Below are 109,852 nucleotides of genomic sequence, written 5' to 3'. Positions count from 1 at the left end.
GGCAATTCGCGCAAGTCCGCCTCGGTCGCGGGAAACCCGCCGCGCTCCGCCACGGCGCGCGCGCATTTCACCAGATTGCGCGCCCGCGAGTAATAGCCCAGCCCCGCCCACGCCGCCATGACGTCATCCTCGGCCGCGGCGGCCAGCGCCTCGACATCGGGCCAGCGCGCGGTGAAGGCTTCGAAATAGGGCTTCACCGCCGCCACCGTGGTCTGCTGCAGCATCACTTCGGACAGCCACACGCGATAGGGATCGGGCGGCGCCGCGCCGGGCCGCGCGCGCCACGGCAGGTCGCGCGCATGCCGATCGTACCAGGCAAGCAAAGTTTCGGAGACGGTGGCGGCCACGGCGCGCCTATGGCATGAGCATCGCCATCATGGAAAGCGACAAGACCAAGGGCGGCGCAAAGCCCCCGCGCGGCGCGAGATCGGGCGGCAAGCAGCCCGCGGCGAAGCAGTACAGCCGCCCGCGCGGCGGCAGCGCCAAGCCGATCAGCGACCTGATGCCGCAGATCGGCCGCAGCGCGTTCCGCCGCTTCGGTTTCGTGCAGAGCTCGATCGTCAGCCGGTGGCCCGAAATCGTCGGCACCGTGCATGCGCGGACCTGCACCCCCGAGATGATCCGCTTTCCCCCCGGCGAGAAGTCCGAAGGGATCATGCACCTGGTGGTCAAACCCGCACATGCGCCGCTGGTGCAGCAGGTCATCCCCGAAATCATCGACCGCGTGAACCGCTTCTTCGGCTACCGCGCGGTGGCCCGCATCAAGCTGCGGCAAGGTGAGGTTAAGCCGCCGCCCGACAGGGAAAAGCCCAAGGCGCCGCCGTCGCTCAAGCCCATTCCGATGGAATTGGGCGACAGTCTGCGCGATATCGGCGATCCGGAACTGCGCACCGTGCTCGAATCGCTCGCGCGCAGCCTCGAATCGCAAGAGGATGGGAACGACAACAGGTGAAGACGAAAACCGCGATGATCGCTGCGCTGGCACTGGCCGGCGCGGGAACGCTGGCGCTTTCCGCCAGCGCGCAGGACCGGCCGATGCTGCCCGGCGGCAACTGGGCCGGAATGCTAGACGAAACCGATGGCGGGCACCGCTTCGGCAATCCCGAAGCGAAGACCAGGCTGGTCGAATTCATGAGCTACACCTGCTCGCACTGCGCCACTTTCGCGCGCGAGGGCGATGGCGCGATCAAGCTGACGCTGGTTCCGACCGGCCGCTTCAGCTACGAAATCCGGCACCTGATCCGCGACCCGATCGACCTTACCGCCACACTGCTGACGCATTGCGGCGATCCCAAGAGGTTCGGCGGCAATCACGAAGCGATCATGTATCGCTATGACGAATGGATCGAGAAGGCGCGCAAGACCACGCAGGCGCAGCGGTCGCGCTGGCAGTTCGGCAGCCTGTCGGCGCGCTTCCAGGCGATCGCCAGCGATCTCGATTTCTACGACATCATGGAGACGCGCGGCTACGAACGAGCCGAGATCGACCAATGCCTGACCGACGAAGCCAAGGCCAGCGCGCTGGCCGACCGCTCGGCCGCCGATGCCGAACGCTACGGCATCACCGGCACGCCCAGCTTCGTGCTCGACGGCGAACTGCTCGAGGGAACGCATGACTGGTCTGCGCTCGAACCCCAGCTCGCCGACGCGCTCTAGCGGGCGAATGAACCGCCTTTTCGGGGGAAAGCCCTGTGGATACGCCGCGCGGCGGCTTCCCCTGCCCCCGCCCTCCGGCCTAGCCTTCGCCATCCAGACACGAGGAAACCGATGACCAAGACCCTGCGCTTCGCCCTTGCCGCCCCGCTCGCCCTGGCGCTTGCCGCCTGCGGATCGGGCGCCGAGCAGAGCGGCGAAATCCAAGGCGACGCGATCGCCGCCATTCCCGCGCCCGCGGGCAGCGAATGGCGCACCACCGCGGTGATGACCGAAGAAGGCGGCACGCTGGTCGGCAATCCCGACGCCCCGCTCAAGCTGGTCGAATACGGCTCGCTTACCTGCCCCACCTGCGCGCGCTTCTCGATGGAAGGCGGCGAACCGCTGCTCGAATATGTCGATAGCGGCGTGGTCAGCTTCGAATTGCGCCAGTTCGCCGTGCACGGCCCGCTTGACCTGCTGCTGCAGCGCATGACGCAATGCGGCCCGGTCGAAGCGGTCATCCCGCTGTCGGACCAGGTCTGGGCCAATTACGAAACCATCATGCAGCCGATCCAGGCCAACCAGGCGGCCTTCGAGGCCGCGATGCAGCGCCCGATGGAAGAGCGCTTCGTGGTTGCCGCCGAACAGATGGGCTATCTCGATTTCTTCGCCGCGCGCGGGATCAGCGAAGACCAGGGCCGCCAGTGCCTGGCCGATGTCGCTGCGCTCGAGGACATGGCCAATTACACGCAGCGCTACAGCAGCGAATTCGACATCACCGGCACCCCGACCTTCGAACTCAACGGCAACAAGGTCGATGCCAACACCTGGGGCGCACTGGAACCCATTCTCCAGCGTGCCGGCGCCAGGTAAGTCCGGCACGCGGGGGGCATAGGCGCGGATGAAGATCTCGAAGCTCCGGCTGAGCGGCTTCAAGAGCTTCGTCGAACCTGCCACCTTGCATATCGAACCGGGGCTGACGGGGGTCGTCGGCCCCAATGGCTGCGGCAAGTCCAACCTGCTCGAGGCGATCCGCTGGGTGATGGGCGAAAACTCGCCCAAGTCGATGCGCTCGGGCGGGATGGAAGACGTCATCTTCGCGGGTACGCAGAGCCGCCCGCAGCGCGATTTCGCCGAAGTGGTGCTGCACGGCGCGGACGATGACGGCGACGAGATGGAAGTCGTCCGCCGGATCGAGCGCGGCGCGGGCAGCGCCTATCGCCTCAACGGACGCGATGTGCGCGCCAAGGACGTGGCGCTGATCTTCGCCGATGCCGCCACCGGGGCGCACAGCCCCGCGCTGGTCAGCCAGGGCAAGATCGCGCAGGTGATCGCCGCCAAGCCCACCGAACGCCGCCAGATGCTCGAGGAAGCCGCCGGGATCGCCGGGCTGCACGTCCGCCGCCGCGATGCGGAAAGCAAGCTGCGCCAGACCGAGACCAATCTCGAACGGCTCGAGGACATCATGGCCGGGCTGGACAGCCAGATCGCCTCGCTCCGCCGGCAGGCGAAGCAGGCCGAGCGCTACCGGAAACTGTCCGACGAGATAAAGACCGCCGAGGCCCGGCTGGTCTTCGCGCGCTGGCGCGATGCCGCCGCGGCAGCCGAACAGGCCAAGGCCGCTGCCGCCGATGCCGAGGCGCGCGTGAACGAAGCGCAGACGGCCGCCGACGAAGCGCAGAAGGCGCAGCGCAACGCTGCGGAAGCGCTGGCCGAAGCGCGCGAGGAACAGGCTGATCGCCGCGACGATGCCAGCGCGCATGGCCACCGCATGGCCGCGCTGACCAGCCAGCTCGAGGCCGCCGAACAGCGGCTGGCCGATCTCGACCGCCAGAAGGCGCGGCTCGAGGCCGACCGCGGCGATGCCGACCGCTTGACGCGGGACGCCGCCGAGGCGCTGTCGCGGCTCGAACGCGAGCTCGCCGAAAGCGAACAGGCGCTGGCCGCCGACGAGGAGCGCCGCCCGGCGCTGGAACGCGGGCGCGAACAGGCCGAGCGCGACAGCCGCGCCGCCGAACTCGCGCTGGCGCGCGCGACTGCCGACAATGCCGGGGTCGAGGCTGAATGGCGCGTCGCCGAAGCTGCGATCGCGCAAGCGCGCACGCGGCTCGACCGGGTCGAGGCAGAGGCTCGGCGCATGGCCGAACAACGCGCCGCGCTGGCGGGCGAGGATCCCGACGCCGATGTCGCCGCGGCGCGTGCGGCAGCGGAAGAAGCAGGCACGCGCCTCGGCGACCTGCGCGGCACGATCGAGACGATGCAGGCGCGCAAGGCGGAACTGCAGGCGGCGCGCGATACGGCATCGTCGCAGCTGGCCGAGGCCCGCGCCGAACTGTCGGGCGTCCAGCGCGAATGGGAAGCGCTGAAGCGCGACCGCGATGCACGCGAACGCGCCGCGGCCAAGCGCAGCGGGCGCCAGCAGGCAATCGACGGCGTGCGCGCGGCCAAGGGCTATGAACGCGCGGTGGCGGCGGCGCTGGGGCGCGATGGCAAGGCATTGCTCGGTGCGCCCGATGGCGATGCCGAGGGGCGCTACTGGACCGGGGCCGAACCACCCGCGCCCGTCGACGGCAGCCTGTCCGCGCATGTCGAGAGCGCGCCGCAGGAATTGCGCGCGCTGCTGGCGCTGGTCCAGGTTGCCGACGAGGATGACGGCCGCGCGCTCGCGCCGGGCCATGCGCTGGTCACCACCGACGGGCAATTGCGCCGCTGGGACGGGCTGGTGGTGCGCGGCGAAGGTTCGGCCGAAGCCGCGCGGCTGGAGGCGGAAAACCGCTTTGCCGAGCTCGATGCGCGCCTGCCCGCGCTGCGCGAAGCTGCAGACGGCGCACAGGCCGCGCTCGACACCGCGGGCGAGGAACTGGCGCGGTTGCAGCGCGATCTTGTCGCGCGCGAACGCGAGCTGGCGGGCGCTGCGGATGCCGAACGCCAAGCGCTGCGCACGCTCGACCAAGCCGAGGCGGCGCGCGAACGGCTGGCCGCGCGGCTCGAGGAACTCGCACGCAGCGAAAACGAACAGGGCGAGCTGATCGCCGCGGCTACCGCCGAACTCGATGCCGCGCAGGCGCGGCGCGATGCGCTGCCCGATCCCGCAGCGGGGCGCGCCGCGCTCGAAGCCGCGCGCGCGAAGAACGAGGCGGCGCGGGCGACCTTGCAGGCGCGTGCCGCCGAACTCGCCAGCTACGACCAGGCACTGGCGGTCGCACGCGAGCGCGCCGCAGCCCAGCGCAGCGACATGGCCAATTGGCAGGCGCGCAGCGGCGATGCCGCGCGGCGGCTGTCCGACATGGAAATCCGCGCCGAGGAAATAGAGCAGGAACGCGCGGTGACCGCGGCCAAGCCCGAAGGGCTGATGCGCGAGATCGAACAGGGCGACCAAGTCCGCGAGCGATTGACGCGCGCGCTTTCGGAAGCCGAACAGGCGGTCAGCGCCGCCAGCGCGCAGGCGCAGCAGGCCGACAAGGACTTTTCCGCAGCCAATGAAGCGCTGGCCAGGGCGCGCGAAAGCCGCGCCGGCCTGGCCGAGCGCGCCGAGAACCAGGATAGCCGCCGGATCGAGATGGCGCGGGTGTCGGGAGAGCGTTTCCAGTGTCCGCCCCCGCTGCTGCCGCAGCGCTATGAATTCGACGAGGAAGCGATTGCCGCAGCGGAGGCGGAGAGCGAGGAGATGGACCGGCTCACCGCCAGCCGCGAGCGGATCGGTCCGGTCAATCTGGTGGCCGCGGAAGAGCTCGAACGGATCGAGAGCGAGCATGGCAGCAATGCCGCCGAGCAGGAGGAACTGCGCGAGGCGGTCAGCCGGCTGCGCGGATCGATCGGCAATCTCAACCGCGAGGGGCGCGAACGCCTGCGCGCCGCGTTCGAACAGGTCAACGACCACTTCAAGCGCTTGTTCATGCGGCTGTTCGAAGGTGGTGAAGCGCATCTCGCGCTGATCGACAGCGACGATCCGCTCGAAGCGGGCCTCGAGATCTTCGCGCAGCCGCCGGGCAAGAAGCTGCAATCGCTCACGCTGCTGTCGGGCGGCGAACAGGCGCTGACCGCGACCGCGCTGATCTTCGCGCTGTTCCTGACCAATCCGGCGCCGATCTGCGTGCTCGACGAGGTCGATGCGCCACTGGACGATGCCAATATCGACCGCTTCTGCGACCTGCTCGACGCGATGACGCGCGAGACGCAGACCCGCTATCTGATCGTGACGCACAATGCGGTGACGATGAGCCGGATGCACCGGCTGTTCGGTGTGACCATGATCGAGAAGGGCGTCAGCCGGCTGGTCAGCGTCGATCTGGGCGCGGCCGAAGAACTGCTCGCGGCCGAATAGCCGCGCTGCCACGGGGGAGAATTCGATGATGTCGCTGCGCCTGCCACTTGCCGCCCTGCTGCTGGGCTGCGCCGCCCACAGCCCCGCCGCGCTCGCTGCCGCGTCCGCCGCGCCGACGCAGATCGGCATGAGCGAAACCGAACAGGCGGCCCCCGCCATGCCGCCGCTGCTTTCCATGCGCGCGCGCGCCGAGGTGATCGACGCGGTGCTGGCACAGCGGCTGGAGACGGTCGTTCCCGCAATCATGCGCGAACAGGGCATCGCCATGTGGGTGCTGATGGCGCGCGAATATTTCGAGGAGCCGGTCATCGCGACGATGCTGGATGCGCAAAGCATGCATGCGCGGCGGCGGACGATCCTGATCTTCCACGATCCCGGCGAAGGGCAGGAAATCGAGCGGCTGACCGTCAGCCGTTATGGGCTTGGCGACCTGTTCGAGGCGGCTTGGGACCCCGAGCAGCAGCCCGACCAGTGGCAGGCGGTGGCGGACATTATCGCGCAGCGCGATCCGGCGAACATCGCGATCAACACGTCCGATCTGTCAGCCTTCGGCGACGGCATGACGCTGAGCCAGTACCGGATGATGAAGGAGGCTCTCGCGCCCGAGTACCGCGAGCGGATCGTGTCGGGCGAACAGCTGGCGACCCGCTGGCTCGAAACGCGCACACCCGCCGAGATCGCGCTTTACCCCGGGGTCGTGCGAATCGCGCATGCGCTGATCGCGCAGGCTTTCTCGCGCGCGGTCATTACGCCGGGGGAAACCACGGCCGCCGATGTCCAGTGGTGGTATCGCGACACGCTCGCCGCGCACGGCCTGACGCCGTGGTTCCACCCCTCGGTCGGCATCCAGCGCGAGGGCGCCGAGGGGATGCTCCGCGGCGATACGGCGATCCTCCCGGGCGACCTGCTGTGGACCGATTTCGGCATCACCTACCTGCGGCTCAACACCGATACGCAGCATCTCGCCTATGTCCTCAAGCCGGGCGAAAGCGAGGCGCCCGCGGGCCTCCGCGCCGGGCTGGCAGCCACCAACCGCGTGCAGGACGCGCTGATCGGCAGCTTCGCGGCAGGATCGAGCGGCAACGAAATCCTCGCCCGCGCGCGGCGCAGGGCGATTGCGGAGGGGCTCGATCCCTCGATCTATTCGCACCCCATAGGGCTGCACGGCCACGGCGCGGGCACGCCGATCGGGTTCTGGGACAATCAGCACGGCGATCCGCGCGGCGAGTACATCCTCCAGCCCGACACCGCGTGGTCGATCGAACTGACGTCCTACAACGCGGTGCCCGAATGGGGCGGACAGGTGGTCGATTTCCGTTCGGAGGAAGACGCGTTCTTCGATGGCGAGACGGTGCGTTACCTCGACGGGCGCCAGACCGAACTGACGCTGATCCCCAGCGACTGAGCCGGGTTCAGGCTGCCAGCGCAGCCGCGAGGTCGGCGCGGATGGACTTGAGGCGCGCGACCAGGTCGCCATCGACCGGAGCGGTGCGCGGATCGGCAGCCTGCGCGGCTGCCTGCGGATCGGGAGCGCCCTTGAGCGCCGCCTTGGCGCCTTTCAGCGTGTAGCCCTGGCGATTGACCAGCGCGTCGATGCGTTCGACCAGCGCCACGTCTTCGGGGCGGTAGTACCGCCGGCCGCCGCTGCGGGTGAGCGGCTTGAGCATGGGGAACTGCTGTTCCCAGTAACGCAGCACATGCGCCTTGATCCCGGTCGCGCGGGCGACTTCGCCGATGGTGCGCAGCGCGCCCTCTTCCTTGCCGTCGTCGAATTCAGCCATCGCGCACCCTTGTCCCGGCCTCAGCCGTTTGCAATCCGCTCCTTGAGCAGCTGACTGGCGCGGAAGGTCATCACCCGGCGGGGCGTGATCGGCACTTCGACCCCGGTCTTGGGGTTGCGGCCGATGCGTTCCTTCTTGTCGCGCAGCACGAAGCTGCCGAAGCCCGAAATCTTTACGTTCTCGCCATCGGCCAGCGCATCGCACATCTTGCCGAGGATCGCTTCGACCATGTCGAGCGACTCGGCGCGCGACAGCCCCATCTTGCGGTTGATCGTTTCGGCCAGATCGGCCCGGGTAAGCGTGCCTACGGAGCGCATCATATCCATTCTATCCTTCCCCCAGAAACGACCCTGAACGGGAATGCGACCCCAACTCGAACTTCACCAAGCAATATAGAGGTTTGGCAGCGCGCTGGCAAACGGGTTCCCGCGGCTACGGGGCTGCCCTTACATCCGCGCGAGCGAGGCGCCCCACGTGAAGCCGCCGCCCATCGCCTCGAACATCACCAGATCGCCGGGCTTGATCCGGCCGTCGCGCATCGCGGTATCGAGCGCGAGCGGGACCGAGGCCGCCGAGGTGTTGGCGTGCCGGTCGACTGTCACTACGACCTTTTCGGCCGGCAGGTCGAGCTTGCGCGCGGTGGCATCGAGGATGCGGGCATTGGCCTGGTGCGGCACCACCCAGTCGATATCGGCGACTTTGGTGCCCGATTCCTCGAGCACTTCCTTGAGCACGCTGGCGAGATTGACGACCGCGTGGCGGAACACCTCGCGGCCCTTCATGCGCAATTTGCCGACCGTGCCCGTGGTCGAAGGCCCGCCGTCGACATAGAGCATGTCCTTGTGCTGCCCATGGGCATGCAGGCGGCTGGCAAGGATGCCGGGGCCGTCCGCGGCGACGTCCTGCGCCTCGAGCACGACTGCCCCCGCGCCATCGCCGAACAATACGCAGGTGGTGCGATCGTCCCAGTCGAGAATGCGGCTGAAGGTTTCCGAACCGATCACCAGCGCCTTTGTCGCCATCCCGGTCCGCAGCAGCGAATCGGCAGTGGCCAGCGCATAGAGAAAGCCCGAGCACACGGCCTGCACGTCGAAGGCGACCCCGCCGCCGCACCCCAGCGCCGCCTGCACCTGCGTGGCGGTGGCGGGGAAGGTATGGTCGGGAGTGGCGGTAGCGAGGACGATCAAGCCGATTTCCTGCGCATCGACACCCGCCGCTTCGAGCGCGTTGCGCGCTGCCGCGGTGGCGAGAGTGGAGGTCGTCTCGCTATCGTCCGCGATATAGCGCTGGCGGATGCCGGTCCGCTCGACGATCCATTCGTCGCTGGTGTCCACCCTGGCGGCGAGATCGGCATTGGTGACGCATTTGGCGGGCAATGCCGAACCCGTGCCGGTGATCACCGAACGGATCATTTCGCGGTAACGCCCGCCGCTTCGATTTCGCCCAGATCGCGTTTGATGCGGTTGGTGATGTCGTCCTCCAGCAGCCGCGCGGCGACTTCCACCGCATTGGCGACGCCCTTGGCATTGGCGCTGCCGTGGCTTTTCACCACCACGCCGTTGAGGCCGAGGAAGACCGCGCCATTGTGGTTGTTGGGGTCGAGATGGTGGCGCAGCAGGTCGGTCGCGGGACGCGAGACGAGGAAGCCGATCTTCGAGCGCAGCGAGCTGGTGAAGGCATTGCGCAGCAGGTCGGTGACGAAGCGCGCCGCGCCTTCGATCGCCTTCAATGCAATATTGCCCGAGAACCCGTCGCAGACCACCACGTCGCATTCGCCGCGGTTGATCTTGTCGGCTTCGACATAGCCTTCGAAATCCATCGCCAGCCCGGTGGCGGCGCGCAGCGCCTCGGCGGCGGCCTGGATATCTTCGGTGCCCTTGGTTTCCTCGGTCCCGATGTTGAGCAGCCGGGTGCGCGGGCGTTCGCGGCCGGTCACGATGCGCGAATAGGCCGCGCCCATGATGGCGAACTGGATGAGGTTGCGCGCGTCGCATTCGCGATTGGCGCCGAGGTCGAGCATGACGACATCGTCGTCGGTCAGCGTCGGCAGCAGCGCGGCCAGCGCTGGCCGGTCGAGCCCGGGCATGGTGCGCAGCGCGAGCTTGCTCATCGCCATCAGCGCGCCGGTGTTGCCGCCCGACACCGCGGCGCCGGCATCGCCCTGCTTCACCGCATTGACCGCAAGGCCCATGCTGGTGGTCTTGGCGCGGCGCAAGGCGCGGCTCGGCAGCTCGTCGCCGCCGACCACGTCGGTGCAATGCAGGATCTCGGACGCCCCGGCCATGCCGGGGTGCGTGTCGAGTGCGGCCTTGATGCGTGTTTCGTCGCCAACCAGCAGGAACTGGAACTTGTCGTGGCGACGACGCGCAAGCGCGGCGCCTTCCACCATGACGCGCACACCTTCATCACCGCCCATCGCATCGACGGCGATACGCGGCAGGCTCATGCGCTGTCTCCGGCTTGGCTGACGGTCTTACAGACCGACGGCGATGATTTCGCGGCCGTTGTAATATCCGCAGTGCGGGCACAGATTGTGCGGCCGCTTGAGTTCGCCGCAGTTCGAGCACTCGTGATGAGCTTCGACCTTGAGCGAATCATGCGAGCGGCGGTTGCCGCGACGGTGGGGCGATACTTTCCTCTTGGGGACGGCCATGGCGGCACCTGTTCCTCAAACAATTACAATCAATTTCGGTGGCCGCCCTAGGGGATGGTCCGGCACGCTGCAAGAGCGCGTGAACCCGAAAATCCCGACCGTGACGGTGAAGGCGCGCGTAATAGCCAAATTTGCAGGCGATGCAACCCGATTCCGCATGCCGCGGCGGGATTGCACGGCGACGGGCTTCGCCCTAGCACGCAGGCGGGTAGCGTTCACGGGGAACGCGAGGGAGAGAAATATGGGCATTATCCTGCCGGTTACACTGACCGCGGCGGCTGCAGCGGCGATCATCAACTTGTGGCTTGCGATCCGAGTCGGGCAGATGCGCGGCGCGACCAAGACCATCCACGGCGACGATGCGGGCGGTCCGCTGACGCGGCGGATGCGCGCGCAGCTCAATTTCGTTGAGAACACACCGTTCGTCCTGGTGCTGATTGCGGCCATCGAACTGACAGGCAAGGGCGATCCCTGGCTGGCCTGGGTGGCGGCAATCTACATGCTCGGCCGCGTGGCGCACGGCTTCGGCATGGACGGCGAAGGCGCGACCAAGCCCCGCATGATCGGCACGCTGGTGACGATGCTGACGCTGCTCGGCCTCGCGGTGGTTGCGGTGCTGATCACGCTTGGCGTGATGTAAGAGAAGGAAATTTTGCGGCGTACGGTCGGGACATCCGTCCCGACCTTGCGCAAGCTATCGACGGAGGTCGATAGCGCACCCCACAAATATCAACTCAACGCGTAATCGCTCACGAAGGCGTTGGTCTGGCGTTCCTGGCCGAAGGTGCTGGTCGGCCCGTGACCGGGAATAAAGGTCACGTCATTGCCGAGCGGCCACAGTTTCTGCGTGATCGCGTCGATCAGGTCCTGGTGGTTGCCCATCGGGAAATCGGTGCGCCCGATGCTGCCCTGGAACAAGACGTCGCCGACGATGGCAAACTTGCTCGGCCGGTTGAAGAACACGACATGGCCCGGCGTATGGCCGGGGCAATGGATCACCTCGAGCGTCAGTTCGCCCACGGTGACCGTGTCGCCATCGACCAGCCAGCGATCGGGTTCGAACACCTCGGCCTGCATGCCGTATCTGGCGCCGTCTTCCTCGAGCCGGCTGATCCAGAAGCGGTCCGCCTCGTGCGGGCCCTCGATCGGCAGGCCCAATTCCTTCGCCAGCACGCCCGCCTCGCCGCAATGGTCCATATGGCCATGCGTGATGAGGATCTTCTCCAGTTCCACGCCCGACTTGGCGACCGCCGCCTTGAGTTTGTCGAGATCGCCGCCGGGATCGACCAGCGCGCCCTTGTTGGTCGCGGTGCACCAGATCAGCGAGCAGTTCTGCTGCAGCGGCGTGACCGGGACAATACCGGCTTTCATGGGCGGAGTGGCGGGCTTTTGGGTATCGGTTTCCATATATCCGCAAAAATGGTCGGCTTCTTGATCGAAAACAAGCCGCATCTGCGGCAAAGTGCTAACACCGCGGTCGAGGAGCAGATTCATGAAGCATATCGCAACCATCGCGGCGGGCTGCGCGGTGCTGGCAGCATGCCAGACCTATCCCGATCGCCCCGCCCCGCCGGGCGGTGCAGTGGCCAGCGCCGCAGCGCCCACGCCCGACTTCGTTACCGGCGTATGCGGGGAATGCCATGCCGTGACGAGCGATACGGTGTCGCTCGACCCGCAGGCCCCCGGCTTTGCCGACATCGCCAACAGCCCGGGCCTGACGCGCGCGACGTTGGTGACCTTCCTGTCGGATGCGCACAATTACCCGATGCAGATGGATGTCGACCTGGTCGAAGAGGATATCGAACTGGTTGCCGACTACATGCTGACGCTGCGCTCGGACGATTACGTCAAGCGCCCGTCGTGATCGGGCGGCGGGTCACACCCGCCCCCTTTCCAGACAACCCGGCCGATTACCTCGACCTCTTCGCACGCGAGGTCGATCGGCGCATAGCTGTCGTTGGCGCTGATCAGCGCAATGCGGCCCGGCGCGCTGGCCTGGACCTGTTTGACGTGCAGCGCATCGCCGATGCGCACGACGTGGATACCCTCGCCCGAACGCTTGTTGCGATCGACAAAAATCTCGTCGCCGCTGCGCAGGGTTGGTTCCATGCTGTCGCCCTCGACGCGGATCGCGGTGAGATCGGCGCCCTCCAGCCCCATTTCGCGCAGCCAGCGGCGACTGAAGCGGAAGCTGTCGAAGGAAATTTCCTCCGCCGAGAACGAGCCGGGACCCGCCGAGGCGTCGAGCGGGAGGCGGGGTACGGTGATGAACTCGTCCGGAGCAGACGCGCGCACATGGTCGGGATCGGCGCCCAGCGCGACCTCGGACACGCCGAAGAACTCGGCCAGCCGCCGCCGGTCCGCCTCCTCCAGCTTGCGCGGCGAACCCTTGCGCACGAATTGCTGCAGATAGCTGGGGTTGCGGCCGAGCATGGCGGATAGCGAGGCAAGGCTGGTGCGCCCGGCCTCGGCCAGTTCGACCAGCTTCGCGCGGTCCGGCGTCATCGCTTCACTCATAAGACCGTGTCCTCAAGCCCGCCGTCATCCGACCCGCGTCGCGCAGGACGGAGCATGCGAGAAAATTCCTATAGCATAGGATTTTTCCTAGACAAGTAGGATTTCGGCTGGAACCAATCAGGAACACGGCGAGCGATTCGCCTGTCTGACCAGCCTATTGGGGAGCCCGCGATGCTGATCCGATCCGTCGAGAAATTCCTTCGCCAGCACGAGATGGCGGCCACCAAGTTCGGCCGCCTTGCCGCGCATGATCCGCGCTTCGTGCTCGATCTGCGCATGGGCCGCGAACCGCGCGACCGCACCGAACAGCGCATCCGCGGTTTCATGGCCGGGTTCGAGGCGGCGCGCGATGTCGCAACCACTCGGGAGACCGCGCATGTCGGATGAGACAGCCCCGCCCCGGGCGCCGCGCGTACGCCGTACCGCCGCCGACCGCCTGCGCGCCGCGCTGGCCGACCTCCACGCGCATCACGGTCAGGTGTTGACGCATACCGAGAAAGCTTGGGCCAGCATCACCTTTGCGGGCACACGGCACAGCCTCGCAATCCTGTTTGCAGGCGACGAGGCGGTGGCGGCGGGCGAAGAGTTCGTCGCCGCCCTGCCCGATCACGAATTCGCCATCCCCGGCCAGCTGGTGGCCGATGCGGGCGTTGTCGAAGTCGAACATCGCCTAATCCCCGAACCGCGCCTGGTGGTCCGGTGCGAGCTTTTGCTGCTGGAGGAGAGCTGAGACGCGCGGTGCCGGCGTCTATTTGTGACGCTTCCAGCTTCACAGGAAAATTTCGGCAATTGCGTGGAAAGCGGACATTCACATGGTAAGCAGAGATCATGCGCTGCCGAGCTACGATCATCGCAGGCCTACTATCAGTCGGCGTCCTTCTAAGCGGGTGCGCGGAAGACCGTCTCGAAACGCCTGAGTTTTTCCAGTCGAAAACAGGACTGGCGATTTGTCGAGACGCGCAAGTCAGAAATGTCCGTGTTGGTGACTATGATCACGAAACTGACTTCACCTATGGCGTGCGACTAAAAATGTCCGATGAATGCAAGGACAACTTTCTAGAAGAAATCGAAGAGCGGTTGGGTACCCACTGCCCAACTGTGACCTGTTCGTTCATGGATGCAAACGCGTGGTCTTACGAGATTTCCACTCTGGCTGACGGAGAGATCAACTTCATTCTGCGGGCCACCTGATAGGAAATAAACCGTCCGCAATCGGGTCGGTAGCGGAATAACCGCTTTCAAGCAGCCAAGGCGCTCATCGGCCCTCCGCCCCCCGATCACCCGCGCCGGATCACCAGGTTACGGATCTCGGTCATGTCCTCCATCGCGAACTTGATGCCTTCGCGGCCCAAACCGCTGTCCTTCACGCCGCCATAGGGCATGTTGTCGACGCGGTAGCTGGGGACGTCGTTGATCACCACGCCGCCGACCTCGAGCCGGTCCCAGGCGTCGAACATCTTGAACAGGTCGCGGGTGAAGATGCCCGCCTGCAGGCCGAAGGTGGAACGGTTCACCTCCGCGAGCGCCTCGTCGAAATGCTCGAACTTCTGCAGGATGGCGAGCGGGCCGAAGGCTTCTTCGTTGAGTGCCTTGGCGTCCTTGTGCACGCCCTCAAGCAGCGTCGCCTCGAGCATGTTGCCCTTGCAGCTGCCGCCCGTCAGCAGCGTCGCGCCGCCTGCCACCGCCTCGTCGATCCAGCCCTTGAGGCGGCTGGCCTCGCCCTCCGAAATCATCGGGCCGATGAAGGTGTCGCGGTCCTTGGGATCGCCCGCGACCAGCGTCTTCGTTTTGGCGACCAGCATGTCCTTGAAGCGGTCGTAGATGTCTTCGTGCACGATGATCCGCTGGACGCCGATGCAGCTCTGCCCGCTCTGGTAGAAGGCGCCGAAGATAATCCGCTCGAGCGCATCGTCGAGATCGGCATCGTGATCGACCACCACCGCGGCATTGCCGCCCAGTTCGAGCACGACCTTCTTCTTGCCGCAGCGCGCCTTGAGATCCCAGCCCACGCCGGGCGAGCCGGTAAAGCTCAGCAATTTGAGCCGTTCGTCGACGGTGAATAGGTCGGCCCCGTCGCGGCTGGCGGGCAGCACGCTGAACGCGCCTTCGGGCAGGTCGGTCTCGGCCAGCACCTCGCCCATGATGATCGCGCCGAGCGGGGTCTTGCTGGCGGGCTTCATCACGAAGGGGCACCCCACCGCGATCGCGGGCGCGACCTTGTGCGCGGCGAGGTTGAGCGGGAAGTTGAACGGCGAGATGAAGCTGCACGGCCCGATCGGATAGCGTTTCCAGATCGACTGGTAGCCCCTGGCGCGCGCGGAGATATCCAGCGGCATGACCTCGCCATACATGCGCACCGATTCTTCCGCTGCGATGCGGAAGGTGTCGATCAGCCGGGTGACTTCGCCCTCGCTGTCCTTGATCGGCTTGCCCGCTTCCACGCACAGCGCGTAGGCAAGCTCGTCGAAGCGTTCGGTGAAGCGGTCGACGCAGTGCTGCAGCACCGCCTGGCGTTCATAGCTGGCGAGCCGCGCCATCGGTTCGGCCGCCCTCACCGCCCCCGCAATCGCCTCGTCGATGATCTCGGGGCTGGCGAGCGCGGTGCGAAAAGCCACCTCGCCGGTGAACTTGTCGGTTACCGCCAGATCGGTGTTCGGCTGCGCGGCCTTGTTGTTGAGATAGAGCGGGTAGGTATCCTTCAGCGTGGGCATCGGCATCTCCACCCTCCCGCGGGCGGGAGGGACCGGGGTGGGTCTGACCCTTTAACCGCCCGGGCGGGCGGTGCGTTCCGTCAATAGCCCAGATCGAGATCGAGCTGCGGCTGCACCGCTTCGCCGCGGCGCCAGCGGGCGAGGTTTTCGATAAAACGATCCGCGCTGCGCTGGAACATCTTGGTCTGCGCGCGGCCCGACAGGTGCATGGTGACCTGCGCATTCTCGAGGCCCCACAGCGGATGATCCTCGGGTAGCGGTTCGGGGTCGGTGACGTCGAGCAGCGCGCCCTCGATCTTGTTGTCCCGAAGCGCTTCGACCAGTGCCGGCTGGTCGACCACATCCCCCCGCGCGATGTTCACCAGGACGCCGTTGGGCCGCATCGCGGCCAGTTCCACCGCCCCGATCATATTGCGTGTTTCGGGGGTCGAGGGGACCGCCAGCACCACCCAGTCGAATTCGCCCAGCCGCCCGCGCCATTCGCCAGGCTTGAGCGCGCCATCGGCGCCCGAGCGGCGCACGGGCACGACCTTCATGTCGAAGGCTTCGAGCCGCGTCTTGATGAGCGATCCGATTGCGCCCATCCCGAGCAACAGCACGCGCTCGCCCGCCAGTTCGCGCTTGCCCGGGCTATCGAGCAGCCATTCGTGGCGGTCCTGCGCGCGCACCACTTCGCGGTAGCCCTTGGCATGCGCGAGCATCAGCATGACGACATATTCGGCGATGGTGATCGCATTGATGCCGACGCCATTGGTGACCACCACGCCGCGTTCGGCGAGCAGGTCGAGCGGCATGAAATCGAGCCCGGCATAGATCGAGTTCATCCACTTGAGCTGCGTGGCAGCGGTGGCGATCTCGACCATCGGCTCCTTCTCGTTGAGGTCGAACCAGCCGATTTCCGCCTGGGGGGCAAATTCGAGCGCCTGTTCCTTGCTGGCAAACCACAGCGGCTCGACCCATTCGGGCAGGCGCGGTTCGACCAGCGGGCGGATCATGGCGGACAGGACGGCTTTGGTCATCGATTTCTCCCTCGAAACCTCCATTGCCGTTCAGGGATTATTTCGCAAACCGTTCCTTGCGCCGCGCGGCGATGTCGAGAATCGCTTCGGCCACTTCGCTGGCATTGCGCTGCACATGGCTGGGCGGAACCTGCATGATGTCGACGCGGTGGCGTTCCTGCCAGCGTTCGCGCGCGCCGTCTTCCCTGTGACGGAACGGATCATCATCGACCTCGATCGCCAGATGCGCATCGGCGCAATAGAACGGCAGGGTGAAGCCTTCGGCATCGTGATCGCGCACGAAGGAAAGGCCCTGGGGCGCGTCCTTGAGATGTTGCCAGAGAAGGGTCTGCGCGTCGGCCATCGTCAGAGCTTCCAATCCCAACCCAGCGGGTCGCCGTCCATTACCTCGACACCCTTTTCCCCAAGGCTTTCACGGATCGCATCCGAAGTGGCGAAATCCTTCGCCATGCGCGCCTGCTTGCGGCGGATCAGTTCGGCCTCGATTTCCTCTTCGGTGATGGTCGCGCCCTCCGGCCGCAGCCGCAAGTCGGCGCGGGACAGGTCGAACAGGCCCAGCCCGAGCACCGCGTTCATTTGCGCGATGACCGCGCGCTTGCTTCCGGCATCGACCTTCTTGACCGCGAGCGCCTCCTCCAGCGCAACCAGCGCAATCGGCGTGTTGAGATCGTCGGCCATGGCGGCGGCGAATTTCTCGCGTATCGGGGCAAACTTGGGATGGTCGGGAGTGCCCGAGGCGGCATCTTTCAGTGGTCCGACCGCCATCACGATCCGCTTCAACCGCGTCAGCGCGGCGCCGAGGCCCTCCCACGAGAACTCCAGCTCGCTGCGGTAATGCGCCTGCAGGCACATCATCCGGTAGGCGAGCGGGTGGTAGCCCCTGTCGATCAGCAATTGCAGCCGCAGGAACTCGCCCGACGACTTGCTCATCTTGCCGCTGCGCTCGATGAGGAAGTTGTTGTGCATCCAGATCTTCGCGCCCGAATGGGTCGCTTCCGACAATCCGCCGCAGCCGCAGAAGGCCTGGTTCTGCGCGATTTCATTGGGATGGTGGATCTCGCGGTGGTCGATCCCGCCGGTGTGGATGTCGAAGGGGAAGCCGAGCAGCTTCTCGCCCATGACCGAGCATTCGAGATGCCAGCCGGGCGCGCCTTTACCCCAGGGCGAATCCCATTCCATCTGCCGCGTTTTGTCCGCCGGGGTCTTGCGCCAGATCGCGAAATCGGCGGCGTTGCGCTTGCCCGCGACGGTGTCGATCCGGCCCTCGCCTTCCTCCGTCACCGCTCGTGCGAGGCGGCCGTAATCGGCCACGGTCGAGACATCGAAATAGAGCCCGCTGTCGAGCTCGTAGCAATGCCGGTCGGCAATGCCCTTCGCGAAGTCGATCATCTCGTCGATGTAATCTGTCGCCACCGACCACTTGGCCGGCTCGCGGATGTTGAGCGCTTTCACATCGGCCCAGAAGGCCTCGGTATAGTGCTTCGCGATGTCCCAGATCGACTGCGCCCTGGCGGCAGCCATCTTCTCCATCTTGTCCTCGCCCGCATCGCCATCGTCGGTCAGATGGCCGACATCGGTGATGTTGATGATGTGGGTGAGATCGTAGCCCTTCCAGCTCAGCGTGCGGCCAAGCACGTCGGCGAAGACATAGGCGCGCATGTTGCCGATATGGGGGTAGTTGTAGACCGTCGGCCCGCAGGAATAGACGCGCGCTTCGCCCTCGTGGACGGGGGTGAATTCCTCCAGCTCGCGGGTGAGCGAGTTGAACAGCTTGAGCGGCGTTTGGGTCATGCGAAGCGCAATGGCGCGGAGGCGGGGGGCGGTCAACAAGCAGTCAATGCGAGGAGCCGTAGGCGACGTGGCAATCCATCTTCCCACCTGGTGTATTTCGCTAGTGACGGGTGATGGATTGCTTCGCCTTGCGGCTCGCAATGACTGCTGGGCAGGGAGCTACCACCCTTCCCAGCGCACGCTTTCCTCGATCCCGGCGCGCTTCACGGCGAAATTGTTCACCGCGGCTTCCTCGTCGCGGTAGCCGATGGCGACGCCGCAGAAGAAGGTGTGATCCTCGGGGATATCGACCATTTCGCGGATCTGCGGCGCATAGACCGCCCAGGCTTCCTGGAAGCAGGTGTCGAGCCCTTCCTCGCGCGCGAGCAGGCCCAGTGTCTGCAGCCACATGCCGATATCGCTCCACTGCGGCGGGCCCATGTATCGGGGCGTGTGGACCAGCATCAGCACCGGTGCCCCGAAAGCGCGGAAATTGTTGGCGAACCACATCAGCCGCTTGCCCTTCTCCTCGCGGGAGATTTCGAGCGCGCCGTACATGTCCTCGCCCACCCCGCGGCGGCGCTGTTCATAGGCGCCGTCGAGTTCGGGCGGATAGACATTGTATTCGGGTGCAAACGCCGCGCGCCCCTTTGGCAAATCCTGCGCGATACGGTCGAACAGCGACTGCATCGGCTCGCCCGTCAGGACGATCCCGTGCCACGGCTGCGTATTGCCGCCCGACGGGCTGCGCTGCGCCTTCTCGAGGATACGGGCGAGCGTTTCGCGCTCAACCTTCCGGTCAGTGAAAGCGCGCACGGAGCGGCGCGTCTGGACGGCTTCGGTAACGTTCATTGTAGCTTGTCTCTCCTCCTCGCCTGCAAGCAGGCGCCCCGATTTGCGGCTTCTGGCCCCGCCCCTCGGCCCGTCGCGCCCGCACACACAGGCGCGGCCTATTTCTCGATCTCGAACAGATCGGCCAATTGCTCGATAATCGTCCCGCCCAACTGCTCGACATCCATGATCGTCACCGAACGCTTGTAATAGCGCGTGACGTCGTGGCCGATGCCGATCGCGGCGAGTTGGACGGGCGACTGGTTCTCGATCCAGTCGATCACCTTGCGCAAATGGCTTTCGAGGAAGCCTGCCGGGTTGACCGACAGCGAGCTGTCGTCGACCGGCGCGCCGTCGGAAATGACCATCAGGATGCGGCGGTCCTCGGGGCGGCGCAGCAGGCGGTCGTGCGCCCACATCAGCGCCTCGCCGTCGATGTTTTCCTTGAGCAACCCCTCGCGCATCATCAGGCCGAGATTGCGGCGCGCGCGGCGCCACGGCTCGTCGGCCTTTTTGTAGAGGATGTGGCGCAGATCGTTGAGGCGTCCGGGGTTCGCGGGGCGCCCGTCGGAGAGCCACATCTCGCGGCTCTGCCCGCCCTTCCACGCGCGGGTGGTGAAGCCGAGGATCTCGGTCTTCACGCCGCAGCGTTCGAGCGTGCGCGCGAGGATATCGGCGCTGATCGCGGCGATCGAGATCGGCCGCCCGCGCATGCTGCCCGAATTGTCGATCAGCAGCGTGACGACCGTGTCCTTGAACTCGGTATCGCGTTCGATCTTGTAGCTGAGCGCATGGCCGGGGCTGACCACCACGCGGGTCAGCCGTGCGGCATCGAGCATGCCTTCTTCCTGGTCGAAGTCCCAGCTGCGGTTCTGCTGCGCCATGAGCCGGCGCTGCAGCCGGTTGGCCAGCCGCGTGACCACGCCCTGCAGGCCCGCCAGCTGGCTGTCGAGATAGGTGCGAAGCCGGTCGAGCTCTTCATTGTCGCACAGCTCGGCGGCTTCGATCTCCTCGTCGAATTTCTGGGTATAGGCCTTGTAGTCGAAGCCTTCGGGAAAGTCGGTCCACGGGCGATTGGGGCGGACGGGCTGCATGCCTTCCTCGCCATCGTCCGACGGATCGCCATCGGACATTTCCTGTTCGCCCTCGACGTCCTGGTCGGCGTCGCCGTCGGCCTCGCCATCGGTGACTTCCGAACGGGCATCGGCGGCATCGGGTTCGGCCCCGCCCTCGTCTTCCTCGTCGGTTTCGTCCTGGTCCTCGGGGTTCTCGCCCTCCTCGTCCTCGCCATCCTCGGCATCGGTCGGTTCGGGGGTTTCGGGCAGCGTCAGGTCGAGATCGCGCAGGATGTCGAGCGTCAGGTTCTGGAAGGCGCGCTGGTCGTCGAGCACATCGGCCAGCCCGTCCATATCGGTGCCGATCTTGGCAAGGATATCCTCGCGCACCAGATCAACCCCCGCGCGGGCGCGTTCGGGCACCGCTTCGCCGGTCAGCGCCTCGCGGAGCATCAGCGACAGCGCGGTGGGCAGCGGGACATCGCCCGCCGCCTCGGCGCGCACGATCGGATCGGACGCTGTGCGCATTTCGACCGCCGCGTCGAGATTGCCGCGAATGCCGGCATAGCGCGTCGAGCCGATTGCTTCGTAGCGGACCTGTTCGATCGCGTCGTAGCAGGCGCGCGCGATCGGGTCGGGCGGCGCGCCCTTGCCGTGCAGCGCTTCGCTGTGATGCCGCAGCCGCAGCGCAAAACTGTCGGCAAAGCCGCGCGCTTCGATCGCCTGCTCGCGCGGGAGATTGCGCCCGGGCAGCGGCACGCGGAAGTTCTTGCCCGACTGGGTCGGCGCATCCGCGCTCCACGCGACTTCGACCTCCGCTTCATGCGCGAGCGCGCGGCTGGCGCCGGCCAGCGCCTGCTTGAAGCGGTCGAGAGGGGTCTGTTCGCTCACTTATGCGGTGGGGATCGACTGGCCCGTCTTGTCCCAGTCCTTGAGGAAGCCTTCGATGCCCTTTTCGGTCAGGACATGCTTGAACAGGCCCTTGATCACCGCCGCGGGCATGGTTGCGACATCGGCACCGATGCGCGCGCTTTCGAGCACATGCACCGGATTGCGGATCGAGGCGACGAGGATCTCGGTCGAGAAATTGGGATAGTTGTCGTAGATCAGGCGGATATCGCGGATCAGCGCCATGCCGTCGAAGCCGTTGTCATCATGCCGCCCGACGAAGGGCGAAACGAAGGTCGCCCCCGCCTTGGCCGCCAGCAGCGCCTGGTTGGCGGAGAAGCACAGCGTCACATTGACCATCGTGCCATCGCCGGTCAGCTTCTTGCAGGTCTTGAGCCCGTCGATCGTCAGCGGCACCTTGATGCAGACATTGTCCGCGATCTTGCGCAGCGTTTCGGCCTCTTTCATCATCGTGTCGTGATCGAGCGCGACGACTTCGGCGCTGACCGGGCCGTCCACGATATCGCAGATTTCCTTCGTCACTTCCATGAAGTCGCGGCCCGATTTGGCGATCAGCGACGGATTGGTGGTGACGCCGTCGAGCAGGCCGGTGTCGGCCATTTCCCTGATGTCGGCGATATCGGCGGTGTCGACGAAGAATTTCATGCGCGAAGGCTCCGGGGGAATTGCGATTCCCGCAGAGCCTTAGCGCCCGATATGGCCTGCGGCTAGTACTGCGCGCCCGCGCCGAACACGCCGATGATCAGCGGATCGCGCGTGGCCTGCGGGTTGCGGCGGATCGCCGCTTCCTCGGTCCCGATCTCGCGCCAGATGGTGGTGTCGATAGTGCCTGCGAAGCGCGTAACCGCGCCCGCCAGATCGACCCCGGCGAGGCCCTGCACCAGCTCCGCCACCAGCGGATCCTGCGCCACGCGCAGCGCGTCGCCCAGTTCGGGCACCATCGCCTCTATCAGGCTCCGGCCCATTGAGCCGCGCAGGAAACCGGTCGCTGCGGTGGGCCCGCCGCGCACGAGGTCGATCGCGTTCTGGATGCCGATGGTGCGCACCGCATCGGTCACCAGCGGTGCCGCGCGCTGCGCGCCTTCATAGGCGATATCGCCAAACGCGTTTTCGAGCCGGCTCTTGAACAATGCGGAGGTGAGGATGCGTGACAGGACGTCGCTGCGCGCGCCCAGCAGCTCGCCGAAGCCGACCTGCGCGACCTGTTCGTCCCAGAAGCCGCCGCCCTCGAGCATCCGCGCGAACGCCCGCTCGCTCGACAGGAACAGGATCCGCTGGACCGCATCGACCATGCCGAAACCGGGTATCGTCGAACAGGCGGGCAGCAGCAGCAGGCCGCCCCCGGCCATGGCTCCTCCGAGGAAGCCGCGGCGTCCGGTGGGTTTGACGAGAATATCGGTCATATCGCTGGTCCTCATTGTATCCTGCCCTTGTTTCGCACACCTGTGGCCGCCCATATGGCCGGGCCATGAACCGCGTGCGCTGCCTCGTCCTCAATGCCGCTCTCGGCCCGCTCGACTACAAGGTGCCCGAGGGCATGGATGTCGCTGCGGGTTCCGTGGTTGAATGCCCGCTGGGTCCGCGCACGGTGATCGGGATCGTCTGGGAAGCTGAACGGCTCCCGGGAACCGAAGTTCCGGTAGAGAAGCTGCGCAATTTGCGCGGGGTGCTGCCCGTGCCGCCGCTCTCCGCCGCGCTCAGACGGTTGATCGAATGGACCGCCGACTATTACGTCGCCTCGCTGGCGAGCGTGGCACGGATGGCGCTGGCATCGGGCGGCGCGCTCAAGGGTCCCGCAACAATGACCGAATACCGCCTGACCGGCGGGATGCCCGAGCGCATGACCCCGCAGCGCGAGGCGGCATTGGGCGCGCTGGAAGGCGAGCAGGCGACGATCCGCGAACTGGCAGGGATCGCCGGGGTTTCCGAAGGCGTGCTGCGCGGGCTGGTCAACCACGGCGCACTCGAACCGGTGGAGGTCAATTGCGACCGGCCCTATCCGCCCGCGCGGCCCGATTTCGTCGAGATCGCGCTAAGCGCGCAGCAGCGCGAGGCGGCGGACATCTTCTCCAGCGCGGTGCGCAAGGCCGAATTTGCCCCCTTCCTGCTCGACGGGGTGACCGGGTCGGGCAAGACCGAAACCTATTTCGAACCCGTTGCCGAGGCGCTGCGGATGGAGCGGCAGGTACTGGTCCTGCTGCCCGAAATCGCGCTGACCGAGAACTTCCTTCACCGCTTCGAGGAGCGGTTCGGCGCGCCGCCGGTGCTGTGGCATTCCTCGCTCAAATCGACCGAACGCCGGCGCGCCTACCGCGCCGTATCCGAAGGCAGCGCGCAGGTCGTCGTCGGCGCGCGTTCGGCGCTGTTCCTGCCCTTCGCGCGGCTCGGCCTGATCGTGGTCGACGAAGCGCACGAGACCAGCTTCAAGCAGGAAGAGGGCGTGCGCTACAATGCGCGCGACGTCGCGGTGATGCGCGGGCATTTCGAGCAGGTACCCGTCGTGCTCGCCAGCGCCACCCCCGCGCTCGAAAGCCTGCAGATGGCCGAAAGCGGGATCTACGCGAAGATCGACCTGCCGAGCCGCTACGGTGGGGCGCAGATGCCCACGATCGAGACGATCGACCTGACCGAGGAAAAGCCGCCGCAGGGCATGTGGCTGGCGCAGCGGCTGGTCGACGGGATCGAGGCGCGGCTCGAACGCGGCGAACAATCGCTGCTGTTCCTCAACCGGCGCGGCTATGCGCCGCTGACGCTGTGCCGCAATTGCGGCTTTCGCTACCAGTGCCCCAATTGCAGCGCATGGCTGGTCGAACACCGCTTCACCAACCGGCTTGCCTGCCACCATTGCGGGCATGAGGCCCCTGCCCCCAAGACCTGCACCGAATGCGGCGAGCCCGACTGCCTCGTCGCCTGCGGCCCGGGGGTCGAACGGATCGCCGACGAAGTGGCCGAACGCTTGCCGCAGGCGCGTGTCTTCGTCGCCACTTCGGACACGCTCAATTCGCCCGGCAGAGCCGCCGAATTCATCGCCGCAGTCGAGGCGCGCGAGGTGGACGTGATCGTCGGCACGCAATTGGTAACCAAGGGGTTCCATTTCCCCGAGCTGACACTGGTCGGCGTGGTCGATGCCGATCTCGGGCTCGAGGGCGGCGATCTGCGCGCGGGCGAGCGGACCTACCAGCAGGTCGCGCAGGTCGCCGGGCGCGCCGGGCGCGGTTCGAAACCGGGCGAAGTGCTGCTGCAGACGCGCCACCCCGACGCGCCGGTGATTGCCGCGCTGGCCGCGGGCGACCGGGATGCCTTCTATTCCGCCGAGACCGAGATGCGGCGCGAGGCGGGCGCCCCGCCCTTCGGCCGCTGGGCCTCGATCATCATTTCGAGCGAAGACGATGCGGAGGCGCGCGAGGCGGCCAACCGCATCGGCGCCTTCCGCCCCGATGTCGCCGAATGCATGATCCTCGGCCCCGCGCCCGCCCCGATGGCATTGCTGCGCGGCCGCTATCGCTACCGCTTCCTGATCAACGCACGGCGCAGCGTTCAATTGCAGCAGGTCATCCGCCGGTGGTTGGCCGCGATCGACCACCCGCCCGGCGTGCGCGTGGCAGTCGATATCGACCCCTACAGCTTCGTCTAGACGTGGGCCGCGCAAGTTCGGGAACCCGGCGTTTCTCCGGTACGTTTGCCGCCGTATGGCCGAAGAACTCGAAGCTGCCCTTCCCGACGACGTCTGCCGGCTGGCCGAGCGAATCCTTGCCGCCGCCAAGGACCGCGGTTGGCAGCTGGCCACCGCCGAAAGCTGCACCGGCGGCTTGCTCGCTGCACTGTTCACCGACGTCCCGGGTTACAGCCACGTGTTCGACCGCGGCGTGGTGTCCTATTCGGATGGGGCCAAATGCGATCTGCTGGGTCTCGCAAGTGACATGGTCGAGAATTGCGGCGCAGTCAGCCGCGCGGTCGCCGAAGCGATGGCCGCAGGCGCGCTTGAACGATCGGACGCGCAGCTGGCGGTTTCGATTACCGGTTTCGCTGGCCCCGGGGGCGAAGGTGACGAGGAAGGCCTCGTCCATTTTGCGCTCGCCGATACCACCGGCGCGCTGACTCACCGCGAAGAGCATTTCGGGCCGATCGGCCGCGACGGCGTACGGATCGCCGCGCTGCGCGCCGCGCTCGACATGCTGCGCGAAAAGCTCGACCTTTCGGCCTAGTCCTGACCGCCGTCATAGACCGCACGCGCGGCCTCGACCTTGCCGATATTGGCAATCGCCCAATTGCCCAGCTGCGCCACCGGATCGCACAGCGAGCGCCCCAGCGCGGTGAGCGCATAGTCGACCCGCGGCGGCACGCTGGGGGTGACCGTGCGACTGACCAGCCCGTCGCGTTCGAGCCCGCGCAGCGTGCGCGTCAGCATGCGCTGCGAAATACCCGGGATATCGCGCCGCAATTCGTTGAACCGCCGCGACCCGTCGGCCAGCCCCATCACCACGCGAACCGACCATTTGTCGCCGACACGCGCGAGGATGTCGTTCACCGCGGTGCATTGCGGCGCATTGTGAACCTCAAGGGGAACACCCGTGTCCCTATCGGACAACGAAGTGCCTTCTTGCGCGGGGTGGGGTACAGTTTCCATATGGCCTCCAGGTTATCAACAGTAACTATGGAGTTCACCCTATGCAAATCCTTCGTATCGACAGCTCGACCACCGGCGACCAGTCGATCAGCCGCAAGCTGACCGACGAACTGCTCGCCCATTTCACTGCCAAGCATCCCGAGGCCAAGGTCGTCACCCGCGATCTCGTGGCCGAACCGCTGCCGCATATCGACCCGATCACCACCAGCGCGATCCGCACCCCGCCCGAAACGCATGAGGAAGCGGTTGCTGCAGCCTATCCCGAACAGCGCGCGGTACTCGACGAATTCCTCGCCAGCGACGTGGTGATCGTCGGCGCGCCGATGTACAATTTCACCATCCCCAGCCAGCTCAAGGCATGGCTCGACCGGCTCGGCGTGCCCGGCGTGACGTTCAAATATGGCGCAAACGGACCCGAAGGGCTCGCGGGCGGCCGCAAGGTCGTGGTCGCCTCCGCGCGCGGCGGCGAATATTCGACCGACCAGCTGGCCGAGAACCAGGAAAGTCTGCTGACCACCTTCTTCGGTTTCATCGGAGTGGACGATCTGCACTTCGTCCGCGTCGAGAAGGCTGGCTTCGGTCCCGAGGCCATCGAACAGGGCATGAATGCGGCGAAGCAGGAAATCGCCAAGCTGTAAGGCACCATCGCGGGAGCCGGGCATTGGAACAACCATGCCCGGCCCCGTCCTTGTGCCCATCCTCGGCGACCAGCTGACCCGCGACCTTGCCAGCCTGCGCGGGCGCACCAAGGACGATAGTGTCATCCTGATGATGGAGGTGTGGGACGAGGCGACCTATGTCCGCCACCACAAGCAGAAGATCGCGCTGATCTTTTCCGCAATGCGCCATTTCGCCGCGGAATTGCGCGGTGCGGGATGGAGCGTCGACTACACCGAACTTGGCGATCCGGAGAATGCGGGCAGCTTCACCGGCGAGGTCGCGCGCGCGATCGAACGGCACGGCCCGCGGTTGGTCAGCGTGGTCGAGGCGGGCGAATGGCGCGTCAGGCAGGACATGGAGCAATGGGCGGACAAGTTCGCCTGCGAAATAGAAATCCTGCGCGACGACCGCTTCATCTCCACCCAGGCCGAGTTCGACGAATGGGCGCAGGACCGCAAGGAATTGCGGATGGAGTTCTTCTACCGCGAGATGCGGCGCAAGACCGGGCTGCTCATGGCCGAGGACGGCAAGCCTGAAGGCGGCGCGTGGAATTACGATAGCGAGAACCGCAAGCCGCCCAAGGAGGGGCTCGCCGCCCCGGAACGCCCCAAGTTCGAACCCGACACCGTGACACAGGAGGTCATCGAGCTGGTCGAGGCGCGGTTCGGCGACCATTTCGGCTCGCTCGACACATTCGGCTGGCCGGTGACGCGCGAGCAGGCCGAAGAGGCCGCCGATGCTTTCTTCGCCGAACGCATCGAGTGCTTCGGCCCCTATCAGGACGCCATGGTCGCGGGCGAGGACGACCTGTTCCATTCTATGCTTTCGACCAGCATCAATCTCGGCCTGCTCGACCCGCTCGAGCTGTGCCGCCGGGCCGAGGAAGCCTATCGCGAGGGGCGCGCGCCGCTCAACAGCGTCGAAGGCTTCATCCGCCAGATCATCGGGTGGCGCGAATATGTGCGTGGGTTCTACTGGCACCAGATGCCGCATCTGCAGAAAGCGAATGCGCTCAACGCGCAGCGCGGCCTGCCCGAGTTCTACTGGACCGGCGAAACCGACATGGCCTGCCTCGCCGACTGCATCCGCTCGACCCGCGACAATGCGCATGCGCACCATATCCAGCGGCTGATGGTGCTGGGCAATTTCGCACTGCTGGCGGGGATCGACCCGCGCGAGGTGCAGGATTGGTATCTGGTGGTCTATGCCGATGCCTATGAATGGGTCGAATTGCCCAATGTGGCGGCGATGATCCTTTATGCCGATGGCGGAAAGCTGGCGTCCAAGCCCTATGCGGCAAGCGGCAATTACATCAACAAGATGAGCAATTACTGCGCCGGCTGCACCTATTCGCCCAGCAAGAAGACGGGCGAAGGCGCCTGCCCCTTCAATCCGCTGTACTGGCACTTCATGGACCGGCACCGCGAACGTCTGGAGAAGAACCACCGGATCGGGCGGATCTATGCCACCTGGGACCGGATGGGCGAGGAACGCCAGCGCGACTATCTCGACAGCGCCGAAAGCTTCCTCGAAACGCTCGAACCGGCGCGCGCCGGCTGGGCGCGGAACGGGTAAGCGTCGGTTCATCGCACTTCCTGCCCCGCCCACCGGCTTGGCAAAAGGTTTGCGCGTCTCGGTTCATTTGCGAGACAGGCTGCGGGCAACACCAGCCCCCGCCTGCGGCCCCGCGCCGCTCGACCAAGCCGTTACCGAATGAAGGGGGCTGATTGACCGCACAGGCGCAATTGGGGAGAAAGCGGCATTCCACACCCGCTCGACGGCCCGTGTCGGTTCGAATTGAAGGAGTATGAATATGATTGCCTTGTCCAAAAGTTCGAAGACAGTCGCAGCGCTCGCCGCGCTCGTCCTGCCCGTCACTGCTGGTGCGCAGGCGCAGGAGCTTGAGCCCCAAGGCGGCGCGAATAGCGGCGGCGAACCGATGACCGTTGTCGGCACGACGCCAAGCGACCTGTCGGGCATGCCCGAAGGCCCCGAATTCGAAGGCGTCATTTCGGCGCGCGACGGCGACAAGGTGCAGGTGACCAGCGCCGATGGCACGCGCACCGTAATCGCGCTCAGCCCCGCAACCGAAATCCGCAGCAGCGGTGGTTTCCTGGGTCTCGACAAGGACCAGCTTTCGGCCGCCGACCTGCTCAATGGGCTGCCGGTCGAAGTCGAGACGGTCGAATGGGCCAATCGCGGGCTGATCGCCACCAAGGTCGCGCTCAAGAGCAAGCATCTCGAAACCGCGCGAATGATCCACACCGGGACCGACCAGCGCTTCACCGCCAATGAAGCCGCGACCGAGGCGTTGCGTGGCCGCGTCGCCAATATCGACCAGTACAATATCAAGGGCACGACTAACGTCTATTTCGACACGGCCAAGTACAATCTTTCCCAGCAGGCGCGCTACGAGCTGTGCCAGGCCGCGGCGCAGGCAAAGAACACCGACAACGCGCTGCTGCTGGTGGTCGGCTACACCGATCTGACCGGCGACTATGAATACAACCAGGAGCTGAGCGAAAAGCGCGCCTCGCGTGTGGTCAACTTCCTCCAGCAGGAATGCGACTGGGCACCCTACCGGATGCTGACCCCCACCGGCATGGCCGAGGCCGATCCGGCGGCGGACAACACCACCGAACAGGGCAAGGCGCAGAACCGCCGCGTGGCGGTCAACATCCTCGTCAGCAAGAGCGTCGACGGAATGAACTCGGGCCTCTGATCGGGCTGCAGAATCCGGATCATGCGGGGCGGACCTTGGGTCCGCCCCGGTTTGATTCAGGCAGGCTGCGCGGCGGCGTCCTGCTGCTTGGCCAGCTTGTGTTCGTCCTCGATCATGCCGTGTTTCCAATAGCTGGAAAGGTAGAGATCGGCGGGCGCGAGCGCGAGTTCGCCGCGCAGATATTCGCGCAGGCGCTTCATTGCGGAAAATTCGCACGCTGCCCATGCGGCAAGCGAGCCTTCGGGCCGCGTGGCACTGCGCAGCGCATCGACCAGCAGCGCGGGCCGCTGTCCAGGATCGGGATTGACCAGCCAGGCGATCTCGACACCCTCGGGCGCAGCGATATCCTGCCGGTCGCGTTCGTCCTGGATCTCGATCGCAGCGAACCCGCGCGCATCGGCCGGCAATGCTTCGAGATTGACCGCGATCGCCGGCAGCGCGGTCATGTCGCCCGCGACGAGATAGAAATCGCGCCCCTGCGGCAGCGGCTTGGGCAGGCCCGGACCGCCCACCTCGATCGTGTCGCCGGGCGTGGCCGACAGCGCCCAGCGGGTCGCCGGGCCCGCAGCTTCGCCGCCGTGCAGGGCGAAATCGATCGCGATCGCATCCTCGGCCTGGTGGCGGATGGTATAGGTGCGGACCACCGGCTTGCTGCCCGCGGTGGCCGGGGCCAGCATGAGCTTGACGTAGCCGCCTGCGAAATCGGGCGGAAACCCCGCCAGGCCCGGACCACCGAGTGATACCCGGATCATCGAGGGCGAAAGGGACTGGCGCGAGAGGACGGTAAGCGTCCGCGGGGGAGGTCTGGTGCTCATGGCCACTAGTTAATGCGAATGGATCGCAATACAAGGACGGCTGGCAGCGCGGTGAATGCGTCGATCCTGCGGATCATTTCCGCTCCCGTTCGAGCAATTCGCGCTTGATGTCCTGGCCATAGGCATAGCCGCCCAGATCGCCGCCCTTGCGCACCACGCGGTGGCAGGGGATCAGCACCGCGACATTGTTGCGCGCATTGGCGCTGCCCGCGGCGCGCACCGCCTTGGCATTGCCCGCGGCCGCGGCAATTTCGGCATAGGTGCGCGTTTCGCCCGGCGGGATCGCGCGCAAGGCTGCCCAGCACGCTTCCTGGAAAGCGGTGCCCTTCACGTCGAGCGGGATATGCGCGAAATCGCCCGGCGTCTCGACGCTGGCGACGACATCAGCGAGCAATTCGCCGAACGCCGCGCCGCCTTCGACCAGATCGGCCCTGGGGAAGCGCCGGTGCAATTCGCTCTCGTCTTCGCCGAAGGACAGCCGGCACACACCCTTGTCGGTCGCCGCCACCAGCATCGGTCCCATGGTGGTGTCGACCACTGCCCAGCGGATCGTCACTCCCGCCCCGCCATTCGCCCATGCGCTTGCCGCCATGCCCAGCCGTCCTTTCGTATTCTCGTAAAAGCGCGAGGCCGAGCCATAGCCCGCCTCGTAGATCGCACCTGTCACGCTGTCGCCGCCCGACAGCGCATCGCGCGCGCGTTCCTCGCGTAAGGCGCGGGCATAGGCGGCAGGCGAAAGACCGATGGCGCGTTTGAACACCCGCTGGAAATGGGCGGGCGAATAGCCGGTCAGCTGCGCCAGCGCGGCGAGCGAGGGCGCATCTTCGGCCTGGCGGATCTCGTCGATCGCGGCGAGCACTGCCGCCTCGTCGCGGCCGACATCATCGGGCAGGCACCTCCTGCAGGCGCGCAATCCCGCCGCGCGCGCCGCTGTACCATCGGCGAAGAAACGCACGTTGCTGCGGCGCGGGTGCCGCGCGGCGCAGGACGGGCGGCAATAGATGCCGGTGGTCAGCACGCCGGTGACGAAGCGTCCGTCGAAGGTGCGGTCGCGCCGCTCCACGGCGGCCCAGGCTGTATCGTCGTCGATCATCGCAGTGCCCTTCATAGCGCAAGGGCAACGCTTGTGCCCGCACCGAATTGCGCTGGCATCCCGCGCCTTGCGGTCAAAGCGAATGATCGTCACAAGGCGCCGCAATGGCCCGCTTTTTCACCCCTATCGCCGCGCTGCTTGCGCTGCTCGCGCCGCTGCTGGCGTCCGTGCCCGCCCACGCCGAACCCGCGGATATCGACGCGGCCGCGCGTGGCGTGGTGCGGGTGGTGATCGTGGGCGAGCGCGACGGCGAACTGTTCCCGATCAGCCATGGCACCGGCTTCGCGGTCACTGGCGATACGGTGGTCACCAATGCGCATGTGGTGCGCGATGCACTGCGTGACGAGGGAATGCAGATCGGCATCGTCCCGACCGGCGGCGGCGAAGCGGTCTATGGCCGGATCATCGCGGTGCTGGCGCGCAACGATCTGGCACTCATCCGCATTACCGGGGACCTGCGCCTGCCCCCGCTGGCGCTGGCCGGCGGGATGCCGCCCGACAGCGGCGAGGTGACCAGCGTCGGCTATCCGATGAATGTCGATCGTGCGCAGGGGCTCGATATCAGCGATATCTTCCGCAGCCAGCCCCCGGTCAAGAGCCGTGGGTTCATATCGGGTGCGCGGCCCAGCCGCCAATTCGACACCATCCTGCACACCGCCCCCATCGCGCGCGGAAATTCGGGCGGCCCGCTGCTCGATCCGTGCGGCCGGGTGGTCGGGGTGAACAGCTTCGGGGCGGACAATGACGGCGGCGACGCCGAGTTCTTCTTCGCCGTATCGAACCGCGAGCTGGTGCCCTTCCTGCGCGCCAACGATGTCGAGCCGCGGATCAACACCAGCACCTGCCGGTCTATGGCCGATCTCGACGAGGCCGAACGCGAGCGGCTCGAGCGCGAACAGATGGCTGCGCGCGCCGATCTGGCCGAACGCGCCGAAGAGCGCCGCACCCAGCGCGAGCGCGCGCTGCTCGAAGCCGAACAGGGCGTGATCGTCGAGCGAGAGGACCGCGTCTTCCTGTCGTTCGTCCTACTGCTGGTGGCCTTCGGGCTGGGCCATTGGGCGATGACGCTGTGGCGCGCAGAGCCGCGCGACGAGACCCGGTTGCGGATCGCGGCGGGCGCGACCGCCGTGGTCGTGCTTGCGGCGCTGGCGGCCTATCTGACCCGTCCCGGGCTCGACGAGATCGACCGGCGCGTCGCCGCCGCGATGCAGGACGGGCAAGGCGCCGCCGAACCCGGCCCCGCCGCTGGCGGCGAAGATTATGCGCTCCTGTGCCGGCTGATCCCCGAACGCAGCCGGATCACCAGCGCCAAGGTCGAGGATATCGAATTCGACTGGACGCCCGACGGATGCGTGAACACCCGCACGCAATACGGTTTTGCCGGCGGCAGCTGGAGCCGGGTGTTCGTGCCCAATTCGGAAGACGCGGTCTCGGTCAACAGCTTCGACCCCGACCGCCGCATCTTCCGCTCCGAACGCTATCTGCTGCCGCGCAGCGCGATGACCGAAGCCCGCGAAGCACGCGGCAAATACACCGCGCCCGAATGCGGCAGCGACAATGCCGCCGCGCGGCTGGGCGAGTTGCAGGGCGAAGTGCTTGGCCAGTTGCCGCAGCAGGCCAACGAGCGGCTGGTGTACGAGTGTAACGCCCGGAACTAGGCCGCCAGCGGTTCGCCGGTCAGCGTGATGCGGTGCATTTCGCGGGCATGGCCCTGATAGTCGTTCATCGCGAGGTGCCAGGTCGTGCGATTGTCCCAGATCGCCACCGAGCCCGGTTCCCATGCCACCCGGCAGGTGTTGTCCGCCGCTGTCGCCGCATCATAGAGCCGCTGGAGCAGCGGCAGGCTGTCTTCACGGCTTCGCCCGACGATATTGATGGTGAAGGCGCTGTTGACGTAAAGCAGCTTGCGCCCGGTCTGCGGGTGGCGGATCACCACCGGATGCGTGGCCCCGGTGGTGATCGACTGACCGCGCAGGTCGCGGCCCATGTCGGTCTGCGCGTAGAGCCCGCCTTCCTCATAGATATGGTCGGCGGTGTGATAGGCTTCGAGCCCCTCGATCTCCTGCTTGAGCGTGTCCGGCAACGCATCATAGGCCGCGCCCATATGCGCCCACAGCGTATCACCGCCGCTCGGCGGCAGGGTGCGCGCCACGAGGATCGATCCCATCGCGGGCACCTGGTCGTAGGAATGGTCGGTGTGCCACCCGCCGCCGATATTGGTGACCTGGTCGGCGCGCTTGCGGACCACCGCGATTTCGGGATGGTCGGCGGTGAGCGGGAAATAATTGTTGATGTCGATCCCGCCCCAGCGCCGGGCAAAGGCGATATGCGCTTCGGGGGTGAAATCGTCCTGCCCGCGAAACAAGGCGACGCCGTGTCCGAAGATCGCCTGCCGGATCGCATCGAGCACCGGCCCCTGCGCCTCGGCCAGCTTCACATCTTTGAACTCCACCCCGCAGCGGGGCGCCAAGGGCACCATTTCCAACGTTTCTCTCCCCGGTGAACGGTTGTTTTATGCCACCCACTCTACGCCAACGCCGCCCGGAGTCCAGATTCCCCACCCGCAGGCGGCTTGCCATCGTCGGGGGCTTTGCTAGGCGCGCGCCGACCTTCCGGGGCGACTCCCGTCGGCCCATGACCGGCTTGGTCACACAGACTTTTCTTCCGGACCCGAGAGGATCTTAAGCGCGTGGATAATTCCGCCGGTATTCAGGCTAGCCTGGCAGGGCGTTACGCTTCGGCCCTGTTCGATCTCGCCAGCGAAAACGGAACCGTGACTGCGGTCGAATCGGATCTCGGCCAGCTCGAGACCGCTCTCGCCGAATCGAGCGAGCTCGCCGCCGTCACCACCAATCCCAAGGTTGGCCGCAGCGATGCGCAGAAGGCCCTGTGGGGTGTTTCCGCGATCCTCGGCGTGACCGAGCTGACGCAGAATTTCCTCGGCGTGCTGGCGCAGAACCGCCGACTTGCCGAACTACCCAAGGTGATCCGCGCCTTCCGCTCGATCGCTGCCGCGCAGCGCGGCGAAGTGACGGCCGAAGTCACCAGCGCCCATGCACTTACCGATACGCAGCTGGCCGATCTCAAGGCCAGGCTGACCGCCCGCGAGGGGCGTACGGTCAAACTTTCCACGAAGGTCGAGCCCGATCTGCTCGGCGGCCTCGTCGTCACCATCGGATCGAAGCGTATCGACGCTTCGATCCGCACCCGTCTCAATTCGCTTTCGCAAGCCATGAAGGCTTAAAGGACACACATCATGGATATCCGCGCCGCAGAAATCTCCAAGGTCATCAAGGACCAGATCGCCAATTTCGGGACCGAAGCCGAAGTCAGCGAAGTCGGCACCGTGCTGTCGGTGGGTGACGGTATCGCCCGCATCCACGGCCTCGACAACGTGCAGGCCGGCGAGATGATCGAATTCGCCAACGGCGTTCAGGGCATGGCGTTGAACCTCGAAGCCGACAATGTCGGTGCGGTGATCTTCGGCTCGGACCAGGAAATCGGCGAAGGCGACAGCGTCAAGCGGACCAACACCATCGTCGACGTCCCCGTCGGCAAGGGCCTGCTCGGCCGCGTGGTCGATGCGCTCGGCAACCCGATCGACGGCAAGGGCCCGATCGAATCGACCGAACGCCGCCGCGTCGAAGTGAAGGCACCGGGCATCATCCCGCGCGAATCGGTTTCCGAACCCGTCCAGTCGGGCCTGAAGGCCGTCGACGCCCTCGTCCCCGTCGGCCGCGGCCAGCGCGAGCTGATCATCGGCGACCGTCAGACCGGCAAGTCTGCCGTCGCGATCGACACCTTCATCAACCAGAAGGAAGCGAACGCCGGCGACGACGAGAACAAGAAGCTCTACTGCGTCTATGTCGCGGTCGGCCAGAAGCGTTCGACCGTGGCGCAGATCGTCAAGCAGCTCGAAGAAAACGGCGCGATGGAATATTCGATCGTCATCGCCGCGACCGCTTCGGAGCCTGCCCCGCTGCAGTATCTCGCGCCCTACACCGGCTGCGCGATGGGTGAATATTTCCGCGATAACGGCATGCACGCCGTGATCTGCTACGACGACCTCTCCAAGCAGGCCGTGGCCTATCGCCAGATGTCGCTGCTGCTGCGTCGTCCTCCGGGCCGCGAAGCCTACCCGGGTGACGTGTTCTACCTGCACAGCCGCCTGCTCGAGCGCGCGGCGAAGATGAGCAAGGCCGAGGGCGGCGGTTCGCTGACCGCGCTGCCGATCATCGAAACGCAGGCGGGCGACGTTTCGGCTTACATCCCGACCAACGTGATCTCGATCACCGACGGCCAGATCTTCCTCGAAACCGACCTCTTCTACCAGGGCGTCCGTCCGGCCATCAACGTCGGCTTGTCGGTCAGCCGTGTCGGCGGCGCCGCCCAGACCAAGGCCATGAAGAAGGTTTCGGGTTCGATGAAGCTCGACCTCGCGCAGTACCGTGAAATGGCGGCCTTCGCGCAGTTCGGTTCGGACCTCGATGCTGCGACGCAGCGTCTGCTCAACCGCGGTGCACGCCTGACCGAGCTGCTCAAGCAGCCGCAGTTCTCGCCGATGCCGTTCGAAGAGCAGACCGTCTCGATCTTCGCCGGCACCAATGGCTATATCGACAGCGTGCCCGTCGACCGTGTGACCGAGTACGAAGAGCAGATGCTCAGCTACATGCGCACGGAACACGCTGGCGTGCTGGAAGAGATCCGCACCACCGGCAAGTTCGAAGACGACACCAAGAACAAGGTCATCGACGCGCTCAAGACCTTCGCCAAGCAGTTCGCCTGAGCCCAGAGACACGAAGATAGGGAGCCGAAATGGCTAGCCTCAAGGAACTCAAGGGCCGTATCAACTCGGTCAAGTCGACCCAGAAGATCACCAAGGCCAAGCAGATGGTGGCAGCGGCCAAGCTGCGCCGTGCGCAGGCTGCGGCCGAAGCCGCACGCCCCTATGCCGAACGGCTTTCGGGCGTGATGGCATCGCTGGCCGGCAAGGTCAGCGGCGACAGCGCGCCTCAGCTGCTGGCCGGCAATGGCGCCGACCAGCGTCACCTGCTGGTGGTGGTCAACACCGACAAGGGCCTGTGCGGCGGTCTCAACGCCAACATCGTCAAGGCCGCCAAGGCCAAGGCCCGGTCGCTGATCGCCGAAGGCAAGGAAGTGCGCTTCTATCTCGTCGGCAAGAAGGGCCGCGCGCCCATCAAGCGCGATTTCGCCGAACGTATCGAAAAGCATTTCGACACCTCCGAGGTCCGCACCCCCGGGTTCGAGGAAGCCGAAGCGATCGCCGACGATCTGATCGGCCGCTTCGAGCAGGGCGAATTCGACATTGCCCACCTGATCTACCCGGTCTTCCGCTCGGCACTGGCGCAGGACCCGACCGTCGACCAGCTGATCCCCGTCCCCTCGCCCGAAAGCGATGCCGGGACCGGCGGCGACGCGGTGGTCGATTACGAACCCGGTGAGGAGGAAATCCTCGAGGAACTGCTGCCGCGCTACGTCAAGACGCAGCTGTTCGGTTCGCTGCTCGAACGCGAGGCGTCCGAACAGGGAGCCTCGATGACCGCCATGGACAATGCCACGCGCAACGCCGGCGATCTGATCAACAAGCTGACCATCCAGTACAACCGCAGCCGCCAGGCCGCTATTACCACCGAGCTGATCGAAATCATCGCCGGTGCGGAAGCTCTCTAAGGACCCTACGTGAACAAGCTTGCCCTCCTCCTGCCCCTCGCCCTGCTCGCAGCTTGCGGCGAAGAACCCGCCGCCCAGACTGCGCCCGAACAGGTCGTGACGCCCGAACCGATCGAAACCTTGCCCGCGCCCGACCAGGCGTTGCTGACGGAAAAATACGCCGAAGCCTGCCCGGACGAGGGACCGATCAACACCGCGATGTGCAAGCGCGCCGGCATGGGTTCGCCCGACGTCGTGTGCGAGTTCGGCCTCGGCGACGACGAATATCTGCGCAACAAGGCGACACTCACTGCTGGCGAAGGCGAATGGACCTTCGCCGATCCGGAAAATGTCTGCGTCGGTTAAGACGCGATAAACCCCAAGTCAGGACATAGATCATGGCCACCGCACCCGTACTCAACAAATCGCCCAACGGCACCATCAGCCAGGTTATCGGCGCCGTCGTCGACGTGCAGTTCGAAGGCGAACTGCCCGCCATCCTGACCGCGCTCGAAACGAAGAACGGCGACAACACGCTGGTCCTCGAAGTGGCGCAGCACCTCGGTGAAAACACCGTTCGCACGATCGCCATGGACGGCACCGACGGCCTCGTCCGCGGCCAGGAAGTCGTCAACACCGGCGCGCAGATCTCGGTCCCGGTCGGTCCGAAGACCCTTGGCCGCATCATGAACGTCATCGGCGAGCCGATCGACGAACGCGGCCCGGTCGGCGCCGACCAGACGATGCCGATCCACGCCGAGGCCCCGCTGTTCGTCGACCAGTCGACCGACGCGGCCATCCTCGTCACCGGGATCAAGGTCATCGACCTGCTCGCGCCCTATGCACGCGGCGGCAAGATCGGCCTGTTCGGCGGTGCCGGCGTCGGCAAGACCGTGCTGATCCAGGAACTGATCAACAACATCGCCAAGGGCCATGGCGGCGTGTCCGTCTTCGCCGGTGTCGGTGAACGGACCCGCGAGGGTAACGACCTCTATCACGAATTCCTCGACGCCGGCGTTATCGCCAAGGACGCCGACGGCAATGCCATCTCGGAAGGTTCGAAGGTTGCGCTGGTGTTCGGCCAGATGAACGAACCGCCGGGCGCACGTGCCCGCGTTGCACTGTCGGGCCTGACCATGGCGGAATACTTCCGCGACGTCGAAGGCCAGGACGTGCTGTTCTTCGTCGACAACATCTTCCGCTTCACGCAGGCGGGTTCGGAAGTGTCCGCATTGCTCGGCCGCATTCCTTCGGCCGTGGGTTACCAGCCGACGCTGTCGACCGACATGGGTAACCTGCAGGAACGCATCACCTCGACCAACAAGGGTTCGATCACCTCGGTCCAGGCCATCTACGTTCCCGCTGACGACCTTACCGACCCGGCCCCGGCCACCTCGTTCGCCCACCTCGACGCGACCACCACGCTCAACCGTGCGATCTCGGAACTGGGTATCTACCCGGCCGTCGACCCGCTCGACTCGACCAGCCGCGTGCTCGAACCGCGCGTTGTCGGCGAGGAGCATTACAACACCGCCCGCCGCGTCCAGGAAACGCTGCAGAAGTACAAGAGCCTCCAGGACATCATCGCCATCCTGGGCATGGACGAGCTGTCGGAAGAAGATAAGCTGACCGTGGCCCGTGCGCGCAAGATCCAGAAGTTCCTGTCGCAGCCGTTCCACGTCGCCGAGGTGTTCACCAACATTCCCGGCCAGTTCGTCCAGCTCGAAGACACGGTCGCCTCGTTCAAGGCGGTGGTCGACGGCGAATACGATCACCTGCCCGAAGCGGCCTTCTACATGGTCGGCGGCATCGACCAGGCGGTCGAAAAGGCCAAGAAGCTGGCCGAGGAATCGTAAGCACATGGCTCTCCGCTTCGAACTCGTCACACCGGCGAAGCTGGTCCGTTCCGAGGATGTCCACATGGTGGTCGTCCCTGGCTCGGAAGGCGAATTCGGTGTGCTCGAAGGTCATGCGCCGCTGATGTCGACGATCCGCGACGGCGCGGTGCAGGTCTACAAGACCGAAGGCGCCGAACCCGAAACGATCGAAGTCCGCGGCGGCTTTGCCGAGGTCGGCGAAAACGGGCTGACGGTCCTCGCCGAACACGTCGAAGGCTGACCCTTAACCATACAGCACCTTACAAAGGGCGGCCCACGGGTCGCCCTTTTCGTTTGCAGCAGCCTGCGCTGTGGCAACCGATAATTAACCACAAGCTGCGAGGGCCGTTTCCGCATGCATGCGGGAAGACATTCGGTCCGATGACGGCAATCAGCTTCGATATGGCACAAGCGCCGCCGACGCGGCGCCATGCAGCGCGTGGTCTGTGGCTGGTCCTGTTTCTCGCACTGTTCGCGCTGGCCGTGCGGTTTCCATTCCTTGGCGATCACAATGCCGACATCGACGAACAACTCTATGCACTGATCGGCAGCCAGATGTGGCAGGGCCAGTTGCCCTTCGTGGACCTGTGGGACCGCAAGCCCTTCGGTCTCTTCGCATTGTTCGGCCTTGCCGATGCCACCGGGCTGCCCGCCCCGTGGTCGTACCAGTTGCTCGCGACGGGCTTCATAGTGCTGGGCGCCGTGCTGCTGCGCAATCTGGCCATCCATTTGACGGACAGCGTCACCGCAAGCGCGGCCGCGGTTCTCTATATCGTGCTGATGACGATCTATGGCTCGCATTCGGCACAGAGCGAGATCTACCATGTCCCGGCCATGCTAGGGATGGCATTGCTGGTCCGCGATACGGGCCACCCTCAGGCCTTGCAGCGTGCGCTCCTTGCAATGGTGATCGGCGGTCTGGCGCTGCAGGTGAAGTACACCGTCGTGCCACAATGCGTTTTCTTCGGGCTTTGGGCGCTGTGGGGGCAGTACCGCTCGGGGCGATCGCTGGCGCAGCTGTCGGCGATCGGCATCGCGTTCGCTGCACTGGGTCTGGCGCCCACGCTTCTCGTCGGGCTGTTCTATTTCGCCGTCGGCGGATGGGACCAATTCTGGTTCGCCAATTTCGTCAGTTTCTTCCTGCGCGAACCTGCCCCCATGGGGCGGTTTGCAGAACGGCATACGCTCTTCCTGATGCCGCTCGTCGTGCTTGCTCTCGCCGGGTTCTACGCAAGCCTGCGCATGTCTCCTCCCGCCGATCGGCGGAGCTATCGGTTCTTTTGCGCCATGCTCGGTGCTTCGGTCGCAACCGTATTTCTGCCGTCGACCGTCTATGCCTATTACTTCGCCGCGCTGGTCCCCGGGGTGCTGCTGGTCGCCCTGCCCTTCCTTCATCGCCAAGGACCGGCGGGGCTGGCCCCACTGGCCGCGGCGACCGTGGCCTGCATCGGGTTGCTCTATCTGCCCGAACGCTACGAAGCCTCCCGGAACCACCGCGAAGCGATGGATGGACTGGTCGCCGCGATCCAGCCGCATGTCGATGAACAGGAAGCCTGTCTGTGGGTCTTCGACGGTCCTACAGCGCTCTATAGCGCTACCGGCAGTTGCCTTCCCACCCGGCTGATCTACCCCGACCATCTCAACAACGCCCTCGAGCGCAATTCTCTCGAGGTGCGCCAGATCGACGAGGTCCGCCGTATTCTCGATACCGGTCCGCCGGTGGTCGTGACCGCCGACCGGCCATTCACCCAGCAGAACCTGGGAACGCTCGACTACGTTGAGACCACGCTGCCGCAAGGGTACATCGTGATCGCCGAAGAACGCATCCATGACCGCGGACTCGCAGTATGGCTTCGGCGTGATCTTCTTTCCACCAGCCGGTGACCGGGCCGGGCTTGTCGCCGGCCTGACGCCGAGGCAGAACATGCTCCAGCAAATCTGGAGAGCTGCCCTTGAAACTCGCATCCGCGCTGGCCATTGCCACTGCCATGACCATTGCAAGCACCACCCCCGTCGCCGCGCAGGACGGCATTCCCGGCCCCGAGCAGGACAGTTACATCTGGCTCGAGGAAGCCCGTAGCGACAAGGCGCTCGACTGGGTCCGCGCCGAGAACGAGCGGACGATGGAGCTGCTCGCGGGCGACCCGCGCTACGATGCGGTCAAGGCCGAGGCGCTCGCGATTTACGATAGCGAAGATCGCATCCCCTATGTCACGATCCGCCCGGACGGCCTGTACAATTTCTGGCAGGACAAGCAGAACCCGCGCGGGCTGGTGCGCCGGACCACGCTTGAAAGCTACCGCTCCGACAACCCGCAATGGGAAACCGTGCTTGACGTCGATGCGCTGGCCGAGGCCGAAGGGCGCGAATGGGTGTACAAGGGCTCGACCTGCCTGCCGCCCGAAGATCGCCTGTGCATGATCGCGCTGAGCGACGGGGGCGAGGATGCCACCGTGCTGCGCGAATTCGACATGGCCACCAAGAGCTTCGTCGAGGGCGGCTTCGTGCTCGACGAGAAGAGCCAGGGCGGGATCGAGTGGATCGATGCCGATACGCTGCTGGTGGGCCGCGATTTCGGCGAAGGCACGCTGACCGAGAGCCAGTATCCGCGCACAGCGCGCATCTGGAAACGCGGCACGCCGATCGAACAGGCGGAAGAGATCTGGCGCGGCGAGGAAGCCGATGTCTGGTCGGGCGCGGCGTTGCTGCGCGATCACACGGGCGAGGTTCACGGCACCTATGCCTTCCGCGCGGTCAGCTTCCACGAAACCGAATATTTCTGGCAGCATGACGGCGAATGGCTCCGGCTGGAGCTGCCGCTCAAGGCCTCGCCCTACGGCCTGATCGATGGCCAGCTCCTGTTCTCGACCGATGTCGACTGGGAAGTCGGCGGCCAGACCTTCCCGGCCGATGCGCTGGTGTCGGTCGATCTCGAACAGTTCAAGACCGATCCCAATGGCGCGCCCAAGACACTGGTCTGGGCCCCGCAGGACAAGCAGACCAAGCAGGGCGCGGCGAACACCGCCGAGAGCCTTTACGTCAGCCTGCTCGACAACGTTCGCGGCCGGGTGCTCAAATTCGACCACGTCGACGGCGAATGGGTCTCGAGCGAGATCGAGCTGCCCGACAATTCGACCCTCGATGTGGCTGCCGCATCGGAAGGGTCGGACGAAATCATGTATTCGGTCACCGACTTCCTCACCCCGTCGCGGCTCTATTATTCCGACGGCAGCGGCGCGGCCGAAGTGATCAAGACCTCGCCCAGCTATTTCGACGCCGAAGGCATGGAAGTCGAACAATACGAGGCGACCAGCGCGGACGGGACCAAGATCCCCTACTTCCTCGTCAAGCCCAAGGGCATGGTGATGGACGGGAGCAATCCGACATTGCTGACCGGTTACGGCGGCTTCCAAGTGCCGCGCCTGCCCTCCTACCTCGGTTCGATCGGCAAGATCTGGCTCGAACGCGGCGGCGCCTACATCCTCGGCAACATGCGCGGCGGTGGCGAATTCGGCCCTGGCTGGCACCAGAGCGCGATCCGCGAGAACAAGCAGCGCACCTGGGACGATTTCCTCGCGATTGCCGAAGACGCGGTCGCGCGCGGGATCACCAGTCCCGACCATCTCGGCATCCAGGGCGGTTCGCAGGGCGGATTGCTGGTGGGCACGGCCTTCACCCAGCGTCCCGACCTGTTCAACGCGGCGATCGTGCAGATCCCGCTGTTCGACATGCTGCGGTATCACGTGATCGGGCGCGGCGCGTCGTGGACTGGCGAATATGGCGATCCGCGCATCGACGAGCAGCGCGCCTGGATCGAGCCCTATTCACCCTATCAGAAGCTGCTCGAGGGCAAGGACTACCCCGCGCCCTTCTTCTGGGCCTCGACCGCCGACGACCGCACGCACCCGGCGCATGCGCGCAAGGGCGCGGCACGGGTCAAGGAACTGGGGCAGGAGTATTACTACTTCGAGGACATGACCGGCGGCCATTCGGGCGGCGTCGACAACGAACAGCGCGCCAAGATCCAGGCGCTGCAGATGGTCTATCTTCTGCAGCGACTGGCGGACTGATCAGCGCGGCCTGCGCGTCGGGGCGTGGAAATCGGGCGGCTTGTCGGCCACCCATTCCACGAACCGCGCAAGGGTCTCGTCGGTAAGCAGCGCGTCGCGGTCGGTGCCGATCCGCGCCAGCTGCGCATTGGTGAAATTGGCGTGGATCGCGCGGTGGCAGATCGGGTGCACCGGCACGGTCATGCGCCCCTTTTTCGCCTTGGGCACGAGATGATGCAGCTGGACTTTGCGCCCGAGCGCGCGCCCGCACAGCCAGCAGTTATCGGGTTCGGCGTTCGGCGAGGTCGGCCTCCCAGCTGAAAAGATCGTCGGCGCGGGGGAAATGGGCTTCGGCAAGATCGTAGTCGATTGCCGCGACATCGGGATCGTCGCATAGCTGGATGCCGATCACCTCTTCACCTTCGAGCACGATCACGCCGTCGCTGATGGCCGGGTCGTTCGGTTCGCCGGCAGCGAAATTGGTCCGCACGATGCGGCTGAAGACGACGTAGCGCGTATCGCCGCTGGCAAAGGCAACCTGCGCTTCGCCGCCGCCGGAATAGGGCACACTGGCCCAGCGCCCGCCGCTGAGGACCAGCTCGGGCTCGCCGTCACCGAAGCGGTATTCGGCCTCGCCCCTCCCCGTGCCCATGCCCGTGCCGCAAATGGCAATCCGCTTGCCGCCTGCAACCTTGCACGAAAACACCTCGGCTTGGCCCGAAGCGCATTCGACCGTCCGGCCGGGCGAACCTGACGCAGCTGTGACCGGTACCGGCGAGAGGGGCCCAGCAGGCGGCGGCGCCTGTTCGGCGCGCTGCTCCACTTGTTCACCATCATTTCCCGCGCCGGCGCTGCCACAGGACGCGAGCAACAGGGTGCAGCCGAGCAGCGCCCTCACTTCCTGTCCGCCGCCTTCTTCTTTTTCATCGCATCGTGGAAACGGTCGGCCCAGCCGGGTTTGACCACCTGTTCGCCGCGCACCATGCGCAGATCGCCGTCGCCGACATCGCGGCTGACCGCGCTGCCCGCTGCCACGATCGCATCCGCACCGATCCGCACCGGAGCGATCAGCGCGCTGTTCGAACCGATGAATGCACGTTCGCCGATCACCGTCTTGTGCTTGAAATAGCCATCGTAATTGCAGGTAATCGTGCCCGCGCCGATATTGGCACCCGCGCCGACCTCGGCATCGCCGAGATAGGTCAGATGGCTCGCCTTGGCCCCCTCGCCCAGCGTGGCCTGCTTCATCTCGACGAAATTGCCGACGAAGCTGTCCTTTTCCATTACCGCGCCGGGCCGCAGGCGGGCATAGGGACCGACCGAGCACCCTTCCCCGACGCGCGCCCCCTCGAGATGGCTGAACGCGCGGATCCGCGCGCCGCGGGCGACGCTGACACCGGGGCCAAAGACCACGTGCGGTTCGACCGTCACATCGGTGGCAAGGTCGGTATCCCAGCTGAAGAACACCGTGTCGGGCGCGGTCAGCGTGACGCCTTCGGTCATCGCTTCCTCGCGCTTGAGCTCCTGCCACTGCGCTTCAGCGCGGGCGAGTTCGGCGCGGCTGTTGATGCCGGTGACCTCGGCGGGCGTGTCGGCGGATACGACCGCGCAGCTATCGCCGTCCGCATTGGCGATGTTGACGATGTCGACGAGGTAATATTCGCCCTGCGCATTGTCGTTGCCCACGCGGCGGAGCAGCTCGAACATGTCGGCGCTGCGCGCTGCCATGACGCCCGAATTGCACAGGCGGCAGGCGCGCTCCTCCTCGCTCGCATCCTTGAATTCGACCATTTTGTCGATCCGCCCGTCGGCATCGGCGATGACCCGCCCGTAATGCCCCGGATCGTCGGGTTCGAAGCCCAATACCACGACTTTCGGCCGATCTTCGGCATGCAGACGGTCGAGCATGGCCTGCATCGTCTCGCCCTTCACGAAGGGCACATCGCCATACAGCACCAGCACATCGCCGCTGTGATCCGCAAGGTTCTCCTCGGCCTGCTGGACCGCATGTCCCGTACCCAGCTGCGGTTCCTGCAGGCAGGTTTCGGCGCTGCCTGCCAGCGCGTTTTCGAGCTGGTCGCGCCCCGCGCCCACCACCACGACCTTCTTGGCCGGTTGCAGCGCATCGACGGTCGCCAGCAGGTGGTCGAGCATCGGGCGACCGGCAATCGGGTGCAGGACCTTGTGCAGGTCGCTTTTCATACGGGTGCCCTTGCCCGCGGCAAGGACGATTGCGGCGAAATCGCGTGTCATGTTCATGCGCGGTGCCTTGCCACCATTCGCTTGCAGTTTGAAGAACCTTCCGCCACCGCCGCTGCCATGAGCGACCTGCCCTTTTCCATCATCGGTTTCGATCTCGACGGAACGCTGCTCGAAACCCACCGAGACCTTGGCGCTGCAGTCAATCACGCGCTTGACCTCGGCGGCTTCGCGCCCGTCCCGGCGGACCACGCCAGCGACCTCATCGGCGGCGGCGCAAAGATCATGCTGCAGCGCGCGGTGGACGAGCAGGGCGGCCTGCCCGGCGACGAATTCCGCAAGCTCTACAAGGCGATGTTGGCCTATTACGCGGACAACAACGCGGTCCACACCCAGCCCTACCCGCATGCCCGCGAAACGCTCGCCCTGCTGAGCGAACGCGATATCGCGATGGTGGTTGTGACCAACAAGTTCGAAAGCTTCGCGCGGCAGATCCTCGCTGCGCTCGACCTCGCCGACCATTTCGTCGCGATCATCGGCGGTGATACCATGGGCAAGGGCAAGGCAAAGCCCGCGCCGGACCCGATCTTCGAAGCGCAGCGGCGCGGCGGCGGCGGCAGCCTCGCCTTTGTCGGCGATAGCTCGTATGACGTTGCCGCAGCGCGCGCGGCCCGCGTCCCCGTGATCGGCGCGCGCTACGGCTATTGCGACAAGCCGCGCGGTGAGCTGGGCGCCGATGCGGAGATCGATCTCGCTGGCGGAACTGGTTCCGGCGCTGGCCAGGCTGGGCTGAGCGGTCCGCCGCTACGGAACGGCGGCCCGCCATACCCGGTGTTGCAAGTGCGAAGCGAACATGCCACGCAGGCGCGCAATTGACCTTTACGTAAACGACAAAGCAGGAGCAGCTCGATGAGCATCGATTTCAAGGACAAGGTAGCCATCGTAACCGGCGCAGGCGGCGGTCTGGGCCGTGAATACGCGCTCGAACTCGGCCGCCGCGGGGCCAAGGTCGTGGTCAACGATCTCGGCGGTTCGCGCGACGGCACCGGCCATTCGGACATGGCACTGCAGGTGGTCGAGGAAATCGAGAAGGCCGGCGGCGAAGCCGTTTCGAACGGCGGCTCGGTCACCGAATACGAACAGATGGAAAAGATGGTTGCCGACGCCAAGCAGAAGTGGGGCGGCGTCCACGTCGTCATCAACAATGCCGGCGTGTTGCGCGACAAGACCTTCGCCAAGATGACGATGGATGATTTCGAATTCGTCGTCGACGTCCACCTCAACGGTTCGGCAAACGTCACCAAGGCGGTATGGGAAACCATGCGCGAGCAGGCCTATGGCCGCGTGCTCATGACCGCTTCGTCAACCGGCCTGTTCGGCAATTTCGGCCAGGCCAACTACGGTGCCGCCAAGCTCGGCCTCGCCGGCCTGACGAAGACGCTGCAGCTCGAAGGCGCCAAGTACAACATCAAGGTCAACACGATCTCGCCGGTGGCGGGCACGCGCATGACCGAAGACCTATTCCCCGAAGAAGCCTTCAAGCTGTTCGACCCGGTGAATGTGGTCCCGGCCGCGCTGTTCCTCGTCAGCGAAGACGCGCCCACCAACGCCATCGTGGGCGCGGGTGCGGGCGGCTTCCACTCGGCCTGGACGGTTATGAACGACGCGGTCTGGCTCACCGATGAAGAGCGCACCGTCGAAGGCTTTGCTGCCAATTGGGACAAGATCAGCGACTTCTCCAACCTCAAGGCCCCGCAGTCGGGCAGCGAGCAGTCGGGCGCGATCCTGACCGCGATGCAGAAGGTCACCGGAACCGGCCCGGGCAGCGCCCGCGGCTGATCCGCTTTGCAATTTGTCGAGGAAGGGGCTCGTGCTGCGGCGCGGGCCCTTTTCGTATCGGCCGCTGCCTAGCTGTCGACCGTCTTGAGCAGGCGCCGTTCCATCGGCGCGATCACGCCGGGCAATTCATGACCGCGCTTGAGCACCTGGCCATGTTCGCCGAACAGCGTCCACATGCCCTGTTTGTTGCGCAAGGCGGGACGTTTCTCGATCCGCGCCTGCGGCCGTTCCGCCGCGCGCCGGAATGCGGCGAACACGGCGCAATCCTTGGTGAAATCCATCGCGTAATCGCGCCACTGCCCGGCTGCGACCATCCGCCCGTAGAGATCGAGGATCCGCGTCAGTTCCTCGCGGCTGAAACCGATCTGCAGCGGCTTGCGACCCGGGAAGGCGACGACCGTATCGCCGAAAGAACCCATCAATCGGCAGTCCCGTTGCGCTGGGCCGGTTCGCGTTCTGCGCGCAGCGCGGCGACTTCGGCGCGCAATGCCTTCAGCTCGCTGTCGAGCTTCTCGATGCAATCCCGGCTGGGTTCGCACGGATCGTCGCACGGCGTGCCGTAGGGAATGAATTCCTTGAGCCACTGTTCGGCCGGCACCAGCGTGCTGCGCGCCTTGAGGCCGATCATGGTGGCGCCTTCGGGCACTTCGTCGGTGACAACCGCATTGGCACCGATGCGCGCGCGGCGGCCGACCGTGATCGGGCCGATTACCTGCGCGCCGGAGCCGATGATCACCTCGTCCGAGATGGTCGGGTGGCGCTTGCCCCCCTTGCCATTGGTCGGATTGGTGCCGCCAAGCGTCACGCATTGGTAGATCGTCACGTTGTCGCCGATCTCGGCGGTTTCGCCGATCACCGAAAAGCCGTGATCGATAAACAGGTTCTTGCCGATCTTCGCGCCCGGGTGGATATCGATTGCAGTGACCATCCGGCTCCAGTGGTTGACCAACCGGGCGAGGAAAAACAGTTCCGCTTCGAACAGCCAATGCGCGATGCGGTGGTAGAACACCGCCCAGACACCGGGATAGGTCAGCACTTCCCAGCGGCTGCGGGGAGCCGGATCGCGTGCCTTCACGCTGTCGAGATAGGCGACTAGCCGTTCGAACATGGGCACTATTCTCCCATCGGGAAGCGGTTAAAGCAAGCGTCCCTGGTCCGGGCCCTGCACCGCTTCCAGTGCATCACGCCATACAGATAGGGTGGCGGGAACCTGCCGTTCAAGGCTCAGCCGGTCGATTTCGCCAACGATTTTCTCGATCGCGGCATAGCTGCGTTCCATTCGTGGCACGAGATAGGCGGGTGCACCCTCGCCCAGAACCAGGCCGCGCTGGGCGGCATGCGACAGCATGAGGTCGGTCGCCAGCGCATCGTCGGGTGGCCCGATTTCGAGCTGCAATGCAGCCCCCATCCGGCTGCGCAGGTCGGGCAAGGCGATGTCCCATCCCCCGCCGCCCACCACCAGCAGCAGCGGGATGCCGCTTTCCTGCGCGCGGTTCCAGCGATGGAAGATCGCGGTCTCGTCAAGCGTTTCGGCATCGTCGATCGCCTCCCCCGCCTGCTGCGCGGCGAACCAGCGCGCGAACAGAGACTTGCCCGCGCGCGGCGGCCCATGGAGGATGGCGGTGCGGAACGGCCAGCTGGCCGGCGCCGCCAGCGCTTCGGCCACTGCGCGGTTCCCCGATCCGATCACGATCGAGGACGGCTCGCCGGCGCCGGCCGGAATCAGCGGAAGAGCGATCTGCGAGGTCATCGCCCGCGAATCAGCGGCTGATGGCGAGCGCGTTGCTGCCCTGGCGGACGGTGAAGCCGCGCGCCCGCAGGGCGTCGGCCAGTTCGCCGATCGAACCGGAATAGCTGACCGTCATCACCGAGGTTCCGCCGATCGCAGTGCTGCGGATGCCCGTTGCCCGCACGCCAGGCGTCCCGCGCACGCTGGAGACCGCGCCGTCGAAACTGGCGGCATCGGGCGTGGCGACCTGCACGGTGTAGAGCGCGACCGATCCTTCGGGCGGCGGCGTCTGGATGGGCGCTGCGGTGATCGCATCGCCGCTTTCGGCAGTGGGCTGCGATGCCGCGGCTGCCGCAGCCTGCTCCTGCGCCCGCAGTGCGCGGCCGAGGTCGAGCAGCCGCTGGAGCGCGGGATCAAGTTCGGGCGTGCCGATGTCGAGCGTTGGGTCGGGCCGCAGCTTGCCTTCCGCCAGCGCGAGTTCGAAGATCCGGTCGAAGCGCACCACGGCGCGTTCGAGCATGGTCGGAAGTTCGGCGGGCGATGCCGCGGTCATGTCGAACCCGTCGAGATAGGCGTTGTCGGGGCCAAAACGCGCTGTGAACGTGCCCTCGATCGGCCCGCCGGGATAGGTGTACCGCAGGCTCGCAATGGCGACGAGCACATCGGCAGCGCCGAACTGGTCGAGCGCATTGCGCCACCAGGTGCGGCTGCGGCGCCCGGTCTGGCCATAGGTCAGCAGCAGCGAATCCCCCCGGCACCCGCCGGGCGGACATAATCGATCCGGCTCTGTCCCGCCTGATAGCCGGCCCAGGCACGCTGCCACGGATTGCGCTGTTCGTAGACCATCTGCGTGCCTGCCGACACGGTCACCGGCAGCAGCAGCATCGGCGCCGAGCGCGTCGCTTCGCCTTCTGAACCAAGATAGCGCGACGCGCGCTGCCGGTCGAACACGATACCGAGCGTGGCGATGTAGCGCCTCGGTCCCAGCCGTTCGCGCTCGATGACCACGGCGGAAACCAGGCCGGCGATCTGCGAATCACTCAGGCTGGGGCCTTCGAGGCGGTCCCAGGCCTTGCGCTGCGCCTCTTCCCAGGCCTGTTCGCGCGCGGCGATGCCGCTTTCGGCACGGACATCGACTTCGATTCCCGACACTTCGATATCGCTGCTCGAGGCAACCGGGGCGATCCCGCGTTCGCCGCCGACTTGCGCCCATACGACCACGCTGAGCGCGCACAGCGTGGCCAGGACCACTGCGAGGATGGCGAAGCGGCGGAACGCGAAGGGGGAGGATATCGGTCGGATCATGGGGAAAACAGGGCGCCTTTTGCCGAAAGGCTTCTGGAAATCCAAGCGCGAAAGCGTAAGGCGGGTCAGATGAGTGACCAACCGCGCAGCAGCAGCCCTTCCTACACCTACGAACAGGCGGGTGTTTCGATCGAGGCGGGCAATGCGCTGGTCAAGGCGATCGGCCCGCTGGTGAAGGCCACGATGCGTCCCGGTGCGGATGGCGAGATCGGCGGTTTCGGCGGCTTTTTCGACCCCAGGGCAGCCGGGTACAAGGATCCCTTGCTGGTCGCAGGCAATGACGGCGTGGGCACCAAGCTCAAGCTGGCCATCGACAGCGACCGCCACGACACGGTGGGCGTGGATTTGGTCGCCATGTGCGTGAACGACCTGATCGTCCAGGGCGCCGAACCGCTGTTCTTCCTCGACTACTTCGCCACCGGCAAGCTGGAGAACGGCGTGGCCGAGCGCGTCATCGCGGGCATCGCCGAGGGCTGCAAACAGGCCGGCTGCGCGCTGATCGGGGGCGAGACCGCCGAAATGCCCGGCATGTACGCCGCGGGCGATTACGACCTCGCCGGGTTTTGCGTCGGCGCGGTCGAGCGCGGCGAACAGCTGACCGGCGAACGCGTCGCGCCCGGCCACCTGCTGCTTGGCCTTGCCAGTTCGGGCGTGCATTCGAACGGCTATTCGCTGGTGAGGCGGCTGGCGCAGGACAAGGGCTGGAAACTCGACCGCCCGGCCCTGTTCGATCGCGACCGCTTGCTGATCGACGCACTGATCGAACCGACGCGGATCTACGTGCGGAGCCTGCTGCCGCTGGTGCGCGACGGGCTGGTCGACGCCATGGCGCATATCACCGGCGGCGGCCTGCTGGAAAATATCCCCCGCGTCCTGCCCGAGGGTGCGCATGCCCATGTCGAAGCCGATGGCTGGGAGCAACCGGGCCTGATGGCTTTCCTCCAGGCCCAGGGGAATATCGAACCCACCGAAATGGCGCGGACCTTCAATTGCGGGGTAGGGATGGTGCTCGCGGTCGAGCCCGCCAATGCCGAAATCGTTCGCACCCGTCTCGAGGACGCGGGCGAAACCGTGCTGGCTGTGGGCCGCATCGAGGCGGGCGACAAGGGATGCAGCGTGCACGGCACGGCCGGCACCTGGGCCGCGCGCGAGGACTGGTCGGCGACGCATCTTGCCTGACCACGCCACGGCCACCGCCAAGGTCGCCGTGTTCGTGTCGGGCACGGGCACCAATATGGCGGCACTGCTTTATGCCAGCCGCCTGCCCGGTTCGCCCTATGAAATCGCACTTGTCGCAGCCAACGATCCCGCCGCCCCCGCGCTTGCGCTGGCCCGGGCCGAAGGGGTCCCCACCTTCGCGCTGGCACACGCGGGCATGGCCCGCGAAGACCACGATGCGGCCATGGAAGGGGCGGCGCGCGATGCCGGCGCGCAATATATCGTGCTGGCGGGCTACATGCGCATCCTGACGCCCGGCTTCGTCGGGCGCTGGGAAGGACGCATGCTCAATATCCACCCATCGCTGCTGCCCGCCTATCCCGGGCTCGATACGCATGCGCGCGCGATTGCGGCGGGCGATAGCCACGGCGGGACCAGTGTCCACCTGGTGACCGAAGAGCTCGATGCGGGCGAAATCCTCGGCCAGATCCCGATTGCGATCCAGCCCGGCGACACACCCGCTGTGCTGGCCGCCCGAGTCCGGCTGGCCGAGCACCAGCTCTATCCCCGCGTTCTGGCCGATTACGTTTCGCGCTGGAACGACCCGCAACACCTGCTGGCCCGCGTGCGCACGCTGGCGCTGGCGTTGCCGCAAACACATGAGCGCGAAAGCCACGGTGCGCCGGGCTTTCGGGTCGGGACCGAGAAATCGGGCAAGTTCTTCGCCCATTTCTCCGACCGGCATCACGGCGCCCCCCACGTCTCGCTGCTGGTGAAATGCGCGGGGCTGGACGAGCTGGAAACCCTGGTCGAGGCACAGCCGCATGCCTATCACAAGCCGGCCTATTACGGCGCCAGTGGATGGATCGGCGTCATCCTCAACCGGGCGGACCTCGACTGGGACGATGCCGCCCACTGGCTGCGGCGCAGCTGGCAGCAGGTAGCCCCGAAGAGCATCGCCGGCCTGCTCGACACCGCGGACGCTTCCTGAGCACGATGGCCATGCCGCCGCGCCCCAATCCGCTGGCCACCGCCCGCGCCGCCGATTGGGCCGACCGCGCGGTGGGCGCGCTGTGGCGCAAGGGCATCACCGCCAAGCCGCCGCTCGACCCCGAATATCTCTGGCAGGTGAGCAGCCGCGGTTTTGCCGCGCAGGACGAACATGCGGGCCGCAGCGGGGTAGAAGTTGCCGACTTCCGCCTGCGCCTCGAACGCCTGTGCGCCAGCCTGCGCGGCGAAGCCGAACTCAATGCGCTGGGCCACACGATGGCCTACGGCCAGCTGACCTCGGCCATCCGCAAGCGGCATGCACTGGGCCGCGCATGGCGAACCGACCCGAGCTTGCCGCAGGGCGACATCGCATCCCCGATCGTCGTCGTCGGGCAGATGCGCGCGGGCACCACGCGAATGCACCGGCTCCTGGCCGCGGACCCGGACCATGCCGGTACGCGGTTCTGCGACAGCCACAACCCGGTTCCGGTTACGCCCGACTGGCGCCCCCTCAAGGCCGCCGCGGCGCTGGCGATCGCGCGGCGGATCAATCCCTGGCTCGATGCCCTGCATCCGTTCGGTTCGACCCGTATCGACGAGGAAATCGGCTGGCTTGCCACAGCGCTATCGCCCGCGACCTTCGAGGCACAGTGGCACATCCCGTCCTTCGTGGCGTGGAGCGAGGCGCGCGATCCCGGTCCGGTCTATGCCGAATTCGCACGCATCCTGCGGACGGACGCGGCGACGATGGGTAATGCCGACCGCCCGCGGGTGCTGAAATGCCCGCAATTCGCCGAAGACCTGCCCGCGCTGCTGCAGCACTTCCCCGGTGCGCGGCTGGTGGTGACGCACCGCGACGCGGCCGCGATCGTCGAGAGTTCGGTATCGCTGGTGGCGAGCCAGATGGCGCCCCAGAGCACACGCCGCGACCTGTCCGCCATCACCGCCGAATGGCAGCGCAAGCTGGCACTGCGCCAGCAGCGGATCGAACGCGCACTGGCGGGCTTTGCCGGACAGGTTGCGCATGTCGATTTCGATCGGCTGAATGCGGACTGGGAAGCCGAGATCGGCCACGTCTATGCTGCATTGGACATGCCGCTATCGGGCGCTGCACTGGCCGCGATGCGGCGCGAACAGCGCAAGGCCGCGGCCGGCAGCCATACGGCGCACAAGGTGCAGATCGAGAATTTCGCCGCGGGCGAAGCCGCCTAGCGGGCCGCCGAGGCGCTGCGGCGGGAGGCGAACATCGGCGCGGTCATCCGGTCAAGCGGGCGGGTGGTTTCGATCAGGCCGATACGATTGCCGCTGAATTCGATCCGCCACATCAGCGGCCCGTCAATTTCCGCCATCGGACTTTCCAGATGGCCCCGCATGAGCATTCCCTTGCCCCAGTGATCGAGCGTATCGACGATGATCTGCGGGCGGTCGGCCTGCTCGCGGAAGGTGCGGTCGGCGTCGATAACCGCTGCGGCGCCTTCCAGCCTGTACCCACCCGCATCGACGACCTTCATGTCGGGCGAGATCAGCCTTTCGACCGCTTCGTAATCGAACCTGTTCAGTGCAGCGACCAATTGGCCGACCATCTTCGCGCGGGACTTGCGCGACAGGCGCTTGTTCAAGAAGCCGAAGACCATAGTGGGGGCGATCCTAGAACGGATCGCCCCCTGAGCCTATAAACAAATGATGTGCGGCCAAAAGACATGGCCGCAGAGGCTTTTAGCCGACGATTTCGTCTTCGTTGAAGAAGAAGTCGATTTCGATCTTGGCGTTTTCGTCGCTGTCCGAACCGTGAACCGAATTGGCTTCGATCGATTCGGCATAGGTCTTGCGGATGGTGCCTTCATCGGCATCCGCCGGGTTGGTCGCGCCCATCACGTCGCGGTTGCGCTTGACCGCATCTTCGCCTTCGAGAACCTGTACGACGACCGGGCCCGAGATCATGAAGTCGACCAGTTCACCGAAGAAGGGACGTTCCTTGTGCACCGCGTAGAAGCCTTCGGCCTGCTCGCGGGTCATCTGGATGCGCTTCGAGGCGACGACGCGCAGGCCGGCTTCTTCCAGCATCTTGGTGACCGCACCGGTGAGGTTGCGGCGCGTGGCATCGGGCTTGATGATCGAAAAGGTGCGGGTAACCGCCATGGTGATTTCCTTGCGTGGAGTATGCGGGGGAGAAAATTCTCGCGCGCGCCCCTAGCGCCGCGGGCCCGCCCGGGCAAGTTTCATTCGAGACCACGTCCGATCGACAGCTGCGCCCGGGTGACCTCGCCTTCGCGCGTCGCGGTGAAGGAGAAGCTGGTGCCGTCGGCGTTTTCGCCGCCGATCATCGTCATCGGCCCACTGTCGAGCGACGTCGCCACGTCGATCCCGGCACTGGCTGCCTGTTCACGATAATACGTCATCATATCCGCCGGTTGCGCGGCGCTCTCCAGCGTCAGCAGGACCAGCACGCCAGCGGCCTGTTCCACCCGCGTGTTGTTGGTCACCCGTGCGCCGGGATAGAGGGCAAACCCCGCGGGCAGTTCGACCGGGACGCGCTCGCCCGAACGCATGGTCGTGACCGTGCCGTCGTCGCCCGTATACCTCGCGCGGGTTTCGCCCGTTTCCGCATCGATATCGTAGGAGCCGCGCGGTTCGGCGCCGTCACCGCCATTCTCGCCCGCGTTCTCGGCTTCGCCCCCGCAGGCCCCAACTGCCAGCGCGGCGGCAGTGAAAGCGGCGAGTCGGGCGGCGGACGGGCTGCGTGTCATGCCCTATCGATGCTTGAAGCGCGCAACGGTTCCGTCAGCGACCCTCGCGCCAACTGCCGTGTTCATCCTGTTTGTTGATGCGGTTGTCGATCGTCTCGTCCTGCGCGAAGCGGCGCCACAAAGCCGCGGCCGCGTCGCGCTGGGCGGCATCGAACAGCAGCAGGACGCGGTCGAATTCCAGCGCTTCTTCGCGCCACCTTCCATCGGCGATCAGGGCCATGCGCGCGCCATTGGACGAACCGCAGGTACCCGACAGCAGGATCGGCTGGCGCGCTTCATGCGCCCCGCCGGCCATGCCGTTGGCGAGGAAGGCCGCCCCGCCCTGCTGCCAGAGCAGTTGCGACAGATGCGTGCGCTGCGCGTCGTCGCCGCTGACGATCACCAGCCGCTCGCCCGCCTGCAAAACCTTGCGGGCCAGCTTGGCCACGGTCACGTCCACCGGATCGCGGCTGAGCTGGTAGAAATCGACGCGGGTCGTGGTCATTCGGGGCCCGTCGCCTCACCCGACGACGATGGCTTGTTGCGGCGGCACCGGTCGGAGCAATATTTGACCCCTTCCCAGTCCCGCGCCCATTTCTTGCGCCACGTGAACGGAAAGCCGCAGGTCAGGCACGTCTTGCTGGGCAAGTCGCCCATCCGCCGCATCTTGCCGGTACCCTTGGCCATGATATCCGTCAGCCTTCCAGCGTATCGCGAACGAACCGGTCGAGCAGGCGCACGCCGTAACCGGTCGCGCCCTTGCCCCAGGTCCGGCCCGGCTTGTCCGACCAGACCATGCCCGCCACGTCGACATGCGCCCAAGGCGTCCCGTCGGCGATGAAGCGCTGCAGGAACTGCGCGGCGGTGATCGATCCGGCCGCGCGCCCGCCGATGTTCTTCATGTCGGCGATCGGCGAATTGATCAGCTTGTCGTAGGCCGGGCCGATCGGCAGGCGCCAGTTGCGATCGCCGGTCGCCTCGCCCGCATCGTGCAGCTGGCTGGCAAGCGCGTCATCGTTCGAGAAGACGCCCGCGAACTCGTGGCCGAGCGCGATGATCATGGCGCCGGTCAGCGTTGCGAAATCGAGGATGCGCGCGGGTTTGAATTCTTCCTGTGTCCAGTGAAGCGCATCGGCCAACACCAGCCGCCCTTCGGCATCGGTGTTGAGCACTTCGATGGTCTGTCCGCTCATGCTCGTGACCACGTCGCCGGGACGCTGCGCCTTGCCATCGGGCATGTTCTCGACCAGCCCGACCACGCCGACGAGATTGGCCTTGGCCTTGCGCCCGACCAGCGCCAGCATCGCGCCCGCCACGGCGCCTGCGCCGCCCATGTCCCATTTCATGTCTTCCATGCCCGGGCCCGGCTTGATCGAGATGCCGCCGGTGTCGAAGGTCACGCCCTTGCCGACGAAGGCGGTCGGGGCCGCCCCCGGTTCGCCGCCGTCCCAGCGGATCGCGAGGATGCGCGATTCGCGCTCCGACCCGAGACCGACGCCCAGCAGCGACCCCATGCCGAGCTCTTCCATCTGTGCCTCGTCCAGCACGATCAGCTCGGCGCCGGTGCCTTCGAAGCGTTCGCGGCAGCGCTCGACGAAGCTTTCCGGGTACAGGATATTCGCCGGTTCGGTGATCAGCACGCGGGTGAACTCGACGCCCTCGGCGACACGCGCCATGTCGTCCCACGCGGCCTCGGTCCCCTCAGGAGCGCCGATCACGGTGACAGTGGCGAGCGTGATCTTCTGCTCGTCCTTCATCTTGGTGCGATAGACATCGTAGCGCCAGTTGCGCAGCCGCAGGCCGAGCAGGACGCTGGCTGCCTGTTCGGCGGTCAGGCCGCTTTCCGCGAGGTCGAGAACGAGTTCCTCGTCGCCGCTCGACTGGTACTTGGCAGCCAGCGCCGCGCCCGCTTTCTCGCAATTGGCGAGCCGGGCTTCATCGCTCTTGTCGCCGAGGCCGGCCAGCGCCAGCCGGAGCACCTGGCCATCGCGTTCGACGAAGCCGTCGAACACCTGCCCCGCCTTGCCCTTGAACCGGGCGGCTTCCATGCCTTCGGCGAACGGCTTTTCCAGCCCAGCGGGAACCTTGTCCTTGTCGGTAACTTGCGCAACAAGGCGCGCAACCTGCGGGCGGGACTGGCTGAACTGAATGTGCATGGGATCTCCGGAATTGTCTTTGGTCAGGGCCGATACGCTGCGCGCACGCCCATCGAGGATGGCGATTGCGATTAGGCGTGGCCGGTGCGATAGGCAAGGGATGCTCCCGCCTGCCGAGACAGCCCCGCACGCCATCCGGGAGGCCATCCGTCCCGCGACTCTGACTGCCATTGCGCTGGCGCTATGCGCGGCCAGCCCGGCCGCTGCGCAGCGCGCGGCCGACAATGTCGGCAACGTCATCGACCCGCAGGGCGAGCCCGGCGACCCGCAGCCCGACCGGCCCACGCTGGACGAGGGCGCCGGCGTCGACGATCTGCTCACCGTACCCGATCCCGGCGCCGGGCTGGACCCGCCGCCCGCCCCCACCGGCGATGACGGGCTGGATGCGGCCGGCAACCGCGCGATCGACTTCGAAGCCGATATCCTCGAATACAGTGCCGACAGCGATGTCGTGACCGCCAGCGGCAACGTCGTGCTGCGCAGCGGCGACCGGTCGCTGCGCGCCGATTCGGTCAGCTGGAACGAGCAGACCGGCGAAATCCTCGCCACGGGGCGCGTCCGGTTCGTCGATGAAAACGGCAACCAGCTGTTTTCCGAACGGGTCGAGCTGACCGACGAATTCGAAGCCGGCGCGATGGACGATCTGCTGCTCGCGCTGCGGCAGGGCGGGCGGCTCGCCGCCAATCGCGGCATTCGCGAAAGCGACGGCACCGTCGCGCTGGAGGAAGCGGCCTATAGCGGCTGCGCCGTCGTCGACCCGCAGGGCTGCCCGCGCGATCCGAGCTGGCGGATCACCGCCGAGCGCGTCGTTTACGACCCCGAGACCAGCCGGATCAATTTTTCGGGCGCCTATCTGGAATTGTTCGGCGCGCGTTTGCTGCCGCTGCCGGGGCTGACGATCCGCACCGATGGCGGTGCGGTTTCGGGTTTCCTCGTGCCCGACCTGCGCTTTTCCGAAAGCAACGGGGTCGAGGTATCGGGCAGCTATTACCTGCGCTTCGGCGACAACAAAGACCTTACGCTGACCACCCATGTCTATACCGGGGCGGCACCGATGGTCGCGGGGCAGTGGCGCCACCTGACCGAAGCGGGCGCCTACCAGATCACCGGTTACGCCACCCATTCGCAGCGAATTTCCACTTTCACCGGCGTGGCCGACAGCGCGGAGGAATTCCGCGGCTACCTGTTCGCCAATGGCAAGTTCCAGCTGACGCCCGACTGGAGCCTGACCGGATCGGTCCGCCGCACCACCGACCGCACCTTCCTGCGCCGCTACGACATCAGCCGCGACGACCGGCTGCGCTCCACGCTCGAGCTGGAGCGGATTGCCGGCAACACCTATTTCTCGCTGGCCGGCTGGGCCACACAGACCCTGCGGCTTGACCAGCCGCAAGGCGAAGTGCCGATCGCGCTGCCCGTGCTCGACGTGCGCTGGCGGCCCGATGCCAAGATCCTCGGCGGACAGCTCGAACTGCAGGGCAACACGCTCGCGATCATGCGCGATATCGGGCAGGACACGCAGCGCGCCTTCGCCCGCGCGCAATGGGACCTGCGCCGCGTGACCGCGCTTGGCCAGGTCGTCACGCTCACCGGCATGCTGCGCGGCGACGTCTACCATTCGGACGAGAATTACCTCACCACCACGCCGAGCTATCGCGGCAATCCCGGCTGGGAATACCGCGGCGTGGCGCTGGGCGCGCTCGACGTGCAATGGCCCTTCGTCGGCGAAGCCTTCGGCGGCACGCAGGTGTTCACCCCTCGCGTGCAATTCGTCGCCACCCCGCCAATCAAGAATCTGGCCATCCCCAACGAGGATGCCCGTGCGATCGACCTCGAGGATTCCAACCTCTTCGCGCTCAACCGCTTCCCCGGCTACGACCGGGTCGAGGACGGCGCGCGGGTCACCTACGGATTCGACTGGTCACTGCGCATTCCGGACTGGGAACTGAAGACCAATGTGGGGCAATCCTACCGTCTCGACAGCGACCGCGACATCCTGCCGGTGGGGACCGGCCTGTCCGAACGGTTCTCCGATTTCGTCGGGCGGACCGAGGTGCGGTACAAGAACTTCCTGAAGTTCACCCACCGCTTCCGGCTGGACAAGGACAATCTGGCGATCCGCCGGAACGAGATCGACGCCACCGTCGGGTCGAGCCGGACCTATGCCGAGATCGGTTACGTCCGGCTCGACCGCGATATCACGCAGGTAGAGGATCTGCAGGACCGCGAGGAATTGCGCGGCGCGGTGCGGATGGCTTTTGCCAATTACTGGTCGCTGTTCGGCTCGGGCGTGTTCAACCTGACCGACCGCGAGGAGGACCCCACGCTGGCATCGGACGGGTTCGATCCGATCCGTACCCGCCTGGGCATTGCCTATCAGGACGACTGCCTCGAACTGGGCGTTACCTGGCGGCGCGATTACATTACCGCGGGAGATGCCGAACGCGGCGATACCTTCCAGTTCTACTTCAGCCTGAGAAATCTGGGTTTCCGCTAGGCTGCGCTTATTGGCACCCCGGCCCAAACGCGCTATCCGGCGCGCAATCATCAGCTTTGGTTAAGCCGCGCCGCTGCAAGACGCCCGGCATATTCGGGCATCCCGGCGATGCCGCAAGACAGGTTCGACAGGTGACTGCACACATGATTTCCCGATTGCTCTCCTTTGCCGCAGCGGCCGGCCTCGTCGCCGCACCGATTGCGGGCCAGGCCCAGCAGACCATGGGCCAGGGCAATTTGCTCGGCCTGCCCAGCGACCTCAGCATGCTGCAGGACAGCGATCCCAACCACCGCGTCGCCACCGCCGTCGTCAATGGCTATGTCGTGACCGAAACCGATGTCGACCAGCGGGCGGCGTTGCTGCTGGCGGCCAACCAGACGCCGGTCAGCGAGGAAGAGCTGGTCCGCCTGCGCATGCAGGTGCTGCGCAATCTGATCGACGAAACGCTGCAGATACAGGCTGCGGAAGCGCAGGAGCTCGAAGTCCCTGCAGCAGAAGTCGAGCAGACCTATACCAGCGTCGCGACCCGCAATTTCGGTCAGGCCGCCGAGCAGATGGACGAATATTTGCGGTCCATCGGCTCCTCGCCCGCCTCGCTCAAGCGGCAGATCACCGGCGAACTGGCGTGGAACCGCCTGCTGCGCCGCAATATCGCCCCCTTCGTCAACGTCTCGTCGGACGAAGTGACCGAACTGATCGAACGGCTCGAGGCCTCGCGCGGGACCGAGGAATTCCGGCTCGGCGAAATCTATCTTTCGGCGACGCCCGAAACCGAAGCCGCGGTCGAGGCCAATGCGAGCAAGATCGTCGAACAGCTCCGCCAGGGCGGCAGTTTCGTGGCCTATGCGCGGCAGTTCTCCGAAGCCTCCACCGCAGCCGTTGGCGGCGATCTGGGCTGGATCCAGCTGGCGCAGCTCAAGAACCCGCAGCTGGAAACGGTGGCCGCGGAAATGAGCCCCGGCCAGCTGGTCGGCCCGATCCGTATCCCGGGCGGCTTTTCGATCCTCTACCTGATCGACAAGCGGCAGGTGCTGATGGCCGATCCGCGCGATGCGATGCTCAGCCTCAAGCAGATCCAGATCAGCTTCGCACCCGGTACCAGCGAAGCGCTGGCCCAGCAGCGTGTGGCGGCTTTCACCGAAGGCGTGCGCGACATCCGCGGTTGCGGCGATGCCGAGAGCGCGGCTGCCCGCTTGGGCGCCAATGTCGTCACCAACGACCAGATCCGGGTCCGGTCGCTGCCCGAAGCGCTGCAGAACATCCTGCTGCAACTGCAGGTCGGTCAGGCGACGCCCCCGTTCGGCTCGTTCGAGGAAGGCGTGCGCGTGCTAATGCTGTGCGGACGCGACGATCCCGAAGTGGCCGCCGGCCCCGACTTCAACCAGATCATGGGCGAACTCGAGGACGAGCGCATCGAGAAACGCGCCCAGCGCTACTTGCGCGACCTGCGCAACGACGCCTTCATCGAGTACAACTGACGCCCGTCATGGCACCCCTCGCCGTATCGATTGGCGATCCGGCGGGGATCGGGCCGGAAATCATCGTCGAAAGCTGGGCGCGGCGCTCCGAAGCAGGCCTCGCGCCCTTTTTCGTGGTCGGCGGCAAGGGCGTGCTCGAAGCCGCGGCGCGCAGCCGCCGGCTCGCGCTCGACATCGCCCTGATCGACGATCCGGCCGAAGTGCCGGGACTGTTCGGCCGTGCGCTGCCGGTGCTCGGCCGCGAAGATGTCGCTGTGCACCCCGGACAGCCCGATGAAATGGGCGCCGCGCTGGCGCTGCAATCGCTGGCCGAGGCGACGCGCTGCGTGCTGCTGGGTACCGCGTCAGCGATCGTCACCGCGCCGATTGCCAAGGCGCAGCTGGCGGCGGTCGGCTTCGAGCATCCAGGCCAGACCGAATTCTTCGCCGAAGTCTGCGGAATGGAAGCCGACCAGGCGGTAATGATGCTCGCCGGGCCCAGTCTGCGCGCCGTGCCGCTGACCGTCCATTGCGCGCTGTCCGAAGTCTCCGGCCGGCTGTCGCAGCAGCTGATCGAACGACGTGCGCGGATCGTGGCGCGCGCGCTGGCGACCGATTTCGGCATCGCCGCGCCGCGGCTCGCGGTATGCGGGCTTAACCCGCATGCGGGCGAAGGCGGCCGGTTCGGCAACGAGGAAGCGCGCATAATCGCGCCGGCGATCGAGACCCTCCGGGGCGAAGGGTTCGACATTACCGGGCCGCATCCCGCCGACGCGCTGTTCACACCGCGCGCGCGGCAGACCTACGATGCCGCGCTGGCAATGTATCACGACCAGGCACTGGTCCCGCTCAAGGCGCTCGATTTCGACGAGGGGGTCAATGTCACGCTTGGCCTGCCGATCGTGCGCACCAGCCCCGACCATGGCACCGCCTTCGATATCGCGGGCAAGGGGCTCGCCGATCCCGGCGCGATGATCGCCGCCATTCGCATGGCGGGACAGATAGCCGCCAACCGGTCCGCGCATGGCTGACCTGCCGCCCCTGCGCGAAGTCATCGCCCGCCACGGCCTCAGCGCTTCCAAGGCGCTGGGGCAGAACTTCCTGTTCGACGAGCAATTGCTCGACCGGATCGCCGCGGTGCCCGGCGATCTTGCCGGGAAGCAGGTGCTCGAGGTGGGCCCCGGTCCCGGCGGGCTGACGCGCGCCCTGCTGCGCGCCGGCGCCCGCGTGACCGCGATCGAGATGGACCGCCGCTGCCTGCCCGCGCTGGCCGAGCTGGAAGACGCCTTCCCGGGCCAGTTGCGCGTAATCGAGGGCGATGCGCTCAAGCTCGATCATGCCGAGCTGATGGGCGGCGAACCCTTCGCCGTGCTGTCCAACCTGCCCTATAATGTCGGCACCGCGCTGTTCGTGCGCTGGCTGGCCGGGGCGAAGGGCAGCGAGAATGCATGGCCGCCGCTGTGGACCAGCCTGACGCTGATGTTCCAGCAGGAAGTCGCCCAGCGCATCGTCGCGCAGCCCGGCGGCTCGGCCTATGGCCGGCTTGCGGTGCTGGCGCAGTGGCGTAGCCGCGCGAAGCTGGCGATGAAGGTTCACCGCAGCGCCTTTACCCCGCCCCCCAAGGTGATGAGCGCAATTGTTCATGTCGAACCCGCGGAGATGTCCGAAGGGGTCGACGCCCGGCTGCTCGAACGGCTGACCGAAGCCGCCTTCGGCCAGCGCCGCAAGATGCTGCGCCAAAGCCTAAAGGGCGTGCCCGGTGCAGTTGCCGCGCTGGAGGCGATCGGCATCGACCCGCAGCGCCGCGCCGAGACGGTGACGGTCGGCGAATTCGTGACCCTCGCGCGCGCACTCACCGCAGAAGGGTGAGGCTCAACGAAAAAGCCCCGCTGGTCGGCGGGGCTTTTCCTTCGATCGCGACTGGCTGTGGTCAGCCCTGCGCCTTCTTCTTGCGCCGCCAGGCGTGCAGCAGCGGTTCGGTATAGCCGCTGGGCTGTTCGACACCCTTGAAAATGAGGTCCTTCGCCGCGCTGAATGCCGCGCCGTCCTCGTTCTCCAGCAGCGGCTGGTAGAAGGGATCGCCCGCGTTCTGCTCGTCGACCTTGGCGGCCATGCGGCGCAGGCTGTCCATCACCTGTTCTTCGCTGATGACGCCGTGGAGCAACCAGTTGGCGATGTGCTGGCTGGAAATGCGCAGCGTTGCGCGGTCTTCCATCAGGCCGACATCGTTGATGTCGGGGACCTTGGAACAACCGACACCGGCATCGATCCAGCGCACGACATAGCCGAGCAGGCCCTGGCAATTGTTGTCGAGCTCCTCGCGGATCTCGTCCTCCGACCAGTTGGTGCCGTCGGCCAGCGGAATGGCAAGCAATTCGTCGAGCTTCGCCGCATCGGGCAGGCCCTTCTGGATCTCGAACACGTCCTCGCGGTGATAATGGATCGCGTGCAGCGTCGCGGCGGTCGGGCTCGGCACCCAGGCGGTGTTCGCCCCGGCGCGAAGATGGCCGATCTTGTCGATCATCATCTGCCCCATCAGATCGGGTGCCGCCCACATGCCCTTGCCGATCTGCGCACGGCCCGACAGGCCATGCGCCAGCCCGATGCCGACATTGCGCGCCTCGTACGCTTTGAGCCAGGCCGAGTTCTTCATCTCGCCCTTGCGCATCATCGGCCCGGCACGCATCGAGGTGTGAATCTCGTCCCCCGTACGGTCGAGGAAGCCGGTGTTGATGAAGACGATGCGGTCCTTCACCGCGTGGATGCAGGCGGCAAGGTTCGCGCTGGTGCGGCGCTCCTCGTCCATCACCCCGACCTTGATCGTGTGGCGCGGCAGGCCGAGCAGGTCTTCCACCGCGTCGAACAGGTCGTTGGTGAAGGCGCATTCCTCGGGCCCGTGCATCTTGGGCTTCACGATATAGATGCTGCCGCGGCGCGAATTGCCGTACTTCCCCAGCCCGGCGACGTCCTGCGCGCCGATCGCCGAGGTGACCACCGCATCGAGGATCCCCTCGGGGATTTCCTTGCCGTCCCAGCGCATCGCCGGGTTGGTCATCAGATGGCCGACATTGCGCACGAACATCAGGCTGCGGCCGGGCAGGCTGTGTTCGCCGCCGTCGCTGTCGGTGTAAGTCTTGTCACCCACCAGCTTGCGAGTGAGCGTCTTGCCGCCCTTCTCGAAGCTTTCCTCCAGATCGCCGCGGATCACGCCGAGCCAGTTGCGATAGGCGGTGAGCTTGTCCTCGGCATCGACCGCCGCGACCGAATCCTCGCAATCGGCGATGGTGGTCAGCGCGGCCTCGAAATTGACATCGGCGATACCCAGCCGGTCGGTCTTGCCAACCTGGCTGTCCGGATCGACGACGATCTCGATATGCAGGCCGTTGTGGCGGAACAGCGGGCCCTTGTCGGTCTGCCCGACCTGCTGCGAAGGATCGGCCAGTTCGAGGGTGTCGAGGCTGTCGAGATCCTTCCAGCTTCCCGATGCGAGCGGGAGGATCTCGTCGAGCGTCTTGCGCGCCTCGGCGATGACCGCGGCGCCGCGCTCCTCGTCATACCCGCCCGGCCGTGCGGCGGGCGCGTCGAGCGCATCGGTGCCGTAAAGCGCGTCGTAGAGGCTGCCCCAGCGGGCATTGGCGGCGTTGAGCAGGAAGCGTGCGTTGAGGATGGGCACCACCAGCTGGGGGCCGGCCATGGTCGCGATCTCGGGATCGACATTCTCGGTCCCGATGGTGAACTCGCCCGGTTCGGGGACGAGATAGCCGATGTCTTCCAGAAAGGTGCGATAGGCGCCCGCTTCATGCGGCTGCCCAGCCCGTTCGGTGTGCCAGGCATCGATCTTCGCCTGCAGATCCTCGCGCTTGGCCAGCAGGTCCGCGTTGCGCGGACCGAACCTGCCCAGGAGGTCGGCAAAACCTTTCCAGAAGGCATCGACGTCGCGGCCGAGGGGCCCGAGCACGTCGGTTTCGATAAAGGCGGCAAGCTGCGGATCGGCTTCGATTCCGGCGCGCGTGACAAATTCGGTCATGGAAATCCTCGAGCAGTAGTAGAACGGCGATGTCGTACCCGGGGAGGAGTGGCACGGTCTATGCCGCCAGCCGTTGATCAATGCAAGGCACGGGCTGGACTCGGGCCAAGGCAGGATTAAGGACGTTGCACATGAAACCGGATACCGCCCCCAAGCGCTGCTCGACGCAATCGATGGCGACACGATGCTGCGCGAGGTGCAGGAATGGGCGGCAATCAACACGGGCACCGGCAATATCGCCGGGCTGGACCGGATGGGGGGATCCTCGCCGATGCCTTCAGCACCCTGCCCGGCGACGTCGATCTGGTCGAACCCGCCACGGTCACCGCGATCTCGCCCGAGGGCCGCGAGTTCGAGAAGCCGCATGGCAGGCACATGGTGCTGCGCGTGCGGCCGGAAGCGGAGCGGCGCTTCGTGCTGACGGGGCACATGGATACCGTCTTCCCCGAAGATCATCCTTTCCAGCAGGTCAGCTGGCTCGACGATGAGACGATCAACGGGCCCGGCACTGCCGATATGAAAGGCGGGCTGAATGTCATCCTCCACACGCTTAAGACCTTCGAAACGATGGCAGGCGCGTCGCGCGTGGGATACGACGTGATGATCAATTCGGACGAGGAAACCGGCAGTCTTGCCAGCCGTACGCTGATCGAGGAACTGGCGCGCGGCAAATATGCCGCGCTGACCTACGAACCCAGCGCGCTGCCCGACGGCACGCTGGCGCATGCGCGCGGCGGGACGGGCAATTATTCGATCACGATCACCGGCAAGTCGGCGCATGCGGGGCGCAATCCGCATGACGGCCGCAATGCCATCGTCGCCGCCAGCGACCTCGTGCTGCGGATCAAGGCGCTCGAGGCCGGGGACATCACGGTCAACCCGGCCAAGATCGAAGGCGGCAGTGCGAACAACGTGGTGCCCGACCTGGCGATCCTGCGCTTCAACATCCGCCCCCAATCGACCGATGCGATGAACCGCTTCGACGGCCAGCTCGACGCGATCCTCGATGCGATCCGCAGCGAACGCGAGGTTGCCATCCATCGCCACGGCGGCGTGACGCGCCCGCCCAAACCCGTCGATGCCAAGGCGCAGAAACTGTTCGATCTCGTCAAGACATGCGGCGCCGAACTGGGCCAGCAGATCGGCTGGAAAAGCACCGGCGGCGTGTGCGATGGTAACAATATCGCTGCCACCGGCGTGCCCGTGGTCGATACGATGGGCGTGCGCGGCGGCGCCATTCATTCGCCCGATGAATTCATGATCGTGCCCAGCCTGCGCGAGCGCGCCGCCCTGTCCGCGCTGGTCCTGGCCAGGCTTTCGACCGGAGACCCTTTGTGACCTTTCGCCTGCGCGCCGCGCAAATCGCCGATCTCGAACAACTCTACGAAATGGCCAAGCTGACCGGCGGCGGTTTCACCAACCTCCCCGCCGACCGCACCGCGCTGACGCGCAAGCTGGAACGCGCCGAGGAAGCCTTTGGGCGTACCTATGACGATATGGGCGACGACCAGTTCACGCTGGTGCTGGAAAACACCGAGACCGGCCAGGTGCGGGGCACCTGCCAAATGTTCAGCCAGGTGGGGCAGCAATGGCCCTTCTACAGTTACCGCATGACCACGCTGACGCAGCACAGCCAGGAACTCGACCGGACCGTGCGCGCCGAACTGCTCAGCCTCGTCACCGACCTCGAGGGCTGTTCGGAAGTCGGCGGGCTGTTCCTTCATCCCGCCGAACGTGCCGGCGGGTTCGGCCTGCTGCTGGCGCGCAGCCGGTACCTGTTCATCGCCATGCACCGGGCGCGCTTTGCCAATCGCGTCATTGCCGAATTGCGCGGCGTGATCGACGACCGCGGCGGCTCGCCCTTCTGGGACGGCGTTGCCGGCAGGTTCTTCGGCATGACCTTCCAGGAAGCCGATTATTTCAACGCGATCAACGGCAACCAGTTCATCGCCGACCTGATGCCCAAGCATCCGGTCTATATCGCGATGCTCGACGAGGAGGCGAAGAAGGTGATCGGCGTGCCCCACCCCTCCGGCCGGGCGGCCATGCGGATGCTGGAGAACGAGGGCTTCGCCGCCGAAGGCTATGTCGACATTTTCGACGGCGGGCCGACGATGACCGCGCGCACCAGCCAGGTGCGCAGCGTGCGCAAGGCGCAGCCGGGCAAGGTTTCGGACACCGATCTCGACATCGGCGAACGAGCGCTGATTGCCACCGGCACGCTGGCGAGTTTCCGCAGTGTCTACGGCATGCGCGAAATCGCGGAGGACGGATCGATCGCGATCGACGCGATGGCTGCGCAAACGCTCGAAGTGGGCGAAGGCGACGAAGTCTGGAGCGTCGCCCGCTGACGGGAACATGGCCGCGCGCGTCCAAGGGAGTCGGGACGCGGCGGCGCGGCTGGCCTTCGACTTCGCTCGAACCGAACGGATAGCATATGCTCAGGGAAATCAATTTCGACGGCATCGTCGGGCCGAGCCACAATTACGCCGGCCTCAGTCTCGGCAATATCGCCAGCGCGAGCCACAAGGGCAGCGCCTCCTATCCGCGTGCCGCGGCGCAGCAAGGCATGGCGAAGATGCGCGCAAATATGGAACGCGGGCTCGCGCAGGGCTTCCTGCTCCCGCTGCCGCGGCCCAATTTTGCACTGCTGGACGATCTCGCGGTGGATGGCACAAGCGACCGAGCGCTGCTGGCCGCAGCCTGGTCGGCCAGTTCGATGTGGACCGCCAATGCCGCAACGGTCAGCCCCGCGCCCGATACCGCGGACGGGCGCTGTCACCTGACCCCTGCCAATCTCGTCACCATGCTGCATCGCGGCCAGGAATGGCGCGATACGCAGGCGCAGCTGAAGCTCGCCTTCGGCAATACCCGCCATTTCGCAGTGCACGATGCGGTCCCGCCGAGTTTCGGCGACGAGGGCGCGGCCAACCACATGCGGCTGTGCGAAAGCCACGGGCAGCCCGGAGTGGAGATATTCGTCTATGGCCGGCCCGGCGGGCGCTTCCCCGCGCGCCAGCACGAACAGGCCAGCCGCGCCGTGGCCCGCAAGCACGGGCTCGATCCTGCGCGCTGCGTCTTCATCGAACAGAACCCCGCCGCGATCGAGGCGGGCGCGTTCCACAACGATGTCGTCGCGGTTGCGAACCAAACCGTGTTGTTCACGCATGAACAGGCCTTTGCCGATCGCAAGGATGCCTATGAAGCGATGCACGCGGCCTTCCCGGCGCTGCACGTCGTCGAAGTGCCGGCCAGCGCGGTATCGCTCGAGGAAGCGATCCGAACCTATCTGTTCAACGCGCAACTGGTCAGCCTGCCGAGCGGAGAGATGGCCTTAGTCGTCCCAAGCGAATGCCAGGAGAGCGCCAGCGTCTGGGCATGGTGCGAACGGATGCTCGCCTCGAACGGACCGATCCGGCAGGTGATCCCCGTCGATGTCCGCCAGTCGATGGCCAATGGCGGCGGGCCCGCATGCCTGCGGCTGCGGGTGGTGGCCGATCCCGCCACGGTCGACGCGCGGTTCCTGCTCGACGAAGCCAAGGCGCAGCGCATCGAATCGGTCATCGCCCAGGCCTGGCCCGAACGGATCGAACCGGAAGAAATCGGATCGGAAAAGCTGGCCAAGACCGTGATCGAAGCGCGCGAGGCGCTGCTCGCGGTGCTCTCGCTAGATGAGCTCGCCTGACCCGGTTTGGTCGTCCGCCTCTGGACCGCCGCGTCGGCGGGTCTTACACTCAATGATGCATTAACCATTGCGAGTCGCGGGAACGCGATGCTGGCACGGGAATTGCAGTTCCAAGGGATTAACCGTGGAGACCGGACGATTTCGCTGACGAGGGTAAAACGGCTGTTCGTGATCAAGACGCGCTTCGAAGCGTATCTGATCATCTTTGCGCTTGCCCTCGGCGCGATGACTCGCGGCGCGCACTACACGGTTCAATACCCCGGTGTCGGCGGTTACCTGCTGTTTGCAGCAACCGCTGGTGCGGTCTTTCTCGGCGGCGCCAAGATCCTCGACGCGCTGCGTTACGAACGCGAGGCACGCGAAGCCGGCTCGCACACGGCAGAGAAAGCCGGCCTGCAGCCCTGAGCCGCGCCAAGCGGGCAATCGCACAATTCGATAAAGCTAAGGTGGGGGTTTCTGTTGCTAGCTACCCCCGGAGCCCCGGAATCCGCTTCTGTTGCCCGGTGGGTCCAACCGCGCTTTAGCTTTGTAAATTCAGGCCGTTAGGCCGTCAAATTACGCTGCGAGAGCGAGTGCTTCGTTATCGTTGGCACTTGTGTGTTGTGAACATTTTTACGGGATACTCAGCCCGAGCAAAAACACTGTCTTTCAGCACACGTCGATCCTAGTTCGGCCCCGTCATAACCCGCCAATGAAGCGGTTTGTGGTGGAGCCGCCGGGTACTGCCCCCGGGTCCGTTGTACCTATTGCACAGCGCCATTTATCGCCATAGCCCGCCGAAACGGGCAGGACCCATATAGGCCCTGCCCGCTTAATGTGAAGTGTATACGGGCGCCTGGCCGACCGGCCTATTTCTTCAGCGCGTCGCGAATTTCGGTCAGCAACTCGATTTCGGTCGGCCCCGCGGGCGCGGCAGCCGCCTTCTTTTCCTCGAATTCGGCCATGACCTTCTTGGCATAGCGGACCAGGAGGAAGATGATGAAGGCGAGGATCACGAAATTGATGATCGCGGTGACGAACGCGCCATAGCCGATCATCGCGGCTCCCGCTTCCTTCAGCGCGGCATAATCGGTCAGCGACCCATCATAGCCTTCGGGCGTGCTCAGCAAGATGAAATAGCTCGAGAAATCGGCCCCGCCGAAAATCGCGCCGATCACCGGCATGATGATATCATCGGTCAGCGAACTGACGATGGCGCCGAATGCGCCCGCGATGATCACTGCCACCGCAAGGTCGATGACGTTGCCCTTCGCGATGAAGGCCTTGAATTCCTTGAACATGCATTTCCCCTGATTTTTCCGCCAAAGGGTTGTCTGGTCGCAGGCGCGTTCATGCTGAAACACGCCGCTGTCTGCGCTTTAAACAGGATCGGCGAAAAGTCCGCGTTAATCTTGTATGGCGGCCAAGGTGTGCTATCTGGACAAGACACACTTACCACAAAAGGGATGTTCCATGAACCGCCTGGTTGCCTTTCGCACCTCCATCGTTGCTGCCGCCGCCCTCGTCCTGTCGGCGTGCGGAATTAACTCGGTGCCAGCGGCCGAAGAGACGGCCAAGGCCAAGTGGGCCGATGTCGAAGCCGCGTTTCAGGAACGCGCCAATTTGGTGCCCAATCTCGAACAGATCGTGATGAGCTCGGCCGAACAGGAACGCGAAACGCTGGAATCGGTGATCCAGGCGCGCGCCTCGGCCACGCGTCCGGAAATCCAGCTCGACGGTGATGATCTCGGCGATGCGGACAAGATGGCACAGTACCAGGAAGCACAGAACACCTTCGGCGGCGCACTGTCGCGGCTGATGGCCAATGTCGAAGCCTATCCCGAACTGCGCAGCCAGGAAAACTTCGGCCGCTTCATGACGCAGATCGAAGGGCAGGAAAACCGCATCCGCGTGGCGATCCGCGACTACAACGAGGCGGTGCGCCAGTATAACACGACCATCCGCACCTTCCCCGATACGATCGGTGCCAACATCATCCACGGCGCCGAACCGATGGTGCCCTATGCGGCAGTGACCGAAGGCGCCGAGGTTGCGCCGACGCTGAACATGCGCGCGGATGACGATGCGGCCAATTGAGGGGCGCTGACATGCGCCTGCCGATGAAATCGATGCTGACGCTGGTGGCGGCGCTGGGCCTGGCCCTGCCCGCCGCCGCGCAGGACTTCCCCGAGCGGGGCACCGCGCCGGTAGTCGATGCCGCCAACATCATCGACGACGCGACCGAAGCGGCGCTGACGCAGAAGCTCGACCAGTTCGAGGAAAACAATCAGCGCCAGTTCGTGATCGCCACCATCCCCGACCTGCAGGGCTACGATATCTCGGACTATGGCTATCGGCTGGGCCGCGAATGGGCGCTGGGCGATGCGGAGCGCAACGATGGCATACTGCTCATCGTCGCGCCGAACGAACGCAAGATGCGCATCGAGGTCGGCTATGGCCTCGAAGGCGTCATTCCCGACGGGCTCGCCTTCGAATATGTCGAAGGCATGAAGCCCTATTTCCGGCAGGGCGACTATTCGGGCGGGATCGCCTGGGCGGCCGACGAGATCGTCACCCAGCTCGAACTTCCCCCCGAAGAGGCGGCCCGCGTCGCGCAGGAACGCACTGCCGCGCGGGAGAACGAGGGCGGCTTTCCCATCGGCGCGCTGATCTGGCTGGGCTTCATATTCTTCTTTTTCATCCTGCCGATGTTCAGCGGCGGCCGGCGGCGGCGCTATCGCCGCGGCGGTGTCGGCGGGGTCGTTGGCGACATCATCCTGTGGGAAGCCGGCAAGGCGATCGCGCGCGGTGTCGGCGGCGATGACTGGGGCGGCGGTGGCGGCTTTGGTGGCGGCGGCGGCGGCTTCGGCGGCTTCTCCGGCGGCGGTGGCAGTTTCGGGGGCGGTGGCGCCTCCGGGGGTGGTAATGGGATATCTCTCGCAATCCGATCACGAGATCGTTTCGAATGCGGTCGCCGAGGCCGAGCTCACCACCAGCGGCGAGATCGTTACCGTGCTGGCCGACCGGAGCGACGCGTATGACGATGTCGTGCTGGTCTGGGCCGCGGCGCTGGCATTCTCCGCCATGAGCCTGTTCGCGGTCCTTCCGCAGCCCTTCATGGACCTGTGGGACGCGCTGGTCGGCGGCTGGTCGCATGTGTGGACCACCGGCGAACTCGCCAGCATGACCATTGCGCTCGGTCTCGTGGCTTTCGTGGCCGGCTGGCTGTTGCTGAGCTGGGATCCGCTGCGCTTTGCGCTGACGCCGGGCCCGGTGAAGACCGCACGTGCGCATGCCCGCGCGATCAAGCATTTCAAGGTTGGCGCGGAACGCCGCACGCATGGCCGCACCGGCGTGCTGCTGTATCTGTCGATGCGTGAGCACCGCGCGGAAATCGTCGCCGACCAACCGATCGCCGAAATCGTCCCCCCCGAGGTCTGGGGCGAGGCGATGGCGGACATGCTGGCGGAGATCAAGCAGGGCCATATCGCCCTCGGCCTCGCCGCGGGCGTCCGCGACGTGGGCAAGGTCCTGTCCGAGCATTTCCCCCGCGCCGAGGATGACGAGAACGAACTGCCCGATCGCCTGATCGAGGTCTGATCGTGCCCGTCCCCGACCACGATGCCGACGAGCGGATCGTCTGGCAGGGCGATTACATCACCGCCAAGACCCGCGGCCGCTGGGAATATGTCGGGCGCCCGCGCAATATCCGCGCTGCAGTGATCCTCGCCGTCGACGACGATGACCATGTGCTGCTGGTCGAGCAGTACCGGGTGCCACTGGGCCAGTATTGTCTCGAACTCCCCGCGGGGCTGATCGGCGACGAGGACGGGCGCGGCGATGAGGATCCGCTCGCCGCCGCCGGGCGCGAGCTCGAGGAAGAGACCGGCTACCGCGCCGCGGTGCTCGAAGACCTCGGCTGCTTCTGGTCGTCGCCCGGCATGGTCAGCGAAAGCTTCACGCTGGTCCGCGCGCGCGATCTCGCCAAGGTGGGAGCAGGCGGCGGCGTGGGCGAGGAGAACATCACCGTCCACCGCGTGCCGTTGGCCGACATCCGCAGCTTTATCGACGCCAAGCGTGCCGATGGTTGCGGGATCGACGTGCGCATGCTCTTGCTGCTGGGACAGAACATACTGGGAGGAGAGTGAGACATGGCAGGACGGTGTGCGGGCAAGCTGGCCCTCGTTACGGGCGCGGCGCAGGGACTGGGACGCGCGCATGCGACGCGGCTGGCCGAGGAAGGCGCCCGGGTGCTGTGCACCGACATCAACGGCGAAGGCGCAGCTGAAACCGCGCAGCTGATCAACGACGCGATCGGCGCCGGCACGGCCTTCTCGATCGCCCATGACGTGACCGATCCGGCCGCCTGGGAAGCCGCGGTCGATGCCGCGCGCGACAATCTCGGCGGGCTGAATGTCCTGGTCAACAATGCGGGCATCGGCGTGGCGGGCAATATCGAAACCTGCGATTTCGACGACTGGAAGCGCTGTTTCTCGATCAATGTCGATTCGATCTTCCACGGCTGCCAGAAGGCGCTGCCGCTGATGCGCAAAAATGCGCCGGGCTCGATCGTCAACATCTCCAGCATCGCCGGGCTGATCGCCAGCGACACCATGCCGGCCTACAACGCCAGCAAGGCCTCGGTCTGGATGCTGAGCAAGTCGATCGCACTGCATTGCGCGAAGAACAACATGCAGATCCGCTGCAATTCGGTCCACCCGACCTTCGTCGACACGCCCATCCTCGACGGGACGGCGAAGAACCACAATATCGACAAGGGCGTTCTGATGGACAAGCTGGCGCGGCAGATCCCGCTGAAGTTCGTCGGAGAGCCCAACGATATCGCCAATGCGGTGGTCTATCTGGCCAGCGATGAAAGCCGGTTCATGACCGGGGCCGAGATCAAGCTCGACGGCGGTATATCGGCAATGTGATGTCTGCCGAAGCCGGATGCACAAGAGGGGCCGCTTGGCCCCTCCCGGTTTCTCTCGATGTGAGCCACGACCGGCACGAAAACCGGGACGGTCAGCGCGAAGGCCGTGGTCAGTCTGCGATCAGTCCGATCGCGAGGTAGATCAGGATGAAGCTGCCAAAGCCCAGCAGCGTTCCTGCGACGAAGCCGATCCGGACCCAGGTGGCATCGATACCGAAGTAGCGGGCGATGCCGGAGCAAACGCCCATCAGCTTGCCGTTGCGGCGATCGAGCGCGAAGCTCTTGGCGGGGCGGACGGCGTGGTCGTCTTCGCGGAATTCGAGCTTGCTCATGCGATCAGACCATTGGGCGAGGCGGGGATGATGGCGGTGGCGAAGAAGGCCGCCGAAATCGCGAGCGAGAACGCCGCTGCGAAGAGCTTGCTGCTGTTGTCCGAGTTGAACATGTCTGGTTCCTTTCCGTTCGAGTTATACGCGGGGTGATCAGGCGATCAGGCCGGCGGGGCTGGCGGGGACGATGGCGGCAGCCATGAACATGGCGGACACACCGAAAGCGAAGACGGCGGCGAGAGCGCGGCTGCTGGCGTTTTCGAGAATGGACATTGGGTAATCTCCTTTAACCTTGGTTTGTTTTCCCCCGGTCATCCGGGTTGACCCATGCTTTGCAACGGGTGTGCCAAACTTGAAGAAGCGCAGGAATCCGGGGTTTTTGCCTGAACGCTTGCGTTGGGCGCCGTTCATCAATCCGAAAGGTTGGTGATTTTTGCCAACTGTTGGAATCTGGCGTTTCGAGTGGCGGCGGAACGAAGGGCGCGCTATCGCGCTGGCGACCCATGGCGCTCGATCGCATCTCCCTTACCGACTTCCGCAATCATGCCGCGACCGAGCTGGAAGCGACCACGCAGTTCAACCTGCTGGTTGGTGAAAACGGCGCAGGAAAGACCAATATTCTCGAAGCGCTGTCGTTGCTTGCGCCAGGGCGTGGGCTGCGCCGCGCGGCGCTGGCCGATCTGGTGCGCAGCGGCGGCGAGACCGGTTTCGGGATCGGGGCCAGCCTGCGCCAGCAGCAGGATGAGGCCGTCCGGCTGGCGACCTACACCGACAGCCCCCTGCCCGCGCGGCGCCGGGTGCGGATCAACGGCGCCGACAGCAGTGCCACCGGCCTTGGCGAATGGATGGCAGTGACGTGGCTCACGCCGGCGATGGACGGGATCTTCACTGGCCCGGCTGGCGACCGGCGCCGGTACATGGACCGGCTCGCACTTGCGCTCGACCCCGCGCATGCCAGCCATGCCGCGCGGTACGACGCCGCGCTGCGCGAACGCAATCGCCTGCTGTCCGACCTGCGCGAACCCGAAAGTGCCTGGCTCGATGCGGTCGAAGCGCAGATGGTCCAGCATGGCGCCGCGCTGATGCAGGGCCGCGCCACATTGGTCGACACGCTGGCCGTGCGGCTCGCTACCATGCCTGCCGAACCCTTCGCCCGGCCGGCCCTGACATATGCCCCGGGCGCTCCGGCGCATGCCGATGGCCTGTCGCAGGCGCTGTTCGACAATCGCAGGCGCGACCGTGCGGCGCAGCGAACGTTGGCGGGGCCGCATCGCGACGAGCTCGATGTCATCCATGCGGCCAAGCGCGTGCCTGCCGCGCAAAGTTCGACCGGCGAACAAAAGGCGATGCTGGTCGCGATGACGCTGGCGCATGCCGCGCTGGCCGCGGAAGGTCGCGCCAGCCTGCTGCTGCTCGACGAGGTTGCGGCGCATCTCGATCCGGTGCGCCGTGCCGCGCTGTTCGACCAGTTGCGCACCAGCGGCGCGCAGGTCTGGATGACCGGAACCGAGATGGCCCCCTTCAGCAGCATTGCGGCGGATGCGGCGGTATGGCGGGTGGACGCAGGCGGCGTCGAACGCCTCTGAACTGCGCCTGCGGGCGGGCCGCGCTACTCCTGCGGCAGGACCCGTTCCACATCGTCCACCGTATCTTCGACCAGCGCGGCGATGCCCGCGGCGGTCGGATGGATGCGATCGTCGAGGAACAGGGCGGGATCCTGATAGATGCTCTCGAGCCAGAACGGCACCAGCGCGGTGCCGTATTCCTGCGCGAGGTCGGCATAGAGGGCATCGAACTGCTGCTGGTATTCGGTTCCGTAATTGGGCGGCGCGCGCATGCCCATCAGCAGCACCGGTATCTGCCGCGCGCGCAATTCCTCGAGCATGGCTGCGAAATTCGCGCGCGTCTGGTCGGGCTGGATACCGCGCAGCATGTCGTTGCCGCCCAGTTCGAGAATGACCAGATCGGGCGGCGTATCCTGCGCGTCGAGCGTGAACGCCAACCGTTGGCGACCCGCGGCACTGGTATCGCCCGATACGCCGGCATCGATCACGCGCGCATTTGTGCCGCGTGCGCGCAGCGTATCCTCGAGCTGTTCGGGGTATCCCTGCTGCTCGTCCAGCCCGTAACCGGCAAAGAGGCTGTCCCCGAAGGCGAGGATACGGCGCTCGGGCCCGGCGACTTCCTGCTCGGCAGCGGCAACCGTCTGCTCCTGCGCTTCCGCCGGCACCACCGCATCTTCGGCACCGCCCCCGCATGCAGCCAGCGAAAGACCGATTACCGTTATCGATAAATGCCGTATCCGCATCGGCGAGTTTCCTTGTGCAACCTTGGGCTGCCTGCCATCGCAGCACTGTGACCAACTCTCAACCCGCGATTTCCGCCCGCAACCTCACCCTTTCACTCGGCACGCGCGAAGCGCCGGTCGATATCCTGCGTGGTATCGATCTGGACATCGCGCGCGGGTCGACCGTGGCGCTGCTCGGCCCCTCGGGCTCGGGCAAGAGCTCGTTGATGGCCGTGCTGTCGGGTCTCGAGCGCGCCAGCGGCGGCAGCCTGCAGGTGGCCGGTGCCGATTTCGCGACGATGGACGAAGATGCGCTGGCGCATGCCCGGCGCGGGCGGATCGGGATCGTGCTGCAGGCCTTCCACCTGCTGCCGACGATGACCGCACTCGAAAATGTCGCCACGCCGATGGAACTCGCCGGCGCAGACGACGCGCAGGTCCGCGCGCGCAGCGAACTGGAAGCGGTCGGCCTCGGCCACCGGCTCGATCACTATCCGCAGCAGCTTTCGGGCGGCGAACAGCAGCGGGTCGCCATTGCGCGTGCTATCGCTGCCCGCCCCGACCTGATTTTCGCCGACGAACCCACCGGCAATCTCGATGCTGCCACGGGGCACGAAATCGTCGAACTGCTGTTCGCGCGCCGCGCCGAAACCGGCGCCACGCTGCTGGTCATCACGCATGACCCCGAACTGGCACAGCATTGCGAACGCGTGCTCACGCTTGCCGACGGACGCATCGCGAGCGACACTGCCGCATGAGCTGGGCGACTGCATGGCGCATTGCGCGGCGCGACCTCAATGCCCGGTTCAAGGGGCTGCGGCTGCTGCTAGTGTGCCTGTTCCTCGGCACGGGCGCGCTTGCTGCCATTGGTTCGCTGACCGCGGCGATCGAAGGCGAGATCGAGGCCAACGGCCGCGAATATCTCGGCGGCGATCTGCAGATCGAACTGTGGCAGCGGGGACTGTCCCCCGATGAACGCGGCGCGCTGGAGGAACTGGGCGATGTTTCTGCGGGCACGCGCCTGCAGGCAATGGCGCGGTTCGACGACCAGGCCGCCCCGATCGAACTCAAGGCCATCGACAGTGCCTATCCGCTCTATGGCGAACTGACGCTAACCGACGGCCGCTCGGTCGGCGCGCCTCCCGCGGGTCTGGCATGGCTGTCGCAGGGCGCCGCCGACCGGCTGGGCGTCGCCCCCGGCGCGGCGATCGCAATCGGCACCGAGACGCTGCGCGTGGGCGGTATTATCGAGACCGAACCCGATCGCCTTGGCGAAGGTTTCCAGCTCGGCCCGACGGTCATCGTGGCCGAAGACCTGCCGATGCGTGCGGGGCTGATTGCGCCCGGTTCGATGTACCAGTCGAAGACCCGCGTCCGGTTCGACCAAGGCCGCGATCTCGAAGCCGTCGAGGAACAGCTCAAAAACCGCTTCCCCGAAGCCGGTTTCGACATCGACACCGCCGACCGCGCCGCGCCGGGCACTGACCGTTTCGTCGACCGGATGAGCGAATTCCTCACGCTGGTCGGGCTCGCCGCGCTGGTCATCGCCGGGATCGGCATCGGCGGCGGCGTGACCTCCTATCTCGACGCCCGGCGGCAGGGCATCGCCACGCTCAAGATCCTCGGCGCATCGAGCAGCGACATCGCCCGCATCTATGCCTTGCAGATCGTCGCCGCCTCGCTGGCCGGAAGCCTCGCGGGAATTGTGGTCGGGGTCGCGCTCGTCCCGCTCCTCGCGACCGCGCTGCAGGGCCTGCTGCCCGTGTCGAGCAGCGTGGTGATCGATCCCGGGGCGATCCTGCTTGCGCTGGCTTACGGCATGCTGGTGGCACTGGTGTTCGCTGCCCCGCCCCTGCTGCGCGCGCGGCAGTTTCCGGCCATGGCGCTGATGCGTTCGCGCGTGGCCCCGCTGGCGCGCGATCCCAAGGCGCTGGTGCTGGTTGGCGGCGGGCTGGCCGCGATCATCGCGCTGGCCCTGCTGACATCCAGCAATCCCCTGCTGTCTGCCGGCTTCCTCGCCGGTGCAGCCGCAGTACTGGGACTGCTTGCGCTGATCGGCCTCGGCATCCGCAAGCTGGCGGGAGCCATCCCGCGCCCGCGCAGCCCGATTGCGCGCAATGCGCTGGCCAACCTCCACCGCCCGGGCAGTTCGACCGGCGCCCTGGTGACCGCGCTGGGTTTCGGGCTGGCCGCCTTCGTCCTGCTCGCAGCGGTGCAGACCGCGATCGACGGCAATATCGCGAAGCGTGTGCCCGACCGCGCGCCCGATTACTTCGTGCTCGACATTCCGCGCGACCAGGTGACCGAGTTCGAGACGCTGGTGCGCGAAGCCGATCCCGATGCCAGCTGGCGCACCGTGCCCGCGCTGCGCGGCTCGGTACTGGCCTTCGGCGATGACGCGGCGATGACCCGCACGGCCGAGCTCGAGGAGATTCCCGATGGCGCTTGGGCGCTGCGCGGCGAACGCGGGCTTACCTATGCCGACGCTCTGCCCGACGGAAACGAACTGACCGCCGGCAGCTGGTGGGGACCAATGTACGAAGGCGAGCCGCTGGTGTCCCTCGACGAGGATTTCGCGCAGGCCGCAGGGCTGGAAATCGGCGATCTGATGACCTTCGGCGTGCTGGGCGTCGAACGCACCGTGCGCGTCGCCAATCTCCGCCGGATCGACTGGGAAAGCCTCGGCTTCAATTACGTCTTCGTGCTGAGCCCCAACGCGCTGCGCGATGCCCCGCACAATCTGGCCGCCACCATCCAGCTGAGCGCGGGAACGCCGACCGGTCCGCTGCTCCAGTCGCTGGTGGCCGCATTGCCTTCCACTTCGGTGATCGAGGTGGGCGGCGTGCTCGAACAGGCCCGTACGATCCTCGAACAGGTCGGCCTCGCCACATTGGCGGCGGCCAGCGTCGCGGTGCTGGCCGGGCTTGCCGTCCTGCTCGGCGCAATAGCCGCGGCGCGCGCCGCGCGGACCTATGACACGGTGGTGTTGCGCGTGCTCGGCGCGGACCGCCGCCAGATCCTCGTGATGCAGTTGATCGAATATGTCGCGCTGGCCGGGGCGCTGGCGCTGGTCGCGCTGGGTATCGGCAGCCTCGCTGCATGGCTGGTCATCACGCAGCTGTTCGAATTCGACTGGCTGCCCGACTGGGGGGTGGTGCTGGCCGTCCTGGGCCTCGGCATCGTCACTGTACTGGCCTTCGCGCTGGGCGCCTCGCTGCCCCTGCTGCGCGCCAAGCCCGCGCAGGCGCTGCGGACGCTCTAGCCCGGACGGTCGAGGCGATAGCGCAACCTGGGCAGGCTTCTGCCCGGTATCGACAGCGATGGCGCGTATCCGGCATCCTCCGCGCCCATCCTGCGATAAAAGTCCGCGGCTTGCGGATCAGAGTCAATGCTAAGGGTTTCTCCGCCTCGACTCTCGACCGCTGCTACGGCCCAAGCGAATAGCTGGCTGCCAATGCCTTTACCCATAGCGCGCGGATCGACGAACAGCTTCTCCAACTCCCAAGACCTGTTCTGACCTATGACCTGCGCGACGCCCAGAAGAGCATTCTCGTTACGCAAGCCGACTGACAGCCCATCCACCAGATCGGCAGCGCGAAGGCTTAGTTCATCCCGGCAAGCGGCCATGAACGCTGCATCGTAGCCCCAATGAGCCTTCGAACGCAGGCACAGGGCGCTCGCTTCTTCAAGCTCACCTTCGATCAAGGGACGAATGGCATTCGGCATTCGTCGACCATCGCCGCGTAATCCGCCTCAGGCAAAGAAAAGGGGCCCGCAGGCCCCCTTCCCCTGTTCGATTGTTCGCTTCGTTTAGAAGCGGAAGCGGGCTGCCACACCGTAGGTGCGCGGCTGGTTCGGGTAACCCGAGATCGCTTCGCCCTGTGCCACTGCCGGGAAGACCGTGGTCAGGTAACGGTCGTCGAGCAGGTTGCGGCCCCACACGGTCAGTTCCAGCCCCATGTCGAAGGCATAGGTGAACGATGCGTTGAGGCTGTTGACCTCGCGCTTGTACGCAGCGGCCGCGGCACGCGCCGGACCGAAGTCGCGTTCACCGGTGACGGGATCGATCACGATGTAGTTGGTCAGGCCATCCACGACCTGCACCGGCGATGCATAGGAGAAGTCGCCCCGCAGGATGACCCGGTCACCGCGCGAGTTGACTTCCTGGTTGTACTGCGCGCCGAACACGGCCGACAGTTCGGGTACGCCGGCAACCGGTTCGCCCGTCAGATCGCCCACCGGCGAAGCGACGAAGCTGTCGTACTGTGCATCGAGATAGGTCATCGCCACGCTCAGCGTCAGCGCGTCGCTGGCGTAGACCTGGCCGTCGAATTCGATCCCGAAGGTTTCCTGCTTGCCCGCATTCGACAGGATGAACGACGTACCGGTGAAGGTGTTCGCCTGGAAATCCTCGATCGCCTGCTGGAAGAAGGTCAGGTTCGCTGCGGCACGATCCCAATTGCCCTTGATCCCGACTTCGTAGACTTCCGAATTCTCGGCGTTGGCGAAGCGGGTGCCCGGACGCAGGTTGGTGACCGCAAGGCCCTGGGCCTGCAGCGCGGCGAAATCGGCCGGTAGCGGACGGCTGTCACGCGACAGGTTGAAGCTCGGCGCCTTGTAGCCGGTCGCCCAGCTGGCATAGACGTTGAGCGTCGGCGAGACTTCGTAAGCCAGACGGACGTTCCAGCTCCAGTCGTCATCATTGGTCGAGCAATCCTCGACCGCGTTCGGGCAGTTCTGCATCGGCGGCAGGAACTGGAACGGATTGAGCGCCAGGAACGGGTTGACCGACGGGTCCGCCTGGTTGGCGTCGGCAAAGGCCTGCACGCCTGCCGAAACCTGGCCGAAGGCAGCCGGGTTGGCCGCAGCGAAGGCACCGATTTCGGTCTGGCTGGCCGGACGGCCGAGGCCGAGCAGCGTGCCGACCTGCGTGGCCAGGCCCTGAGCGAAGATCGCCCGGTTGCCCGAGGACACCAGATCGATGTTCGAGAACACATCGGTGCTCGTCGAATTGGTGACGATCTGCTTCTTGTCCTTGGTGTAGTTGGCGCCAAGCGTCAGCACCAGCCGGTCGGTGATCTCGAAATCGACATTACCGAAGATCGAGAACGCCTCGTTGTCCTGGACGATGTTGTTGAAGAAGCCCTGGCCCTCGGCGAAGAACTGGCCGGTGTAATCGGTGCCGTTGAGCGCCGACAGCGTGGCTTCAAGCGAATCGACGGTCTGCGTTCCACCGGTCGCACCCTGCAGGAGCAGGTTGGCGTAGGGACGGAAGGCGCTGCCGTAGACGATCTGGTCCGAGGTATCGACGCGCTCGTCGAAATAGTAACCGCCGATCAGGAAGTTGAACGGGCCGTCGAAATCCGAGGCGATCCGCAGTTCCTGGGTGAAGGTTTCGATGTCGGCATCGCCGATGTTCGCACCGCTCACGGCAGGCAGGCTGGTGAAGTCGACGTCCTGATCGGCCCCCAGCTGGGTCTTGCGATAGGCGGTGATCGAGGTCAGCCCCAGCGCGCCGAAGTCGTAATCGACCTGGCCCGAGATGCCGTAGTTCTCGACATTGTTGATCGGATCGACATCGGTGAACACGACATCGCCATCGGGGTTGTTGCGGAAATCGTTGACCTGACCGCCGAGCAGCTGGATCGCACCGATTTCGGCCGAGGGCGCGACGTTGAGCACGCCGCAGCAACGCTCTTCGATCTTGTCGTAATCGCCGATCACGCGGACACGCAGCGGGCCGCCGTTGTCGAACAGCAGCTGGCCGCGGGTGAACCAGCGATCGCGGTCGTTGATGTCGTCGCCATTGGCGCCGTTGGTCAGGAAGCCGTCACGCTTGTTGATGCCGCCGCCCACGCTGAACGCGAAGGAATCGCTGATCGGACCGGTGACGAAGCCCTTGACGACCATCGCGTCGTAATTGCCGTAGCTGGCTTCGACCATGCCGCCGAAGTCGAACTGCGGTTCCTTGGTGACGATCGAGATCACGCCGGCGCTGGCGTTCTTGCCGAACAGGGTCGACTGCGGGCCGCGCAGGACCTCGACACGCTGGATGTCGGGCAGGTCGGAGATCTGCGATACCGCGCGGCTGCGATAGACGCCGTCGACGAACATCGCGACCGACGGTTCGAGACCGATGTTGTTGCCGTCGGTGCCGAACCCGCGGACCGAATAGCTGGTCGCGAACGAGCTCTGGTTCTGGCTGACGCGCAGCGAGGGAACCAGCGTGGCAAGGTCGGCGACGTCGCGGATCTGGGCCTGCTCGATCGCTTCCGAGCTGGTCACGCTGACGGCGACGGGCGTTTCCTGCAGCGTCTGTTCGCGCTTGGTGGCGGTAACGATGATGACATTGCTGTTGGCCGGTGCGGCAACGGCGCTGTCATCGGCTTCGTCTTCGGCATCCTGCGCCTGCGCTGCAGCGGGCAGCACCATGGCGGCAGCACCTGCCATCAGGGCGGTACGAACGGACGCGGAACGGCCGAAAGCATTGAATTTCATGAATGGTCCTCTTCTCTCAAGACGTATTTTTGGTCTGCTGCGCAGTCCCCAAAATCACGCAAGCTGCGGCCGATTACCAGACTTGCCCAGCCTCTCAAGCATTTAGCGGCGGCGATGATAGCTCATCCGGCGACTGTGACTTTGACGTTACACCACAACATCTTGTCGCAATGCAGCAACTCGGCTAGGGGCGCGCCCGAAACGTCTCGTGCCCACCATGCGTTGACGCTACGGCACGCCAATAGAAAGCACAATCCATGTCCCGCGACCTGCGCAACGTGGCGATCATCGCCCACGTCGACCACGGCAAGACCACTCTTGTCGACCAGCTCTTCCGCCAATCGGGCACCTTCCGCGACAACCAGCGCGTCGAAGAACGCGCGATGGATTCGAACGATCTGGAAAAAGAACGCGGGATCACCATTCTCGCCAAGTGCACCAGCGTCGAATGGAACGGCACCCGCATCAACATCGTCGACACGCCCGGCCACGCCGACTTCGGCGCCGAGGTCGAACGCATCCTGTCGATGGTCGATGGCGTCATCCTGCTGGTCGACAGCGCCGAAGGCCCCATGCCGCAGACCAAGTTCGTCACCGGCAAGGCGCTTGCGCTGGGCCTGCGCCCGATCGTCGTGGTCAACAAGATCGACCGCGGCGATGCGCGCCCGCAGGAAGTGCTCGACGAAGTGTTCGATCTCTTCGCCAATCTCGATGCGAATGACGACCAGCTCGACTTCCCCAGCCTGTGGGCCTCGGGCCGCGACGGCTATGCAAGCGAGGACGAGCATGCGCGCGAAGGCAATCTCGAGCCGCTGTTCAAGCTGATCGTCGACCACGTGCCCGCCCCCGGGCTCGACACCGAAGCGCCGTTCAGCTTCCTCGCGACGCTGCTCGACCGCGACAACTTCATGGGCCGCGTGCTGACCGGCCGCGTCCAGTCGGGCAAGATCGACGTCAACGACCCGATCCATGCGCTCGACCCCGACGGCAATGTCGTCGAAGTCGGCCGTGCGACCAAGCTGCTGGCGTTCGACGGGCTCGAGCGGGTCCCCGTCGAACATGCCGAAGCGGGCGACATCATCGCGCTGGCTGGCCTTGAAAAGGCAACCGTGTCCAACACCATCGCCGATCCGGTCGTGAAAACGCCGATCGCCGCGCAGCCGATCGATCCGCCCACGCTGGCGATGCAGTTCTCGGTCAACGACAGCCCGCTTGCCGGCCGCGAAGGCAGCAAGGTCACCAGCCGCATGATCCGCGATCGCCTGTATCGCGAAGCGGAAACCAATGTCGCGATCCGCATCACCGAAAGCGCCGACAAGGACAGCTTCGAAGTGGCCGGCCGCGGCGAACTGCAGCTTGGCGTGCTCATCGAAACGATGCGCCGCGAAGGCTTCGAACTCGGCATTTCGCGTCCGCGCGTGCTGTTCCGTGAAGAGAACGGCCAGCGCATGGAGCCGTTCGAAACGGTCGTCATCGACGTCGATGACGAGCATTCGGGTACGGTCGTCGAGAAGATGCAGCGCCGCAAGGCCGAGCTTACCGAAATGCGCCCCTCGGGCCAGGGCAAGACCCGCATCACCTTCTCTGCGCCGTCGCGCGGGCTGATTGGCTATCACGGCGAATTCCTGTCCGACACGCGCGGCACGGGCATCATGAACCGCCTGTTCGAGAAGTACGACACCTATCGCGGCGTGATCGAGGGCCGCCAGAACGGCGTGCTGATCTCGATGGTCCCGGGCGAAGCGGTCGGCTATGCGCTCAACGCGCTCGAAGACCGCGGCGAACTGTTCATCCGTCCGCAGGCGAAGATCTACGAAGGCATGATCATCGGCGAAAACGCCAAGCCCGACGATCTCGAAGTCAACCCGATGAAGTCGAAGCAGCTGACCAACTTCCGCTCGACCGGCAAGGACGACGCCATCCGGCTGACCCCGCCGCGGGTGATGACGCTGGAACAGGCGATCGCCTATATCGACGATGACGAAATGGTCGAAGTGACACCCGAGAACATCCGCCTGCGCAAGGCGATCCTCGACCCGCACGAGCGCAAGCGCGCGAAACGCGCCGCGCAGTAACCGCCGCGCCGACAGCAGACAAAAAAGGGCCACCGCGAAGGTGGCCCTTTTCGTTTCGGCTGGGACTTCGCTCAGAAGCGGAAGTTCAGCGTCGTGCGGATCGAATGGATGTCGAAGTTCGGATCCGAGGGGCGCAGGCCCGTCTGGCCCGAATCGAGCAGGAACGGGTTGGTCGCCGGTGCGCTGCCCGCGCCGACCACGACATAGGCGTCGTTGTCGTCATAGCGCGAATACAGATATTCGAGACCGAGCGAGACATTGTCGAACAGGTAGAGTTCGCCGCCGGCGCCGATCTGGCCGCCCAGCTGCCAATCGTCATCATCCGTCATGGTGAAGGAATTGGCGCCGTTGGTGGTGATGAAATCGTGGTCGATATCGGCATAGGCGAGACCGCCGGTGACGTAGATCAGACCGCGGCCGCTGCCGGGCGAAACGCCCAGACGGCCACGCAGTGCGACCGACTTGTCGAGCTCGCGCTTGAAGGTGTAGCTCGCCGGAGTGGTGCTGAAGCCGTTCGAATATTCTTCCGAATCCGACATCGCGCCTTCGACCAGCAGGCCGGCTACGATCGGGCCATCGCCGATGCGCTGGTCGAAACCGATGCGGACGCCGTAGCCGAAGCGCGACTTGTCGTCGCTGCAGCCGTCGGCGGCACGCGGGCCGTTGGCAATGCCGTTGCAGAAGCCGGGGCCGAACGCATTGGCGCCGGTCGTGGTGCGGACCGTGTCGCCATACTCGCCGTCGCCATCGGTGTCGAAGACGATGCCTTCGCCCGCTTCGTCGTCGAGCCCGTCGAGCCCGAAGCTGCCGCCGACATAGACGCCGTTGAAGAAATCGGGATCGGCATCCTGCGCGTAAGCAGGCTGAGCAACGACACCCGCGAGAATCGCGGTAGCCAGAATTGTCGAGTTTTTCATTGGAAAACCTTTGAGTTATATGGACCCTGTTGTCCGCTAGACGCGTGGGTCGCAAAGCCGTTCCACCGCCGTTCGGCGCTGCGGGCAAAGTGTCTCATATCTGCAACAGCCCGCTCGATCCCTCCCCGGCGGAGGGCCTGCGCAGCGGCGCAATCGCAGCAGTGGCAAGTGCACCATGCATCTGTTAGATGCCCCGCCCATGCAGACGGGAACATATATTTCACTCGCCTTATATTTCGTTCTGATGATCGCGATCGGCCTGTGGGCATGGAAGCGTTCGACCGACACCAGCGAGGGGTATCTGCTCGCCGGACGCAACCTTCCACCCGCAGTCGCCGCGCTGAGCGCGGGCGCGTCGGACATGAGCGGCTGGCTGCTGCTCGGCCTGCCCGGCGCGCTCTATGCCAGCGGCCTGGTCGAGGCGTGGATCGGGATCGGCCTGTTCGTCGGTGCGCTGGCCAACTGGTTCGTGGTCGCGCCGCGGCTGCGGGCGCAGACCGAAAGCTACGGCAATGCCCTGACCATCCCCGAATTCCTCGCCAACCGCTTCCCCGACAAGGCAGTGGCGCTGCGCGTGATCTCGGCGCTGATCGTGGTGGTGTTCTTCGCGGTCTATACCGCCGCGGGCCTGGTCGGCGGCGGCAAATTGTTCGAAACCAGCTTTGCCAGCCTGTTCGGCGATATCGGCATGAGCGATTACATGCTCGGCATCTGGATCACCGCGCTGGTGGTGCTGGCATATACGATGGTCGGCGGCTTCCTCGCGGTCAGCCTGACCGATTTCGTGCAGGGCCTGATCATGGTCGTCGCGCTGGCGGTGATGCCGTTGGTGGTGATGTTCGGCGAAGGCGGCAGCGCGGGCGGGTCGCTGACCGACGTGCCGGTCGACGGCTTCCTGAGCCTGACCAACGGCCTGACGCTGATCGGCTTCATCAGCGCGGTAACCTGGGGCCTGGGCTATTTCGGCCAGCCGCACATCATCGTGCGCTTCATGGCGATCGACACTGTCGCCAAGGTGCGCCCGGCGCGCAATATCGGCATGACCTGGATGGGCGTGGCGCTGCTCGGTTCGATCGGCATCGGCATCGCCGGCCGCGCCTATGCCGAACGCAACGGCATCGTCGTCGAGGATCCCGAGACGATCTTCATCGTGCTCGCCAACCTGCTGTTCCACCCGCTGATCACCGGCTTCCTGCTGGCCGCGCTGCTCGCCGCGATCATGTCGACGATCAGCTCGCAGCTGCTGGTCGCCTCGAGCTCGCTGACCGAGGATTTCTACAAGCTGTTCTTCCGCCGCCATGCATCCGAGCGCGAAAGCGTCAATGTCGGCCGCATCTGCGTGGCGCTGGTCGCGATCGCGGCGATCATCATCGCCAGCGATCCCGACAGCCAGGTGCTCGGCCTCGTCTCCAACGCCTGGGCAGGCTTCGGCGCCGCCTTCGGCCCGCTGATCATCCTTTCGCTGACATGGGACCGGATGACGGGTGCCGGCGCCGTGGCAGGCCTCGTCACCGGTGCGGCAGTGGTCATCGCGTGGATCGCACTGGGCTGGAATGCGGCGCTGCCGGGCATGGATCAGGGATTGTACGAAATCGTCCCCGGCTTCATCGCCGCCTGGCTGGCCATCTTCCTGGTCAGCAAGGCAACCGCCGGAAGCAGCGACCGCCCCTTGCCAGCCTGACGCGCATTCGTCACACCGTCTCCAAAATTCAGGAGACGGACATGCGAGCATTACTGGCGGGCGTTGCAGCCCTTGCCCTCACCGCCATCCCGGCCACTGCGCAGGACACCGCCGAGCGGCCCGCGGTCGAGGAACAGATCGGCGGCGGCGGCCGTCCGGTCGGCGCCAACTGGGCGCGCAGCCCGGTGATCGCGCAGCACGGCATGGCGGCGACCGCGCATCCGCTGGCGACGCAGATCGCGCTCGATGTGCTCAAGGACGGCGGCAGCGCGGTCGATGCGGCGATCGCCGCCAATGCCGCGCTGGGCCTGATGGAACCCACCGGCAACGGGATCGGCGGCGATCTTTTCGCCATTATCTACGACCCGGCGACCGGCGAATTGCACGGCATCAACGGCTCGGGCCGCAGCCCGCGGAACCAGACCCTCGCGCAATTGCGCGAAAAGCTGGGCGAGGCCGAGGCGCTTCCGCCCTATGGCGCGCTGCCGATCACCGTGCCCGGGACAGTCGACGCATGGTTCGCGATGCACGAACGCTTCGGCCGGCGCAGCATGGCAGCCAACCTGGCGCCGACCATCAGCTATGCCCGCGAAGGCCACCCGATCGCGCCGGTCATCGGCATGTATCTCGCTCGCTCGCTCAAGGCCTATTCGGCTCGCGAGGACCAGTTCGATTTCAGCAATGCGCGCAAGGTCTGGTTCGCCGATGGCAATGCGCCCGAGGCTGGCGAGATCTTCCGCAATCCGGACCTGGCCGACACGCTCGAGGCGATCGCCCGCGACGGGCGCAATGCCTTCTACGACGGCGCGCTGACCGATGGCATGATCGATTACCTGCAGGCGCAGGGCAGCGCCTTCACCCGCGCCGATTTTGCCGCGCACCGCAGCGAATGGGTCGAGCCCGCCTGTGCGGACTACAAGGACGGGTACGAGCTGTGCGAACTACCGCCCAACAGCCAAGGCTTTGCCGCGCTGCAGATGGTCAATATCCTCAAGAACATCGACTTGTCGCAATGGGAGCGCGGAAGCCCCGAAGCGCTGCACTACATGGTCGAGGCCAAGCGACTCGCCTATGCCGATGTCGCGCGCTTCTATGCCGATCCCGATTTCGCTGCCCTTCCCGCCCAATTGCTCGGCGAAGACTATGGCGCCGAACGCTTCAAGCTGATCGATCCGGCCAAGGCGACGCCCGAATTCCAGCCCGGCAAAATCGAAGTCGCGCCCAAGCTCGAGGGTGAAGGCGACACCACCTATCTCACCGTGGTCGATGGCGACGGCATGATGGTCAGCCTCATCCAGTCGAATTACCGCGGCATGGGCGGCGGGCTGGTTGCCCCGGGCATCGGCTTCATGTTCCAGGACCGGGGCGAACTGTTCAGCCTCGATCCGGCGCATCCCAATGCCTACGAACCGGGCAAGCGCCCCTTCCACACGATCATTCCCGCCTTCGTGAAGAAGGACGGCCAGCCCTATATGACGCTGGGCCTGATGGGCGGCGGCATGCAGCCGCAGGGCCATGTGCAGGTGCTGGTCAATATCGTCGATTACGGCATGAACCTGCAGGAAGCCGGCGATGCCGCGCGCTTCAACCATGACGGCGGCCGCCAGCCGACCGAGGCACTGGCCGGGCCCTCGGCCGATCCGCTGGGCACGCTGTATGTCGAACCCGGCATTCCGGCGGAATCGATCGCGCAGCTGCGCGCCATGGGCCATACGGTCGAAGTGGTCGACAACGGCATCATGTTCGGCGGCTACCAGGCAATCGCGCGCGATCCCGCGACGGGCGTGCTGACGGGGGCCACCGAAATGCGCAAGGACGGGCAGGCATCGGGCTATTGAGGGTCGCCTGACAAGGAGAGCGACATGGCCAAGGTAACCGGACTGGGCGGGGTCTTCTACGTGGTGGAAGACCCCGCCGCCACGCGCGCATGGTATCGCGACGTGCTGGGGATCGACGGCGAATACGGGCCGCAGCTGGACTGGTCCGAAGAAACCGGTGACAAGCCCTATTCGCTGATCAGCCATTTTCCCGACGACCAATACGTCAAGCCGGGGCGCGGCGGGTTCATGATCAACCTGCGCGTCGACGATTGCGACGGCATGGTGGCCCAGCTCGAAGCCAAGGGCGTCAAGGTGCTCGGCCATGTCGACGAAGGTTATGGCAAGTTCGCCTGGATCCTCGATCCCGACGGGGTGAAGATCGAACTGTGGCAGCAGGTGCAGGCCCCCGCTTAGTCAGCGCGAACATCGTTAGCGCTATGTTAACGATGTCGAGGGAATAATCGCGGCATGCGACCGCATCCCGCCATTGCTCTCCTCCTCCTGATCCTGGCGGGATGCGGCGTCGTACCCGACAGCAAGACCGCCGATCGCGGCGTGCGGCAGGCCGGTTCGCCGGCGATCAGCACCGCCCGCCCCGAGGCGCGGCAATGCCACGCCGAACTGGGCATGACCGGATCGCGCTTCATCCCGCTACCCGACAAGTTCTACGGCCAGGGCTGTTCGACCGCCAACAGCGTGAGGCTGGAAGGCGTCGGCGGCGATCGCGATCATTTCACCGTGACCAACCTCGGCGCAGTGGCCTGTCCGCTGGCGAACAATTTTGCCGGATGGGCGCGCTTCGGCGTCGATCGGGCGGCGCGCCAGATCCTCGGCAGCCCACTGCAGCGGATCGAGACCATGGGCAGCTATTCGTGCCGCAATGTCGCGGGCACGGCGCGCCGCAGCGCGCATTCACGCGCCGAGGCGATCGACGTTTCGGCCTTCGTGCTGGCCGATGGGCGGCGCGTGTCGGTGCTGTCGGGGTGGAACGCCTCGCGCGAGGAGCGGGAATTCCTGCGGGTCGTCCACAAGAGCGCGTGCAAGCGCTTCGGGACCGTGCTCGGCCCCGATTACAACCGCGCGCATCACGATCATTTCCATCTGGAATACGGCAAGGGCAATTACTGCCGCTGACCGGACAGGGAGGCAGAAGCCGCCAGCCGCCCGTCAGTCACGGTCGAGTTCGTCCAGCACCGCTTCCACCGCTTCATGCGTCAGCACGAACCCCATGTGCGAACAGCGCAGCGCCACTGCGCGATCGCGTTCGCCGGCACGCCCGCAGGCCGCCCGCGGATGGACCACGCCGTCCTTCGGACTCCAGAACGCGACGGTTTCCACCGGCGGCTTTTCATGCAGCACGGTATCGATTTCCGGCTCGTCGACACGGTGCCCGGCAATCGCCTGATAGGCGCGCCAGCCATTGTTGGCCCGCGGGCTGCCCGAGAAGGGCGATCCCATGGTGATGACCTTGGCGACCTTGTCAGGATGCTGCTTGGCGATTTCGCGCGCCATAACCCCGCCCAGGCTCCAGCCGACCAGATGGATCGGTTCGCCCGTGCGGCGATACAGATCGACCAGCCGTTGCTCGACCTGGCGAAAGCGGGACTCGGTCGCGCCGAGATTGTAGCCGAGCCCCCATTTCTTGGCCGTATGGCCGGCGCGTTCGAGATGGCGGGCCATCCACCGCATGCGGATCGGATGCGCACCGAAGCCGGGCAGCAGCATCACGGTCCTGGGATGTGCGGCAGCGGCAACCTCCAGCGGTTTGCCCAGCGCGCGGCGGACCGGTTCGAGCGGCCACAGCAATTCGCGCAGCAGCAATTGCCAGCGCGGGCCGCGGGCATCATCGGGACAAGGTTCGGCCGCCAGCGCCCAGCGCCGGGCCAGTTCCTCGCGGTCGATGAGTGCGGTGTCTTTGAACGGTAACGCTGCCATCACGGTGTAATAATGCACCGTGGACGGTTTAGCTCCCCTTAAAGCTTCCCGGTCTTCTAAGCGTCACAGTCGCCGATGCGCTCCTGTGAACTGTTCATGGTCATGGTCATCGTCTGCCCGCCGGGCGCCTCGGCATCCATCGTCATGGTCAATTCCGACGAGGTTTCGCCGCCCCTGCCCTTCATGGTCATCCGTGCGGCGCCTTGCCCTTCGACTTCGCAATTCATGACCGCATCGATCTGGCCGCCCGATGCGTCGAACTTCTCGAAGCTGCAATCGTCGCCGTCTTCCTGCGCTTGCCGCGCCATTTCCTCGAAGCCCTTCTCGGCCTCTTCGGCGGTGAGGCAGTATTCGTGAGTCTGCGGCCCCTGGTCGAGCATCCCCCGCATCATGTCCTGCACCTGCTGCGGCGCCCCGGGCAGTTCGACATCGACGAATTCGACCGTGGCGCGATACTGGCCGGGAAGCGGGCGGACCATGTCTGCGGTCTGCGCAGCGGCCTCTTCCATGCTGATCTCGCCATCGCCGTCGGCATCGGCGGTGCCCCCTCCGCAAGCGGCGAGAGTAAAGCTGGCGACAGCGGCAGTCACGATACGGCGCATGGAAAATCCCTCCTTCTGGTCGAGGCAGGAGGCTAGCAGCCGGGCTGCGCGAGGCAAGCACCGTTGCGCCTGCCGCCCGCGTTCCCCATATGTGCGCGCATGAGCGAACTCGTCATCCGCCGCGGCCTCGAAGAACCCGACACCACTGGCGATTTCGTCCCGCACAAGCCCGCCCGCCCTGAAAAATCGATGCCGGGCAAGAAGTTCAAGCTGGTCAGCGAATATACGCCATCAGGCGACCAGCCGACTGCCATCGCCGAACTCACCGCCGGTGCGCGCGAAGACGACCAGACGCAGGTGCTGCTGGGCGTGACCGGGTCGGGCAAGACCTTCACCATGGCCAAGGTAATTGAGGAATTGCAGCGACCCGCGCTGATCCTCGCGCCCAACAAGATCCTCGCCGCGCAGCTCTATGGCGAGTTCAAGAGCTTCTTCCCCGAGAACGCAGTCGAATATTTCGTCAGCTATTACGACTATTACCAGCCCGAAGCCTACGTCCCGCGCAGCGACACCTATATCGAGAAGGAAAGCAGCGTGAACGAGGCGATCGACCGGATGCGCCACTCGGCCACCCGCGCGCTGCTCGAACGCGACGACGTGATCATCGTCGCCTCGGTGTCGTGCCTCTACGGTATCGGCTCGGTCGAAACCTATTCGGCGATGATCTTCGACATCAAGAAAGGCGAAGCGGTCGACCAGCGCGAACTGATCCGCAAGCTCGTCGCACTCCAGTACAAGCGCAATGACGCGGCCTTCGCGCGCGGCAATTTCCGCGTCCGCGGCGACAGCCTGGAAATTTTCCCAAGCCACTATGAAGACATGGCGTGGCGGATCAGCTTTTTCGGCGACGATATCGAGGAAATCAGCGAATTCGATCCGCTTACCGGCAAGAAGGGCGCCAGCCTCGACAAGGTACGCGTCTATGCCAATTCGCACTATGTCACGCCCGGTCCGACGATGAAGCAGGCCGCCGAGGCGATCAAGTTCGAGCTCGCCGAGCGGCTCAAGGAACTGCACGAGGAAGGCCGCCTGCTCGAAGCCCAGCGGCTCGAGCAGCGGACCAATTTCGACCTCGAGATGATCGCCGCCACCGGCAGCTGCGCAGGGATCGAAAATTACAGCCGTTTCCTCACCGGGCGCCTGCCCGGTGAACCGCCGCCGACATTGTTCGAGTACCTGCCCGAAAACGCGCTGCTGTTCGTCGATGAAAGCCACCAGACGGTGCCGCAGATCGGGGCGATGTCGAAGGGCGACCACCGCCGCAAGATCACGCTGGCCGAACATGGTTTTCGCCTGCCCTCCTGTATCGACAACCGCCCGCTGCGGTTCAACGAATGGGACGCGATGCGCCCGCAGACCTTCGCGGTCTCGGCCACGCCGGGCACGTGGGAGATGGAACAGACCGGCGGTGTCTTCGCCGAACAGGTCATCCGTCCCACCGGGCTGATCGACCCGCCGGTCGGCATCCGCCCGGTCGAGGACCAGGTCCAGGACTGCATCGAGGAATGCAAGAAGACCGCCGCCAAGGGCTATCGCACGCTGGTCACCACGCTGACCAAGCGGATGGCGGAAGATCTGACCGAATTCATGCACGAGGCGGGCGTCAAGGTCCGCTACATGCACTCCGACGTCGAGACGCTCGAACGTATCGAGCTGATCCGCGACCTCCGGCTGGGCGTCTATGACGTGCTGGTGGGGATCAACCTGCTGCGCGAGGGGCTCGACATTCCCGAATGCGGGCTGGTTTGCATACTCGATGCCGACAAGGAAGGCTTCCTGCGCAGCGAAACCAGCCTGATCCAGACTATCGGCCGCGCGGCGCGCAATGTCGACGGGCACGTGATCCTCTATGCCGACCGCATCACCGGCAGCATGGAACGCGCGATGGCGGAAACCGACCGCCGCCGCGAAAAGCAGAAGGCCTATAACGAGGAACACGGCATCACGCCGCAGACGATCCGCCGCCAGATCGCCGATATCGTCGCGCATACCGCGTCGCAGGACGGGGTCACGGTCGATACGGGCGACGACGAGCGCAACAATCTCGTGGGGCACAATCTGCGCGCCTATATCGAGGACCTCGAGAAGCGCATGCGCACTGCCGCGGCCGATCTCGAATTCGAGGAAGCCGGCCGCCTGCGCGACGAAATCCGCCAGCTGGAGAACGACGAACTCGGCCTCGGCGATGCAGAAAAGAAGGCGCCGCGTGTCGGCCGCAGCGATGCGGGCCGCCCGGGAACGCGCAAGACCCGCTATGGCAAGACACGCTACAAGCGGATGGGCGGTAAACCGTGATCGACGGGCGTATTTGACGCCGGTCGTGCGGTGGGGTCATAGGATGGCCGCAAAGGGGGACTGAACCGCATGAAATCGAGCCGTATTCTCGCCGCCATCTGCGCCGCGAGCGCCGTCGCATTGGCGCCGCACGCCGCACTCGCGCAGGACGACAGCGTAGAGGCCGCCGCACCGGCCGCAATCGAACCGCAGGTCAGGACGCGCGACATGGTCGGGACGTTCGGCGGGCAGCGCGTGTCGTACCGCGCCACGATTGCGGAGACCGTGCTGGAAGCGGACGACGGCAAGCCCGAAGCGGTGATCGTCACCACCAGCTACGTCAAGCAGCCGCGCGATACCGCGCGGCCGGTGTTCTTCCTGTTCAACGGCGGGCCGGGATCGGGTTCGGTGTGGCTGCAGATGGGCGCGTTCGGGCCCAAGCGCGTGGCGATCCCCTCCGACGCCCGCGATGACGGCGCGCCGCCCTATCCGCTGCTCGACAATCCCGACAGCCTGCTCGATGTCGCCGATCTCGTCTTCATCGACCCGCCGGGCACCGGCTTCAGCTATCTTACAGAAGGGACCGACCCGAAGAAGTATTACGGGCTCGAACAGGACGCGGAAGCGGTGGCCAAGGTCATCCGCCTGTGGCTCAACGACAATGGCCGCTGGAACAGCCCCAAATATCTCGGCGGCGAAAGCTATGGCACCACGCGCACCGCGATGGTCGCGCGCGAGCTCGAAGGCGGCACCTTCAATGACGTGGGCCTCAACGGGCTGATCCTGATCTCGACCATTCTCGATTTCGCCGGACGCGAACCCACGCCGGGCAATGAAATGGCCTATGTCGTCACGCTGCCCAACATGGCGGCGGCGGCCTATTATCACGGCAAGGTGCAGGCGCCCTCGGTCGAGGCGATCGTCGAGGAAGCGCGCCAGTTCGCCATCGGCCCCTTCATCACCGCGCTGCTCAAGGGGCAGGACCTGCCCGATGCCGAACGCGCCGCGGTGCGGGCCGAGCTTGCGCGGCTGACCGGCCTGTCCGAACGCTATCTCGACCAGGCCGACCTGCGCGTCACTGCGCAGCGTTTCTACAAGGAATTGCTGCGCGACCGCGGGCTGACGATCGGACGGCTCGATGCGCGCTACACCGGGCGCGATTTCGACAATGCCGGCGAGACGCCCGATAACGACCCCAGCTTCTACGGCATCGATGCGGGCTACACCGCGGCGATCAACAGCTGGGCGCGCGACACGCTGGGGTTCGAGACGACCCGCGAATACCAGTCGATCGGGCGCGAACCGGGCCGGCACTGGCAATGGTCGACCGGCCAGGGCCGCGGCGCCTATCTCAATGTCGCGCCCTATATCGGTCAGGCGATGCGCCAAAATTCGCAGCTGCGCGTGTTCAATGCGCAGGGCTATTACGATTTCGCCACGCCCTTCTTCGGCGCCGAATATTCGCTCAAGCGGATGGGCATCCCGCAGGACCGCGTGGAGCTGCATTATTACGATGCCGGGCACATGATGTATGTCCGCGACGAAGACCGGGCGAAGTTGTCGCGCGACATTCGCGCCTTCATCCGCAACCGCTGAGGATAGCGCATCACGCGCGCTTGAACGCTGTCACGCCTGTGTCATAGCGCGCGCATGCGCCGCCTTCTCGCCCTCCTCCCGCTGACCGTACTGGCGGCCTGCAAGCCGCCCGCGTCGGACGATTACGTCGAACGGACACGGATCGGCGAGCCGGCCGCCGGTCCCTCCGAACCGATCGATTCCCCCGATACCGAGAATGCGATCTGGGCCCCGGCCGCCAGCGGCCAGCGGCTGCTGTACGGCACGCCGGGCGAACGCCCGCTGTTCGCAGTCGAATGCCTCGAAGGCGACCGCGCCGAGGCGACGCTGGCCTACACCCGCTTTGCCCGCGCCGATCCGGGCGCCAAGGCGGTGCTCGCGCTGATCGGCAACGGCCATGTCGCACGGCTGCATATCGACGCCGTGCGGATCGGCGACGTCTGGCGCTGGGAAGGCGCGGTGGCGGCAGACGATGCCCGCATGGACGTGCTGACCGGCACGCGCCAGGTCGAAGCCACCGTGCCCGGCGCGGGAAGCGTGATCCTCAATTCGAGCCCGCTGCCCGGCGAACTGGTCGAGACATGCCGCGCCCCGGACCAGGCGGTCACGGCCGAGGCGGCGGAGAGCGATCCGTCGCCTGCGCCCGCTGCACCAGAAGATCCGGCGTAAGCACCTGCGGCAATTGCTCGGCCTCCTCGCCGGGTGCGTACCACAGGTAGAGCGGGACGCCCGCGGCCCCCTGCCGCGTGAGCATGCGCGAGATTTCCTCGTCGCGGCGCGTCCAGTCGGCGCGCATCGCGACAATGCCCGCCTGCTCGAACGCGGCGCGTGTCGTCTCGCGCTCGATCGCGACACGTTCGTTGACCTTGCAGGTGACGCACCAGTCGGCCGTGAACCAGACGAACACCGGCCGCCCCGACCCGCGCGCCTCTGCCAGTGCGGCGTCGCTGAAGGCGACCGGGTCGAGCAGGCTCGCGCCCGCCTCGCCGACCGGTGTTTCGGGTTCGGGTAGCAGGGCGAGCCCCAGCGCCAGCGCCGCCAGCAAGGCTGCGAACAGCGGCAGCGTTCCCCCGCGGGCGCGCCGCTGGAACAGGCCGATCAGCGCCAGCCCGCCGACTGCCGCGGCGCCGAGTACCAGCACCAGCGCCAGCCATTCGCCGCCGCCGATCCGCCATGCCAGCCAGCCGAGCGCGGCTGCCGTCAGCCCCATGGGCAGCGCCATCCAGCGCCGGAATTGCTCCATCCAGGCGCCGGGCCGCGGCAGGCGGTGGCGGATCGCCGGGACGAAGCCGACCAGCAGGAAGGGCAGCGCCAGCCCGGCACCCAGCGCGACGAACACCAGCAGGCCGTGGAACGGTTCGATCACCAGCGCCGCGCCAAGCGCCAGCGCCATGAACGGCCCGGTGCACGGGGTGGCGACAAAGGCGGCCAGCAGCCCGGTCGAGAAGGAACCGCCCCGCGACGGCGCGCCGCCCGAAATCGCGAAACCGGGGATCGTGAACAGGCTGAGGAAATTGGCGGTAATCGCCAGCGCCAGCAGGAACAGGGCGGCGACCACCAGCGGTTCCTGCAACTGGAACGCCCAGCCGATCTGCTCGCCCGCTGCGCGCAACAGCAGGATGGCGCCGCCCAGCGCCGCACAGGCGAGCACCACCCCGGCGGTATAGGCCAGCGCGTCCCTGCGCGCAGCACGCGCATCGCCCCCGGCCTTGGCAAGCGCCAGCGCCTTGAGGCTGAGGATGGGAAAGACGCAGGGCATGATGTTGAGCAGCAGGCCGCCCGCCAGCGCTGCCAGCAGCAATTGCCACAGCGATGCGTCGCTGCCGCCTTCCAGCGGCGCCACACCCTCGAGCGGAACATCGCCCGGCTGCGCGGCAAAGCGCACGCCGCGGCCATCGCCCAGATCGAGAATGCCCGCGATAGTTTCCGGTCGCGGCGCGCCGGCAGCATCGACGCCCGGCGGAAGCGGCCGCTGCTCGAGCGGGATTTCGGCCACCAGCAGGTCGCCTTGGCGGCGGAAGGTCTGCGCACCGGTATAGACCGGCCGGTCGTCTCCGCCCAGTTCGGCGGTGGCGAGGAACAGGTGCGGCGCGCCGAGCTGCGTCGCCGCGGGGATCGGAATGCCGATCCGCAAGCGGTCGCGCGCGAATTCGAAGCGCGCCGCGCTGTCGAGCGGAGGGACGATGGCGGCGCGCCATTCACCGAACCGCGGGTCGGCGCCGGCGCGCGCGGGATCCAGTGTCATGCGCGCCTGCTGCGGAACGCAAATCGTGTCGGTGCAGGCCAGATAGCTGGCGGTCAGCGCGATCGTCCCGGCGCCGGCAAGCGCTGCACCTTCGGGCACCGTGATGGGCACGAGCACCGCGTAATCGCCTTCATAGACATGGTTCATCAACCCGCCGATCACCAGCCGCTGCGGCAGCGGATAGAGCGGCTCGCCCGCGTTCCAGCCCGCGGGGAGTTCCCAGTCGAGCTGCATGCCGAGCCCGGCATCGCCCGGGTTCGACCAATAGCCGTGCCATTCGGGTGTCGAGGGCGTGAAATGCAGCGCGACCATCCAGCGCTCACCCGGCTGCGGGATGCCTTCGGCGACCAGTTCGACCGGCATGCGGTCGCTGCCGGGCCCCTGGGCAGACGCAGGGGTCACAAGGACCGGGCCTGCAAAGGCCAGCGCCAGCAGCGCCAGCCACAGGCCGACCCGTTCCATTATCCTTGCCTCGGTCACGCCGCAGGCTCTAGGGATTGGCCCCATGACAGACAAGCGAGACCTGCTGATCCTGGGCGGCGGCCTGGTGGGCATGACCCTGGCGCTGGCCGCGGCGAAAAAGGGGCTCTCGAGCCACCTCGTCGACCGCGCCGATCCGGCCAGCCTGACAGCCGAAGGGTTCGACGGGAGGGCCTCGGCCATATCGACTGCCAGCTGGCGGTTGTTCCGCCATATCGGGCTCGAACAGGCGCTCGAACCGCATGGCTGCGACATCGCCGCCATCGCGGTGCTCGACCAGATGAAGCCAGGCCGGCTCGATTTCCGCCCCGAACCGCATGAAGGCACGCTGGGGCGCATGTTCGCCAATCGCCAGCTGCGGCTCGCAGTCCACGAAGCCGCGGCCAGCGAACCGTTGATCGAATGGCACGCGCCGGTCGAAGTCACCGCGCGCGATCGCGGCGAGTTCGGCGTGTCCGCCACGCTGGGCGACGGACGCGTGCTCGAAGCCGCGCTGATGGTCGGCGCCGAAGGCCGCGGCTCGCCCAGCCGCGAGGAAGCCGGCTTCAAGATGGCCAGTTGGGATTACAGCCACCGCGCGCTGATCGCCGGGATCGACCACAGCAAGCCGCATGACAATGTGGCGTGGGAAATCTTCTACCCCGAAGGTCCCTTCGCGCTGCTGCCCATGCTCGACGGGCCGGATGGCCAGCATCGCAGCGCGCTGGTGTGGACCGTCGACGAGAAGGACGCGGCGGGCGTGCTCAAGCTGTCCGATCGCGCCTTTCTCGCCGAAGTGCACAAGCGGATGGGGGACCTGCTGGGCGAGCTGACGCTCAACAGCGCGCGCTCGTCCTGGCCGCTCAGCTTCCAGCATACCGCCAAAATCGTCGACCACCGGCTCGCGCTGGTCGGCGACAGCGCGCACGGCATGCATCCGATCGCGGGCCAGGGTCTCAACCTTGGTCTGCGCGATGTCGGCGCGCTGGTCGAAGTTCTCGATGAAGCGCTGCGGCTCGGCCTCGATCTGGGCGATGCGCAGGTGCTCAAGAAATACGAGGAATGGCGCGCACTCGATTCGCTGATGGTGATGGGCGCGACCGACAGCCTCACGCGCATTTTCGGCATTCGCGGGAAAACCGCCAGCGCGCTGCGCCGCTTCGGCATGGCCGGGATCCAGCGCACCAGCTGGCTCAAGGGCTTCTTCATGAACGAGGCGCGCGGCGTCTCGGGCGAGCTGCCCGAACTGCTCAAGGCCTGAGGCCTTAGCCCTCTTCGGCGGGGCTCGGCTGTTCGACGCGGTTGCCCGCCCCGTCGCGCAGCCGGCGCGGTTCGAGCACGGCAGCGGTTTCGATCAGGTCGAGCGCCCGCTGCGCTGCGGCATAGCGTTCGGCATCGCGCAGCCAGCCCTCGGCGCTTTCAGCCCCTGGCAGGTTGCGCACCTCGGCGATTGCGGAATCGGTCCGCCCGCTTTCGAGGAACAGCCGCGCGCGGTCGAGCCGGCGCTGGGGCTGCGGCGATGGCGCGCTTTCGCGGCGAATCACGAACAGTTGCGACAATTCTTCGCTGAAGCGCGCGAACCCGTCCCGTTCGCTCGGTGCGGCGAGCTGCGGCGAGAGGCCTTCCAGCCGCGCGATCAGCTGGTCGAGCGTGATCGGATCGCGGCTGGTGCGGATGATGGTGTCGACCGCATTGGGCATGGCATCGCCGAAGCGCAGCCGCAGCTGGTCGGCCAGATAGCCGAGCTCGGCGCCTTTCTCGAGCGCGCGGCGGGTGGCGAAAGCGATCAGCAGCCCTTCGGCGCGGGCGGTGTTGCCGGCTGCGGCCTCGGCCTGCAGGTCCAGCCGCGCCAACCGCTGTTCGGCCGCCGCCAGCCGGGTGTCGAGCCCGCCCTGCTGTTCGGCCACGCGCTCGACCGCTTCCTGCGCGGCCTGGCTGGCGGTGGCACTGGGCGTGGGCGAAGGATCTACCGCCGGGCTGGCCAGCACCTGGGGCTGGTCATCCGCAGCGGCGCTCGCTTGTGGTTCCGCGCGGTCGCTCAGCGAATAGACCGCATAGCCCGCCACTGCCCCGCCCAGCACGAAGCTGGCGATCACGGCGATCATCACCGGCCTTGCCGAAGGCCCCTTGCGCCGGGAGCTGGTGTAAGTGTCCATCTGTTCCGTTCCGCGAACCCGGTCGCCCTGCCGGGGCGCCGTATTATCGTTATGCATCGGTCTGACACAAAGCTTCCGCCAAGGCCAGTAGCTCGCTGTCGCCCGGGGCATCGGCTACCGAGACCGAGCGCCAGCCCTCGCCGGCCAGTTTCGCGACGCGCGGACCGATTACCGCGAGGTCGACGCGGGCGCGGTCGAGCTTGTGGCGGTCGAATTCGACGCCGAGCCGCTCGGCCGCGGCACCCGAATGCAGCGCCACCACGCCGCCGCCGCGCAGCAATTCGCGGTCTTCCTCGGCCAGCCCCTCGGGTACCGCGCGATAGACGGTGCGCGTCTCGACCCTGATCCCGTCGGGCAGGCGCAGCGTCACGCGGTCCGCGCCAGCAAGGCGCAGCAGCCGCAATTCGCGCTTGCTCAGCTCGTCGAGCAGGTTCTGCAGTCCGCCGCGCCCGGTGCGGCCGATCAGGAACCCCGCCGCCCGCGCCGCATCGGCGGTCGCCTCGCCCACCGCGTGGACCGGCAGCTTGGTGAGTTTCGCCAGCTGCTTGCCGCCGTGGCGAAAGGTGTTGGCGCTGCCGACCAGCAGACCGTCGAAATCGGCGGGGTCGGGCGCATCCCAGGCCACCGGCTCGATCGTGAACAGCGGCGTGCCATGCACGTCGAGCCCCATCGCGCGCGCGGTTTCGGCGCTGACCGACCAGCCGGGTTCGGGGCGGATCAGGAACAGCGGTTTCACGATATCGGTCCGAAATGTTCGGTCACGGCCGCAGGTGCGCGCGCCAGCAGATCATGCGCCAGCGCCAGCGGCGCAGCATCGTCGCCCGCGGCGAATTCGGCCTCGCCGTCGATGCGGACGGTGCCATCGGGGCTGAAGATCGCCGCCGTCAGCGCGATCCGGCCATCGCCGCTGCGCGACAGCGCGGCAATCGGGCTGCTGCACGAACCGCCCAGCCCTTCAAGCAACCGCCGTTCGGCAGCCACTTCGGCATGGCTGGGCGCGTGGTCGATCGCAGCCAGCATCGCGCGCGTCTGCGCATCGCCGCTGCGGCACTCGATCCCGATCGCGGCCTGCGCGGGGGCGGGAAGCCATTCTGCCGGGTCCAGCCGCACGCCGACGCTGTCTTCGCCCAGCCGGTCGAGCCCGGCGGCGGCGAGGAAGGTCGCATCGGCTTCCCCCGCCTCGAGCTTGGCCATCCGCGTGGCGACATTGCCGCGAATGCCCACCACGGCAAGGTCGGGCCGGAGATGCAGCAATTGCGCGGCACGGCGCGGGGCGCTGGTGCCGATCCGCGCGCCGGCAGGGATGTCGGAAATCGCCTGCGCGCCGAGCAGGCGGTCGGCCTTGTCGGCGCGCGGCAGGATCGCGGCGATGGCGATCGCTTCGGGCCGCAGCGTCTCGACATCCTTCATCGAATGGACCGCGCCGTCGATTCGTCCCTCGACCAGCCACTGGTCGAGTTCGCGCGTCCACAGCGCCTTGCCGCCGATTTCGGCGAGCGGGCGGTCCTGGATGCGGTCGCCGCTGGCGACCACCGGGACCAGTTCGACCGCCGATTCGTCCCAGCCATGCGCGGCGCACAGGCGCGCGCGCGCCTCGTGCGCCTGTGCCATGGCAAGCGGAGAACGGCGGGTTCCGAGACGGATGAGAGGTTGGGCTGGCATAGGGTCGGCTTGCCCTAGCGAGCCATGGCGCTAAGGGAAAGCAGGATGGCACTGGTTCTCGGCATAGAAAGCTCCTGCGACGAAACCGCGGTCGCGCTGGTCGACAGCGATCGCCGGATCGTGGCGCAGCGGATCGCCTCGCAGGATGCCGAGCACGCCCCCTTCGGCGGTGTTGTGCCCGAGATTGCAGCGCGCGCGCATGCCGAACGGCTCGCCCCGATGATCGAGGGGGTGTTGCAGGATGCGGGTATCGGCCTGGACCAGTGCGACGCGATCGCCGCGACTGCCGGCCCCGGGCTGATCGGCGGGGTGATGGTCGGCCTGGTCAGTGCCAAGGCGCTGGCAATGGCGAGCGACACGCCGCTGATCGCGATCAACCATCTCGAAGGCCACGCGCTCAGTCCGCGGCTGGCCGATGAAAGCATTACCTTTCCCTATGCACTTCTGCTGGTTTCGGGCGGGCATTGCCAGATCCTGCGCGTTGACGGCGTGGGGCAATATCGCCGGCTGGCGACCACGATCGACGATGCGCTGGGCGAAGCCTTCGACAAGACCGCCAAGATCCTCGGCCTCGGCTTTCCCGGCGGTCCCGCGGTGGAGCGCACCGCGAAAGACGGCGATGCCGCCGCCGTCCCGCTGCCCCGGCCGATGGTCGGCAGCGGCGAACCGCATTTCTCGTTCGCCGGCCTCAAGAGCGCAGTCCTGCGCGCCCACGAAAGCAGCAAGTACGAGATCGCCGATATCGCGGCCAGCTTCCAGCAGGCAGCGGTGGATTGCGTAACTGACCGGTTGCGTATCGCGCTAGCGGGCATGGACGATGTCGATACGCTGGTCGTGGCCGGCGGGGTGGCGGCCAATGCCACGGTGCGCGCTGCGCTCGAACAGCTTGCCGCCGCGCATGGCATGCGCTTCGCCGCGCCGCCGCCCAAGCTGTGCACCGACAATGCCGCGATGATCGCCTGGGCGGGCATCGAACGGCTGGGGCAGGACGACCCGCTCGACATTTCCGCGCGGCCGCGCTGGCCGCTCGACCCTGCGGCCGAACCGGTGCGCGGCGCGGGGGTGAAGGCATGAGCGGCGTCGGCGTCCTCGGTGCAGGTGCATGGGGCACCGCGCTGGCGCAGATGCTGGCGAGCGACGGGCGCGAGGTACTGATCTGGGCGCGCGAACCCGAACTGGTCGCCGAGATCAATTCCGCGCGTACCAATTCGATCTACCTTCCCACTGCCACGCTGGCAGAAACCATCCGTGCCACCGGCGATCTGGCCGAACTCGGCGCGCTCGATACCTTGCTCGTGGTTACCCCCGCGCAGCATACGGGCAGCGTGCTGGCTTCGATGCCCGCGCATCCGCGCGATCTGGTGCTGTGTTCGAAGGGGATCGAGGCCGGCAGCGGCCAGTTGATGAACCACGTCGCACAGGATGCCGCACCCGGCAGCGCGATCGCAGTGCTGTCGGGCCCCACTTTCGCGCATGAAGTGGCTGCCGGGCTGCCCACTGCGGTTACGCTGGCCTGTGCCGGGGGCGAAGCGCAGTGGGACCGCATTTCCCCCGTCATCGCGCGGCCGGCATTCCGGCCCTATTATTCGGACGACGTGATCGGCGCCGAAATCGGCGGTTCGGTCAAGAACGTGCTCGCAATCGCCTGCGGCGTGGTCGACGGGCTGGGCCTGGGGCAGAATGCGCGCGCGGCGCTGATCGCGCGCGGCTATGCCGAGATGCTGCGCTTCGGCGAAACGCTGGGGGCACGCGCCGAAACCCTAGCCGGGCTGTGCGGGCTGGGCGATCTGGTGCTGACCTGTTCGTCGACCTCGAGCCGCAATTTCTCGCTCGGCGTCGCGCTGGGCGAAGGCGGCAAAGCGAGCGAGCTGATGGCCGATCGCCGGACCGTGGCCGAAGGCGCGCATACAGCGCCCGTGCTGGTCGAACTGGCCGCGCGGCACGGCATCGCCATGCCGATCGTCACCGCCGTCTACGGTCTGCTGAAAGGCGACGACCCGCGCGCCGTCGTATCCGACCTGCTCGCCCGGCCCCTGCGCGCCGAACAGGGCCACCCCGGGTGACCGACGCAAAACCGGACGAAGATCTTTCCGCGCTGGCCAAGGGCGGAAGGCAGAACTTCTTTGGCTTCATCCTGCGGCTGGTCGCGCGGCTGCCCTTCCTGTTCATCGCCGGGCGCCTTTACGGCCCCGATGCGCTGGGCCGCTTCGCCTCGGCGCTGGTGGTGGTCGAACTGGTCGCGCTGCTGTGCGCGATGGGCGAAAAGCGCGGACTGGCGCAGCGGCTCGCCGATGGCGACGACAGCCATCCCGCCAATCTGGTCTATGACGGCATGCTGCTGGCGCTGCTGTTCTCGGGCCTCGCGGCAGCGTTCTTCTGGTTCGTCCCCGCCCCGCTGTTTCCCAGCGGCGAATACACCGAGCTCGACCGGTTCATCGTGCTGGCGATCCCCGCCTATGCGCTGACCGAAATCGTCCTCGCCGCGCAGGCGTACAAATACGATATCGCCACCACCGTGCGCGCGCGGGCGGTGATCGAACCGTGGACGATCTCGATCATGGCCGGGGTGTTCTATTTCCTTCCGGTGGTCAGCGATTCGGGGCTCGCGCTGGCCTATCTCGCGTCGATCTACGCCGGGCTCGCCACCGGGCTGTGGGCCTTCTTCCGCAGCTATGGCCGTCCGCGCGGCTGGCGGCCGCATCCGGTCTATATGGGCCGGTTGACGATGCGCGCGCTGCCGCTGGCGACGGCCGACGCAATCGAATGGGGCACGAGGCGCGTCGACATCTTCATCCTCGGCCTGTTTGCCGCGCCCGCCGCGGTGGGCGTCTATTACATCGCGCAGCAGGTCGCGAGCCTGCCGCAGAAGCTCAAGACCAGCTTCGAGCCGATCCTCGGCCCCGTCATCACCAAGAACCTCAAGACCCAGAATTACCAGGCGATTGCCAGCCAGATCTGCCAGGTCGGCTTCTGGATCGTCGCCATGCAGGCCGGCATCGCGCTGGCGCTGGGCGTCCCCGGCGAAGCGGTGATGGGCCTTGTCGGGCCCGAATTCGTCGGCGGCACCGGGGCGCTTGCCTTCCTGCTGGTGGCCGAAGTGGTCGCCGCGACCGCGGTCGTGTCCGAAGCGGTGCTCGTCTATGTCGCGCGGGTCCGGAACTTGTGGATCTCGATCGGCACGATCGCGCTGCAGGCCGTGCTTACCGTGGTGCTGATCGAAGCGATGGTCGCGGGCGGCTATGGCGAGCCGTACAAGGCCGCCGCCGCGGCAATCGCGCTGATGCTGGCGCTGGGCACTGCCAGCCTGGTCAAGGCGATGCTGCTCTCGCGCATTCTCGGGCAGTCGATCAACACCTTCCGCTGGCCGCTGGTGTGGGCGGTCGCGCCTGCCGTGCTGGTCGGCTGGGGCGCGACGCAGCTGCCCGAATGGGCCGAGCTGATCGTGGGCATTCCGGCGATCCTCGGCGTTTATGGCATCATCATCTGGAAGCGCGGGTTCGGGCCCGAGGACCGCGTCCTGTTCCGCCGCAATCTCGACAAGGAAGAGCCCGAGCGCATCTGACCGTTCGTCGCGGAAAAGACACGTTCAGTAGGTATTCACCCCAGGAACGGGTAGCGTGGAGCACTCGCAAGGAAGGGGAGGACTGCCCATGCGTTTCGCAAGATTTACCGTCACTTGTGCAGCAGCTGCGCTGATCGCCGGCTGCGCCACGCAGCCCGATGGCAATACCATCATCATCGCCAGCGGCAAGGCCGATCGCACCGAAACTGGCCGCACGCCGCCGCCACCACCCCCTCCTCCCCCGCCGCCGCCTCCGCCAGCGCATATGGCCAGCCCTTCAGCCGTTATCGTCACCGGGTCCCGAGTTCGTGCCGACGCGGCTACCGCATCCACCGAAACATCGGTCATCGAACCGGGCTATCGGTATTTCCCGCCGGTCTTCGTGCCCGCACCGCCCAGCCGCGACCAGTATGACGGCGAGGACGTGTCGCCGGTCAAGGTCGTCGCCAGCGAACCGGTCTCGACCTTCTCGGTCGATGTCGACACCGGCGCCTATACCAATGCGCGCCGGTTCATTTCCGATGGCGCGCTGCCGCCCAAGGGCGCGGTGCGGACCGAGGAATTCATCAATTACTTCCGCTATGACTACGACCGGCCGGACAGCCTTGAGCAGCCGTTCACGGTCAACACCGATGTCGCGGTTAGCCCGTGGAATGCCGACGCGCGGCTGGTGCGCATCGGGCTCGCCGGCTATGAACTGCCCGCGCAGGAACGCCCCGCCGCCAATCTCGTCTTCCTGCTCGATGTCTCGGGCTCGATGGGCAGCGCCGACAAGCTGCCGCTGGTCAGGACCGCGATGCGCCAGCTTGCCGGACAGCTGACCAAACGCGACCGTGTCTCGATCGTCGTCTATGCCGGGGCCGCGGGCCTCGTGCTCGAACCGACCAATGACGAACGCAAGATCAAGGACGCGCTGGACCAGCTCAATGCCGGCGGGTCGACCGCGGGCGGTGCCGGGATCGAGCTGGCCTACCGCGTGGCCGAGGCCAACCGCATCGAGGGCGGCGTCAACCGCGTGATCCTGGCGACCGATGGCGATTTCAACGTCGGCACCTCGGACCGCGAGGCGCTGGTCGAGCTGATCGAGAAGAAGCGCGAAAGCGGCGTCACGCTGTCGGTGCTGGGCTTCGGCCGCGGCAATCTCAACGATGCGATGATGGAACAGGTCGCCAACAACGGGAACGGCAATTATTCCTACATCGACAGCGCGCTGGAAGCACGCAAGGTGCTCGGCGATGAAATGGGCGCGACGCTGTTCACCATCGCCAAGGACGTAAAGATCCAGGTCGAATTCAATCCGGCAGTGGTCAGCCAGTACCGCCTCGTCGGCTATGAAAACCGCGTGCTGCGCGAAGAGGACTTCGACAATGACGCGGTCGATGCGGGCGATATCGGCGCGGGCCACCAGGTCACCGCGCTGTATGAAGTGATCCCCGCCGGCGGCGAAGGGTGGGTGCCCGCGCGGCGTTACGAGGACACGGTCGATGACCGCGCCCGCGAACTGGCGAGCGAGGCGGCCTATGTGAAGCTGCGCTACAAGCGGCCCGATGGCGATACCTCGCAGCTGCTGACCTACGCCCTGCCCGCCTCCGCGCTTGCGACAAACGCGGTGCCCCGCGGCGATTTCGCCTTCGCCAGCGCGGTCGCAGCCTTCGGCCAGAAACTGCGCGGCGACCCGCTGCTGGCGGATTATACCTATCCGCAGATCGCCGCTCTGGCCGGGCCGCAGCGCGATTTCTGGCGGCAGGAATTCCTCCAGCTGGTGATGACCGCCGAGGGTTTGGAATAACCGCGCGCAGGGCGCTTGGCAGGGGGGCGGCTGGCGGCTAAGAGCCAGCCCATGTCGATCCGTGCTCCCCTTGTCATGCTTGCCGGTGCCATGGCGACCGGCCTCGCCGGCTATGCACTGGCCGAGCCGATGGCGGCCGACTTCATCGACCGGCTCGAAACGCAGTCCGCCGCAGCGATAGCCGAAGCGGGCGGCACGGGGGTCACCGCACGTTTCGCCAGCGCCACCGGATCGCTCTCGCGCCACCCGCTGCTGAGCGGCGGCGAGGATTTGGACGAGAGCGTCCGCACGCGCGTGGCGCGTGAAGTCTACGACATTCCCGGCGTCGGCGGTGTGACCTGGAGCGACGGGACGGTGCGCGCCGAGAGCGACGAGCCGACCTACCAGCCGCTGCATTGCCAGGAAGACGTTGAAGGGCTGCTGCGCACCCGTTCGATCCGGTTCGAGGAAGGCAGCAGCGCCTTGCTGCCGTCGAGCCGCAAGCTGCTCAACGAAGTTGCCGACGCGCTCCGGCCGTGCCTCGGCTCGATCATCGCGATCACCGGCCACACCGACAAGGCGGGCACCGAGCCCGGCAATCTGGCGCTGAGCATGGAACGCGCGCGCGTGGTGCGGCAGGCGCTGATCGAGCGCGGCATCCCGCGCGACGGGCTGCGCGCCAGCGGGGTCGGCTCCAGCCAGCCGGTCGAGGGGCTGGCCCCCAGCGACCCGGCCAACCGCCGCATCGAATTCTCGGTGATCCGCACCGAACCGCTCCGTCCCACCCCCGTCGACACGCCGGGAGCCCGCTGACATGCCGCTATGGTTCGAACTGGCCGCGCTGATGGTCGCCGCCTACGGGGCGGGGATCGGCATCGGCTGGGCGCTGTGGGGCCGCCACGACCAACAAGAGGACTAGACCATGAGCGAACTGCTCCAGACCTATTGGCCGCTGATCGTCGCCGCGCTGCTGCTCGGCCTGGTGATCGCATGGTACCTGTTCAACAGCTCGCGCAAGACCCGCGTCACCAGCACCAGCCGTGACGTGCTCGATGACGGCGCCGCCCCGGCGCAGCGCAACAAGGCGCTGATCGACAGCGCCCCGGCGGCGACCCCGATGCAGCCCGCGGCCGGCGTGCCGGCCGGCGGTGCCACGACGGAGCCGGCCGCCACTACCCCCGCCGCAACCCCAGCTCCGACCCCGACTCCGGCACCCGCATCCGCATCCGCATCCGCATCCGCAACGCCCGCAAGCGCATCGGCTCCGGCTGGCGGCGACGATCTGACCCGTATCAAGGGGCTGGGTCCGAAGCTGTCGGCCACGCTGCACGGCATGGGCGTGACCACATTCGCGCAGATCGCCGCCTGGGACGACGCCGAAATCGACCGCGTGGATGCGCAGATGGGCCGCTTCCAGGGCCGCATCCGGCGCGACGACTGGGTCGGCCAGGCGGCCATGCTCGCCGCTGGCGACGAAGCCGGTTTCGCCGACCGCTTCGGGAAACTCAGCTGACGCGACCGGGAACCGATTTCCGGCTGCGGTATTTGGTTACGTGGGTCCGCAGTCGAGGAGAGGTCAGATGAGTCGTCAACTACGAGTACTCGTCGCCGAAGACGAACTGATCGTCGGTTACGATCTGTGCGATACGGTGGCAGAAGCGGGCTACATGGTCGAAGGGCCGTATGACGATCTGTCGTCGGCCATGCTGGCCTACCAGAAGTCGAAACCCGATATCGCCATTCTCGACGTCCAGCTAGGCGATGGCATCGTCTATCCGCTGGCCGAACAGATGATGGCGGAAAACGTGCCGGTCATCTTCCATTCGGGTCAGCTGTCCCCCGCCGAGGTGGCGCTTCGCTTCCCGCGGGCGCAAGCGCTGGCCAAGCCCTGCCCGCCGGCTGCCGTGATCGACTCGATTCAGCGCGCCGCCGCGCACGCCTGACCGCAGCGGGCGGGTTTCGCCCGCCATTGCCGGAACATTGCGCGGCGACGAACCATTCCTTGAACGAACGCAATATTCTCAAGGAAGGAAATGCCGATGTCGCTCCCCACAATGATCGCCGCACACCCGCAGGTCGAGGACGAGACCGAGGAACTGGTCACTGCCGCACGCCATGCAATGCTGTGTTCGCTGTTCTGCACCAGCTGCGCCGATGCCTGCGTGGCCGAGGACATGGACATGGCGCAGTGCATCCGCAACTGCCTCGACTGCGCCGATGTCTGCGCCGCGACCGCGCGGCTCGCTGTCCGCCGCACCGCGCAGAACATCGACGTGCTGCGCGCCCAGCTCGAAGCCTGCATCACCGCCTGCGAAACCTGCGCCGCCGAGTGCGAGAGCCATGACAATCCGCACTGCTCGCTGTGTGCCAAGATGTGCCGCGAATGCGCGGAAGATTGCCGCAAGGCGCTGCCGCTGGTGAAGTGACCTTCGCTGCCCGCGCGGGTCTTGCCCCGCGCGGGCAACCCTGCCAGTGGCTGGGGTGGAACAGAGGAGACCACATGGCCGCTATGGTGCCTTTCGCCTGGGACGATCCCTTCAACCTCGACGATCAGTTGACCGAGGACGAGCGGATGATCCGCGACGCTGCCCACGCCTTTGCGCAGGGCG

General features: G+C 66.2%; 111 protein-coding genes, 1 other RNA gene and 1 pseudogene (2 of these 113 only partly in view). 63 read left to right on the top strand and 50 right to left on the bottom strand.

Features of this window, described 5'->3' with window-relative positions; translation table 11 throughout:
* Positions 1-347: the start of an A/G-specific adenine glycosylase gene (mutY, locus tag WKH79_RS01485; protein WP_341859390.1), read on the bottom strand. Its footprint begins 676 nt before the window's first position; 347 of the gene's 1,023 nt are visible here — the first part of the coding sequence; its start codon is at positions 345-347; the stop codon falls past the left edge of the window.
* Positions 348-361: 14 nt separating this feature from the next.
* On the opposite strand from mutY, the gene WKH79_RS01480 reads away from it, so the two are divergent.
* From WKH79_RS01480 to WKH79_RS01460, 5 genes are all read left to right on the top strand, one after another.
* Positions 362-952 carry a DUF721 domain-containing protein gene (locus WKH79_RS01480; RefSeq protein ID WP_228135249.1) on the top strand — a complete coding sequence of 197 codons (591 nt, stop codon included), beginning with the start codon at positions 362-364 and terminating at the stop codon, positions 950-952.
* Positions 949-1,656: a thioredoxin domain-containing protein gene (locus WKH79_RS01475; protein ID WP_083437325.1), complete on the top strand. Its 708-nt coding sequence runs from the start codon at positions 949-951 to the stop codon at positions 1,654-1,656. The genes WKH79_RS01480 and WKH79_RS01475 overlap by 4 nt, the downstream gene beginning before the upstream one ends.
* Positions 1,657-1,767: 111 nt before the next feature.
* Positions 1,768-2,508 (top strand): thioredoxin domain-containing protein, encoded by a 741-nt coding sequence (locus WKH79_RS01470; protein ID WP_341859389.1) that lies wholly within the window; start codon positions 1,768-1,770, stop codon positions 2,506-2,508.
* 28 nt (positions 2,509-2,536) lie between these two features.
* A complete protein-coding gene (locus WKH79_RS01465) occupies positions 2,537-5,959 on the top strand; it encodes an AAA family ATPase (protein WP_341859388.1) in 3,423 nt (1,140 codons plus the stop codon).
* Between the two features lie 25 nt (positions 5,960-5,984).
* Positions 5,985-7,364 carry a M24 family metallopeptidase gene (locus WKH79_RS01460; RefSeq protein ID WP_341859387.1) on the top strand — a complete coding sequence of 460 codons (1,380 nt, stop codon included), beginning with the start codon at positions 5,985-5,987 and terminating at the stop codon, positions 7,362-7,364.
* A 7-nt stretch (positions 7,365-7,371) separates the two neighbouring features.
* Here WKH79_RS01460 and WKH79_RS01455 read toward each other — a convergent pair whose 3' ends face one another.
* The 5 genes from WKH79_RS01455 to rpmF all read right to left on the bottom strand — a co-directional run bounded on the left by WKH79_RS01455 (position 7,372) and on the right by rpmF (position 10,393).
* Positions 7,372-7,740, bottom strand: coding sequence for a MerR family transcriptional regulator (locus WKH79_RS01455; RefSeq protein WP_160766562.1), 369 nt, complete (start codon positions 7,738-7,740; stop codon positions 7,372-7,374).
* Positions 7,741-7,760: 20 nt separating this feature from the next.
* A complete protein-coding gene (locus WKH79_RS01450; RefSeq protein WP_197458094.1) occupies positions 7,761-8,060 on the bottom strand; it encodes an integration host factor subunit alpha in 300 nt (99 codons plus the stop codon).
* A gap of 126 nt (positions 8,061-8,186) precedes the next feature.
* Positions 8,187-9,152: a beta-ketoacyl-ACP synthase III gene (locus tag WKH79_RS01445; protein ID WP_341859386.1), complete on the bottom strand. Its 966-nt coding sequence runs from the start codon at positions 9,150-9,152 to the stop codon at positions 8,187-8,189.
* Positions 9,149-10,186: a phosphate acyltransferase PlsX gene (gene plsX / locus WKH79_RS01440; RefSeq protein ID WP_050600295.1), complete on the bottom strand. Its 1,038-nt coding sequence runs from the start codon at positions 10,184-10,186 to the stop codon at positions 9,149-9,151. Before plsX ends, WKH79_RS01445 begins: the two co-directional genes overlap by 4 nt.
* 27 nt (positions 10,187-10,213) lie before the next feature.
* Positions 10,214-10,393 carry a 50S ribosomal protein L32 gene (rpmF, locus tag WKH79_RS01435; protein WP_050600294.1) on the bottom strand — a complete coding sequence of 60 codons (180 nt, stop codon included), beginning with the start codon at positions 10,391-10,393 and terminating at the stop codon, positions 10,214-10,216.
* Between the two features lie 241 nt (positions 10,394-10,634).
* Between rpmF and WKH79_RS01430 the strand changes: the two genes are divergently transcribed.
* A complete protein-coding gene (locus WKH79_RS01430) occupies positions 10,635-11,033 on the top strand; it encodes an MAPEG family protein (RefSeq protein ID WP_197458076.1) in 399 nt (132 codons plus the stop codon).
* A gap of 89 nt (positions 11,034-11,122) precedes the next feature.
* Here the strand turns inward: WKH79_RS01430 and WKH79_RS01425 are convergent, their stop codons facing one another.
* Positions 11,123-11,764, bottom strand: a complete 642-nt coding sequence (locus tag WKH79_RS01425) for an MBL fold metallo-hydrolase (RefSeq protein ID WP_050600362.1) — start codon at positions 11,762-11,764, stop codon at positions 11,123-11,125.
* Between the two features lie 121 nt (positions 11,765-11,885).
* On the opposite strand from WKH79_RS01425, the gene WKH79_RS01420 reads away from it, so the two are divergent.
* A complete protein-coding gene (locus tag WKH79_RS01420) occupies positions 11,886-12,257 on the top strand; it encodes a cytochrome c (RefSeq protein WP_063511674.1) in 372 nt (123 codons plus the stop codon).
* Here WKH79_RS01420 and WKH79_RS01415 read toward each other — a convergent pair.
* A complete protein-coding gene (locus WKH79_RS01415) occupies positions 12,236-12,910 on the bottom strand; it encodes a S24 family peptidase (RefSeq protein WP_341859385.1) in 675 nt (224 codons plus the stop codon). The two genes, WKH79_RS01420 and WKH79_RS01415, sit on opposite strands and share 22 nt — an antisense overlap.
* 171 nt (positions 12,911-13,081) lie before the next feature.
* Here WKH79_RS01415 and WKH79_RS01410 point away from each other — a divergent pair, with 171 nt between their 5' ends.
* The 3 genes from WKH79_RS01410 (at position 13,082) to WKH79_RS01400 (ending at position 14,101) form a co-directional block, all read left to right on the top strand.
* Complete coding sequence (locus tag WKH79_RS01410; RefSeq protein WP_160766559.1) at positions 13,082-13,297, top strand: hypothetical protein; 216 nt, start codon at positions 13,082-13,084, stop codon at positions 13,295-13,297.
* Entirely contained in the window at positions 13,287-13,640 is a 354-nt protein-coding gene (locus tag WKH79_RS01405; RefSeq protein WP_341859384.1) for a hypothetical protein, read from the top strand. The genes WKH79_RS01410 and WKH79_RS01405 overlap by 11 nt, the downstream gene beginning before the upstream one ends.
* Positions 13,641-13,738: 98 nt before the next feature.
* On the top strand, positions 13,739-14,101 hold the full coding sequence (locus WKH79_RS01400) for a hypothetical protein (protein WP_341859383.1): 363 nt from the start codon (positions 13,739-13,741) through the stop codon (positions 14,099-14,101).
* Between the two features lie 86 nt (positions 14,102-14,187).
* Here WKH79_RS01400 and WKH79_RS01395 read toward each other — a convergent pair whose 3' ends face one another.
* The 8 genes from WKH79_RS01395 to WKH79_RS01360 form a co-directional block, all read right to left on the bottom strand.
* A complete protein-coding gene (locus WKH79_RS01395) occupies positions 14,188-15,627 on the bottom strand; it encodes an aldehyde dehydrogenase family protein (RefSeq protein ID WP_063512694.1) in 1,440 nt (479 codons plus the stop codon).
* Positions 15,628-15,701: 74 nt separating this feature from the next.
* Positions 15,702-16,640: a D-2-hydroxyacid dehydrogenase gene (locus tag WKH79_RS01390; RefSeq protein WP_341859382.1), complete on the bottom strand. Its 939-nt coding sequence runs from the start codon at positions 16,638-16,640 to the stop codon at positions 15,702-15,704.
* Positions 16,641-16,677: 37 nt separating this feature from the next.
* Complete coding sequence (locus WKH79_RS01385) at positions 16,678-16,983, bottom strand: DUF559 domain-containing protein (protein ID WP_050600286.1); 306 nt, start codon at positions 16,981-16,983, stop codon at positions 16,678-16,680.
* Between the two features lie 2 nt (positions 16,984-16,985).
* Positions 16,986-18,431: a cysteine--tRNA ligase gene (gene cysS, locus WKH79_RS01380; protein ID WP_341859381.1), complete on the bottom strand. Its 1,446-nt coding sequence runs from the start codon at positions 18,429-18,431 to the stop codon at positions 16,986-16,988.
* Between the two features lie 159 nt (positions 18,432-18,590).
* The gene (locus tag WKH79_RS01375) at positions 18,591-19,262 is read right to left on the bottom strand and encodes a nitroreductase (protein WP_341859380.1); all 672 of its coding nucleotides are present in this window, start codon (positions 19,260-19,262) and stop codon (positions 18,591-18,593) included.
* Between the two features lie 98 nt (positions 19,263-19,360).
* Entirely contained in the window at positions 19,361-21,187 is a 1,827-nt protein-coding gene (cobT, locus tag WKH79_RS01370) for a cobaltochelatase subunit CobT (protein WP_341859379.1), read from the bottom strand.
* A complete protein-coding gene (gene fsa, locus WKH79_RS01365) occupies positions 21,188-21,850 on the bottom strand; it encodes a fructose-6-phosphate aldolase (protein ID WP_063506684.1) in 663 nt (220 codons plus the stop codon).
* A 62-nt stretch (positions 21,851-21,912) separates the two neighbouring features.
* Positions 21,913-22,608: a DUF4197 domain-containing protein gene (locus tag WKH79_RS01360; protein WP_341859378.1), complete on the bottom strand. Its 696-nt coding sequence runs from the start codon at positions 22,606-22,608 to the stop codon at positions 21,913-21,915.
* A gap of 65 nt (positions 22,609-22,673) precedes the next feature.
* Here WKH79_RS01360 and WKH79_RS01355 point away from each other — a divergent pair, with 65 nt between their 5' ends.
* Both WKH79_RS01355 and WKH79_RS01350 read left to right on the top strand, forming a co-directional pair.
* Positions 22,674-24,839, top strand: coding sequence for a primosomal protein N' (locus WKH79_RS01355; RefSeq protein WP_341859377.1), 2,166 nt, complete (start codon positions 22,674-22,676; stop codon positions 24,837-24,839).
* A gap of 55 nt (positions 24,840-24,894) precedes the next feature.
* A complete protein-coding gene (locus WKH79_RS01350) occupies positions 24,895-25,410 on the top strand; it encodes a CinA family protein (protein WP_341859376.1) in 516 nt (171 codons plus the stop codon).
* Here WKH79_RS01350 and WKH79_RS01345 read toward each other — a convergent pair.
* Positions 25,407-25,733: a helix-turn-helix domain-containing protein gene (locus tag WKH79_RS01345; RefSeq protein WP_230833467.1), complete on the bottom strand. Its 327-nt coding sequence runs from the start codon at positions 25,731-25,733 to the stop codon at positions 25,407-25,409. The two genes, WKH79_RS01350 and WKH79_RS01345, sit on opposite strands and share 4 nt — an antisense overlap.
* Before the next feature lie 140 nt (positions 25,734-25,873).
* Here WKH79_RS01345 and WKH79_RS01340 point away from each other — a divergent pair, with 140 nt between their 5' ends.
* The 3 genes from WKH79_RS01340 to WKH79_RS01330 all read left to right on the top strand — a co-directional run bounded on the left by WKH79_RS01340 (position 25,874) and on the right by WKH79_RS01330 (position 29,214).
* Positions 25,874-26,470 carry an FMN-dependent NADH-azoreductase gene (locus tag WKH79_RS01340; protein WP_050600280.1) on the top strand — a complete coding sequence of 199 codons (597 nt, stop codon included), beginning with the start codon at positions 25,874-25,876 and terminating at the stop codon, positions 26,468-26,470.
* Between the two features lie 34 nt (positions 26,471-26,504).
* On the top strand, positions 26,505-28,067 hold the full coding sequence (locus tag WKH79_RS01335) for a cryptochrome/photolyase family protein (protein ID WP_341859375.1): 1,563 nt from the start codon (positions 26,505-26,507) through the stop codon (positions 28,065-28,067).
* 238 nt (positions 28,068-28,305) lie between these two features.
* Positions 28,306-29,214, top strand: coding sequence for an OmpA family protein (locus WKH79_RS01330; protein WP_341859374.1), 909 nt, complete (start codon positions 28,306-28,308; stop codon positions 29,212-29,214).
* A 56-nt stretch (positions 29,215-29,270) separates the two neighbouring features.
* Here WKH79_RS01330 and WKH79_RS01325 read toward each other — a convergent pair whose 3' ends face one another.
* Positions 29,271-30,029, bottom strand: coding sequence for a siderophore-interacting protein (locus WKH79_RS01325; protein WP_341859373.1), 759 nt, complete (start codon positions 30,027-30,029; stop codon positions 29,271-29,273).
* Positions 30,030-30,102: 73 nt separating this feature from the next.
* On the bottom strand, positions 30,103-31,122 hold the full coding sequence (locus WKH79_RS01320; protein WP_341859372.1) for a methylated-DNA--[protein]-cysteine S-methyltransferase: 1,020 nt from the start codon (positions 31,120-31,122) through the stop codon (positions 30,103-30,105).
* Positions 31,123-31,226: 104 nt separating this feature from the next.
* Between WKH79_RS01320 and WKH79_RS01315 the strand changes: the two genes are divergently transcribed.
* The gene (locus WKH79_RS01315; RefSeq protein ID WP_341859371.1) at positions 31,227-32,780 is read left to right on the top strand and encodes a serine protease; all 1,554 of its coding nucleotides are present in this window, start codon (positions 31,227-31,229) and stop codon (positions 32,778-32,780) included.
* On the opposite strand, the gene WKH79_RS01310 is transcribed toward WKH79_RS01315, so the two are convergent.
* Positions 32,777-33,601, bottom strand: a complete 825-nt coding sequence (locus tag WKH79_RS01310; RefSeq protein ID WP_341860078.1) for a TauD/TfdA family dioxygenase — start codon at positions 33,599-33,601, stop codon at positions 32,777-32,779. The two genes, WKH79_RS01315 and WKH79_RS01310, sit on opposite strands and share 4 nt — an antisense overlap.
* Positions 33,602-33,811: 210 nt before the next feature.
* Here WKH79_RS01310 and WKH79_RS01305 point away from each other — a divergent pair, with 210 nt between their 5' ends.
* The 8 genes from WKH79_RS01305 (at position 33,812) to WKH79_RS01270 (ending at position 42,739) form a co-directional block, all read left to right on the top strand.
* Entirely contained in the window at positions 33,812-34,366 is a 555-nt protein-coding gene (locus tag WKH79_RS01305; RefSeq protein ID WP_050600273.1) for a F0F1 ATP synthase subunit delta, read from the top strand.
* Between the two features lie 12 nt (positions 34,367-34,378).
* Positions 34,379-35,908, top strand: a complete 1,530-nt coding sequence (gene atpA, locus WKH79_RS01300; protein ID WP_341859370.1) for a F0F1 ATP synthase subunit alpha — start codon at positions 34,379-34,381, stop codon at positions 35,906-35,908.
* A 29-nt stretch (positions 35,909-35,937) separates the two neighbouring features.
* A complete protein-coding gene (locus tag WKH79_RS01295) occupies positions 35,938-36,813 on the top strand; it encodes a F0F1 ATP synthase subunit gamma (protein ID WP_269420744.1) in 876 nt (291 codons plus the stop codon).
* A 9-nt stretch (positions 36,814-36,822) separates the two neighbouring features.
* Positions 36,823-37,158, top strand: a complete 336-nt coding sequence (locus tag WKH79_RS01290) for a hypothetical protein (protein ID WP_341859369.1) — start codon at positions 36,823-36,825, stop codon at positions 37,156-37,158.
* Between the two features lie 32 nt (positions 37,159-37,190).
* Positions 37,191-38,648, top strand: coding sequence for a F0F1 ATP synthase subunit beta (gene atpD, locus WKH79_RS01285; protein WP_050600269.1), 1,458 nt, complete (start codon positions 37,191-37,193; stop codon positions 38,646-38,648).
* A 4-nt stretch (positions 38,649-38,652) separates the two neighbouring features.
* Positions 38,653-38,910, top strand: a complete 258-nt coding sequence (locus tag WKH79_RS01280) for an ATP synthase F1 subunit epsilon (RefSeq protein WP_050600268.1) — start codon at positions 38,653-38,655, stop codon at positions 38,908-38,910.
* Between the two features lie 140 nt (positions 38,911-39,050).
* Positions 39,051-40,553, top strand: a complete 1,503-nt coding sequence (locus WKH79_RS01275; protein WP_341859368.1) for a hypothetical protein — start codon at positions 39,051-39,053, stop codon at positions 40,551-40,553.
* 104 nt (positions 40,554-40,657) lie between these two features.
* Positions 40,658-42,739: a prolyl oligopeptidase family serine peptidase gene (locus tag WKH79_RS01270; RefSeq protein ID WP_341859367.1), complete on the top strand. Its 2,082-nt coding sequence runs from the start codon at positions 40,658-40,660 to the stop codon at positions 42,737-42,739.
* On the opposite strand, the gene WKH79_RS01265 is transcribed toward WKH79_RS01270, so the two are convergent.
* The 3 genes from WKH79_RS01265 to glmU all read right to left on the bottom strand — a co-directional run bounded on the left by WKH79_RS01265 (position 42,740) and on the right by glmU (position 44,971).
* Positions 42,740-43,045 (bottom strand): HNH endonuclease, encoded by a 306-nt coding sequence (locus WKH79_RS01265; protein WP_230833479.1) that lies wholly within the window; start codon positions 43,043-43,045, stop codon positions 42,740-42,742. It abuts the gene before it with no gap.
* Positions 42,999-43,370 (bottom strand): hypothetical protein, encoded by a 372-nt coding sequence (locus WKH79_RS01260; RefSeq protein ID WP_341859366.1) that lies wholly within the window; start codon positions 43,368-43,370, stop codon positions 42,999-43,001. The genes WKH79_RS01265 and WKH79_RS01260 overlap by 47 nt, the downstream gene beginning before the upstream one ends.
* Positions 43,371-43,612: 242 nt before the next feature.
* A complete protein-coding gene (gene glmU / locus WKH79_RS01255) occupies positions 43,613-44,971 on the bottom strand; it encodes a bifunctional UDP-N-acetylglucosamine diphosphorylase/glucosamine-1-phosphate N-acetyltransferase GlmU (protein ID WP_341860077.1) in 1,359 nt (452 codons plus the stop codon).
* A gap of 66 nt (positions 44,972-45,037) precedes the next feature.
* On the opposite strand from glmU, the gene WKH79_RS01250 reads away from it, so the two are divergent.
* Together WKH79_RS01250 and WKH79_RS01245 are read left to right on the top strand one after the other, a co-directional pair.
* Entirely contained in the window at positions 45,038-45,793 is a 756-nt protein-coding gene (locus WKH79_RS01250) for an HAD hydrolase-like protein (protein WP_341859365.1), read from the top strand.
* A gap of 33 nt (positions 45,794-45,826) precedes the next feature.
* Complete coding sequence (locus WKH79_RS01245; RefSeq protein ID WP_341859364.1) at positions 45,827-46,756, top strand: SDR family NAD(P)-dependent oxidoreductase; 930 nt, start codon at positions 45,827-45,829, stop codon at positions 46,754-46,756.
* A gap of 68 nt (positions 46,757-46,824) precedes the next feature.
* On the opposite strand, the gene WKH79_RS01240 is transcribed toward WKH79_RS01245, so the two are convergent.
* Genes WKH79_RS01240 through WKH79_RS01220 form a run of 5 tightly spaced genes read right to left on the bottom strand, consistent with a single transcriptional unit; the run spans position 46,825 to position 49,790 of the window.
* Positions 46,825-47,175 carry a DUF2794 domain-containing protein gene (locus tag WKH79_RS01240; protein WP_063505254.1) on the bottom strand — a complete coding sequence of 117 codons (351 nt, stop codon included), beginning with the start codon at positions 47,173-47,175 and terminating at the stop codon, positions 46,825-46,827.
* Positions 47,175-47,864, bottom strand: a complete 690-nt coding sequence (gene epsC, locus WKH79_RS01235) for a serine O-acetyltransferase EpsC (protein ID WP_050600261.1) — start codon at positions 47,862-47,864, stop codon at positions 47,175-47,177. Before epsC ends, WKH79_RS01240 begins: the two co-directional genes overlap by 1 nt.
* A 27-nt stretch (positions 47,865-47,891) precedes the next feature.
* On the bottom strand, positions 47,892-48,506 hold the full coding sequence (locus tag WKH79_RS01230; RefSeq protein WP_160766541.1) for an ATPase: 615 nt from the start codon (positions 48,504-48,506) through the stop codon (positions 47,892-47,894).
* 10 nt (positions 48,507-48,516) lie between these two features.
* Positions 48,517-49,308 (bottom strand): hypothetical protein, encoded by a 792-nt coding sequence (locus WKH79_RS01225; RefSeq protein WP_341859363.1) that lies wholly within the window; start codon positions 49,306-49,308, stop codon positions 48,517-48,519.
* Entirely contained in the window at positions 49,218-49,790 is a 573-nt protein-coding gene (locus WKH79_RS01220) for a hypothetical protein (RefSeq protein WP_341859362.1), read from the bottom strand. Before WKH79_RS01220 ends, WKH79_RS01225 begins: the two co-directional genes overlap by 91 nt.
* Before the next feature lie 69 nt (positions 49,791-49,859).
* Between WKH79_RS01220 and purM the strand changes: the two genes are divergently transcribed.
* Genes purM through WKH79_RS01205 form a run of 3 tightly spaced genes read left to right on the top strand, consistent with a single transcriptional unit; the run spans position 49,860 to position 53,150 of the window.
* Positions 49,860-50,969, top strand: a complete 1,110-nt coding sequence (gene purM, locus WKH79_RS01215; RefSeq protein ID WP_341859361.1) for a phosphoribosylformylglycinamidine cyclo-ligase — start codon at positions 49,860-49,862, stop codon at positions 50,967-50,969.
* On the top strand, positions 50,962-51,939 hold the full coding sequence (gene purN / locus WKH79_RS01210; protein ID WP_341859360.1) for a phosphoribosylglycinamide formyltransferase: 978 nt from the start codon (positions 50,962-50,964) through the stop codon (positions 51,937-51,939). The genes purM and purN overlap by 8 nt, the downstream gene beginning before the upstream one ends.
* A 5-nt stretch (positions 51,940-51,944) precedes the next feature.
* Positions 51,945-53,150: a sulfotransferase gene (locus WKH79_RS01205; protein WP_341859359.1), complete on the top strand. Its 1,206-nt coding sequence runs from the start codon at positions 51,945-51,947 to the stop codon at positions 53,148-53,150.
* Here WKH79_RS01205 and WKH79_RS01200 read toward each other — a convergent pair.
* The 6 genes from WKH79_RS01200 to WKH79_RS01175 all read right to left on the bottom strand — a co-directional run bounded on the left by WKH79_RS01200 (position 53,147) and on the right by WKH79_RS01175 (position 56,820).
* Positions 53,147-53,572: a hypothetical protein gene (locus WKH79_RS01200; protein WP_341859358.1), complete on the bottom strand. Its 426-nt coding sequence runs from the start codon at positions 53,570-53,572 to the stop codon at positions 53,147-53,149. The genes WKH79_RS01205 and WKH79_RS01200 overlap by 4 nt on opposite strands.
* A gap of 82 nt (positions 53,573-53,654) precedes the next feature.
* Entirely contained in the window at positions 53,655-54,077 is a 423-nt protein-coding gene (gene ndk / locus WKH79_RS01195) for a nucleoside-diphosphate kinase (RefSeq protein ID WP_050600255.1), read from the bottom strand.
* 80 nt (positions 54,078-54,157) lie between these two features.
* Complete coding sequence (locus WKH79_RS01190; protein WP_341859357.1) at positions 54,158-54,685, bottom strand: hypothetical protein; 528 nt, start codon at positions 54,683-54,685, stop codon at positions 54,158-54,160.
* 34 nt (positions 54,686-54,719) lie between these two features.
* The gene (locus WKH79_RS01185; RefSeq protein WP_341859356.1) at positions 54,720-55,169 is read right to left on the bottom strand and encodes a DNA polymerase III subunit chi; all 450 of its coding nucleotides are present in this window, start codon (positions 55,167-55,169) and stop codon (positions 54,720-54,722) included.
* Positions 55,166-55,351, bottom strand: a complete 186-nt coding sequence (locus tag WKH79_RS01180; RefSeq protein ID WP_341859355.1) for a DUF2256 domain-containing protein — start codon at positions 55,349-55,351, stop codon at positions 55,166-55,168. Before WKH79_RS01180 ends, WKH79_RS01185 begins: the two co-directional genes overlap by 4 nt.
* An 8-nt stretch (positions 55,352-55,359) precedes the next feature.
* The gene (locus WKH79_RS01175) at positions 55,360-56,820 is read right to left on the bottom strand and encodes a leucyl aminopeptidase (protein ID WP_341859354.1); all 1,461 of its coding nucleotides are present in this window, start codon (positions 56,818-56,820) and stop codon (positions 55,360-55,362) included.
* 100 nt (positions 56,821-56,920) lie between these two features.
* Between WKH79_RS01175 and lptD the strand changes: the two genes are divergently transcribed.
* The 4 genes from lptD (at position 56,921) to rsmA (ending at position 62,643) form a co-directional block, all read left to right on the top strand.
* Positions 56,921-59,317, top strand: coding sequence for an LPS assembly protein LptD (gene lptD / locus WKH79_RS01170; protein ID WP_341859353.1), 2,397 nt, complete (start codon positions 56,921-56,923; stop codon positions 59,315-59,317).
* Positions 59,318-59,448: 131 nt separating this feature from the next.
* The gene (locus tag WKH79_RS01165; protein WP_228135246.1) at positions 59,449-60,795 is read left to right on the top strand and encodes a peptidylprolyl isomerase; all 1,347 of its coding nucleotides are present in this window, start codon (positions 59,449-59,451) and stop codon (positions 60,793-60,795) included.
* A gap of 8 nt (positions 60,796-60,803) precedes the next feature.
* Positions 60,804-61,805 carry a 4-hydroxythreonine-4-phosphate dehydrogenase PdxA gene (gene pdxA, locus WKH79_RS01160; protein ID WP_341859352.1) on the top strand — a complete coding sequence of 334 codons (1,002 nt, stop codon included), beginning with the start codon at positions 60,804-60,806 and terminating at the stop codon, positions 61,803-61,805.
* Complete coding sequence (gene rsmA / locus WKH79_RS01155; RefSeq protein ID WP_341859351.1) at positions 61,798-62,643, top strand: 16S rRNA (adenine(1518)-N(6)/adenine(1519)-N(6))-dimethyltransferase RsmA; 846 nt, start codon at positions 61,798-61,800, stop codon at positions 62,641-62,643. Before pdxA ends, rsmA begins: the two co-directional genes overlap by 8 nt.
* A 61-nt stretch (positions 62,644-62,704) precedes the next feature.
* On the opposite strand, the gene WKH79_RS01150 is transcribed toward rsmA, so the two are convergent.
* Positions 62,705-64,801, bottom strand: coding sequence for a malate synthase G (locus WKH79_RS01150; RefSeq protein ID WP_341859350.1), 2,097 nt, complete (start codon positions 64,799-64,801; stop codon positions 62,705-62,707).
* Positions 64,802-64,985: 184 nt separating this feature from the next.
* On the opposite strand from WKH79_RS01150, the pseudogene WKH79_RS01145 reads away from it, so the two are divergent.
* The 4 genes and pseudogenes from WKH79_RS01145 (at position 64,986) to WKH79_RS01130 (ending at position 68,891) form a co-directional block, all read left to right on the top strand.
* Positions 64,986-66,139 (top strand): annotated as a pseudogene (locus WKH79_RS01145) (hydrolase).
* Complete coding sequence (locus tag WKH79_RS01140) at positions 66,136-67,152, top strand: arginine N-succinyltransferase (RefSeq protein WP_341859349.1); 1,017 nt, start codon at positions 66,136-66,138, stop codon at positions 67,150-67,152. Before WKH79_RS01145 ends, WKH79_RS01140 begins: the two are co-directional and overlap by 4 nt.
* Positions 67,153-67,238: 86 nt before the next feature.
* Positions 67,239-68,486: an N-succinylarginine dihydrolase gene (locus tag WKH79_RS01135; RefSeq protein WP_341859348.1), complete on the top strand. Its 1,248-nt coding sequence runs from the start codon at positions 67,239-67,241 to the stop codon at positions 68,484-68,486.
* Positions 68,487-68,573: 87 nt separating this feature from the next.
* Positions 68,574-68,891, top strand: a complete 318-nt coding sequence (locus tag WKH79_RS01130; protein ID WP_341859347.1) for a hypothetical protein — start codon at positions 68,574-68,576, stop codon at positions 68,889-68,891.
* A 76-nt stretch (positions 68,892-68,967) separates the two neighbouring features.
* On the opposite strand, the gene ssrA is transcribed toward WKH79_RS01130, so the two are convergent.
* Both ssrA and mscL read right to left on the bottom strand, forming a co-directional pair.
* Positions 68,968-69,311: a transfer-messenger RNA gene (gene ssrA, locus WKH79_RS01125) on the bottom strand.
* Positions 69,312-69,334: 23 nt separating this feature from the next.
* Positions 69,335-69,766 carry a large conductance mechanosensitive channel protein MscL gene (gene mscL / locus WKH79_RS01120; protein ID WP_050600245.1) on the bottom strand — a complete coding sequence of 144 codons (432 nt, stop codon included), beginning with the start codon at positions 69,764-69,766 and terminating at the stop codon, positions 69,335-69,337.
* Between the two features lie 172 nt (positions 69,767-69,938).
* Here mscL and WKH79_RS01115 point away from each other — a divergent pair, with 172 nt between their 5' ends.
* Genes WKH79_RS01115 through WKH79_RS01095 form a run of 5 tightly spaced genes read left to right on the top strand, consistent with a single transcriptional unit; the run spans position 69,939 to position 73,399 of the window.
* The gene (locus WKH79_RS01115) at positions 69,939-70,562 is read left to right on the top strand and encodes a LemA family protein (RefSeq protein WP_050600244.1); all 624 of its coding nucleotides are present in this window, start codon (positions 69,939-69,941) and stop codon (positions 70,560-70,562) included.
* An 11-nt stretch (positions 70,563-70,573) separates the two neighbouring features.
* Entirely contained in the window at positions 70,574-71,506 is a 933-nt protein-coding gene (locus WKH79_RS01110) for a TPM domain-containing protein (protein ID WP_341859346.1), read from the top strand.
* Positions 71,391-72,065, top strand: a complete 675-nt coding sequence (locus tag WKH79_RS01105; protein ID WP_230833438.1) for a hypothetical protein — start codon at positions 71,391-71,393, stop codon at positions 72,063-72,065. Before WKH79_RS01110 ends, WKH79_RS01105 begins: the two co-directional genes overlap by 116 nt.
* Positions 72,066-72,067: 2 nt before the next feature.
* Positions 72,068-72,613: an NUDIX hydrolase gene (locus WKH79_RS01100; protein ID WP_341859345.1), complete on the top strand. Its 546-nt coding sequence runs from the start codon at positions 72,068-72,070 to the stop codon at positions 72,611-72,613.
* Positions 72,614-72,616: 3 nt separating this feature from the next.
* Complete coding sequence (locus WKH79_RS01095) at positions 72,617-73,399, top strand: SDR family oxidoreductase (protein WP_341859344.1); 783 nt, start codon at positions 72,617-72,619, stop codon at positions 73,397-73,399.
* A 109-nt stretch (positions 73,400-73,508) separates the two neighbouring features.
* Here the strand turns inward: WKH79_RS01095 and WKH79_RS01090 are convergent, their stop codons facing one another.
* The 3 genes from WKH79_RS01090 to WKH79_RS01080 are packed head-to-tail and all read right to left on the bottom strand — an operon-like array spanning position 73,509 to position 74,000.
* Positions 73,509-73,730 carry a PspC domain-containing protein gene (locus tag WKH79_RS01090; RefSeq protein WP_050600239.1) on the bottom strand — a complete coding sequence of 74 codons (222 nt, stop codon included), beginning with the start codon at positions 73,728-73,730 and terminating at the stop codon, positions 73,509-73,511.
* Positions 73,727-73,843, bottom strand: a complete 117-nt coding sequence (locus tag WKH79_RS01085) for a recombination protein F (protein WP_197458069.1) — start codon at positions 73,841-73,843, stop codon at positions 73,727-73,729. Before WKH79_RS01085 ends, WKH79_RS01090 begins: the two co-directional genes overlap by 4 nt.
* A gap of 37 nt (positions 73,844-73,880) precedes the next feature.
* On the bottom strand, positions 73,881-74,000 hold the full coding sequence (locus WKH79_RS01080) for a recombination protein F (protein WP_082847459.1): 120 nt from the start codon (positions 73,998-74,000) through the stop codon (positions 73,881-73,883).
* A gap of 230 nt (positions 74,001-74,230) precedes the next feature.
* Between WKH79_RS01080 and recF the strand changes: the two genes are divergently transcribed.
* Positions 74,231-75,313, top strand: a complete 1,083-nt coding sequence (gene recF / locus WKH79_RS01075) for a DNA replication/repair protein RecF (RefSeq protein ID WP_063511554.1) — start codon at positions 74,231-74,233, stop codon at positions 75,311-75,313.
* Between the two features lie 23 nt (positions 75,314-75,336).
* Here recF and WKH79_RS01070 read toward each other — a convergent pair whose 3' ends face one another.
* Positions 75,337-76,035 (bottom strand): arylesterase, encoded by a 699-nt coding sequence (locus tag WKH79_RS01070; RefSeq protein WP_341859343.1) that lies wholly within the window; start codon positions 76,033-76,035, stop codon positions 75,337-75,339.
* 47 nt (positions 76,036-76,082) lie between these two features.
* Here WKH79_RS01070 and WKH79_RS01065 point away from each other — a divergent pair, with 47 nt between their 5' ends.
* Entirely contained in the window at positions 76,083-76,772 is a 690-nt protein-coding gene (locus WKH79_RS01065) for an ATP-binding cassette domain-containing protein (RefSeq protein WP_050600236.1), read from the top strand.
* Entirely contained in the window at positions 76,769-79,276 is a 2,508-nt protein-coding gene (locus WKH79_RS01060; protein WP_341859342.1) for an FtsX-like permease family protein, read from the top strand. Before WKH79_RS01065 ends, WKH79_RS01060 begins: the two co-directional genes overlap by 4 nt.
* On the opposite strand, the gene WKH79_RS01055 is transcribed toward WKH79_RS01060, so the two are convergent.
* Both WKH79_RS01055 and WKH79_RS01050 read right to left on the bottom strand, forming a co-directional pair.
* Entirely contained in the window at positions 79,273-79,740 is a 468-nt protein-coding gene (locus tag WKH79_RS01055) for a GNAT family N-acetyltransferase (protein ID WP_341859341.1), read from the bottom strand. The genes WKH79_RS01060 and WKH79_RS01055 overlap by 4 nt on opposite strands.
* 84 nt (positions 79,741-79,824) lie before the next feature.
* Positions 79,825-82,512, bottom strand: coding sequence for a TonB-dependent receptor (locus tag WKH79_RS01050; protein WP_341859340.1), 2,688 nt, complete (start codon positions 82,510-82,512; stop codon positions 79,825-79,827).
* A gap of 257 nt (positions 82,513-82,769) precedes the next feature.
* Between WKH79_RS01050 and typA the strand changes: the two genes are divergently transcribed.
* Positions 82,770-84,587: a translational GTPase TypA gene (typA, locus tag WKH79_RS01045; protein WP_050600233.1), complete on the top strand. Its 1,818-nt coding sequence runs from the start codon at positions 82,770-82,772 to the stop codon at positions 84,585-84,587.
* A 71-nt stretch (positions 84,588-84,658) separates the two neighbouring features.
* On the opposite strand, the gene WKH79_RS01040 is transcribed toward typA, so the two are convergent.
* Positions 84,659-85,504 (bottom strand): outer membrane beta-barrel protein, encoded by an 846-nt coding sequence (locus WKH79_RS01040; protein ID WP_050600232.1) that lies wholly within the window; start codon positions 85,502-85,504, stop codon positions 84,659-84,661.
* A 199-nt stretch (positions 85,505-85,703) separates the two neighbouring features.
* On the opposite strand from WKH79_RS01040, the gene putP reads away from it, so the two are divergent.
* The 4 genes from putP to WKH79_RS01020 are packed head-to-tail and all read left to right on the top strand — an operon-like array spanning position 85,704 to position 90,139.
* The gene (gene putP / locus WKH79_RS01035) at positions 85,704-87,185 is read left to right on the top strand and encodes a sodium/proline symporter PutP (RefSeq protein ID WP_063511558.1); all 1,482 of its coding nucleotides are present in this window, start codon (positions 85,704-85,706) and stop codon (positions 87,183-87,185) included.
* Between the two features lie 41 nt (positions 87,186-87,226).
* A complete protein-coding gene (gene ggt / locus WKH79_RS01030; RefSeq protein ID WP_341859339.1) occupies positions 87,227-89,023 on the top strand; it encodes a gamma-glutamyltransferase in 1,797 nt (598 codons plus the stop codon).
* Between the two features lie 24 nt (positions 89,024-89,047).
* Positions 89,048-89,419 (top strand): VOC family protein, encoded by a 372-nt coding sequence (locus WKH79_RS01025; protein WP_063512329.1) that lies wholly within the window; start codon positions 89,048-89,050, stop codon positions 89,417-89,419.
* Positions 89,420-89,473: 54 nt separating this feature from the next.
* The gene (locus WKH79_RS01020) at positions 89,474-90,139 is read left to right on the top strand and encodes an extensin family protein (RefSeq protein WP_063513105.1); all 666 of its coding nucleotides are present in this window, start codon (positions 89,474-89,476) and stop codon (positions 90,137-90,139) included.
* A gap of 33 nt (positions 90,140-90,172) precedes the next feature.
* On the opposite strand, the gene WKH79_RS01015 is transcribed toward WKH79_RS01020, so the two are convergent.
* Positions 90,173-90,958 carry an alpha/beta fold hydrolase gene (locus WKH79_RS01015; protein ID WP_330165655.1) on the bottom strand — a complete coding sequence of 262 codons (786 nt, stop codon included), beginning with the start codon at positions 90,956-90,958 and terminating at the stop codon, positions 90,173-90,175.
* Positions 90,959-90,996: 38 nt separating this feature from the next.
* Positions 90,997-91,542, bottom strand: coding sequence for a DUF3617 domain-containing protein (locus WKH79_RS01010; protein WP_341859338.1), 546 nt, complete (start codon positions 91,540-91,542; stop codon positions 90,997-90,999).
* Positions 91,543-91,641: 99 nt separating this feature from the next.
* Here WKH79_RS01010 and uvrB point away from each other — a divergent pair, with 99 nt between their 5' ends.
* The 3 genes from uvrB (at position 91,642) to WKH79_RS00995 (ending at position 96,060) form a co-directional block, all read left to right on the top strand.
* On the top strand, positions 91,642-93,837 hold the full coding sequence (gene uvrB / locus WKH79_RS01005) for an excinuclease ABC subunit UvrB (RefSeq protein WP_050600227.1): 2,196 nt from the start codon (positions 91,642-91,644) through the stop codon (positions 93,835-93,837).
* A 69-nt stretch (positions 93,838-93,906) separates the two neighbouring features.
* Positions 93,907-95,412 carry a peptidase S10 gene (locus WKH79_RS01000; RefSeq protein WP_341859337.1) on the top strand — a complete coding sequence of 502 codons (1,506 nt, stop codon included), beginning with the start codon at positions 93,907-93,909 and terminating at the stop codon, positions 95,410-95,412.
* Between the two features lie 54 nt (positions 95,413-95,466).
* Positions 95,467-96,060, top strand: a complete 594-nt coding sequence (locus WKH79_RS00995) for a hypothetical protein (RefSeq protein WP_050600225.1) — start codon at positions 95,467-95,469, stop codon at positions 96,058-96,060.
* Here WKH79_RS00995 and WKH79_RS00990 read toward each other — a convergent pair.
* Positions 95,996-98,116 (bottom strand): thioredoxin family protein, encoded by a 2,121-nt coding sequence (locus tag WKH79_RS00990; RefSeq protein WP_341859336.1) that lies wholly within the window; start codon positions 98,114-98,116, stop codon positions 95,996-95,998. The two genes, WKH79_RS00995 and WKH79_RS00990, sit on opposite strands and share 65 nt — an antisense overlap.
* Before the next feature lie 25 nt (positions 98,117-98,141).
* On the opposite strand from WKH79_RS00990, the gene WKH79_RS00985 reads away from it, so the two are divergent.
* Complete coding sequence (locus tag WKH79_RS00985) at positions 98,142-99,356, top strand: FAD-dependent monooxygenase (RefSeq protein ID WP_160766513.1); 1,215 nt, start codon at positions 98,142-98,144, stop codon at positions 99,354-99,356.
* Between the two features lie 4 nt (positions 99,357-99,360).
* Here the strand turns inward: WKH79_RS00985 and WKH79_RS00980 are convergent, their stop codons facing one another.
* Genes WKH79_RS00980 through hemC form a run of 3 tightly spaced genes read right to left on the bottom strand, consistent with a single transcriptional unit; the run spans position 99,361 to position 101,913 of the window.
* Positions 99,361-100,251, bottom strand: coding sequence for a hypothetical protein (locus WKH79_RS00980; RefSeq protein ID WP_063506412.1), 891 nt, complete (start codon positions 100,249-100,251; stop codon positions 99,361-99,363).
* Positions 100,252-100,300: 49 nt separating this feature from the next.
* Positions 100,301-100,987, bottom strand: coding sequence for a uroporphyrinogen-III synthase (locus WKH79_RS00975; protein ID WP_341859335.1), 687 nt, complete (start codon positions 100,985-100,987; stop codon positions 100,301-100,303).
* On the bottom strand, positions 100,984-101,913 hold the full coding sequence (gene hemC / locus WKH79_RS00970) for a hydroxymethylbilane synthase (RefSeq protein WP_341859334.1): 930 nt from the start codon (positions 101,911-101,913) through the stop codon (positions 100,984-100,986). The genes WKH79_RS00975 and hemC overlap by 4 nt, the downstream gene beginning before the upstream one ends.
* 45 nt (positions 101,914-101,958) lie before the next feature.
* Between hemC and tsaD the strand changes: the two genes are divergently transcribed.
* The 9 genes from tsaD to WKH79_RS00925 all read left to right on the top strand — a co-directional run.
* The gene (gene tsaD / locus WKH79_RS00965; RefSeq protein ID WP_341859333.1) at positions 101,959-102,987 is read left to right on the top strand and encodes a tRNA (adenosine(37)-N6)-threonylcarbamoyltransferase complex transferase subunit TsaD; all 1,029 of its coding nucleotides are present in this window, start codon (positions 101,959-101,961) and stop codon (positions 102,985-102,987) included.
* On the top strand, positions 102,984-103,976 hold the full coding sequence (locus WKH79_RS00960; RefSeq protein ID WP_341859332.1) for an NAD(P)H-dependent glycerol-3-phosphate dehydrogenase: 993 nt from the start codon (positions 102,984-102,986) through the stop codon (positions 103,974-103,976). Before tsaD ends, WKH79_RS00960 begins: the two co-directional genes overlap by 4 nt.
* Positions 103,973-105,475: an oligosaccharide flippase family protein gene (locus WKH79_RS00955; protein WP_269420731.1), complete on the top strand. Its 1,503-nt coding sequence runs from the start codon at positions 103,973-103,975 to the stop codon at positions 105,473-105,475. The genes WKH79_RS00960 and WKH79_RS00955 overlap by 4 nt, the downstream gene beginning before the upstream one ends.
* Positions 105,476-105,563: 88 nt before the next feature.
* A complete protein-coding gene (locus WKH79_RS00950; RefSeq protein ID WP_341859331.1) occupies positions 105,564-107,264 on the top strand; it encodes a von Willebrand factor type A domain-containing protein in 1,701 nt (566 codons plus the stop codon).
* 51 nt (positions 107,265-107,315) lie between these two features.
* Positions 107,316-108,056 carry an OmpA family protein gene (locus WKH79_RS00945; RefSeq protein WP_050600216.1) on the top strand — a complete coding sequence of 247 codons (741 nt, stop codon included), beginning with the start codon at positions 107,316-107,318 and terminating at the stop codon, positions 108,054-108,056.
* Between the two features lie 109 nt (positions 108,057-108,165).
* On the top strand, positions 108,166-108,756 hold the full coding sequence (locus WKH79_RS00940; RefSeq protein ID WP_341859330.1) for a hypothetical protein: 591 nt from the start codon (positions 108,166-108,168) through the stop codon (positions 108,754-108,756).
* A 67-nt stretch (positions 108,757-108,823) separates the two neighbouring features.
* The gene (locus WKH79_RS00935) at positions 108,824-109,186 is read left to right on the top strand and encodes a response regulator (protein WP_063507116.1); all 363 of its coding nucleotides are present in this window, start codon (positions 108,824-108,826) and stop codon (positions 109,184-109,186) included.
* A 96-nt stretch (positions 109,187-109,282) separates the two neighbouring features.
* Positions 109,283-109,669, top strand: a complete 387-nt coding sequence (locus WKH79_RS00930; protein ID WP_050600347.1) for a four-helix bundle copper-binding protein — start codon at positions 109,283-109,285, stop codon at positions 109,667-109,669.
* Between the two features lie 74 nt (positions 109,670-109,743).
* A protein-coding gene (locus WKH79_RS00925) for an acyl-CoA dehydrogenase (protein WP_341859329.1) crosses the window boundary here: on the top strand, positions 109,744-109,852 show its 5' portion. It continues 1,076 nt past the right edge of the window; 109 of the gene's 1,185 nt are visible here — the first part of the coding sequence; its start codon is at positions 109,744-109,746; its stop codon lies beyond the right edge, outside the window.

Origin of the sequence: Qipengyuania sp. GPGPB31 (assembly GCF_038396345.1) — a bacterium.
GTDB lineage: Bacteria > Pseudomonadota > Alphaproteobacteria > Sphingomonadales > Sphingomonadaceae > Qipengyuania > Qipengyuania citrea.
Note: the sequence above shows the minus strand (reverse complement) of the source record. Positions and strands in the feature narration are given on the sequence as shown.

What these genes read in the sequence shown, in the direction of transcription:
- WKH79_RS01480 (WP_228135249.1), top strand. Translation starts at nt 362, where the DNA reads ATGAGCATCGCCATCATGGAAAGCGACAAGACCAAGGGCGGCGCAAAG.
- WKH79_RS01470 (WP_341859389.1), top strand. Translation starts at nt 1,768, where the DNA reads ATGACCAAGACCCTGCGCTTCGCCCTTGCCGCCCCGCTCGCCCTGGCG.
- WKH79_RS01465 (WP_341859388.1), top strand. Translation starts at nt 2,537, where the DNA reads ATGAAGATCTCGAAGCTCCGGCTGAGCGGCTTCAAGAGCTTCGTCGAA.
- WKH79_RS01460 (WP_341859387.1), top strand. Translation starts at nt 5,985, where the DNA reads ATGATGTCGCTGCGCCTGCCACTTGCCGCCCTGCTGCTGGGCTGCGCC.
- WKH79_RS01455 (WP_160766562.1), bottom strand. Translation starts at nt 7,740, where the DNA reads ATGGCTGAATTCGACGACGGCAAGGAAGAGGGCGCGCTGCGCACCATC.
- WKH79_RS01450 (WP_197458094.1), bottom strand. Translation starts at nt 8,060, where the DNA reads ATGATGCGCTCCGTAGGCACGCTTACCCGGGCCGATCTGGCCGAAACG.
- WKH79_RS01445 (WP_341859386.1), bottom strand. Translation starts at nt 9,152, where the DNA reads ATGATCCGTTCGGTGATCACCGGCACGGGTTCGGCATTGCCCGCCAAA.
- plsX (WP_050600295.1), bottom strand. Translation starts at nt 10,186, where the DNA reads ATGAGCCTGCCGCGTATCGCCGTCGATGCGATGGGCGGTGATGAAGGT.
- rpmF (WP_050600294.1), bottom strand. Translation starts at nt 10,393, where the DNA reads ATGGCCGTCCCCAAGAGGAAAGTATCGCCCCACCGTCGCGGCAACCGC.
- WKH79_RS01430 (WP_197458076.1), top strand. Translation starts at nt 10,635, where the DNA reads ATGGGCATTATCCTGCCGGTTACACTGACCGCGGCGGCTGCAGCGGCG.
- WKH79_RS01425 (WP_050600362.1), bottom strand. Translation starts at nt 11,764, where the DNA reads ATGAAAGCCGGTATTGTCCCGGTCACGCCGCTGCAGCAGAACTGCTCG.
- WKH79_RS01420 (WP_063511674.1), top strand. Translation starts at nt 11,886, where the DNA reads ATGAAGCATATCGCAACCATCGCGGCGGGCTGCGCGGTGCTGGCAGCA.
- WKH79_RS01415 (WP_341859385.1), bottom strand. Translation starts at nt 12,910, where the DNA reads ATGAGTGAAGCGATGACGCCGGACCGCGCGAAGCTGGTCGAACTGGCC.
- WKH79_RS01410 (WP_160766559.1), top strand. Translation starts at nt 13,082, where the DNA reads ATGCTGATCCGATCCGTCGAGAAATTCCTTCGCCAGCACGAGATGGCG.
- WKH79_RS01405 (WP_341859384.1), top strand. Translation starts at nt 13,287, where the DNA reads ATGTCGGATGAGACAGCCCCGCCCCGGGCGCCGCGCGTACGCCGTACC.
- WKH79_RS01400 (WP_341859383.1), top strand. Translation starts at nt 13,739, where the DNA reads ATGCGCTGCCGAGCTACGATCATCGCAGGCCTACTATCAGTCGGCGTC.
- WKH79_RS01395 (WP_063512694.1), bottom strand. Translation starts at nt 15,627, where the DNA reads ATGCCGATGCCCACGCTGAAGGATACCTACCCGCTCTATCTCAACAAC.
- WKH79_RS01390 (WP_341859382.1), bottom strand. Translation starts at nt 16,640, where the DNA reads ATGACCAAAGCCGTCCTGTCCGCCATGATCCGCCCGCTGGTCGAACCG.
- WKH79_RS01385 (WP_050600286.1), bottom strand. Translation starts at nt 16,983, where the DNA reads ATGGCCGACGCGCAGACCCTTCTCTGGCAACATCTCAAGGACGCGCCC.
- cysS (WP_341859381.1), bottom strand. Translation starts at nt 18,431, where the DNA reads ATGACCCAAACGCCGCTCAAGCTGTTCAACTCGCTCACCCGCGAGCTG.
- WKH79_RS01375 (WP_341859380.1), bottom strand. Translation starts at nt 19,262, where the DNA reads ATGAACGTTACCGAAGCCGTCCAGACGCGCCGCTCCGTGCGCGCTTTC.
- fsa (WP_063506684.1), bottom strand. Translation starts at nt 21,850, where the DNA reads ATGAAATTCTTCGTCGACACCGCCGATATCGCCGACATCAGGGAAATG.
- WKH79_RS01360 (WP_341859378.1), bottom strand. Translation starts at nt 22,608, where the DNA reads ATGACCGATATTCTCGTCAAACCCACCGGACGCCGCGGCTTCCTCGGA.
- WKH79_RS01355 (WP_341859377.1), top strand. Translation starts at nt 22,674, where the DNA reads ATGAACCGCGTGCGCTGCCTCGTCCTCAATGCCGCTCTCGGCCCGCTC.
- WKH79_RS01350 (WP_341859376.1), top strand. Translation starts at nt 24,895, where the DNA reads ATGGCCGAAGAACTCGAAGCTGCCCTTCCCGACGACGTCTGCCGGCTG.
- WKH79_RS01340 (WP_050600280.1), top strand. Translation starts at nt 25,874, where the DNA reads ATGCAAATCCTTCGTATCGACAGCTCGACCACCGGCGACCAGTCGATC.
- WKH79_RS01335 (WP_341859375.1), top strand. Translation starts at nt 26,505, where the DNA reads ATGCCCGGCCCCGTCCTTGTGCCCATCCTCGGCGACCAGCTGACCCGC.
- WKH79_RS01330 (WP_341859374.1), top strand. Translation starts at nt 28,306, where the DNA reads ATGATTGCCTTGTCCAAAAGTTCGAAGACAGTCGCAGCGCTCGCCGCG.
- WKH79_RS01325 (WP_341859373.1), bottom strand. Translation starts at nt 30,029, where the DNA reads ATGAGCACCAGACCTCCCCCGCGGACGCTTACCGTCCTCTCGCGCCAG.
- WKH79_RS01320 (WP_341859372.1), bottom strand. Translation starts at nt 31,122, where the DNA reads ATGATCGACGACGATACAGCCTGGGCCGCCGTGGAGCGGCGCGACCGC.
- WKH79_RS01315 (WP_341859371.1), top strand. Translation starts at nt 31,227, where the DNA reads ATGGCCCGCTTTTTCACCCCTATCGCCGCGCTGCTTGCGCTGCTCGCG.
- WKH79_RS01310 (WP_341860078.1), bottom strand. Translation starts at nt 33,601, where the DNA reads ATGGTGCCCTTGGCGCCCCGCTGCGGGGTGGAGTTCAAAGATGTGAAG.
- atpA (WP_341859370.1), top strand. Translation starts at nt 34,379, where the DNA reads ATGGATATCCGCGCCGCAGAAATCTCCAAGGTCATCAAGGACCAGATC.
- WKH79_RS01295 (WP_269420744.1), top strand. Translation starts at nt 35,938, where the DNA reads ATGGCTAGCCTCAAGGAACTCAAGGGCCGTATCAACTCGGTCAAGTCG.
- atpD (WP_050600269.1), top strand. Translation starts at nt 37,191, where the DNA reads ATGGCCACCGCACCCGTACTCAACAAATCGCCCAACGGCACCATCAGC.
- WKH79_RS01280 (WP_050600268.1), top strand. Translation starts at nt 38,653, where the DNA reads ATGGCTCTCCGCTTCGAACTCGTCACACCGGCGAAGCTGGTCCGTTCC.
- WKH79_RS01275 (WP_341859368.1), top strand. Translation starts at nt 39,051, where the DNA reads ATGACGGCAATCAGCTTCGATATGGCACAAGCGCCGCCGACGCGGCGC.
- WKH79_RS01270 (WP_341859367.1), top strand. Translation starts at nt 40,658, where the DNA reads ATGACCATTGCAAGCACCACCCCCGTCGCCGCGCAGGACGGCATTCCC.
- WKH79_RS01260 (WP_341859366.1), bottom strand. Translation starts at nt 43,370, where the DNA reads ATGGGCACGGGGAGGGGCGAGGCCGAATACCGCTTCGGTGACGGCGAG.
- glmU (WP_341860077.1), bottom strand. Translation starts at nt 44,971, where the DNA reads ATGACACGCGATTTCGCCGCAATCGTCCTTGCCGCGGGCAAGGGCACC.
- WKH79_RS01250 (WP_341859365.1), top strand. Translation starts at nt 45,038, where the DNA reads ATGAGCGACCTGCCCTTTTCCATCATCGGTTTCGATCTCGACGGAACG.
- WKH79_RS01245 (WP_341859364.1), top strand. Translation starts at nt 45,827, where the DNA reads ATGAGCATCGATTTCAAGGACAAGGTAGCCATCGTAACCGGCGCAGGC.
- WKH79_RS01240 (WP_063505254.1), bottom strand. Translation starts at nt 47,175, where the DNA reads ATGGGTTCTTTCGGCGATACGGTCGTCGCCTTCCCGGGTCGCAAGCCG.
- epsC (WP_050600261.1), bottom strand. Translation starts at nt 47,864, where the DNA reads ATGTTCGAACGGCTAGTCGCCTATCTCGACAGCGTGAAGGCACGCGAT.
- WKH79_RS01230 (WP_160766541.1), bottom strand. Translation starts at nt 48,506, where the DNA reads ATGACCTCGCAGATCGCTCTTCCGCTGATTCCGGCCGGCGCCGGCGAG.
- WKH79_RS01220 (WP_341859362.1), bottom strand. Translation starts at nt 49,790, where the DNA reads ATGATCCGACCGATATCCTCCCCCTTCGCGTTCCGCCGCTTCGCCATC.
- purM (WP_341859361.1), top strand. Translation starts at nt 49,860, where the DNA reads ATGAGTGACCAACCGCGCAGCAGCAGCCCTTCCTACACCTACGAACAG.
- WKH79_RS01205 (WP_341859359.1), top strand. Translation starts at nt 51,945, where the DNA reads ATGGCCATGCCGCCGCGCCCCAATCCGCTGGCCACCGCCCGCGCCGCC.
- WKH79_RS01200 (WP_341859358.1), bottom strand. Translation starts at nt 53,572, where the DNA reads ATGGTCTTCGGCTTCTTGAACAAGCGCCTGTCGCGCAAGTCCCGCGCG.
- ndk (WP_050600255.1), bottom strand. Translation starts at nt 54,077, where the DNA reads ATGGCGGTTACCCGCACCTTTTCGATCATCAAGCCCGATGCCACGCGC.
- WKH79_RS01190 (WP_341859357.1), bottom strand. Translation starts at nt 54,685, where the DNA reads ATGACACGCAGCCCGTCCGCCGCCCGACTCGCCGCTTTCACTGCCGCC.
- WKH79_RS01185 (WP_341859356.1), bottom strand. Translation starts at nt 55,169, where the DNA reads ATGACCACGACCCGCGTCGATTTCTACCAGCTCAGCCGCGATCCGGTG.
- WKH79_RS01180 (WP_341859355.1), bottom strand. Translation starts at nt 55,351, where the DNA reads ATGGCCAAGGGTACCGGCAAGATGCGGCGGATGGGCGACTTGCCCAGC.
- WKH79_RS01175 (WP_341859354.1), bottom strand. Translation starts at nt 56,820, where the DNA reads ATGCACATTCAGTTCAGCCAGTCCCGCCCGCAGGTTGCGCGCCTTGTT.
- lptD (WP_341859353.1), top strand. Translation starts at nt 56,921, where the DNA reads ATGCTCCCGCCTGCCGAGACAGCCCCGCACGCCATCCGGGAGGCCATC.
- pdxA (WP_341859352.1), top strand. Translation starts at nt 60,804, where the DNA reads ATGGCACCCCTCGCCGTATCGATTGGCGATCCGGCGGGGATCGGGCCG.
- rsmA (WP_341859351.1), top strand. Translation starts at nt 61,798, where the DNA reads ATGGCTGACCTGCCGCCCCTGCGCGAAGTCATCGCCCGCCACGGCCTC.
- WKH79_RS01150 (WP_341859350.1), bottom strand. Translation starts at nt 64,801, where the DNA reads ATGACCGAATTTGTCACGCGCGCCGGAATCGAAGCCGATCCGCAGCTT.
- WKH79_RS01135 (WP_341859348.1), top strand. Translation starts at nt 67,239, where the DNA reads ATGCTCAGGGAAATCAATTTCGACGGCATCGTCGGGCCGAGCCACAAT.
- WKH79_RS01130 (WP_341859347.1), top strand. Translation starts at nt 68,574, where the DNA reads ATGCTGGCACGGGAATTGCAGTTCCAAGGGATTAACCGTGGAGACCGG.
- mscL (WP_050600245.1), bottom strand. Translation starts at nt 69,766, where the DNA reads ATGTTCAAGGAATTCAAGGCCTTCATCGCGAAGGGCAACGTCATCGAC.
- WKH79_RS01115 (WP_050600244.1), top strand. Translation starts at nt 69,939, where the DNA reads ATGAACCGCCTGGTTGCCTTTCGCACCTCCATCGTTGCTGCCGCCGCC.
- WKH79_RS01110 (WP_341859346.1), top strand. Translation starts at nt 70,574, where the DNA reads ATGCGCCTGCCGATGAAATCGATGCTGACGCTGGTGGCGGCGCTGGGC.
- WKH79_RS01105 (WP_230833438.1), top strand. Translation starts at nt 71,391, where the DNA reads ATGGGATATCTCTCGCAATCCGATCACGAGATCGTTTCGAATGCGGTC.
- WKH79_RS01095 (WP_341859344.1), top strand. Translation starts at nt 72,617, where the DNA reads ATGGCAGGACGGTGTGCGGGCAAGCTGGCCCTCGTTACGGGCGCGGCG.
- WKH79_RS01090 (WP_050600239.1), bottom strand. Translation starts at nt 73,730, where the DNA reads ATGAGCAAGCTCGAATTCCGCGAAGACGACCACGCCGTCCGCCCCGCC.
- WKH79_RS01085 (WP_197458069.1), bottom strand. Translation starts at nt 73,843, where the DNA reads ATGTTCAACTCGGACAACAGCAGCAAGCTCTTCGCAGCGGCGTTCTCG.
- WKH79_RS01080 (WP_082847459.1), bottom strand. Translation starts at nt 74,000, where the DNA reads ATGTCCATTCTCGAAAACGCCAGCAGCCGCGCTCTCGCCGCCGTCTTC.
- recF (WP_063511554.1), top strand. Translation starts at nt 74,231, where the DNA reads ATGGCGCTCGATCGCATCTCCCTTACCGACTTCCGCAATCATGCCGCG.
- WKH79_RS01070 (WP_341859343.1), bottom strand. Translation starts at nt 76,035, where the DNA reads ATGCGGATACGGCATTTATCGATAACGGTAATCGGTCTTTCGCTGGCT.
- WKH79_RS01060 (WP_341859342.1), top strand. Translation starts at nt 76,769, where the DNA reads ATGAGCTGGGCGACTGCATGGCGCATTGCGCGGCGCGACCTCAATGCC.
- WKH79_RS01055 (WP_341859341.1), bottom strand. Translation starts at nt 79,740, where the DNA reads ATGCCGAATGCCATTCGTCCCTTGATCGAAGGTGAGCTTGAAGAAGCG.
- WKH79_RS01050 (WP_341859340.1), bottom strand. Translation starts at nt 82,512, where the DNA reads ATGAAATTCAATGCTTTCGGCCGTTCCGCGTCCGTTCGTACCGCCCTG.
- typA (WP_050600233.1), top strand. Translation starts at nt 82,770, where the DNA reads ATGTCCCGCGACCTGCGCAACGTGGCGATCATCGCCCACGTCGACCAC.
- WKH79_RS01040 (WP_050600232.1), bottom strand. Translation starts at nt 85,504, where the DNA reads ATGAAAAACTCGACAATTCTGGCTACCGCGATTCTCGCGGGTGTCGTT.
- putP (WP_063511558.1), top strand. Translation starts at nt 85,704, where the DNA reads ATGCAGACGGGAACATATATTTCACTCGCCTTATATTTCGTTCTGATG.
- ggt (WP_341859339.1), top strand. Translation starts at nt 87,227, where the DNA reads ATGCGAGCATTACTGGCGGGCGTTGCAGCCCTTGCCCTCACCGCCATC.
- WKH79_RS01025 (WP_063512329.1), top strand. Translation starts at nt 89,048, where the DNA reads ATGGCCAAGGTAACCGGACTGGGCGGGGTCTTCTACGTGGTGGAAGAC.
- WKH79_RS01020 (WP_063513105.1), top strand. Translation starts at nt 89,474, where the DNA reads ATGCGACCGCATCCCGCCATTGCTCTCCTCCTCCTGATCCTGGCGGGA.
- WKH79_RS01010 (WP_341859338.1), bottom strand. Translation starts at nt 91,542, where the DNA reads ATGCGCCGTATCGTGACTGCCGCTGTCGCCAGCTTTACTCTCGCCGCT.
- uvrB (WP_050600227.1), top strand. Translation starts at nt 91,642, where the DNA reads ATGAGCGAACTCGTCATCCGCCGCGGCCTCGAAGAACCCGACACCACT.
- WKH79_RS01000 (WP_341859337.1), top strand. Translation starts at nt 93,907, where the DNA reads ATGAAATCGAGCCGTATTCTCGCCGCCATCTGCGCCGCGAGCGCCGTC.
- WKH79_RS00995 (WP_050600225.1), top strand. Translation starts at nt 95,467, where the DNA reads ATGCGCCGCCTTCTCGCCCTCCTCCCGCTGACCGTACTGGCGGCCTGC.
- WKH79_RS00985 (WP_160766513.1), top strand. Translation starts at nt 98,142, where the DNA reads ATGACAGACAAGCGAGACCTGCTGATCCTGGGCGGCGGCCTGGTGGGC.
- WKH79_RS00980 (WP_063506412.1), bottom strand. Translation starts at nt 100,251, where the DNA reads ATGGACACTTACACCAGCTCCCGGCGCAAGGGGCCTTCGGCAAGGCCG.
- hemC (WP_341859334.1), bottom strand. Translation starts at nt 101,913, where the DNA reads ATGCCAGCCCAACCTCTCATCCGTCTCGGAACCCGCCGTTCTCCGCTT.
- tsaD (WP_341859333.1), top strand. Translation starts at nt 101,959, where the DNA reads ATGGCACTGGTTCTCGGCATAGAAAGCTCCTGCGACGAAACCGCGGTC.
- WKH79_RS00960 (WP_341859332.1), top strand. Translation starts at nt 102,984, where the DNA reads ATGAGCGGCGTCGGCGTCCTCGGTGCAGGTGCATGGGGCACCGCGCTG.
- WKH79_RS00950 (WP_341859331.1), top strand. Translation starts at nt 105,564, where the DNA reads ATGCGTTTCGCAAGATTTACCGTCACTTGTGCAGCAGCTGCGCTGATC.
- WKH79_RS00945 (WP_050600216.1), top strand. Translation starts at nt 107,316, where the DNA reads ATGTCGATCCGTGCTCCCCTTGTCATGCTTGCCGGTGCCATGGCGACC.
- WKH79_RS00940 (WP_341859330.1), top strand. Translation starts at nt 108,166, where the DNA reads ATGAGCGAACTGCTCCAGACCTATTGGCCGCTGATCGTCGCCGCGCTG.
- WKH79_RS00935 (WP_063507116.1), top strand. Translation starts at nt 108,824, where the DNA reads ATGAGTCGTCAACTACGAGTACTCGTCGCCGAAGACGAACTGATCGTC.
- WKH79_RS00930 (WP_050600347.1), top strand. Translation starts at nt 109,283, where the DNA reads ATGTCGCTCCCCACAATGATCGCCGCACACCCGCAGGTCGAGGACGAG.